This window comes from Virgibacillus halodenitrificans JCM 12304 (assembly GCF_001310895.1).
GTDB lineage: Bacteria > Bacillota > Bacilli > Bacillales > Amphibacillaceae > Virgibacillus_Q > Virgibacillus_Q halodenitrificans.
The window spans coordinates 1-81,956 of sequence record NZ_BAZS01000016.1; the positions used below are offsets into that span (position 1 = coordinate 1).

Consider the following 81,956-nt stretch of genomic DNA (forward strand, 5'->3'; position numbering starts at 1 on the left):
GACTCCTGCCGGCGGAAAGCGTCCGCATGCAACGGAAATCAATGGGGCGCGTCTACTCAAATATTTCACTGAGCTTTTTATAAGCCAAGTTAGGTCGCAGTTCCTTCCAACTACGAATTGAACAAAATATGTTTTTTCTAACAATTGCAATAGAACCAAAGAATAAAATTTTGTTCTTTATCATTTTCAAAGTATTAACTGGGGCATGGAGTTTCAGTAAACTGACTATCTGGTTGGGATAAAGTCTGATAGTTTTTCGTTGTGACAAGTAATCGCGAACTTCCTTTGACACTCTAGGAAGTTTCATTCAATGTAAAACGGGAATTGTTGTTTATAGGAGGGATAATTATGGCTGATAGAAAGCATTATTTTGTAACAGTTGATACGCAAGATATTAGAGAGGTATCACTTCCGGGAAGCGGTATTGAATATGAGATTATTGCAGACCATAATGAAATCGAGCAATTGAACGAATTATTTATGAAGAAGGACAAAAATGAAAAAAAGGCAATGTCATTTTTAGCAAAACCATTTGATGAATGGGGAGCTGATGATGAAAGAAATGCGTATGATGACCATATGATGAGAATTTTTCAAATGTTATATGAGCTGGGAACAGATGATACAAAAACAAAAATTTATGAATTAGGAATAATTAATCGTTAATTTGACCATACAAGTAATACCAGTCTGTTCATAAAATTTTCACCTTCTAAATTTTTCTAAATAAAATAAAAGGCTGATGTTTGACTAATTTTTTTGATGTAGCTATAATTACCAATTGGTAAGGATATTTACTTGACAATAAATTTGTCCTAACAAATCCAGCCATAATATGTAATAGGAAAGAAAAACCAGAGTGGAAATAATTTGTTTCAGAATTTTGTTGCAATTTAGTTAAATTTATTGCAATACATTTTATTGTATGGTATGATTTATTCGCTGTTCAAATGAGGTGGAACCTTGACTAATTTCAGTACTGCTTCTAAAGCATTTACGACATATTTGCAAATTGAAAAGAATGCCTCTCCCTACACTGTAAAATATTATCTTAGTGATCTGGAGGATTTTTTTTGCTTTTTAAAAGAAGAAGAAATTCCAGACATAGATGATGTTGATCAGGCGGTTATCAGGTTATTTCTCACCAGGTTGTATAATAAACAACTCGATAGAAGAAGTGTTTCACGGAAAGTCTCCTCGTTGCGCAGCTTTTATAAATTTATGGAGCGCGAGGGGCTTTTTACCAAAAATCCATTTATGAACATTAAGTTACCGAAAACCAAAAAAGCAATCCCGGGTTTTTTGTATAGTGAGGAACTTGAAAAGCTATTTGATGTCAGTGATCTGACTAACCCCATGGGACAGCGTAATCAAGCTCTTCTAGAAACTTTATATGCTACTGGCATGAGGGTGAGTGAGTGTGAAAAGCTCAAGATGAAGGATATTGATTTTTCAATTGGAACAATGTTGGTACAAGGGAAAGGTAGAAAAGAAAGATATATACCTTTTGGAAGATTTGCAGAAATAGCTCTTGAAACGTACATAAATGAAGGGCGGCAAAAGTTACTGGAAAACAGTAATACATCCAGCCAGATGGTATTTCTAAATTCACGTGGGAACCCTTTAACTTCTAGAGGTATTCGTCTGATTTTAAATAAAATGGTTGAGGAAGCTGCATTAACGGTACATCTTCATCCACATAAATTAAGACATACGTTTGCTACTCATCTACTTAATGAGGGCGCAGATTTGCGAAGTGTTCAGGAGCTGCTGGGGCATGAAAATTTATCATCAACACAGATATATACCCATGTTACAAAAGACCATTTACGCAAAGTTTACATGAATAGCCATCCACGGGCTAATCAAAACGGGTAAGAGGGGTGAGATTATTGGCTAATGAAATGCACGCTACTACTATATTTGCAATAAAGCATAATGGCCAATGTGCCATGAGTGGAGATGGGCAAGTTACATTGGGAAACGCGGTTGTAATGAAACATAAAGCCAAAAAAGTTCGTACCTTATTTAAAGGTCAAGTTCTGGCAGGATTTGCAGGATCTGTTGCTGATGCTTTTACCTTGTTTGAAAAATTTGAGACAAAACTGGAAGCATATAACGGAAATCTGGCTAGAGCTTCTGTAGAACTAGCTAAAGAATGGCGTAGTGATAAAGTTTTAAGAAAATTGGAAGCTATGCTAATTGTTATGGACAAAGAGAATATGTTTCTTGTATCTGGTACAGGAGAAGTAATTGAGCCAGATGACGGAATACTTGCAATCGGTTCTGGAGGTAATTATGCGCTTAGTGCAGGAAGAGCGTTAGCTAGATATTCTAATCACCTAACTGCAAAAGAAATTGCTGAAGCTGCAATGAAAATTGCAGGAGAAATATGTGTCTACACAAATGACCATATTACATTAGAGGTACTTGACTAAAAGGAGGCCTTTCTATAAATGGGTATAAACTACACTCCTAAGCAAATAGTTGACCAATTGGACAAATATATTATTGGTCAAAGAAATGCGAAAAGATCAGTTGCTGTTGCATTACGAAATCGTTACAGACGAATGCATGTGGAGGAAACAATTAAAGATGAGATTGTTCCGAAAAACATTTTAATGATTGGCCCGACTGGGGTAGGTAAGACAGAAATTGCAAGGCGTCTTGCTAAATTAGTAGGTGCTCCATTTGTGAAGGTGGAGGCCACTAAATTTACAGAAGTTGGCTATGTCGGTAGAGATGTGGAGTCCATGGTTCGTGACCTCGTGGAAATGGCTATAAGGATGGTAAAAGAGGAACAAATCAACGAAGTAAAAGGTAAGGCGGAAATAGAGGCAAATAAGAAGCTTGTTAAACTGTTGGTACCTCAAGTGAAAAAAGAAAACAATATTAAAAATCCATTTGAAATGCTTTTTTCAGGTCAAGCAAATAGTGATACTGAAAACAGTAACGAAAAGGATCTTGATGAAGAGATTATTAGTAAAAGAAAACGAGTTGAACATCAATTGCAGTTGGGTGAACTTGAAGATCACTTAGTCACAATTGAAATAGAAGAAACTCCACCTTCTATGTTTGATATGCTGCAAGGTTCGGGTATGGAACACATGGGCATGAATATGCAAGATGCCTTCAGTCAGTTTATGCCTAAGAAGACTAAGAAGAGAAAGCTCCCAGTTTCAGAAGCGAGAAAAGTTTTAACACAGCAAGAAGCTGCAAAACTTGTAGATATGGAAGAGGTATCCCAAACGGCTATAGAGCGGGCTGAACAAGCTGGAATAATTTTTATCGACGAAATCGATAAAGTTGCCGCAAAGCAAGATAACACAGCGAATGTTTCTAGGGAGGGAGTCCAACGAGACATTCTTCCTATAGTTGAAGGTTCAACTGTAACTACGAAACACGGAACGGTGAAAACGGACCATATGCTATTTATTGCTGCTGGAGCTTTCCATATGGCGAAACCTTCTGATTTAATTCCTGAACTTCAGGGTAGATTCCCCATTAGGGTGGAATTAGAAAAACTATCTGTTGAGGATTTTACCAGAATACTAAAAGAACCTTCTAACGCCTTGTTAAAACAATATAAAGCCCTGATGAAGACGGAAGGTATAAACCTTGTTTTTACGGACGAAGCTATAGATAGATTAGCGGAAGTCGCCTACCAGGTGAATCAGGATACCGATAATATCGGAGCAAGACGTCTTCACACTATATTGGAAAAACTTTTAGAAGATCTATCATTTGAAGCTCCGAATATTAATATGGAGAAGATAGAGGTTACACCTGCATATGTTGATGAAAAGCTAAGTTCTATTGTAAAAAACAAAGATCTAAGCCAATTTATACTATAACAATATTGAATTGAATGGAGGATTATCATGGAATTATTAACTAGAGCAAGAAAAATCAACGCAATGTTACAGAAAGCTACAGGAAAATCGGTGAATTTTAACGACATGTCTGCATCACTAAGAGAGGTAATCAAAGGGAATGTATACATTCTAAGCAGAAGAGGAAAATTATTAGGATTTGCCATTAATCAGGAAATTGAGAACGAACGTATGAAAAATATGCTCGAAGAAAGACAATTCCCTGAAGAGTATACGCAAGGATTATTTAATATACATGAAACAACTGCAAATCTTGATATTGATAGCCCGCATACTGTGTTTCCAGTGGAAAACAAGGATTTGTTTAAAAATGGTTATACAACAATTGTGCCAATCATTGGAGGCGGAGAGCGTCTAGGAACATTGGTGCTTGGAAGACTATCAGAAACTTTTAATGATGATGACTTACTTTTGGCTGAGTATGGAGCAACAGTTGTAGGTATGGAAATTCTGCATGAAAAAACTGAAGAAATCGAAATGGAAGCAAGAAGCAAAGCTGTTGTTCAAATGGCAATCAGCTCGTTATCTTACAGTGAATTGGAAGCAATTGATCACATTTTTGAAGAACTTAATGGCCATGAAGGGCTTTTAGTTGCAAGCAAGATAGCTGACAGAGTTGGTATCACAAGATCTGTAATTGTTAATGCATTACGTAAACTAGAAAGTGCTGGTGTAATTGAATCACGTTCTTTAGGGATGAAAGGAACGTATATCAAAGTGCTTAATAGCAAATTCCTTGTCGAATTAGAAAAACTGCGTTCAAGATAAATACAAAAAGCTGGGTTTTAGTACCCAGCTTTTTGTATGTGTAAAAAGAGTTAAATAATATATTTATAAAATGACTATATCTAAAAAGATCTAAAAGCACTATGTTCCGTGCTTTTTTTTATAGGCATTAAGTTTTTCGCTTGTTTAGTTCCATAATTAACTAAAAAACAAGGAAAAAATTACTAGTTATTATTAACCATATTATTTTCTTATTAAAGAAAATGTCGAAAAGTAATAGACTTTATAGGCTAATTAACATACAATATTCGTAGGAAAAAAATGTTTATGTCCGTCGAAGGAGGTAAAAAATTTGTCATTGTTTGGAAGCACTATTAATAATTTGGAAAATGCACTTGGATATTCTTCGGCAAAGAATAAGGCTATATCCAATAATATAGCAAATATCGACACACCGAATTATAAAGCGAAAGATGTTGCTTTTAATGATGTGTTAAAACAAACCCTCTCTACATTGGAAGCTAAAAGAACTAATGAGAAACATTTGACTTTCAATAATATCGATTCGTCTTTTCGAACGATAAATAAAAATAATACTGTCTATAACCATAATGGTAATAATGTAGACGTAGATAAGGAAATGGCTGATTTAGCAAAAAACCAAATATATTATCAATCTCTTGTTGACCGTATCAATGGAAAGTTCGGGAGCTTGCAGAAAGTGATTAGAGGGGGGAACTAATAAGTGTCAATTTTTAATTCAATAAACTCCAGTGCGAGTGCGTTAACAGCACAAAGATTAAGAATGGATGTAGTATCTTCTAACATAGCAAATGCGCAAACGACTAGAGCTACCATGGAAGATGGGGAATATGTACCTTACAGACGAAAAATAGTATCAATGGAGCCAAAGCAAGCTAGTTTCAGCTCTTTATTACATAAAGCTACAGGATCAAGCACAACGGCTGGGGTAAAGGTTTCACAGATCAAGGAAGACCAATCGCCATTTAAACTAGTTTATGATCCTACCCATTCAGATGCAAATGAGCAAGGTTATGTTCAGCTTCCGAATGTTGATCCATTAAAGGAAATGGTTGATTTAATGAGCTCGACCCGTTCCTATGAAGCGAATATTACTTCTTTGAATGCAAGTAAGGCTATGTTATTAAAAGCATTGGAAATTGGAAAATAATATAGGAGGTTAAGAAATGAAAACAATAATCAACCCTATGCCTAACTCACTTATACCCGTTTCTCAAGATATGAAACCTAAAATTTCACCGGGAAAAGCACAAGCTAATTTTGCTAACTCCCTAAAATCAGCGATGAATGAGGTAAACAAGGCACAAATAGCCTCCGATAAAAAAACGGATGATTTAATTAACGGAAAAGTGGATGACTTGCATGAGGTGATGATTACAGCACAAAAGGCAAGTATTACTTTGGATACTACAGTACAAATACAACGTAAGGCAATTGATGCTTATAATGAAATAATGCGAATGCAAGTATAATACAAAAATGCTATTAAATAGGCGTTTTATTTTTTTGGCACTTTGGTGGGGGAAACTATGAAAGAAAAATTATTGAAATGGAAAGAAACTTTAACCAGTTGGTGGACACAGCGAACGAAAAGTCAAAAATTTATATTTTTTGGATCTATCTTTTTTGTGATCATCCTGGTAGCAGGGCTAATCTTATTTACATCAGGAAAGACTTTCGTCCCTTTATACAATAATTTGTCAATACAGGAAGTTGGTCAAATAAAAACGGAGTTAGATGCTAGAGGTATTGAGTATGAGTTACAGGATGGAGGCACTACTATTCTTGTGCCGGAAGCCCAAGTCGACTCTCTGCTTGTAGATCTTGCTGGTCAAGGCATTCCAGATAGCGGAGATATTGATTATTCTTTTTTTAGTGAGAATGCTTCCTGGGGTGTGACTGAAAATGAATTCAATATGATGAAATTAGATGCAATGCAAACAGAGCTTTCCAATATGATTGGGAAAATAGATGGTATTGAAGATGCTAAGGTAATGATTAATATGCCGGAAGAACCAGTTTTTGTTGATGAAAATTCTCAAACAGCCAGCGCATCTATTGTCCTGCAAACAAAACCTGGCTATGATTTTAAAAATAATCAAATTGAATCTTTATATCATTTAGTATCCAAAGCTGTTCCTAATCTACCAGCTGAAAATATAGTGATCATGGACCAGTACTCTAATTATTTTGACAGGGATGCACAAGCAACACAGGATCTCAAGATACATATACATACCAGCAATCTGTTAAAAAGGATATAGAGAAGGACATTCAACGTAGAATGCAACAAATGCTTGGCGCAATGGTTGGTATGGAAAATGTCATTGTTTCTGTAACTTCTGATGTTGATTTTACACAGGAACAAAGGACTGAAAACATCGTAGAACCGGTAGATTTAGAAAACATGGAGGGTCTGCCTGTAAGTGTTGAGACGATTAAGGAGACTTATTCGGGCAACCCACCTGTTGGAGGTACAACAGGGACCGGTGAAGAGGACATTCCAAACTATCCTGCCGCTGATGAGGATGGAAACGGCGATTATGAAATGACGAAAGAGACAGTTAATAACGAGTTTAGCAGAATCCAAAAAGATATTGTCGAAAGCCCATATAAAATTAGAGATCTTGGTATCCAAGTTGCTGTTAATAACAAAAAAGATACAAATGGAAAGGAAATACAGTTTCTTACCCAGCAGGAGCAGACAGCAGTAGAGCAAGGGATATCTTCTATCCTTAATTCAATAGTTAGTACTTCCATAAGTAAAGAATATGGAGAGATTAATCCAGAAGAGAAGGTTTCTATCATCTTTCAAGAATTTAATGGAAAGCCTTCATTACCTGATTCTAAAGTGAGCGCGATCCCGAAATGGTTGTATATAACAGGTGCAGCACTATTAATAATAATAATTCTATTAGCAATTCTACTTTTCCGCAAAAGAAACAATGAGGAAGAAGAAGAAATTGAAGAAGAGCTAACAGAAGAAAAAGTTACTACGGTACCTGAAATGCCGGATAATGAACAATCGGAAGCTGTTATCCGCAGAAAACAATTAGAAAAGATAGCAAAAGAAAAGCCGGAAGATTTTGCGAAGTTGTTAAGAAGTTGGATAGGGGAAGATTAGGAGGTAATTGGTATGGCAAGACAAAAAGGAGTATTAACAGGTAAACAAAAGGCTGCAATTTTATTAATCTCCCTAGGTCCAGATGTATCAGCACAAGTTTATAAACATCTTTCCGAAGAAGAAATAGAAAAACTGAGTTTAGAGATTTCTTCAGTAAAAAAAGTAGATTCAAATGTGAAAGAAGAGGTGTTGGAACAATTTCACCAAATTGCTTTAGCGCAGGATTATATAACACAAGGTGGGATAGGATACGCAAAAACTGTACTTGAAAAAGCATTTGGTTCGCAAGAGGCTTCAAATATCATTAACAGATTGACTTCTTCTTTACAGGTAAGACCTTTTGACTTTGCCAGAAAGGCTGATCCACAGCAAGTATTAAATTTCATACAAGGAGAACATCCACAAACGATTGCTTTAGTTTTATCCTATCTTGACCCTGAGCAATCCGGACAAATTTTGTCAGCATTACCTCAAGAAATGCAAGCTGATATCGCTAAACGAATTGCAACGATGGATTCCACCTCACCGGAAATTATTAGTCAAGTGGAGCAAGTGCTTGAGAGAAATATTTCTTCTTCGTTAACGGAAGATTACACGCAAACTGGTGGGATTCAAGCAGTTGTTGAAGTATTAAACGGTGTTGATCGGAGTACTGAAAGAACAATTTTAGATGCACTTGAAATTCAGGATCCTGATCTGGCAGATGAAATTAAGAAGAGAATGTTTGTATTTGAAGATATTGTTATTCTCGACAATAGAGCGATCCAGCGGGTAATCAGGGAAGTAGATAATGATGATTTGCGACTATCCCTTAAAGTGGCTAGCGATGAAGTTAAAGATATTGTATTTAAAAACATGTCCCAGAGAATGGCAGAGACATTTAAAGAGGAAATGGAATATATGGGTCCTGTCAGACTGCGTGATGTAGAGGAAGCGCAAACTAGAATTGTTGGAAGTATTCGTCGATTGGAAGATGTAGGAGAAATAGTGATTGCTCGTGGTGGAGGAGATGACATTATTGTCTAATTCTAACCTTAGTGGAAAGCGGAAGATTGAAGTGAAGTCTGTTGTTCCTGTCCCTTCAACAGATCCCTCAGGAACAACTGCTTCAGCTTTAGATGTAGTTGAAAAAGAGATAAGTGAACAGATAGATAATTTAAAACTTGAGTTAAAAGATTTGAGAAACCATAAAGAACTGCTTTTAAACGAGACTAATGCAGAGATACAGCAGGCAAGGCAAAACTGGGAGACAGAAAAACATGCTTATATAGAAAGCGCAAAAAAAGAGGGCTATCAGGCTGGATATAAAGAAGGTGAAGAAGCTGCCCACCATGAATATCTCGTTTTAATCGATCAGGCTAATTCTATTGTTGAAAGTGCAGGGCATGATTATCATGCGACAATCGAGAAGCATGAAGAGTCTATCATTGAACTAGCAATGTACACAGCCGAAAAAATATTGAGACAACAGCTTGAGAAATCCTCTCAATCCTTTTTGCCAATCGTTAAATCAGCAATTCGTGAATTAAAAGATCAGTCGGTAATATCCATTTATCTGAACCCAGCTAATTATGAAACTGTTTTGGAGCAAAAAGAAGAGCTGCTGCAAGTACTGGAAGAGGATGTAAAGCTAGCAATTTATATAAATGTTGAAATACCGGAAAATGGATGTCTTATCAAACATCCATTCGGTCAAATGGATGCAGGTATTGATACCCAGTTAAATGAATTACGACAGGTATTGCATGAGGTTTCGAGGGAGAATGCGACATGAACATTCAGCCGCTATTAAAAGCTATAGACCAATCTAATCCTTATAAAAAGTATGGCAAGGTCATAAGGGTTGTCGGAATTATGATTGAGTCACAAGGACCAGAAGCCAATATAGGTGATGTTTGTTATATCCACGCATCTACCAGTGCCAGACCTCCTGTTCTTTCTGAAGTAGTAGGCTTTAATAATGAAAAAATTATTCTGATGCCATACTCAGAGCTTACAGAAATCGGACCTGGTTGTTTAGTAGAGTCAGAGGGGAGACCATTAAGCGTTAAAATAGGCCGAGGCTTATTGGAAAGGTAGTTGATTCACTTGGTAAGAACCTTGATAAAACGGATCTACCAAAAGGATTATCAAACTATTTGACAGAACAGACGCCCCCAAACCCTATGTTACGGCAGCCGATTAATGAGCCTATTCAAGTAGGAGTAAAAGCGATAGATTCCCTGTTAACAGTTGGCAAAGGTCAACGAATTGGGATTTTTGCCGGTAGTGGTGTTGGGAAAAGTACACTACTAGGGATGATTGCTCGTAACAGCAGTGCTGATGTTAATGTAATTGCTTTAATTGGCGAGCGTGGTAGAGAAGTCAGGGAATTTATTGAAAAAGACCTTGGGAAAGAAGGGCTTAAGAAGTCAATTGTAGTGGCAGCTACATCAGATCAGCCAGCGTTAATGCGAATTAAAGGTGCCTATACTGCTACAGCGATAAGTGAATATTTTCGAGACCAGGGACTTAACGTGAATTTAATGATGGACTCTGTGACTAGAGTGGCTATGGCTCAAAGGGAAGTTGGTCTTGCGACAGGCGAGCCACCTACACAAAAGGGTATACTCCTTCGGTATTCGCAACTTTACCAAAGTTACTTGAGCGGGCGGGTACAAATGAAGTAGGGACGATAACTGCATTCTACACTGTATTGGTGGATGGGGATGATATGAACGAACCAATCGCTGACACAGTCCGCGGAATTCTGGATGGACATTTTATTATGGACCGAAAGCTTGCTGAGCGTGGACAATTCCCGGCGATTAACACATTAAAATCGATCAGCCGTATTATGAATCAAATAACAGACAAAGAGCATAAGAATCTTGCTCAGCAAATGAGATCTTTGTTGGCTGTATATGAAGAAAATAGTGAACTGATTCAAATAGGTGCATATAAGCGAGGGACAGATCCCGAGATCGATAGGGCTATTAACTTTTATCCAAAAATACAGTCGTTTCTTAAGCAAGAAATTTTTGAAACGATTTCCCTTGAAGATTCTATTAATAAAATGAAAGCTTTGTTAAATGGAGGATAAATGAAATGTCTGGAACAGTATCATTATCTAAAGTATTGCAAGTCAGGGAATTGGAAAAAAATAATGCACAAAAAGCATATCACCAATCCATGGATGTATTTGAAGAAATGGCAACAAGGCTATACAACATACTCAAAAAGAAGGAAGCAGCCGAAGCAACATATGAAACGGATCTGCATAACGGTGCTTCCATAAATAAAATAAAACAACAAGCTATTCATATTGAATATATAAACAAGCAAATAAATGATTTGCAGTCAGAGGTTCAGCAAGCAAGAAATGCAATGGAACAAAAGCAGATAAAACTGACTGATGCTCATATGGAAATGAAAAAATTTGAAAAAGTTATTCAAAATAGAAAGTTAGAGGAGCATGAACGCGTCCAAAGATCAGAGAATATCTTTATGGACGAATTATCTATCCAGCAATATTTAGGTCAAAAAAACAGGTGACATAGATGAGTAAGCAAAACAAAACAGATAAGAAAAAGTTGAATCCGATTATTTGGTTTATCTTTGCAGTAATTGTACCACTGGTCGTAATAATAACCATAACCGTAGTGATTTTAAGTATGGCGGGTGTTAACGTAATAGATTGGACGAAAGACAAGTTAGCTCATATCCCTGGGGCTTCCACATTAGTTTCCAGTAACGAGGATGAAAAAAAACAAGTAGACACCGATAAAAGCCAATCACAAGTGACTCAAAGAGAAAAAGAGATTAAAGAACTTAATCAACAAGTAGATGATCTGAAAACAATTAATAATCGATTGGAACAGAAAATTGTTAAATTGGAGAAAAACACGTCTAACCCCAGCATGGAAGAAGATTCAAAGGAATCAACTATGGTAGAAACCATGTCTCAATCCTTTAAAGGTATGGATAGACAGCAAGCAGCACTTATACTAACAGATTTAGAAATAGATACAGCAGTGAGTTTATTAAAAGAACTATCCAATAAGGTAAGAGGAGAAATCCTTGGAGAAATGGAGCCTGCAAAAGCAGCTGAATTAACACAAAAGTTAATTAATGATAATTCTTAATTTCTAACTTTCGAAGGGAGGTGAAAAGGTGAACGCTATGGGGATGTTTTTACCAAATACACAAATATCTGGGACCGGGAAAGAGCATATGTCGAAAATGCCACATTCTCTGAAAGAGGAATCTCCATTATTTCAAATGCTATTAGCTAAGTTACAGCCTGCAAATGAAAATGCCTTAGACACAGCTGTCTTAGATAACCAAGAGAATGTAGAGAGTATTATACATGATGCACAGCTTCCAAATCATTTGCAGACAGTTCTAATGGACTTGATAAAGCAAAATAAAATCGGAACTGTGGAAAATAACTCGACAAATCAAGAAGAAATGTTGTCATTGGTTGAAAATTTGTTTTTATCACAACCATTTTCACAGGATGTACCTATGATTTTGTCCCAGATGCCCGCTTCCCTAGTTAATGAAAAAGTAATGAAGCAGATTGCTGAACTTTTTACAAAAGCCCATCATCTTCTAAACCAAGTGACGACGGCTGTTACTAACCAAAAACAGATGAAGGAAAACGCTCCTGAGTTATTGAACATTTTAAAAGAATGGACTGCTATAAGTAAAAAATCCGGAGCTAACCAGCAAAATGTAGCACAGGTTCAGTCCTTAATTGTAAAAGAATCACCTATATTGGAAGAGTTAGTTCAAAATTTCGCAAAGAGAAATCAACTTGTAACCAAACATCAATACAATAGTGCTGCAGAAGTAACTACTAACGATGTTGCGAAATGGATGAGTAAAGCATTAGAGAATCATGGGCTGACTGAAAAAATAAATGTACAAACGATAACTCCAACATCAATGCCAATGTCCAAAGTCGAGCAGTTTATTATTCATTTAAATCAGGCGCAAAGTACACAATCAAATGATCAACAGTTAATGGAACAATTTCAGCGGCTGATAAAATCAAGCAAATTTATGTCTACACCCAATGGAACCAACCAACTGAATATAACATTACGACCTGGAAATATGGGAGAAATGGTAGTGAAGCTGACGCAGATCAATGGAGAAATGACGGTGAAAATTCTAGTCTCCAGTCAAGCTGCAAAAGAAATGTTGGATTCCAATATGCATCAGCTGCGCCATATGTTCTCTCCTCAACAAGTAGTTGTAGAAAAACAGGAATTAAACTTGCAAAATGGCCAGTCATTACAAAAAGAAACATCAGATCAGCATTCAGATAATCAGGAGAACTCTCAACAATCACAACATGATCAAGAGAATAACCAAAATGATGATTTCGCTATGACATTTGAAGAAGCACTTTTGAATGAGAAAGTATAGGTGAAACGTATGACTAAAATAGACCCGTCTTTGTATTTACAGAATCAGCAAAAGACAAGAACACCAAGTCCTGAGCTTGGAAAAAATGAATTTTTAAAGATTTTAATGACACAATTATCCAATCAGGATCCTACAAATCCTATGGACGATAGAGAGTTTATATCTCAAATGGCCCAATTTTCCTCTCTTGAGCAAACAACGAATATGGCTAATTCGATTGAACAGCTAGTACAAAGTCAGTTAGTTTCGCCAGTTATAGAGTATAGCCATATGATTGGCAAAGAAGTTTCATACCAGGCTTTCGACAAGGATACAGGAGAGAAGCTAGATGTAGAGACAAGTAAAGTTGTCGCAGTAAGTCAAAAAGAAGGATGGGCAATTCTTGAGCTGAAAAATGGTGAAAAAATATATGCTGATGCTGTTTTACAGGTAAGTGAACCTACTATTAAAGAAGATTAGTTGACAGGAAGGGAGAATTATGGACCATCGAATACACCAGTTACCACAGCAAGTAGCTCTGAATCCAGTTAAAAAATCAGTGGGTCCATCTAGCACTGTTCCATTTAAAGATTTTTTAACGTTGGAACAAAAAGAGTTGAAAATCAGTAAACATGCCAATCAACGTTTAAATGAAAGAAATATTCAAATCAACGAGAAGCAATGGCAATTAATCGGAGAGAAAGTTAGTGAAGCAAAGAAAAAAGGCATTACTGATTCATTAGTAGTCATGGATCAAGCAGCATTGCTGGTTAGCGCTAAGAATCACACCGTAGTTACTGCAATGAATAGGGAAGAGGCTACAAATCGCATTTTCTCAAATATCAATGGGACAATTATTATAAATAGATAGGCTGGACCTTAATAGGAAGCCATACTGTTGTTGAATGATAGATACAACAGAATAAAAATTAAATCCAAAAGGGGATAAATAACATGTTACGGTCAATGTATGCAGGTATTTCAGGAATGAAAGGTTTCCAAACAAAGCTAGATGTGATAGGGAACAATATTGCAAACGTAAATACTTCAGGGTTCAAAAAAGGGAGAGTAACCTTTCAAGATATGATGAGTCAAATGACCTCAGGTGCACAGGGGCCTACAGCAACTCGAGGAGGAGTAAATCCGAATCAAGTGGGCTTAGGGTCTCAATTAGGTACCATTGATAATATTCACACCCAGGGTTTCAGACAAACCACGAATAGCCCCTTAGACTTTGCTCTAGAAGGAGATGGTATGTTTGTGGTGGCCGATGATTTACAACCTAATTTAGATGATTCCAATGTTTCGTATTCTAGAGCAGGAAATTTCTATTTAGATGATGATGGGTACGTAGTAAATCCCCAAGGGTTGTATTTAATTGCTGTAGAATTAGATGAAAATGGTGATACAGTAACAAACCCTGATGGTTCTTTAAAATATACACAAATACAGATTCCTGAAAATGCTAAAAGCTTTAGTGTTCAGTCCAATGGAATTGTTAACTATATTGATGATTCTGGCGACACGAAAATTTCTGGTCAGGTATTATTGGCAAACTTTTCAAACCCTGCAGGTCTCCAGAAAGATGGAAGTAATTTATTCTTAAATAGTGAAAATGCTGGTTTCTCAGGCTACGTGCTACCTGAATCCGAAGGTTCGGCTTCCATTATAAGTGGCTCACTTGAAATGTCCAACGTTGATTTATCAGAGGAATTTACGGAAATGATTACAGCCCAGCGCGGATTTCAGGCGAACACAAGAATTATCACAACATCAGATGAAATATTACAAGAGCTAGTAAACTTAAAACGATAGTAAGGAGGTAGGGAGTATTGTTCTAATATAAATACTCCCGCCCTATATGATTCAATTGACACGTCTCAATGGAGACCCATTTACCCTGAATGCAATGATGATTGAACAGATACAATCATTACCTGATACTACACTTACCTTAATTAATGGAAAAAAGCTTGTTGTAAAAAATCCAGAACAACAAGTAATTGAACTTATTACAAATTACTATCAAAGCATTGGTTTGCAAGGTTCGCTAAAGGAAGGTGAAGCAAGTGAGTAAACTGGTTAAAACAACAATTACTTCCATGGCGATATTACTAATCGTGGCTATTGCTGCTTTAATTGTTGTATTAAATATTTCAGGAGATAAAGATGAAGGAAAGGCCGAATCAATCGACAAGATCGTAGAATATGCATATGAAACACCCGAAATTACGACAGATCTGGAAGATGGAAGGTTTGTAAGGATCCAATTTCAGATATTAACAGACGGTAAGGATGCAAAAGAGGAAATCAGCAAAAGGGATTTTCAATTAAAGAACATTTTAATAAAAGAACTAGCAACAATGAATGAAGAGAAATTTAAAACAGGCTTGACTGATTTGGAAGCTGAAGTGAAAACAAAACTGAATGCTGTAATGACAGAAGGAAAAATAACTAATGTGTATACAGTAAGCAAAATTCTACAGTAAATGTTAGGACTCCAGAATGGAGGTGGGTTTAATTGGCTGATGAGATCCTTTCGCAAAATGAGATTGATGCTTTATTGTCCGCCATTACTTCGGGCGAAATGGACGCAGAGGAATTAAAAAAGGAAGAAAAAGAAAAAAAAGGTACGGGTATATGATTTTAAACGAGCATTACGATTTTCTAAAGATCAGATCAGAGGAATTTCAAGAATTCATGAGAATTACGCTAGGTTATTAACAACCTTTTTCTCTGCTCAGCTAAGAACGTATGTTAACATTTCAGTCGCTTCTGTGGATCAAATACCATATGAGGAATTTATTCGCTCCATTCCAAAGATGACTGTTTTGAATGTTTATAGTTTAAAGCCCCTTGATGGCAGATTAATAATGGAAATAAACCCCAATATTGCCTATGCCATGCTCGATAGAGTGCTTGGAGGAAAAGGCAGCAGTGTAAATAAGGTTGATAATTTAACAGAAATAGAAACGATTCTTATGTCTCAGCTCTTTGAAAAAGCAGCAGTTAATTTACAGGAAGCATGGGCTTCCATTAGAGAGGTAGACCCGATTTTAGAAGATTTTGAAGTGAATCCACAGTTCTTACAAATGGTTTCACCTAATGAGACCGTCGTGGTTGTTTCATTGAACACAACAATTGGCGAAACAAGTGGAATGATAAATATTTGTATTCCTCATATTGTTCTTGAACCAATTATTGACAAGTTATCTGTACATTATTGGATGGAAACAACTACTAAAGAAAGAGACATGGATGCATATGAAAAGCTTTCAAATAACATCCAGGGAGCTCAGCTAGAAGTGAAAGCAATTTTAGGACAAGCAAGTATAAATATAGAAGAATTTTTGAACTTAGGTAAAAAAGATGTGATAGCGTTGGATCAACAAATTGACCAACCCTTATTATTGTCAATAAATAATGAACCCAAGTTCCATGTACAACCAGGAAAACACAAAAACAAAATGTCTGTACAAGTTTTGGAAGAAATTAAAGGGGTGAAACTGTATGATGAATGATGGAATGCTCTCCCAGGAAGAAATTGATGCATTATTAAAGGTAAGTGAGGATGAAGATGATACCTCAGATCTTGCTGGAGCATCTTATAAAGAGCAATTAACCACAATAGAAGAAGATACACTTGGGGAAATTGGAAATATTTCCTTTGGTAGTTCTGCGACAACGCTTTCGACCTTGTTAAATCAAAAAGTAGAAATCACCACCCCAGAGGTTTCTGTAATTCAAAAAACGGATCTGGATGATGAATTTACATTTGAACCTGTTAGTGTAGAAGTAGAATACATAGAAGGTTTTAGTGGGAAAAATGTTTTCGTAATCAAATCAGAAGATGCTGCTATTATCTCGGATATTATGTTAGGTGGAGATGGTACCGCTCCTGCAGAGGAATTAAATGAAATTCATTTAAGCGCTGTTCAAGAGGCTATGAATCAAATGATGGGTGCTGCGGCTACAAGTATGTCAACTGTCTTTAATAAAAAAGTGGATATATCACCTCCAACTATCCGGATGGAGGACCCAGATAATGAAACTAAAAATATGTTTAACGAAGAAGCCTATGTAAAGGTGTTCTTCCATTTAAAGGTAGGTACGTTAATAGATTCTAATATGATGCAATTGATGCCGATTCATTTTGCTAAAGATTTAGTGAGTCAACTATTAAACGGACCCGCCAATGAAGAAGCAGCTACTATTATGGAAGAAACTAAAAAACCAACTGATATGAAACAGACTTCTGCACCACTCCCTTCAAGTGAAGAGACTAAGAATGAACCACATTATTTGGGTGAGACAAGCTATCAGCCAAATGATATTCAAGAAGCTGACTTTTCAAGCTTCGAATATGTAAATTTAAATAAAACAGAACAGCGAAACCTGGATATGCTAATGGACATTCCTTTAAAAGTAACAGTGGAATTAGGCAGAACGAAACGGTCCATTCGGGATATTCTTGATTTTACAGCTGGGTCAATTATTGAGCTTGATAAGCTCGCTGGAGAGCCAATTGACATCTTGGTAAATGAAAAGTTAATAGCTAAAGGTGAAGTAGTAGTTATTGACGAAAATTTTGGCGTTCGAGTAACCGATATTATTAGTCAATCTGATCGTTTAATGAAACTAAGATAACTCACAGGGGGATATAAAATGGCACAACGTATTTTAGTTGTTGATGATGCAGCTTTTATGAGAATGATGATAAAAGATATATTGGTAAAAAATGGTTTTGAAGTAGTAGGTGAAGCACAAGATGGAGCCCAGGCAGTAGAAAAGTATAGAGAGCTAACTCCTGATCTTGTAACAATGGATATAACGATGCCGGAAATGGATGGAATCACAGCCTTAAAGCAAATTAAAGAGATTAATAAGGATGCGGTAATTATCATGTGTTCTGCAATGGGACAGCAGGCAATGGTAATAGATGCTATACAGGCTGGAGCAAAAGACTTTATAGTAAAACCTTTTCAGGCAGATAGAGTAATAGAAGCTATTCAAAAGGCTTTAGGCTAGGAGTAATGAGTAAAATGTTTAAACACTTGGCGGGCTTGCTTATAGTAATTACTTTCATGATTTCCTTCTCTACCACTGTAAGTGCTGAAGACCCCAGTGTGAACGATTGTATGGAAGAAGGAATCAATTGCGAAAAACTAGAAACTCAGGATACTAATACTGAAAATGAGAGCACAGTACTAACTGATCCAGAAGATGAGGGCTCGCTCATCATTGAACTGATAAAAATGTTTTTTGCTCTTGTTCTCGTTCTCGGTTTGATTTATCTATTACTTAAATTTCTTAGCAAAAGGAATAAGTTATTTAATCAGGTAAAAGCATTGGAAAATTTAGGTGGCGTCTCTGTTGGTCAAAACAAATCGGTGCAAATTGTTCGTGTTGGTAATCGATTTTATTTAGTGGGCGTAGGGGAAAATGTTGAATTGTTAGAGGAGATTACTGACCAGGAAGTAATTGATGATCTTGTAAGTAAAAACACCTCGACATCTACAAAGCAAGGGTCTGGTTTATCAGGTTTTTTCAATACAATATCTAATCACGATGGAAAAGAGAAGCAAGATTTTAATAAATTGTTCTCTTCTGAATTGGAAAAACTAAAAGTTAAAAGAAGCCATCTGTTACAACAAAGAAAAGACAAGGAAGATAGCCATGAATGAATTCATTAATATGTTTTCAGACACCGACCCGTCCAATGTTGCCACATCTGTTAAATTAATATTATTATTTACTATTCTTTCCTTGGCACCTGGCATCCTAATATTGATGACCAGTTTTACTAGAATTATTATAGTATTATCGTTTGTCAGAACTTCGCTGGCAACACAACAAATGCCACCAAATCAAGTTTTAATTGGAATAGCATTATTTTTAACTTTTTTTATTATGGCTCCCGTATTTAATGAAGTATATGATGAAGCATTACAACCTTTATTTGATGAAGAGATATCTTTAGAACAAGCTTATGAAGAGGCAAGCCTTCCTTTAAAAGAATTTATGGCTAAACATACCCGGCAGAAAGACTTGTCTTTATTTATGAATTACTCCCAGTTGGAGAAACCTGAAAACATACAGGATATTCCGCTAACAACACTTGTCCCAGCATTTGCTATAAGTGAATTAAAAACTGCCTTCCAAATGGGATTTATGATTTTTGTACCTTTTTTAATCATTGATATGGCAGTTGCAAGTGTTCTGATGTCCATGGGAATGATGATGCTGCCGCCTGTAATGATCTCTTTGCCATTCAAAATTTTATTATTTGTATTGGTGGATGGGTGGTATTTAATTACACATGCATTGTTAGATAGTTTTTAGGACTGCATGGATTTTGGATAAAGTAGGTGAAGCATTTGAGTAGTGAATTTGTATTAACATTAGCGGAAAGAGGAATCTATACAATTCTATTAGTAACCGGCCCTTTATTGATCCTAGCCCTTGCAGTAGGTCTATTGGTCAGTATTTTTCAGGCCACCACCCAAATACAGGAACAAACACTGGCATTTATTCCAAAGATCGTTGCAGTATTAGTAGGCCTTGTTTTTTTTGGCCCCTGGATGCTGTCCAAGATGGTAGAGTTTACTGCAAATCTATTTTTAAATTTAAATCAGTTTGTAGGGTAATGTATGTTAAATATTATAAATGTTAACAGTATACCTGTTTTTTTATTAATTTTAGTCAGGGTATCAGCTTTTTTTGTTACTTTACCTTTATTTTCTTATCGTACTATACCAGGCCATTTTAAAATTGGTTTCAGTTTTTTTCTCTCTCTTATCATATTTTATACGGTAGACGTAACAGTAATAGAAATTGATGGTACATATATTCTATTGGTTCTAAAAGAAGCAATGGTTGGTTTACTTGTCGGATTAATAGCTTATATCCTGCTATCAGCTATTCAAATTGCAGGTGGATTTATTGATTTCCAAATGGGCTTTGCTATTGCGAATGTAGTAGACCCCCAAACAGGTGCCCAAAGTCCTTTAATGGGGCAATATTTCTATATTATTGCACTATTATTTTTATTATCGGTTAATGGACATCATTTATTAATAGATGGTATATACAATAGTTATCAATTTATATCGATTGATGCATTTATTCCTTTTCAAAATGGCTCAATAGCTGATTTTGTTATCGATACATTTAATAAAATGTTTCTAATCGCGTTTCAAATGGCCATCCCTATTGTAGGTTGTTTATTTCTGGTAGATGTTGCCTTAGGTATTATCGCCCGTACTGTTCCGCAATTAAATGTTTTTGTTGTTGGATTACCTCTTAAAATACTTGTTAGCTTTATGGCCATTTTTATATTTTTAAGTCTCTATGTTTCATTGGTTAACCGGCTATTTGAATCTATGTTTAAAGTCATGCGACAGCTAATGCAGTTATTTGGGGGTGCTTAACTTGCAATTGCGGATGGATCTACAATTTTTTGCAGGTGAAAAAACAGAAAAAGCTACCCCGAAAAAAAGGCAGGATGAACGAAAAAAAGGAAAAGTTGCTAAAAGCCAAGATATTAATACAGCTATTTTACTTTTATTTTCATTTATGATACTAGTTGTTTTTGGTAGCTCAATGAAAAACGGAATGACTTCCTTATATGAACACACATTTACAGAATTCATTCATTGGGATGTAACCGAAGAAACAGTTCATCGGGTTTTTAGCGGAGCAACAATCGAAGCGGCCAAATTTCTTGCACCAATTATGATAATCGCTATAGTAGCAGGTCTTACATCTAATTTTATGCAGATTGGTTTTCTGTTTACCACAGAACCGCTGAAGCTAGACCTAAAGAAAATTGACCCGATTCAAGGAGCGAAAAGAATTTTTTCAGTCAGAGCTTTGGTTGAGCTGGCAAAATCATTATTAAAAATCGTGTTTATCGGTGTTATAACATTTTTGATTATATGGATGTTTAAAGACGACATGCTCATGCTTGCATTTAAAAATGCAGAGAATGCTCTTGGTTTCTTTGGGCGGACTACGATTATTATGGGAATAACCGCAGCATTCGCACTTTTACTCTTATCGGTTTTTGATTATGCATATCAACGGTATGATTTTGAAAAAAACATGAAAATGTCAAAACAGGATATAAAAGATGAGTACAAGAATATGGAAGGTGACCCATTAATTAAATCTAAGATAAAAGAAAAACAAAAGCAAATGGCTACTCGCAGAATGATGAGTGAAGTTCCACAGGCTGACGTTGTGATAACAAACCCTACACATTTTGCCATTGCAATTAAGTATGATGAAAAAAAAGCTAACGCTCCATACATACTTGCGAAAGGCGTTGACCAAGTGGCATTGAAGATTAAAGAAGTTGCAAAGGCCAATGATGTAGTTACAGTAGAAAATCGTCCACTCGCTCGCGCATTATACGGTGCAACTGATATAGGTGACGTAATTCCGGAGGATTTCTTCCAAGCTGTTGCAGAGATATTGGCATATGTTTATAAATTAGAGAGAAAAGTTTAAGCAATAAGGAGAAATAATAATGAAAGCACGTGACTTATCTGTACTCTTAGGCGTTATATTAATCATAATCATGTTAATCATCCCATTGCCCGGATGGCTTTTAAGTGTACTCATTTTATGTAATATATCGATTGCATTGATTGTAATACTAGTGTCTATGAATACACAGGAAGCGTTACAGTTTTCTGTTTTTCCAACTCTCTTATTGCTGTTAACCCTATTCAGACTTGGTCTGAATGTATCTACTACGAGATCTATTCTTTCAGAAGCGCAGGCTGGTGGAGTGGTAGAAACATTTGGTTCTTTCGTAATTGGTGGTAATCCATTGGTGGGATTTGTTGTATTTATAATTTTAGTCATCATTCAATTTCTTGTAATTACCAAGGGAGCAGAGCGTGTATCTGAAGTATCTGCCCGTTTTACATTAGATGCTATGCCAGGTAAACAAATGAGTATTGATGCAGATTTGAATGCTGGCTTAATTTCAGAGCAACAGGCAAAAGAGCGAAGAGAAAAAGTTGAGAATGAAGCGGATTTCCATGGTTCAATGGATGGGGCCAGTAAATTTGTAAAAGGGGATGCAATTGCTGGAATAATTATTGTCCTAATTAATATTATCTTTGGACTTATTATCGGTATGGTTCAGATGGATATGACTTTCCAAGAAGCCATCAACACTTTTATGCGTTTGACTGTTGGAGATGGACTTGTTAGCCAAATACCCGCATTATTAATTTCTACTGCGACAGGCATAGTAGTTACTAGAACTGCAAGTACAGGGAATTTGGGAACAGAGGTTTCTGGCCAGTTACTTCAATACCCTAAACTTTTATACATCGCTGCAGGTACAATATTCTTACTTGGATTAACACCTATAAACTTCTTTTTGACTACATTACTTGGTGGATTACTTGCATTAAGTGGATATTTATTACAGCGTCAAACAGCTGAGCCTGATATCCCTGATCCGGAAGAAGAAGATTTAACTGAAAGCTCTTCAATGAAATCTTCGGAGAATGTAGTCAGCCTTTTAAATATGGACCCAATTGAATTTGAGTTTGGTTATGCGCTTATTCCTCTTGCAGACAGTAGCCAGGGTGGTGACTTGCTTGATCGGATAATAATGATTAGACGTCAGTTGGCCATAGAGCTTGGTATTGTCATCCCAGTTGTAAGAATAAGAGATAATATACAACTGAATCCCAATGAGTACCGTTTAAAAATCAAGGGAAATGAAGTAGCGAAGGGAGAATTGTTGTTAGATCATTATTTAGCAATGGCTCCAGATATTGAAGAGGATGATATGGAAGGAATTGCTACAGAAGAGCCTGCATTTGGTCTCCCGGCAAAATGGATTACAGAAGAATATAAAGATGAGGCTGAGTTATCAGGCTATACCGTTGTTGATCCTCCTTCAGTTGTATCTACACATATAACAGAAATAATTAAAAAGTATGCTTATATATTATTAGGTAGAGAAGAAACAAAACAACTGATCGAGCATTTGCGTGAAAGTTACCCGACATTAGCTGAAGAAGTAACACCAGAGCCGCTAAATGTAGGTGATGTACAGAAAGTGTTAAGCAAGTTACTTAAAGAAAATATTTCGATTCGTAATTTACCAGTGATTTTTGAATCATTGGCAGACTTTGCAAGGTTAACAAATGATACGGAATTATTGGCTGAATATGTAAGACAAGCATTATCTCCACAAATAACAAAACAATATGTTCATGAAGATATGTCTTTAAGAGTGATTACTGTTTCCGGAAAGATAGAAAAGATGGTAGCGGAAAATATTCAGCAAACAGAGCATGGAAATTATTTGTCTTTAGATCCAGAGACGCAACAAGAAATTATAAAGACAATACATCATGAAGTGGAGAAACTTGCTATACAGGAGGAGACCGCGATACTGTTATGCTCTCCTGCGATTAGAATGTATTTAAAACAATTGGTGGAAAGGTTTTTACCGCAGGTGGTGGTGCTTTCTTATAATGAATTGGAGCCGACTGTGGAAGTACAAAGCGTGGGAGTTGTTAATATCGCATGAAGGTAAAAAAATATATAGGCCCTACTATGCCTGAAGTGATGAAAAAAATCCGAAAAGAACTAGGTTCAGAAGCTGTTATATTAAATTCTAAGGAAGTACGCCATGGGGGATTTTTAGGTTTATTTCAAAAAACAAAAATTGAAGTAGTAGCAGCCCTTGATCCGGACCCTGTATTGTCTCCTCAAAAACCTGCTATTGATAAAGAGATACCTTTGCCTTCTAAGGAAACACCTGAGGAATCCTTATCATCTAATCAACAAGTATTGGATGAGATTAAGCAACTGAAAAGTTTGATCAAGCATTCCGCTGAAGAAAAATACGATTATCCAGCAGATTTCCTGCTTGTCTATCAGCATCTTTGTGATCAAGAAGTAGACTCGTATTTAGCTGATAAAATAATTCGTTCCGTAATGGATAAGTTTAATGATCTCACATTGGTTGATTATAAGATGATAGTTAAAGAGACTAAAAATGAAGTTAAAGAGAAATTAAATGAACTTAATTTCTCGGGACTCAGTTATGAAAACAAAGTTGTCTATTTTGTAGGACCAACTGGAGTCGGAAAAACCACAACACTTGCAAAAATTGCAGCTAACAGTATGCTGAAAGACCATAAAAAAGTTGCGTTTATTACTATGGATACGTATCGAATTGCTGCTGTGGAACAGTTGAGAACGTATGCCCGCATTCTAGAAGTACCCATGGAGGTCGCATATTCCCAGAAGGAGTATCTGATTGCATTAGAAAAATTTAAGGATTATGATCTTGTCCTTGTAGATACTGCAGGGAGGAATTATAGAGATAAGAAGTATGTTAATGAAATTGAAGAGTATACTTCAATCGGAATGCAGTCAGAGATGTACTTGGTCCTTGCGATGACGGCCAAGTCAAAGGATTTAACCGAAGTTTATGATAAATTTAATTCCCTTCCTATAAAAAATGTAATATTTACTAAAATGGATGAAACGACTCAGTTTGGAAGTATGCTTACTATATCATTAGAAAAGCAAGTTGGAGTTGGATATATAACAAATGGGCAGGATGTGCCGGAAGATTTACTTGTTGCCACTCCAGAGCTGGTAACTGACTTTGTTTTTGGAAGTATCACGAATGAATGATCAAGCATCGGAATTACGGCGACGTCTGAATAAAAGTAAAGATGAACATGAAGCAAAAACAATTTCCATAATTAGTGGAAAAGGCGGGGTGGGGAAATCAAATGTAGCTTTGAATTTCTCCCTTGAACTTCTTATACAGAAAAAGAGTGTCTTGATTATAGACTTAGACATAGGTATGGGAAATATAAATATTTTACTTGGAGTGGACCCAAGGAAAACCATCATTGATATGTTCAAAGAACAATTATCAATTTTTGATATCATTGAACAAGGTCCCTGTAATTTGTCCTATATTGCAGCCGGTTCTGGTTTAGCAGATTTCTTTACCATGAATGATAAAAACAGGAATTATTTCTATAAGCAGTTCACTCGAGTAGCTTCCGAGTATGACTACATTATTTTCGATATGGGAGCAGGAGTGACTAGTGATAGTATTTTTTTTATGTTGGCTTCAGATGAATGCATATTGGTAACTACACCGGAACCTACTTCTATTACCGATGGATATAGTATGATTAAACATATTGTAGCTTATAATTCTGATTTACCAATTTCTATCATTATGAATCGGGCACAGAATGAGCGTGATGGGCAGACTGCCTCAACAAAATTCTCTGATGTTATTAAACAATTTTTAAATAAACAAGTGAGGATACTGGGGATTCTCCCTGAAGATAAACACGTTTCCAATGCAGTTAGAAGGCAAACACCTTATCTACTTCTTAATGAAAGAGCCCCTGTTTCAAAGGCGATTAAAAAAATAACAAGAACTTATATACAATGTGTTACAGAAAAGGATAACAAACCAAGTAGTTCATTTGTCCGAAAACTAAAACAGCTGATACTAGAGAGGTAATTTACTATGAGTGTAATTCGAGTACTAGTAGTTGACGATTCTGCTTTTATGCGAAAGGTTATAACAGATATTCTAGAAAGTGACGACAGAATTAGCGTTATTGGTACTGCTCGAAATGGTGAAGATGGCATTAAAAAAATAAACCAACTACAACCCGATGTAGTAACTTTAGATATACAAATGCCAGTAATGGATGGGATGACAGCATTACAAGAAATCATGAAAAATAGCCCTTTACCTGTAATTATGCTATCAAGCCTTACTTCAGAGGGGACCAGTAAAACAATTGAAGCTATATCTAATGGGGCAGTCGATTTTATAACAAAGCCTTCGGGGTCAATTTCTATGGATATGGATAAAGTACAAGCAGAATTAATTAAAAAAGTAGTTACAGCAGCAGAAATAAAACTTCCTAAAGTAGGACAATTTATTAAGCAACCAAAAATAACTCTAGGGTCACAACATCAAAGAGATTTAAAAACGATAGTTGCTATCGGAACATCTACCGGAGGACCTCGGGCCTTACAGCATGTACTAACTAAATTACCGGGGGATTTGCCTGCTTCTATTCTAATTGTGCAGCATATGCCAGCGGGCTTTACTAAGTCATTGGCAGAGAGGTTAAACTCTCTTTGTGCTATTCATGTAAAAGAAGCTTCAGATGGAGAAAGTTTACGTGAAAGCACTGTTTATATAGCTCCGGGTAATTATCATATGAAAGTAAATGGGACAAGAATTCAGCTAACACAAGATGAACCAGTCCATGGTCATAGACCTGCCGTTGATACACTATTCAATTCGCTTGCAAAGAGTCGTCATTACAATAAATTTGCAGTAATTCTTACAGGGATGGGGAGTGATGGCTCAAATGGTATTCGAAGTTTAAAAAGAGAGGATCCGAATACAATCGTCCTTTCAGAGGCTGAAGATTCTGCTGTTGTGTATGGAATGCCGTTTGCTGCAGTGAAAACAAAATTGGTAGATCATGTGATACCTTTACAGGAAATGGGACCAACTATTTCTACATTTGTTTTAGGTAACAAATAAGTAACTGGTGTTTAACTAAAAATAAGGGAGTAAGTATAATGGAAAATAGCACGCGTAAAATGATTGTATTTCAATTAGACAATGAAGAGTATGCAGTGTCTGTGCAGCAAGTAGGATTAATTGAGCGTATCACACCAATAACGAGAGTACCTCAAACTGTTGATTTTGTAAAAGGCGTAATCAATCTTAGAGGAGTAGTGACCCCAATTATAGATCTGCGAATTCGTTTTGGTTTATCGGAGGCTGGATTTACTGATCATTCACGAATTATTATTGTCAATATGGACGATAAGGAAGTAGGTTTAATAGTGGATGCTGCAAACGATGTAGTAGATATACCTGAGGAGACGATTGAACCTGCTCCTGAAGTTATTGGTACAGTAGACATTGATTATATTGAAGGAGTAGCTAAATTGGAAGAAAGGTTAATTATTCTTTTGGATCTTGAAAAAGTTTTATCTGCTGAGGAAGTCAATAGCCTCAAGCCAGTAAAGGAATAGAAAAATGAATATATCTCAACTGACATCCGTACAAAAAGACGTACTTCGTGAAATAGGAAACATCGGAGCTGGTAATGCTGCTACCTCCATGTCTAAACTTCTGGATAAAAAAATTGATATGCAAGTACCCTCCGTTAACATTGTCAGCTATGATGAAATGATGGACTTAATTGGCGGGCCGGAAGAATTAATTGTGGCTGTATTTTTTAGAATTCAGGGTGAGGCTCCAGGTTCCGTCTATCTCATTTTATCAATAGAAGAGGCTGAGTTATTAATAAATCAAATAACAGGTGACCAAATGATAAGTTTGATTAGTGAAGAAGGACCTGATGAATTGGCGGTATCCGTTATTCAAGAAGCAGGAAATATATTAACAGGGTCCTACTTATCAGCTTTGTCCGATTTCACTTCTATAAATATGCAACCATCCGTTCCGTTGTTGAGTATGGATATGGCAGGGGCTATTTTAACGGCAGGTTTACTGGAAATATCACAGGTTACCGATTTTGCTATCGTTATTGACACAAAAATAAGCCACACGGATTCCAAAAGAGGAATACAGGGTAATTTCTTTTTACTTCCTGACCCAGAATCATTCCACAAAATATTTTTAGCATTGGGAGTAACGGATAATGAATGATGTTCAGACTATAGTAAAAGTTGGTATTGCAGATTTAAATGTAATTAAAGCACCTGAACTAATTCGAACAGCAGGCCTTGGATCTTGCGTAGGTGTCGTATTGTACGATCAGACAAATCAAATAGCTGGTTTATCTCACATCCTTTTGCCTGATTCCAGCTTAGCAAAACAAGAAAATATTAATAAATATAAATATGCAGATACAGCAATACCTCTATTGCTTGAACAGATGGTCGGGATAGGTGCAAGGAAATCCTTGATTAAAGCTAAGATTGCAGGAGGAGCGCAAATGTTTCAGTTCTCTTCTAACTCGGACATTATGCGTATAGGTCCCAGAAATAGTGATGCTGTATTAGAAATTTTAAAAAAACTGAAGGTTCCGGTAATCGCTGCTGATATTGGAGGAAGTTCAGGTAGGACGATTGAGTTTGATCCAAGAACGAGTATGTTAAAAATCCGCAAAGTAAATAAAGAGGAAATATACATTTAAACTCTTTTGAATAGACTGCAAGCAGAAAAGAGTATTGGAAAATAGATTTATTAAATGTAATTTAAAGATACTTAGCTTTCCTTATTTAAATATAAGCTGAAGGGGGAGCCAAAAATGACAGAACATAATTTAACTCATGAACAACAACTGTGGAACGATTGGTATAAACGTAAATCAAATGAGAGCGCAAATGAATTAATTCAACATTATACGTATCTTATCAGCTTTCATGTTGAACGAATCTCAAGTCATTTGCCAAGCAATGTAAGTAAGGATGATATTAAGAGCTTTGCAACATTTGGATTGTACGATGCTTTAAATAAGTTTGAACCAGACAGAGATTTAAAATTTGATACGTATGCCTCTTTTCGAATAAGAGGTTCTATTATGGATGGATTGAGAAAAGAAGATTGGTTACCAAGATCTTTAAGGGAAAAAACGAAGAAGATTGAACAGGTCGCCCAGGAACTGGAACAATCACTATATCGCAAACCGACCACAGAAGAAATTGCAAATAAAATCGGATTCACTGTTAAAGAGGTTGAAAATGTTTTAAGAGATTCTTTATTTTCTAATTTTCTATCGATGGACGAAAATCCAAAAGATATGGAAAATGATAAGGACAGAAATGGTTATTCGCTTCCGGATGATACAACAATTACTCCTGAAAACAGCTTGCTTTTTAAAGAATTGAAGGAAGAGCTTGCAAATGGGATGAAGACACTTAATGAAAATGAACAAATGGTTATAAGTTTGTTTTACAATGATGAGCTAACATTAACTGAAATTGGTCAAGTGCTAGGGTTAACAACTTCTAGGATTTCCCAAATACACAAAAGGTCAATCCTAAAGCTTAGAAGCACGTTAAAAAAATTGCATGAGATTAGTTAAGTAGGAGCAATAGATGGAAGACTTTTTGAAATACTAGTATCTTGCTGTTTCGAAAGATAAACTGTCAGTAAAGCAAGCAAAATATTTACAATGGCTATATAATTAAATGGATTGTTCTTGCATAGAGCTTAAGCAGAAAAACTCTCTATATAAAGTTAACAAGCATTCCTAGAAATAGGTTTTAAGGAAGACTGGAACAGAGAAGCATCTTTAGTTGTTAAGTATAATCTTCTTGCTAATGTTATTGTACCTTTGGAAAATAGTTTGGTAAGATCGATGTGAATCAACAGGATGTTGAAGTAACTGCAAAACCAAAAGAAAATGAGGTCAACAATCTTCCTTTATCTTAAAGAAATGGGTGGAGAGACGGTGAGCTGGAAATCGATAGAATTGCAGATTGCGTTACCAAGAACAATGGAAGCTGGCAAACTTCAGGACCAATTACACAGGCAGCCCCAGCATACTCAACATCTACTTACAGAAGCTCATTTAAAAAGAGAAGTAAAAAAGCGCAACCGTATTAATCATACTGAACAGCTTCGGAAAATAGTTGGCAATAATCATTCACAAAACCATCACCGAATCAAGATTGAAGAAAGAACCATCACCGAATCAAGATTGAAGAAAGAATAAGTAGAGATAAAGTTTTAAATACTTTGGACAAGCATCCGTACTTGGGAACCAAAGTCGATTTTAAGGGATAGAAGGGATTATATGTTTTCATTTTTATTTTTTATTAGTTTTCTATTACATATATTAACGCTTATAATAATTTTTCAACTTATCAAGAAGATAAACACACTCCAACAAGTACAATCCCCCTCTGAGATAATGGACTTATTTGATACATATCTGGAAGAAATTAAAGCAGAAAATGAGTATTTACAAAAAACATTGAACAATAATCCAGAAGATAATAAGCAAAATAACTCAGCTGAAAAGGTAATTAATCCTCCACATTCAGTCGAAACGGAACAACCATTCAACGTTTCGGATCAGGAAATACCGAAGGATGAAATGGAGGCTTCTTTACAAGCACGAATTCTTCATTTATATCAAAATGGCTATGCAGCAGAAGAAATAGCAAAACAATTGGACTGTGGTAAGACAGAAGCAGCATTAGTTATAAAATTACATACAAAAAGTTATAAGTAACTCTTGATTATCATACAACAATATGATATATTAACTTTTGGTGTAAATACTATGTTTATGTAGAATAAGCATGTACTAAAAACACACGTTTAGTAATTTGTATATATGGTGCCGGCTTTTAAAAGAAGGTATTTATACAAAAATGATCTAAACGGAGGAAAAAAACCATTAGGAGGAAATTATTATGTCAGCAATTTCAATGAAACAGCTATTAGAAGCTGGTGTACATTTTGGACATCAGACTCGTCGCTGGAACCCGAAGATGAAGAAATATATCTTCACAGAACGTAACGGTATTTATATTATTGATTTACAAAAAACCGTTAAAAAGGTAGACGAGGCTTACAACTATGTAAAGGATATCGCTGCAAATGGCGGTACTGTTCTGTTTGTTGGTACAAAGAAACAGGCTCAGGACTCTGTACGTGATGAAGCTACTCGTTCTGGTATGTATTATGTGAATCAACGTTGGTTAGGTGGTACACTTACTAACTTCCAAACAATCCGCAAGCGTATCCAACGTTTAAAAGATATTGAACGTATGGAAGAAGACGGTACTTTTGAAGTATTACCTAAAAAAGAAGTAGTTAACTTATTAAAAGAAAAAGATCGTTTGGTTAAGTTCTTGGGTGGTATTAAAGAAATGAACAAGCTTCCTGACGCATTGTTCGTAATCGACCCACGTAAAGAGCGTATCGCGATCGCTGAGGCACATAAATTAAATATTCCTATTATTGGAATCGTAGATACTAATTGTGATCCAGATGAAATTGATTATGTTATTCCAGCGAATGATGACGCTATTCGCGCAGTAAAACTTTTGACTTCAAAAATGGCAGATGCTATTTTAGAAGTGAAACAAGGTGAAGAGACAGAAGAAGTTCAGGCAGAAGAACCTGTTGCTGTTGCTGAATCTGATTCTGATTCAAATCAAGAGTAATTATTAAAAGGTGGAGGGTGATAAGAGGATAAGAGCCTTTTATCACCTTTTTTACGAAGATTTTCTCTTAAAATAAGAATTATACACAAGGAGGATATATTATGGCTATTACTGCTAAAATGGTAAAAGAATTACGTGAAAAAACTGGTGCTGGGATGATGGATTGTAAGAAAGCTTTACAGGAAACAGATGGTAATCTAGATAAAGCTGTTGATTACTTGCGGGAAAAAGGAATTGCGAAAGCGGCTAAAAAGGCTGACCGTATTGCGGCTGAAGGCTCTACTTATATTGCTGTAGAAGGTAATAGTGCGGTATTATTAGAAGTGAATTGTGAAACTGATTTTGTAACTAAAAATGATCAATTTAAACAATTACTTTCTGAATTAGGTAGTCACATTGTAAAGCATCAACCCGAAACAGTTGAAGAAGCTCTACAACAAAAACTTCATGGTGAAGGAGATACAGTGGAAACATACATCAATTCAGCTGTAGCTAAAATTGGTGAAAAAATTTCATTGCGTCGTTTCACTGTTGTAAATAAAACTGATAATGATGTATTTGGGGAATACCTACACATGGGAGGCCGTATTGGGGTTCTAACATTGTTAGAAGGCTCCAATGATGAGCAGGTAGCTAAAGATGTGGCAATGCATGTAGCTGCTGTAAACCCTCGTTATGTATCTCGTGATGCTGTTTCTGAAGAAGAAGTAAATCATGAAAGAGAAGTATTAAAGACTCAAGCATTAAATGAAGGAAAACCAGAGAAAATTGTTGAGAAGATGGTAGAAGGTCGTCTTGGTAAATACTTTGAGGAAATTTGCTTGCTTGAACAGAGCTTTGTTAAAGATCCAGATCAAAAGGTTAAGAAGTATGTAGCTGATAAAGGGGCTGCTGTTAAAACATTTATTCGTTATGAAGTCGGAGAAGGCATGGAAAAACGTGAAGAAAACTTCGCCGATGAAGTAATGAGTCAAATTAAAAAATAATAGTATGAGGTGAAATAGGGAGCACATGTTGTTCCCTATTTCTCCACATGTATGTATAAGGGTTACTATTGCTTTTTTCCTGTACAAAGATATACTTCAATAAAGAGCCCAAAAAATACCATTAAAAATTAATCTATTCCTATGGAGGTTATTATGACAACAGCTCATTACCGTAGAATTGTTCTGAAATTAAGCGGAGAAGCTTTAAGTGGCAAACAAGGTTACGGAATCGAACCAGAAATTATTAACTCAATTGCAAACCAAGTGAAAGAAGTCGCAGAATTAGGTGTAGAAATTGCAATTGTTGTCGGTGGAGGTAATATTTGGAGAGGTAAAGTAGGAAGCGAAATGGGGATGGATCGGGCAACAGCTGATTATATGGGAATGCTTGCTACAATCATGAACTCACTAGCATTACAGGACGGATTAGAAACAATAGGAATCCCTACTCGCGTTCAGACGTCCATCGAGATGCGCCAGGTAGCTGAGCCTTACATACGCAGAAAAGCAATTCGTCATCTGGAGAAAAAACGTGTGGTTATTTTTGCAGCGGGAACGGGAAACCCTTACTTCTCTACGGATACTACTGCAGCTTTGCGTGCGGCGGAAATTGAAGCAGAAGTGATTTTAATGGCTAAAAATAATGTTGATGGAGTTTATACAGACGATCCAAAAACAAATGAAAATGCCGAAAAATATGAAAATCTTTCTTATATGGAAATGTTGAATGAGGGATTAGGTGTAATGGATTCAACAGCTTCTACACTATGTATGGATAATAATATTCCGTTAATCGTTTTCTCTATTATGGAAGAGGGCAATATTAAGAAGGTTGTTCAAGGAGAAACGATCGGAACAACAATAAGGGGGAAATAATGGTGGATACAATTATGAACCAAACAAAAGATAAAATGAAACAAGCTGTACAGGCTTTTTCTAAAAACTTGGCAACAGTCCGTGCCGGAAGAGCAAACCCGAGTTTATTGGATAGTGTTTATGTAGATTACTATGGTGCGTCCACACCATTGAATCAACTTGCCTCGGTGTCAGCTCCTGAAGCAAGACTGCTAGTCATTACGCCATATGATAAATCTGCAATCTCAGATGTTGAAAAGGCAATTCAAAAAGCTGATTTAGGGCTCTCTCCTTCCAGTGATGGGAATGTTATCCGTATTAATATACCTGCCCTAACGGAAGAGAGAAGAAGAGATTTGGTTAAGGTTGTAGGTAAATTTGCTGAAGAGTCACGAGTTCAAATTAGGAACGTGCGTCGTGATTCAAACGATCAATTGAAAAAAGATAGTGATTTACCTGAGGACGATTTACGGAGTGCCCAGGACGATGTTCAAAAACTTACCGATCAATTCATCGCAGAGGTTGATCAATTAGCTAAAGAAAAAGAAAAAGAAATTCTGGAAGTTTAAACACAAACCATGTAAAATAACATGTAGTAGCCCTCTTGTTTAAGGGGGCTTTTGTTTTTAGAACAGAAATCGTTATAATAAATAATGGGTTTAATGATATAATGTTGATTCATCCAAATTACTATAGTTGTAATATAATTTTATTTGTTACATATTGATTATAATTATAAGAAAACATACGGGAAATCAACTGCATTCGGAGGACAAACTATGTCAATGAAACTTCCTTTTTTTAAAAATAAACAAGAAGAAACTTCTGCACATACTGATTTGGAAAATATTCCAAATCATGTTGCTATCATTATGGACGGAAATGGCAGATGGGCAAAAAAACGTGCATTACCTCGCATAGCAGGTCACAAAGAAGGCGTCAATTCTGTTATTAAAATAGTTCGTGAGGCTTGTAAATTTAATGTCAAGATCCTCACTTTGTATGCTTTTTCAACGGAGAACTGGAAAAGACCTAAACCGGAAGTGGAATTCCTTATGAAACTTCCAAAGGAATTCTTACATATTTACTTACCGGAATTAATGGAAAAAAACGTCCGAATTGAGACAATTGGCGATTTTGACGCATTACCTGAACATACGAAAGAAGCAGTTCAGTACGCAAAAAATAAAACTGCTGATAATAATGGATTAATATTAAATTTTGCTTTAAACTATGGTAGTAGATATGAAATAATGCAGGCAATTAAACAAATTTTGTCAGATGTTGATACGAATAAAATTAATGTCGATAAATTAGATGAAAGTAGTTTTTCCAATTATTTATATACAAAGGATTTTTGCGATCCGGACTTGTTAATCCGCACTAGTGGTGAACAACGTTTAAGTAATTTCTTGTTGTGGCAATTGGCTTATACGGAATTTTGGTTTACCGATGTCCTATGGCCTGATTTTAATGAGGAAATTTTTCAACAGGCGCTCCGGGATTATCAGCAACGCAAGAGACGTTATGGAGGTTTATAGGTGATGGATATATGAAACAACGAATTATTACCGCTGTTCTCGCATTATTTATCTTTTTGCCATTCGTATTAATTGGTGATCTACCTTTTACTATTTTGATCTATATCATGGCAACGATTGGTTTATTTGAATTAATGAGAATGCGGAAAATTGCAAAATATTCATTAGCCTCTATCTTAGGAATCGCATTATTATGGCTTGTTTTAATGCCAGTAGAAGCTGATATGCTTTTTGGAAGATTCTTGAAATCAGAGGTTATTATGCTTGCTGTAATGTTTTTATTAGCATATACAGTATTAGTTAAGAATAAGTTTAATTTTGACCATGCTGGCTTTATCCTACTTTCGACCATTTATGTTGGTATGGGTTTCTTTTTTCTGATTGAAACAAGGAATAGTGAAGTAAATGGTTTGACTATGATCCTTTATGTATTTCTAATTATCTGGGCAACAGATACAGGAGCCTATTTTTTTGGTAAAGCTTTTGGTAAAAGAAAGCTGTGGCCTGAGATCAGCCCTAATAAAACAGTTGAAGGAGCTGTAGGTGGTATACTATTAGCATGTTTGGTAGGTGTCATTTTTCAGTTGCTATCACCAATTGCAACCTCTGTACTAGCAATTATAGGTGTAACCGTATTGGCTTCTGTATTTGGACAAGTTGGAGATCTGGTTGAATCTGCTTTTAAGCGATATTATGGAGTAAAAGATTCTGGTAATCTTTTACCAGGGCATGGAGGAATATTGGATCGATTTGACAGTATGCTTTTTGTTTTACCAATATTACACTTTATCGGTTTTATTCACTAAAAAAGAAATCTCCAATCCAATTCAATTTATGAATAAAGGAAGGTGCTTTATTTGAATACAGTTATAGCTTTTATCTTCATGTTTGGACTTTTGGTTTTCATCCATGAATGGGGACATCTCATTTTCGCTAAAAGAGCTGGAATGCTGGCAAGGGAATTTGCGATAGGCTTTGGACCCAAAATATTTGCCTTCACAAGAAATGAAACAGTCTATACCATTCGATTATTACCGATTGGTGGGTACGTTAGAGTAGCGGGAGAAGACCCGGAAATTGTGGAATTAAAACCAGGGCACCATATTGGACTGGAATTCAATCAAGAAGGAAAAGTAAATAAAATAATCGTCAATAATAAGTCAAAACACCCTAATGCAAGAGTTATCGAAGTAGAGCATGCTGATTTGGATCACGCACTTCGCATTGATGGCTATGAAATTGATGAAGATGACCAAAAGCTAAGCTTTGAAGTGGATACAAAAGCAATGTTTATCATGGATGAAAAAGCAACTCAAATAGCGCCGTATGACCGACAGTTTGCATCTAAAAGTGTAGGTAAGAGAGCAATGCAGCTTTTTGCAGGACCGATGATGAATTTTATTCTTGCTCTTTTTATATTTTTTATCTTAGGAATTATCCAGGGTGCTCCAGTAGATGAAGCCAGAGTAAATAAAATTCAGCCGGATAGCCCAGCTGCAGAAGCAGGACTACAAGATAATGATGAAATTATAAAGATAGAAAATAATTCTATTTCTACTTGGGAAGAGTTCACCACTATTGTTCGAAAAAACCCAGGTCAAGAACTTGAGATGATTGTTAAACGAGACGGAGAACAAATTCCAGTAACGGTTGTACCTGATGAAGTTAAATTAGAAGGTCAAGAACAGTCTATTGGGCAAATTGGTGTATACCAAGCATTTGAAAAATCTTTTATTGGTACGATAAAATACGGTTTTGAACAGACATACGATACAACCAAATTAATTTTAACTAATTTATTTATGTTAATCAGTGGCCAACTGTCCATTGAAATGCTTTCTGGTCCTGTAGGAATTTATGACGTTACAGATCAAGTTGTTCAAACAGGTTTTACTAATTTCCTTATGTGGACTGCAATGCTGAGTATAAATCTTGGGATTGTAAATTTGGTTCCATTACCAGCTCTCGATGGGGGACGTTTGCTATTTGTTGGTATAGAAGCAATACGTGGCAAACCGATTTCACCGGAAAAAGAAGGCCTATTCCACTTTGTTGGGTTTGCCTTTCTTATGTTATTAATGATCATAGTAACATGGAATGATATCCAGAGATTATTTTTATAAATAATTAGAACGGCTAGCTTTATATAAGTACAATTAATAGGAGAATCTTTGTTGCATTAAATAACAGAGATTCTCCATAAAACGTTTATAGGGTATGAGGAGGACTACAAATGGATCTATCTAAGAGTGAAAAAATGAATTTATTGCTAAAGCAATTACAAATACCTTCAGAACATATCCAAAATCATTTCAAGGGGAGTTACCTGGAAAAGTTAGAAGTATATAAAAAGACAAAAATATGGCATTTCCACATTTATTTAGAAAATGTTTTGCCATTGGAGATACATGAGCTTTTCATAAATGCCTTAAGAGAATCATTTCAGCAGGTAGCGTCAGTGGAATTGACAATTCAAACTGGTGACAGTACCTGTGTTAACGAAACAGTTTGTGCGTACTGGCAACGGTTTATTCATTCCATTAATAATTTATCTCCAGCTTACAAGGATCTGATCTACAATCAAACCCCTATTATTCAAAATAATAAACTATTATTAACGGCCAGAAATGAAGCAGAAGCAAACGCTCTAAAGAAGCGTTTGGATGACAGTTTTAAAAAGTACTGCCAAAAAGTGGGTCTTTCCTTTTACTCTATTGAAACAACAATTAAGACAGAAGAAGCAGATATTCAGGCATTTAAAGAGCAAAAGGCCTTGGAAGATCAGCAATTAATCCAAAAGACTGTTCAGGAAAAAGAAAAACGAGAGCAAGCAAAACCAAATCATGAAAACAAACCATTAATGCTCGGGTATAAAATACAAGATGAAGCTATACAAATGGAAGATATTCAAGATGAAGAACGTCGTGTCACTGTCCAAGGTTATATATTCGCAGCTGAAATTCGTAAGTTACGTTCTGGGCGAAGTCTATTAATAATTAAAGCAACGGATTACACGGATTCACTGCAAATAAAGATGTTCTCCAAAGGTGATGAGGATGCAGAAAAATTTGAAACAGTTAAAAAAGGGATGTGGATCAAGGCCCGGGGTAGTATCCAAACAGATATGTATACAAATGAATTAGCTATGATGGCAAATGATATCCATGAAATAAGAGTGGAAGATAGAAAGGACACTTCCCCCGAAGATGAAAAGCGTGTTGAATTACATGCACATACGACGATGAGTCAAATGGATGCCGTGGTCTCACCGGAAACGCTGGTTTCTCAGGCAGCAAAATGGGGGCATAAAGCCATTGCAATAACAGATCATGCTGGCGTTCAAGGCTTTCCAGATGCACATGCGGCCGGAAAGAAAAATAATATTAAAGTATTATATGGTGTAGAAATCAATCTGGTTGACGATGGTGTGCCTATAGCTTATAACGTAAAGGATATTGAATTGAACAACGCAACATATGTCGTATTTGACGTTGAAACTACCGGTCTTTCAGCAGTTTATGATACTATCATTGAACTTGCTGGTGTGAAAATCCACCAAGGAGAAATTGTTGATCGGTTTGAGTCATTTGCAAATCCGCATCATCCGTTATCTCAAACGACAACAGATCTTACCGGCATTACAGATGAGATGGTGATGAATGCACCAGAAGTTGCTGAAGTGTTAAGTGATTTCCGCGAATGGATGGGAGACTGCATACTTGTAGCTCATAATGCCAGCTTTGATATGGGTTTTCTTAATCAAGGTTTTGAAAAAATTAACTTTCCTAAAGCGGATAATGCTGTAATTGATACATTGGAATTAGCCAGGTTTTTATTTCCTGAGTTAAAAAATCATCGACTGAATACGTTATGTAAGTATTTGGATATTGAGTTAACGCAACACCATAGAGCTATTTATGATGCAGAAGCAACAGGTTATTTGTTTTGGAAATTAGTGCAACGGTTGGTTGATAAGGAAATTTCAAATCATAAACAATTAAATAACCATATGGGAGAAGGAAATGCCTATCAGCGGTCAAGACCTTTTCACTGTACATTACTTGCTAAAACGCAGGATGGATTAAAGAATTTATATAAGCTAGTATCACATGCACACATAGACTACTTTTATCGTGTTCCTAGAATACCAAGATCCTTACTATTGAAATTAAGGGAAGGAATATTGGTTGGTTCTGGCTGTGATAAAGGGGAAGTCTTTGAAACAATGATGCAGAAATCTGCGGAGGAAGCGGAGAAGGTGGCTGAGTTTTATGATTACATTGAAGTACAACCACCTGCAAACTACAGCCATTTAATTGAAAAAGACTTAGTCCAAAATGAAGCACAAATTTTAGATATAATAAATAAATTGATTAAACTTGGCGATCGGATGAATAAAAAAGTGGTCGCGACTGGGAATGTGCACTATATTGATAACCATGATAAATTGTACCGTCAAATTTTAATTGCATCTCAAGCAGGTAATCCACTGAATAGACAGACATTGCCTGACACTCCTTTTCGTACAACTAATGAAATGCTGGAAGCTTTTCAATTTTTAGGTGTTGATAAAGCAAAAGAAATTATTATTCATAATCCAAATGAGTTAGCAGAAGAAATAGAGGAGATATCACCTGTCAAGGATGGATTGTACACTCCTACAATTGAGGGAGCAGATCAGGATATTCGAGATTTATGCTATAATCGCGCAAAAAAAATATACGGAGAACCAGTACCACAGCTTGTAGTTGATCGGTTGGAAAAAGAGTTGAAGAGTATTATAGGTCATGGCTTTGCTGTCATCTATCTAATCTCCCACAAGCTGGTAAAAAAATCGTTGGATGATGGTTATTTAGTCGGTTCAAGGGGTTCAGTTGGATCTTCCTTTGTTGCAACCATGACAGAAATCACTGAAGTGAATCCTTTGCCACCTCACTATGTTTGCCTGGAATGCCATCATCATGAGTTTATAACAGATGGGACAGTTGGTAGTGGATTTGATTTACCTGATAAGGACTGCCCCGCATGTAATAAACCTCTTACGAAAGACGGGCAGGATATTCCTTTTGAAACATTCTTAGGATTTAAAGGAGATAAGGTACCCGACATTGATTTGAACTTCTCGGGAACTTATCAACCAAGGGCTCATAATTATACAAAGGAATTATTCGGAGAAGATAATGTTTATCGTGCCGGTACGATAGGAACTATTGCTGAGAAAACTGCATATGGTTATGTGAAAGGCTATGCTTCAGATAAGCAACTCGTTTATAAGAATGCTGAGGTTGACAGACTGGTTCAAGGGTGTACTGGAGTGAAACGCACAACAGGACAGCATCCGGGTGGCATTATTGTTGTACCTGATGATAAAGAAATATTTGACTTTACACCAATTCAATTCCCTGCTGATGATAAGAAAAGTGAATGGAGAACAACCCATTTTGATTTCCATTCTATTCATGATAATTTGTTAAAATTGGATATACTAGGTCATGATGATCCAACTGTTATTCGCATGCTTCAGGATTTAAGTGGAATTGACCCGAAAACAATACCGACGGATGATGAAGAGGTTATGAAAATCTTTTCGGGAACGGAATCTCTTGGTGTCACTCCAGACCAAATAAATTGCAAAACTGGGACTTTAGGGGTGCCGGAATTTGGAACGAAATTTGTCCGTCAAATGCTTGAAGACACAAAACCAAATACATTTGCTGAGTTGGTAATTATTTCAGGACTTTCACATGGAACAGATGTATGGCTTGGCAATGCACAAGAATTAATAAATGATGGGATTTGTCAGCTTCCTGATGTTATTGGGTGTCGTGATGATATTATGGTATACCTTATGCACAAAGGATTGGAAGCATCACTTGCATTTAAAATAATGGAGTTTGTACGTAAGGGAAAAGGGCTACAGGATGAATGGATAACGGAAATGAAAAAACATGGTGTACCAGATTGGTATATCGAATCCTGTAAAAAAATTAAATATATGTTCCCTAAGGCCCATGCTGCAGCATATGTTCTAATGGCTGTAAGAATTGCTTATTTTAAAGTGCATCATCCAATCTATTTTTATGCAGCGTATTTCACAGTTCGTGCAGATGATTTTGAATTAGATACAATGATAAAAGGGTCATCAGCAATTAGAACGCGAATGGAAGAGATTTACGCAAAAGGGAACGATGCTTCTCCGAAAGAGAAAAACCTGTTAACGGTATTGGAAATCTCCTTGGAAATGTGTGAAAGAGGTTTTGGTTTGAATAAGGTTGATCTTTACAAGTCAAGCGCGACTGAATTCATAGTAGAAGGGGATCGTTTATTACCTCCTTTTAACGCTGTGGATGGTCTCGGAACAAATGCTGCACTAAGTATAGTGAAGGCTAGAGAAGAAGGAGAATTCCTATCCAAAGAAGACCTTCGGGAGCGAAGCAGAATTTCAAAAACTGTCTTGGAATATCTTGATAATCACGGTTGTTTGGAAGGAATGGCTGAGAAGAATCAATTGTCTCTCTTTTAAACCAATAAACATTAGATCGAAATAATTAGCTATTTGTAAAGATCCAGACGTTTATGCCTATCCCTATCTTTTCACAAGTGAAAATAGTAATGGAGTTGTGATATAATACTTGGGAACTTTATAAAATATTCTATTTTTATGTTGTGTAATAAACATAGGAAGGCGGGATCACAATGAGGCGAGATCTGATTTATACAGATGGACAGGATATTAAAGGATTTTTATCAGAGAATAAATCTATGTTTGAAGAAGTTTTGTTGCAACACGCAGCAAATGTTCGAGATAAAATTGAAGAAATTAAGCTTGTAGGTAATATAAACCTTTTGGGGAATGCTGTTAAACTTGTCTTAATGGTGGTAGAAGAAAAGCGTGACGATGTTATAGCTTTTGGAAATCAGGAAGGTATTGCCTGGGCTAAAACATCTTTAACACTTTCATTTAAATTGGAATGGGTACAGGCAATCCGGAAGACTTTATGGGAATTCCTCTATGAATACGATCATTTTACAGAAGATCAGGCTGATAGAGAACGTTTTTTTACTATGGAGAATAAGGTTAATGAGTTAATTGATGAGTTTTTTAAAGGTTTTTTTATTAGTTATTCCGAATATAAAGATAAACTTATTGAACAGCAGACAAAGCTGGTAGAAAATTTGTCTGTTCCGATCATTCCTGTGTCTCCCAATATTAGTATATTGCCTCTCATTGGCACAATAGATTCTTATCGTGCTTCAATTATAGAAGAAAAGGTCCTTTTTGAGATTGGCAAAAAGAGAGTTGAGATATTAATTTTAGATTTGTCTGGAATAGCTGAAATGGACCATGAAGCTATCCAAAACTTTCTAAAACTGCTTGATGGTGTAAACATGATGGGCTGTCGCACTGTAATTACTGGGTTAAGTCCAAAAATTGTACGAGAAATAGTAAATATGGACATTAGCTTTGGACAGAAAGCTGAAACAAAAGGAACATTGGAACAGGCCATGCAGGATTATATGAAACTATTCGACGCTTCCAGGTCAGATATTCAGTCCAATGTTTAGTCTTTCTCTTAACCGGAAACACTATTTATACCCACTTTCTTGCAAGAGGTTCTTCCTTATGATATAATTTTTTTGGTAAGAAATGATACGAACGGTTAAAAGAGTGGGTGATCACCCACTCTTTCTTCATACTTCTAGCTGACTCTTGAGTTAAAACTTCCCTCCCTTGCCACATACTGCCGGCAGGGGTTTTATATTGATTCACGGAATGCTCAAATGAAAAATAGTATGATGGTTCATAATAAGGGTTAATGATAATTCAGTAAAGGAGGATGAGACGTGAGTTCACAAGTAATTAAAACAACAGAAGAGTTACTTCACCCCATTCTAGAACATAAAGGGCTTGAATTAGTTGACATTGAATATGTGAAAGAAGGGAAAAACTGGTTTCTTCGAATATACATTGATAAGCCTGGAGGAATCGATATTACAGAATGTGGGGATGTATCTGAGGAACTAAGCGAGAAGCTTGACCAGCAAGACCCTATTAAAGAGGCATATTTCTTAGAAGTCTCTTCACCTGGAGTGGAACGTCCTTTAAAAACGAAAGATGACTTTAGTAATAATTTAAATAAGAACATCTATGTAAAGTTATATGAGCCAGTTGAAGGTGAAAAGGAATATGAAGGTATTTTAAAAGATTTCACGAATAATATCTTAACATTGGAAATTAAAGTAAAGACAAGAAGTAAACAAATTGAAATACCATATGACAAGATAGCAAAAGCAAGAATAGCTGTTACGTTTTAAAGGGGGAAAATAAAAGTGGCCAATCAGTTGTTTGACGCGATTGATTATTTAGCAAAAGAAAAAGGGATTGACAAAGATATTCTAATGGAAGCATTAGAAGCTGCTTTGATCTCTGCCTATAAGAAAAATTTTAAGTCAGCTACAAACGTAAGAGTAGAACTTAATGAACAAACAGGTAAAATGGGTGTCTTTTCAAGAAAAACTGTTGTAGAGGATATCGAGGATCCGCAAGAAGAAATTTCCTTAGAAGAAGCCAAGGGGATAAATCCTAATTATGAACTGGAAGACATTGTAGAAGTTGAAGTTACACCTAAAGATTTTGGTAGGATAGCTGCCCAAGCTGCAAAACAAGTAGTGACTCAGCGTGTAAGAGAGGCTGAAAGGGGAGTTATATTCTCTGAGTATTCTGATCGTGAAGAAGATGTGATGACTGGGATTATTCAAAGAAAAGATCCTCGTTTTGTCTATGTCAACCTGGGTAAGATTGAGGCCAAGCTTGCGGAAGCTGAACAAATGCCTACAGAAGAATACCACGTGCATGATCGTCTGAAAGTTTTTGTTACAAAGGTGGAAAACACGAGTAAAGGACCCCAAATATATATATCAAGATCTCATCCAGGGCTTCTCAAACGTTTGTTTGAAATGGAAGTACCAGAAATTTATGATGGTATTGTAGAGATTAAATCACTAGCAAGAGAGGCTGGTGACCGTTCTAAAATTTCCGTATACGCACCAGATCCGGAAATAGATCCGGTAGGTTCATGTGTTGGACAAAAAGGGCAACGGGTCCAAGCGATTGTAAACGAGTTAAAAGGTGAAAAAATTGATGTAGTAGAATGGTCTGAGGACCCAGTAGTTTATGTGTCAAATGCACTTAGCCCTTCTAAGGTAGTAAGTGTGCTCGTCAATGAGGAAGAGAAAGCTACAACAGTAATCGTTCCAGATTATCAGCTTTCCTTGGCCATTGGTAAACGAGGTCAAAATGCCAGACTTGCTGCAAAGCTCACGGGTTGGAAAATCGATATTAAGAGCGAATCTGAAGCAAGAGAAGATGGCCTCTTAGATGAAACCGAAGAGTTACACGATGAGGAAGATTTGTTTAATTTTAGTGATGATGAATAAAACAACAATTTTATTTAGGAACTGACCAGGTTTTCCTGATTAGAGGGAGGCTTTCAAATGAACAAGAAAAGAAAAGTACCAGAAAGAAAATGTGTTGTTACGAACGAAACAAAACCAAAAAAAGAATTGATAAGAATAGTACGCAATAAAGAAGGCGAAGTTTTTGTAGACCCATCCGGTAAGAAAAACGGGCGCGGAGCTTATTTGACACTTGATATAGATGTCATAGATAAAGCTGAGAAATCGAATATTCTTAATCGCCAACTGAATGCGGAAGTTTCATCAACTATATACGAAGAATTAAAACAGCTTGCAGTAGGTAGTTCCCATGCGAAATAGCTATTTAAATATGATTGGATTGGCTTATCGGGCCAGAAAGTGCTCTTTAGGCGAAGAAACAATTGTGAAAGATATTCAGCAAAAGAAAGCAAAGTTGGTACTAGTGGCAAGCGATATTGGGCCACAAACGAAGAAAAAGATCACTGATAAGTGTAAGACTTACAAAGTACCATTTGAAATAGTAGATGATAGAGAAACTTTATCACATGCTATTGGAAAATCCCAGAGAGTGGCCGTTGCAATTTTAGATGCAGGGTTTGCTGAGAAGATAAAGTCTTTACTCGGGTAACTAAATTCGGGGGTGAACGTATGAGTAAAATGCGTGTATATGAATATGCTAAACAAAATAACACTTCAAGTAAAAATGTAATTAACTATCTAAAAGAAATGGATGTGGAGGTATCAAATCATATGTCGACTATATCCACAGATACCATTAACAAATTAGATAAAAAATTTAAAACTACTTCACAAAATAATGATAACAAAGCAGTATCAAAACCAAATGAAACTAAAAAAAATGATGCTAAACCAAACCCAGGTGGGAAACAGGTGAATAAACCAAATAATTTTAAGAAACAAGATAATAAAAGAAACAATAAACAAAATAATAAAAATCATAAGAGCAACAAAGGAAATAAGCAAGATTTCAAGCAACAACCGGCCAAAAAAGAAACACCAGAAAAAATCACATATAGTGGAGTACTCACTGTAAGTGAACTAGCAGAGAAGTTAAATAAAGAAGCTTCTGAAATAATTAAAAAGTTAATGTTTCTTGGTGTAATGGCTACAAAAAATCAGGATTTAGATGATGATGCAATTGAATTAATCTGTGAAGAATTCAACGTAGAAGTGGAAAAAGAAATCGTACTAGAGGACACTGATTTCGACAAGTATATTTCTGAAGAAAATGAAGCAGACCTTGTTGAAAGACCAGCTGTTGTTACAATCATGGGTCATGTTGATCACGGAAAAACAACGTTATTGGATGCTATCCGTCATACAAAGGTAACTGCGGGGGAAGCTGGTGGTATTACCCAACATATTGGAGCATATCAAGTAGAAAACGATGGTAAAAAGATTACTTTCCTTGACACACCTGGTCACGCTGCTTTTACAAGTATGCGTTCTCGTGGTGCACAAGTGACAGATGTTGCTATCCTAGTAGTCGCAGCAGATGATGGAGTTATGCCGCAAACCATTGAAGCAATCAACCATGCTAAAGCTGCTGAGGTACCTATCATTGTAGCTGTTAACAAAATGGATAAAGAGGGGGCTAATCCCGATCGCGTGATGCAGGAATTAACTGAATATCAATTGATTCCCGAGGATTGGGGCGGCGATACTATTTTCGTCAACCTTACTGCAATCAAAGGGGAAGGAATTGACGACCTGCTCGAAATGATCGTGCTTGTTTCCGAAGTTGAGGAATTGAAAGCTAATCCAAAGAGTGAAGCATTCGGTACAGTGATTGATGCTCAGTTGGATAAAGGTCGGGGATCCGTAGCTACATTGCTTGTCCAGAATGGAACTCTTCATGTGGGTGACTCTATCGTTGTAGGTCATACGCACGGACGTGTCCGAGCAATGGTAAATGATTTGGGTAAACGCGTGCAGGAAGCTGGACCTTCTACACCTGTTGAAATAACAGGGCTAAATGAGGTTCCACAAGCAGGCGATCAATTCCTTGTGTTTAGGGATGAGAAAAAGGCTCGCCAAATTGGGGAAGCTCGTCAACAAAAACAAATTCAAGAAAATCGAAGTGAACAAACGAAAGTTAGTTTAGATGATTTATTTGAACAAATTAAACAGGGCGATATGAAAGAAATAAATATTATAATAAAAGCAGATGTTCAAGGTTCTGCTGAAGCACTTGCTTCATCCCTGCAAAAAATTGATGTGGAAGGTGTCAACATTAAAATCATCCACACTGGTGTAGGGGCAATTACGGAATCTGATATTATTCTTGCATCCGCATCTAATGCAATTGTTATAGGGTTTAATGTTCGTCCAGACGTAAATGCGAAAAAAGCAGCAGAATCAGAAAAAGTAGATGTACGCTTACATCGTGTTATTTACAAAGCAATAGAGGAAATTGAAGCAGCGATGAAAGGTATGCTTGATCCGGAATTTGAAGAAAAAATTATTGGGCAAGCAGAAGTTCGTGAGACCTTCAAAGTCTCCAAGATCGGTACTATTGCTGGAAGCTATGTAACCGATGGGAAATTGACCAGATCCTCAGGAGTTAGAGTAATTCGTGATGGAGTAGTTCAATTTGAAGGTGAAATTGATACCTTAAAACGTTTTAAAGATGATGTGAAAGAAGTTGCGCAAAATTATGAGTGTGGAATAACTATTAAAAACTTTAATGACATTAAAGAAGGCGATGTAATAGAAGCATTCATTATGGAGGAAATTGAGCGTAAATGATTTTGTTTGCAGAGATCGAATGTATAATGTATGAAGGACATTCATTGAAGCAAAAAAGATCCGTACTCAAACGTCTTATGGCAAGACTCCAAAAAGATCTCAATGTAGCAGTAACGGAGTTGGATTACCATGATCTTTGGCAACGTACCAAATTAGGTATCGTGACAATATCGAATGACTTAACTCATTCGGAAAAGGTGATTCAGGAAGCATTACGCATAATTGATGATTATCCTGAACTGGAGCGGACCATAACAAATACGGAACGTATTTAACCAGGTTGATTGTTAGAATCGTAATCTTTTGTTATTAATCGAGGTGAAGACATAATGGCTGACATGCGAGCAAATAGAGTTGCCGAGCAAATGAAAAAAGAATTGGGCGAAATACTGACCCGTAAGATAAAAGATCCAAGGATTGGATTTGTTACAGTAACTGATGTGGAGGTCACCGGGGATTTACAACAAGCAAAGGTTTTTATTTCTGTTTTAGGTGACGAAAAGCAAAAGCAAGATACATTATTGGGACTTGCAAAAGCGAAAGGTTTTATGCGCTCTGAAATTGGGCAGCGAATTCGCTTAAGAAAAACACCTGAGCTATATTTGAATTTGATGAAGCATTTGAATATGGAAATCGGATTGAGACAATACTTCGAGATTTAAACAAATAGTCTGACCGGAAAATCTGACTTTTATTGAGTCAGATTTTTTTCCATCCAAACTTTTAAATAGTGGAGGATGAGCATGCATGAACGGTATTTTGCCATTATGGAAACCAAAAGGTCTAACTTCTCATGATTGTGTTGTTAAAATAAGGAAGTTATTTAAGACAAAAAAGGTTGGACATACAGGTACACTTGATCCAGAAGTAGAAGGAGTATTACCTATTTGTATAGGTGAAGCCACAAAAATTGTTCCATTTTTGACCGACACGAAAAAAACGTATGTTGCAGATATTAGTCTTGGTATGTCTACAGATACAGAGGACTCACATGGGTATCCACTAGAGAAAATGGTGGTCAATCAAATACCTTCAGATGAAGAGATAAATCTTGTACTACAAGGTTTTGAAGGGTGCATAACCCAAGTGCCACCAATGTATTCTGCAGTGAAAGTAAATGGAAAAAAATTATATGAATATGCTCGAGAGGGCATTGAAGTTGAACGTCCCAGTAGAAAAGTATATATATATGGAATACAATACTTAGGTTCAAATCCAGAAAGCAAAACATTTAAAATAGAAGTTGAATGTTCAAAGGGCACATATATACGTACACTAAGTGTGGATATAGGAAGGAAATTAGGATTCCCTGCGCACATGGCTGACTTAACCAGACTGAGAACTGGAGCTTTTTCAAAGAAAAATAGTGTAACTTTTGCTATGATAGAAAAGGCGATAGACGATCAAACACAACATACGTTACTAAAACCGATTATATGTGGTATACAGCATCTCGATGTGATGAAAGTGGACGAGGAAACAAAAAACAAGGTAAAAAATGGACAAAAGCTTCCATTTGAGCAAAGCATGAAGACAGATCCTTTCGCTGTTCTTTTTGAAGAGGAATTATTAGCTATTTATCAAAAACATCCAGAGAAACCTGGTCAACTTAAACCAGTACGGGTTTTTCAAGGATAAAGAAGTGCAGGTGAGAAAACGATGAAAGTAATTGAATTAACGTATCCTCATACATTAATAGGGAACCAACAACCAGCATCAGTTAGTGCAATTGGCTTTTTTGATGGGATTCATAAAGGACATCAAAAAGTAATTAATACTGCTGTTTCTATAGCTGAAAATGAAAAAATAGACAGTGCAGTTATCACTTTTCATCCTCATCCATCCGTTGTTTTAAACAAGAAGGTACAGCATGTTAAATACATTACACCTTTACAACAAAAAAAGAAAATTTTGAAGGATTTAGGCGTTGATATTCTGTATATTATTAAGTTTAATAAAGATTTGGCCGCATTAGCTCCTCAGACCTTTATAGACCATTTTATAAAAGGACTGAATGTAAAACATTTGGTAGCTGGGTTTGACTTTTCCTATGGACATAAAGGTGAAGGAAATATGGATACCATTCGTGCCCACGCGGAAAATGAATTTGCTGTTACCAAAATTACTAAAGTGGAAATGGATGAAGAAAAGGTAAGTTCAACAAGAATTAGGAAACTATTGCAAACTGGGGATGTTGAAGAAGCGAGCAACTTGCTTGGTAGGCCTTTAGCTGCTGAAGGCCCTGTTATAAAAGGAGATCAAAGAGGGAGAACGATTGGATATCCTACTGCAAATATGAAGGTGGATTCTGATACAATTTTACCGAAAAATGGAGTATATGCAGTTAAAGTCACAATTGGTGAATCGCAATACTATGGTATGGCTAATCTTGGAGTAAAACCAACTTTTACTCCAGAAGAGGTTAAACCTTCTGTTGAAGTGAATATTTTTGATTTCCATAAAGACATCTATGACGAATCTATACTTATTAAATGGTATCGTTTTGTGAGGGATGAAATTAAATTTAGTAATGTAGAAGCTTTAGTTAAGCAAATTGCTAAGGATGAAAAAGAAATTCGGAACTATTTTGAGATATAATTGAAAGTTATTTATTTTTTTCTTGCATTTAATCGAAAAAACATGTACGATAGACAACGTAAAACCTTCGCTTGGCAGATCGTAACTCCGACGTTTGCTAGGGGAATGGGGCTAACTTATAATATAGGAGGTGGGCCGAATGGCTATCACACAGGAACGTAAGAATGAAATTATTAATGAATACAAGGTTCATGAGAATGACACAGGTTCTCCGGAAGTACAAATTGCTGTACTTACAGAAGAAATTACTACATTAAACGAACATTTACGTATTCATAAAAAAGACCATCATTCACGTCGTGGATTGTTAAAAATGGTTGGTAAACGTCGTAACTTACTTAATTACCTACGTAATAAAGACGTTACTCGTTATCGTGAACTTATTAAGAGACTTGCTTACGCCGATAATCGCAAAAGCAGGAGGAATCCTGCTTTTTTTATACGTTTATAATTGATTTTACTACATAAAATTTACATTCTGGTTTAAAAACTATAAAATAAAAATAGAATGTTTATTGAAAGGAGCACTATTTTAAATGGCAGACGAGAAAAAACAATTTTCAACTGAAATTGCCGGTAATAAATTTACTGTCGAAGTAGGAGAGTTAGCAAAGCAAGCTAATGGAGCATGTATGATCCACTATGGTGAGACAGCTGTTCTATCAGTAGCCACAGCATCTAAGGAACCAAAAGATTTGCCTTTCTTTCCTTTAACCGTTAATTATGAGGAACGTCTTTATGCAGTAGGAAAGATTCCAGGGGGGTTTATTAAACGTGAAGGACGCCCAAGTGAAAAAGCAATTCTTTCTTCCAGGTTAATTGATAGACCGATCCGTCCCTTATTTCCGGATGGATTCAGAAATGAAGTACAAGTTATCAGCACGGTTATGAGTGTAGATCAAGATTGCTCATCAGAAATTGCTGCAATGATAGGCTCATCCATCGCACTTAGTATTTCAGACATTCCTTTCGAAGAACCAATTGCCGGTGTGCATGTGGGAAGGGTTGATGGAGAATTTGTTATTAATCCAACCATAGAACAAGAGGAAAAAAGTGATATTGATTTAACAGTCGCTGGCACCAAAGATGCAATCAATATGGTAGAAGCAGGAGCTAACGAAGTCCCAGAAGAAGTGATGCTGGAAGCAATTATGTTTGGTCATAAGGAAATTATCCGTTTGGTTGAATTCCAGGAGGAGATTGTTCGTGCGGTAGGATTGGCAAAATCTGAAGTGACCCTTTTTGAGTTAGATGAAGAACTGACAGCTAAAATTGAAGCAGAAGCTAAGGACAAGCTTGTTTCAGCTATACAAGTAAAAGAAAAACACGCAAGAGAAGAAGCTATCAGCAATGTAAAAAAAGAAGTTGTTGAGAATTATGAAGAAGAAGAGGAAGGCGTAATTAAACAAGTTAAGTCAATCCTTGATAAGATGGTTAAGGAAGAAGTACGTCGTCTGATTACAAAAGAAAAGATTCGTCCAGATGGTCGTAAGATTGATGAAATACGTCCACTTTCCTCTAGAATTAATATTCTGCCACGCACACATGGATCCGGTTTGTTCACCCGGGGACAAACTCAAGCATTGAGTGTTTGTACACTTGGAGCTTTAGGAGATGTTCAAATTCTAGATGGTTTAGATTTGGAAGAATCAAAGCGATTTATGCACCACTATAATTTCCCACAATACAGTGTTGGTGAAACAGGACCTATTAGAGGGCCTGGACGAAGAGAAATTGGCCACGGAGCATTAGGTGAACGTGCGTTGGAGAAAGTTGTGCCATCAGATAAAGATTTTCCTTATACCATCCGACTTGTGTCAGAGGTTTTGGAGTCCAATGGTTCTACTTCACAGGCAAGTATTTGCGCAAGCACTTTGGCTATGATGGCAGCAGGGGTTCCAATTAAAGCGCCAGTTGCTGGTATTGCAATGGGGCTAGTTAAATCAGGTGAAGATTATTCAATTTTGACAGATATTCAAGGAATGGAAGATGCTCTTGGCGATATGGACTTTAAGGTTGCGGGTACGGCTAAAGGGGTTACTGCCTTACAGATGGATATAAAAATTGATGGACTATCTAAGGAAATTCTTAAGGAAGCTCTGAGCCAAGCTAAAAAAGGTCGTATGCAGATTTTAGATTCTATGCTTGAAACCATCAAAGAGCCAAACAAAGAACTATCAGCATATGCTCCTAAAATTTTAACAATGAATATTAACCCAGATAAGATTAGAGATGTTATAGGACCAAGTGGTAAGCAGATTAATAAGATTATTGAAGAAACTGGAGTTAAGATCGATATCGAACAAGACGGCAAAGTGTTTATTTCTTCAACAGATTCCTCTATGAATGATCAAGCAAAGAAAATCATTGAAGATATAGTAAGAGAAGTAGAAGCTGGCCAAATGTATCTTGGGAAAGTAAAACGAATTGAGAAATTTGGAGCATTCGTAGAGTTGTTTAAAGGAAAAGATGGTCTAGTTCATATTTCTGAATTAGCAGAAGAAAGAACGAATAAAGTAGAGGATGTAGTCTCTATTGGAGATGAGATTCTTGTTAAAGTTAAAGAAGTTGATAATCAGGGTAGAGTTAATTTATCCCGTAAAGCTGTATTAAAAGAAGAAAGAGAAAGAAAAGAAAAAGAAAATTCATAACATCTTTTTAAAAGGAAGCTGGTTAACCAGTTTCTTTTTTGCTTTTTAATTAAAGAAAATTGGTTCTAATATATCAATTTATAATACATACCTTGTCCATTGCTCACATATATAATATGGGAGGGGATTGGGGTGTACCGTTTAAGACAATTTATTACATTTTGTTTATTTCTATTAGTAGTTGGAATTTCTTTTAATTTAGATTATAATCCTTTTTCTGAACGAGAAGGGGAACAATTGATACAAACTACTGCTAAGAGAGATCCTTTGTATCAGGAGATTTTACAGAAGAGCAGTGATTATGCTGAGGAAGCTCAGGATGCGTATATTGATAAAGTATGGAAAAAAACTCCAGGGAGAAATGGATTACAAGTGAACCTCGAAAAATCTTATAGGAATATGAAAGAATCAGGTGAATTTGACGAAAACTTATTAAGCCTTGAACAAACCTCACCTAAAATATCCCTTGAGGATTTACCTTCAGCTCCAATTTATCGGGGCCACCCGGAAAAGGAAATGGTTGCTTTTCTCATCAATGTTTCCTGGGGTGCTGAATATATACCTGACATATTGAAAGAACTAAAAAAAGAGAAGGTGAAAGCTACCTTTTTCATTGAGGGAAAATGGGCAAAAGAAAATGCTGAATTAGTTAAGATGATTAGTGAACAAGGACATGTAATAGGAAATCATGCGTATAATCATCCAGATATGGTTCGTCTTTCCAATCAAAAGAATATAGAGCAAATTTCCAGCACCAACGAAATTATTAAAGCAATAATAGATGAAGAACCTAAGTGGTTTGCTCCTCCAAGTGGCAGTTATAATCAACATGTGGTAGATGCTGCTCATAATTTGAATATGCATACGATTTTGTGGACAGTTGATACGATTGATTGGAAGAATCCGACAGTATCTGTTATGATAAACCGAGTAAACGATAAATTGCACCCAGGTGCGACGATTCTTATGCATCCAACAGAATCAATTGCAGAGGGGATAGGCCCTCTTATAAGACAAGTTAAACAAAAAGGTTTTAAACTGGGTACGATTGAAAAGCTTCTTAATGAGGAAAGATAATTAGTATACTTACAAAATTGGGAGGAAACTCACTTTGATAGAAAAACACACAGCTAAAAATGGATTAAGAATTGTTTCTGAATCTATGCCTTCCGTGCGTTCCGTCACTATTGGTATTTGGGTATTAACAGGATCCAGAAATGAAGTGGAAGCCAATAATGGGATCTCACATTTCTTGGAGCATATGTTTTTCAAAGGAACAGCGACTAGAACTGCTCAAGATATTGCAGAGGCTTTTGATTCTATAGGAGGTCAAGTAAACGCATTTACTTCAAAAGAATATACTTGCTTCTATGCAAAAGTATTAGATACTCACAAAGAATATGCATTGGAAATACTTTCTGATATGTTCTTCAACTCGCAATTTGATGAAGAAGAGATGGAACGAGAAAAGAAAGTAGTCTATGAAGAAATAAAAATGTATGAAGACACTCCAGATGATATCATCCATGATCTGTTGGCACGAGCTTCATATGGTGAACATCCACTTGGTTATCCTATATTAGGGACAGAAAAGCAGCTTAAAACATTTGCTCCTGATACATTAAGAGATTATATTCGAAAACATTATATACCTGAGAATGTTGTTGTATCTGTAGCTGGTAATGTGGATGATTCTTTCATTAAACAAATTGAAAGTCACTTTGGTAATTATACGTATGACAAACAAACATATTCAATATCCAAGCCGTCTTTTGTAAATGGGCAAATTAAAAGACATAAGGATACAGAACAAGCCCATCTATGTATTGGCTATGATGGTCTGGATGTTGGCCATAATGATATTTATAGTTTAATTATTATGAATAATGTACTGGGTGGTAGCATGAGTTCCCGCTTATTTCAAGAAGTGCGGGAAAAGAAGGGGCTTGCATATTCTGTATTCTCTTATCACTCCTCATTTTTGGATAATGGATTATTGACTATTTATGCAGGAACGGGGAAGGAACAGCTGCCATTACTGGAAGAAACCATAGATAATGCAATTAAACAGTTTGCGGATCAAGGTTTGACAGATAAGGAGTTAATCAATAGCAAAGAGCAACTCAAAGGAAATTTGGTGCTTAGCTTAGAGAGTACAAATAGCCGTATGAGCAGAAACGGTAAAAATGAGTTAATTTTACAACGTCATCGAACACTTGATGAGATGATCAAGGAAATTGATGCTGTAGATCATTTTTCCGTTAAAAAGGTCATTGACATGATTTTTAGCCAATCACCATCTTCAGCACTTATTGCTCCCGAAGCTCCACAATAATGTTGGGGCATAACTAAATAAACTTTTAAGAAAGAATCCGAACTGATTCATAAATTAATATGATCAGTTCGGATTTTTTAGTTTCTAAAACATACGTGAGGAATATTCAAAGGTTCGCAAAATAGATAAACGCCGTATTAACCTAACTTAGTAATACTCTAAACTACCGGTTTGGAAAACATGTATGGTAAGCAAGCTCTCTTTTGTTAATTGACAGGTACAGTGAATCATTTGAAATAGTATTATTGTTATTGCATATATATAAATAAATAAGGGCAAGAAGGAGGTGGATCTTTCATGCGGTATAAAGAAATAAGTGGGAAAGAAATAGTTGATGTTAATCAAGGAGCGAGGTTGGGTATTTTAGGACAAACTGATATGGAAATCAACGAAAAAACTGGACAAATTGAATCTTTTATTATTCCTAATTACAAGTGGTTCGGTCTAAAAAAAGAGGGCGAGGAAACAAGGATACGCTGGGATTCAATAAGGAAAATAGGGGATGACATGATCATTATTGATCCAGACAAGATTAGATAAGTATTTTTATCACAGGTTAATTTCTTAAGGTTATTAGTCAAACAAAACTATTCTGAAATTCTCGGGAAATACACGATCTTTTTTAAAACAAGTAAGTAAAACAAACTAAATTAAACTGTCAAATAGGCTGATTATTCTACAGGGTATCAGCCTTTTTTGTTGGAATTTTACTATGTGAATCACTAACATTACGAACCCACATAAGCTATAAAGAAGTTAATTCAGAAGCACAAAGTTTGGAGGGTGTTTATATAAATGGAGCGAAGACAGATTGCAGTAATAGGTGGAGATGCACGATATTTAGAATTAATTCGTCAGCTGCAGACTCTAAATGAAACAACCATCTTCCTTGTAGGTTTTGATAAATTAGCGCAAGGATTCACAGGTTCACAGCAAATTGAATTTAATGATATAGTACCTTCCAAATTGGATACTGTTATTTTACCAATTACAGGAACCGATATGGAGGGAAATGTTGATACAGTTTTTTCAGATGAAAAAATAAATTTGAATAAGCAATGGTTTAAAAAATTAAAAAGCTCATGCCTGGTTTTTACAGGGATAGCTAATGACTATCTGAAGGAAGCAACAAAAAGTGCAAACATCCATTTAGAAGCTTTATTGAACCGGGATGATGTAGCAATATATAATTCAATTCCAACTGCAGAAGGAACAATTATGATGGCAATTGAACATACTGATTATACGATTCATTCCTCACGTGTTATTGTAGTTGGTTTTGGAAGAGTTGGTCATACAGTGGCTAATAAATTCTCAGCACTGGGAGCAAAAGTTTCTGTAAGTGCAAGTAGTATAAAGGATCTAGCAAGGATTGATGAGATGGGATTAAACCCCATTCCATTAGAAGAATTACCTAATAGTACAGCTTCATGTGATTTAATTATTAATACTATACCAGCACCTGTAGTGGGGAAGCAATGCATTCAACAGCTGCCTTCCAATGCCTTGATAATTGATTTAGCTTCCAAACCAGGGGGCACAGATTTCAATTATGCAGAGCAGCGGGGTATTAAGGCTATCCTTTCACCGAGCTTACCAGGTATGGTAGCCCCAAAAACAGCCGGTAAAATCCTGGCAGATGTTATTAAACAGTTCATATTAAGTATTGAGTAATCAGTAAGTTTAGAAATGAGAAGAGAGGGGATATAGTATGAGTCTGGAAGGAAAACGTATTGGTTTCGGTTTCACTGGGTCTCATTGTACCTATGATCAAGTTTTTCCTCAATTAGAGAGGTTAATGGAGCAAAAAGCAGAGGTTGTACCAATTGTTACGTATACGGTAAGATCGACAGATACTAAATTCGGTAATGCTGAAGATCATATTGACAAGATAGAAAAGATTACAGGAAAGTCTGTAATTTCAACAATGCAGGAAGCTGAACCACTTGGTCCGAAGTATCCGCTTGATTGTATGGTTATAGCGCCATTAACAGGAAATTCACTCAGTAAGATGGCAAATGCCCTGACAGATTCTCCTGTGCTCATGGCTGCAAAAGCCACGATGCGAAATCAAAGCCCTGTCGTTTTGGGTATCTCTACCAATGATGCCTTAGGGTTAAATGGGGTTAATTTAATGCGATTAATGGCAAGTAAATTTATTTATTTTATACCTTACGGGCAAGATGATCCACATAAAAAGCCTAACTCCCTTGTAGCTAAAATGGATTTATTAAGTGAAACAGTAGAGTCTGCCCTTCAATTTAAACAACTTCAACCAGTTATTGTTCCTCATCATGATTAAACTATGATAAAATTAAAAATTAGAAGCAATTTTATATAAAGGAGAATAGAAGGGAGAACCGAGGATGTCACAAAAAGAATTATACAATGTAGCAATATTGGGAGCAACGGGTGCAGTAGGTCAAAAAATTATGCGCTTATTAGAAGAAAAGGAATTTCCGGTAAAACAACTAAAACTATTATCCTCAAAGCGTTCAGCTGGAAAGCAAATGATATTTAATGGGGAAAATGTAACCGTAGAGGAAGCTACTCCTGACAGTTTTAAAGATATTGATATCGCATTATTTTCAGCAGGTGGATCTATATCCAAAAAACTTGCTCCCGAAGCTGTGAAACATGGTGCGGTAGTAATAGATAATACAAGTGCTTTTCGAATGGATGAAAATGTGCCTCTAGTAGTTCCAGAAGTAAACAAGGAAGACTTGAAAGAGCATCAGGGAATTATAGCAAATCCAAATTGTTCAACCATTCAAATGGTAGCAGCATTAAAGCCAATCCAAAAAGCTTATGGAATAGAACGAATTATCGTATCAACTTATCAGGCTGTATCAGGTGCAGGGGCACAAGCAAATAAAGAATTAGAAAAACAATCAAAAGACTTTTTTGAAAAGGGTACAATGGAAGCGGAGATTCTGCCTGTTAAAGGTGATAAGAAGCATTATCCAATTGCTTTCAACGCACTTCCGCAAATTGATGTATTTCAAGAAAATGGCTATACTTTTGAAGAAATGAAAATGATCAATGAAACTAAAAAGATTTTACACCAGACTGATCTATCGGTTGCTGCAACGTGTGTTCGACTTCCGTTCTTTACTTCCCATGCAGAAAGTGTATATATAGAGTTGGCTAAAGACGGTGTGCATGTGGCGGACTTATGGAATGAATTAAGAAATGCAGAAGGTGTATTATTAGAGGATGATCCTGCTACCCAAACATATCCTACCCCGTTAAGTGCAGCAGAAAGGGAGGAAGTATTTGTCGGGCGTGTTAGAAAAGATCTGGATAATGACCGAGGCTTCCATCTCTGGGTCGTATCTGATAATTTGATGAAAGGTGCTGCATTAAATACAGTACAAATCGCAGAAACATTGATTAAGAATAACTGGTTAAAATAATAGAGGTGTTTTATTATGCAGGTAGTAGTTCAAAAATTTGGTGGAACTTCTGTTCAGTCTGAGGAGAACAGGGAACATGTAATTAGGCATATTAAGGATGCATTAGTCGAAGGATATAAAGTAGTAGTGGTTGTCTCTGCATTGGGCAGAAAACCAGATCCATATGCTACAGACACATTACTGAGTCTAGTTGATTTTCCTGCGAATTATAATTCCAACAGGGAAATTGATTTATTACTTTCCTGCGGAGAGGTGATTTCTTCTGTGGTTTTATCTAATGAACTTCAGAAAAATCATGTCGCAGCTACAGCATTAACAGGGGCTCAAGCCGGTTTCATTACAACAGAAGATTATAATCAAGCTAAAATAATTGAAGTTGACCCGTCACGGGTTGCAACTGAATTGGAAACCAAAGACGTTGTAGTGGTTGCTGGTTTTCAAGGTCAAACTAGATCAGGAGAAATTACTACTATAGGCAGAGGGGGTAGTGATACTACTGCAGCTGCCTTAGGTGCTACATTGGCTGCAGAACGTATAGAAATTTTTACTGACGTTAACGGAATTATGACAGCTGACCCAAGGGTTGTTGAGTCAGCAAGACCTATTGATGTAGTCACCTATACCGAAATATGCAATTTAGCATATCAAGGTGCAAAGGTAGTTCACCCAAGAGCAGTGGAGATCGCTATGCAAGCAAAGATACCGATGAGGGTAAGATCAACTTATTCCGAAGAGAACGGGACCTTGGTAACTTCTTCCAGAGTGCTTGATAAGGGAACGGACGTTTCTGAACGGCTGATTACAGGAATTGCTCATATTTCATCGCTCACTCAAATTCGTGTACATTCAAAAGAAAATGGATTTCGTCTTCAGTCGGATGTGTTTAAAGCAATGGCGGAGGCAGGAATTTCTGTTGATTTTATAAATATATCACCCACAGGGGTAATTTATACCGTTGCAGATATGTATGCAGAAAAAGCTGTTCGAATCTTAGAGACATTAGGCTTCCAGCCGGAAACTACTGCAAATTGTGCTAAAGTTTCTGCTGTGGGAGCGGGTATGACTGGGGTGCCAGGGGTTGCTTCAAAAATAGTTCAATCTTTAACAGATTCGAATGTTCAAATACTTCAATCTGCTGATAGTCATACAACAATTTGGGTGCTTGTGCACAACAAAGATCTAAAGGTGGCTGTAAATGCTTTACATGAAGTGTTTGAATTGGGAAATATGCATTAATGTGTATCAAGCTTCTTAATTAAAGAAAGGTGATAGCGAATGAATTTTGGTCGTGTTTTAACAGCCATGGTAACACCATTTAACCCTCGTGGTGAAGTAGACTATGACCAAACCACGAAACTAATTGAGTATTTAATTGAACACGGAACAGATGGTTTGGTAATTGCTGGAACGACGGGAGAATCACCAACACTAACATCAGCCGAAAAAATTGATTTATTTAAACATGTAGTAAAAGTTGTAAACAAGCGTATCCCTGTTATTGCTGGAACAGGAAGTAATAGTACTGCAACATCAATTGCATTAACAAAAGAAGCTGAAGCATGTGGAGTAGATGGGATTATGCTTGTAGCACCTTACTATAACAAACCGAGTCAGCAAGGGATGGTTGAACACTTTTCTGCAATTGCTAAAATAACAGATTTGCCAATCATGCTATATAATATTCCTGGCAGATCCGTTGTTAAAATGACTGCCGATACAATTGTTCAATTAAGCAAAGTCCCAGGGATAGTCTCCATTAAAGATGCAACAGGGGATATGGAACTAGCTGCAACCGTTATTGAAAAAACAGAAGATGATTTCAGTTTTTATAGTGGAGAAGATAGTATGACACTTCCATTACTATCTCTGGGAGCCATCGGAGTGGTCTCTGTTGTATCTCATGTGGCAGGAGAGAAAATGCAAGAAATGGCATCTCAGTTTCATCAAGGAAATATAAAAGAAGCAGCATCCATTCATCGGAAACTCCTTCCAACCATGAAAGCAATGTTTATGGCTCCTTCTCCCGCTCCGGTTAAATCTGCTTTACGTTTGAAAGGAATAGAGACTGGAAGGGTTAGATTGCCTTTAACTGAACTTTCAAAGGAAGAAGAGGAGAAGTTGCAAAGCTATTTTAGTTAATACAAAAAGTGATAACAAAAAAACCGGCTATTTTAGTCGGTTTTTTAACGCTTCTAATATATGCTGGAGCTGCCAATGATTCAACAAATAGATAAACTTCCAATAACCTTGATTGTAATGTAAATATCCAATTTAGATAAGTTTAGAAACTCACTCTCAAAGTTCATAATTTATTGCACAAGATTATACGTGGGAAATCAAGACTGTAATGGAAAAGTAATCCCATATAAATAGTAGTTCTGCATGATTGCATTACTTATCCTGAGTTTCTCTCTTCTGTTTTAGCTGCTTCCGCTATTCTTATGCATGTACCTCCCTAAATATGCTCATACTATGGCTAGAGACTCAATAAAGGATGTGCATACTAATGAATAAAGAAGATGAAAAAAAGGAAGACCAAAACCAAGATCAGCAAGCAAACTCTTCCTCTATTGTGCAAAAAATTCAGCAGCTGGGACAATCTAACATTCCTGCTGCCCCGGATTCCAATATCCATGTACTATCGATTATTGGACAGGTAGAAGGACATATACAACTACCACCACAAAATAAAACAACGAAGTATGAGCATTTGCTACCTCAATTGATTGCGATTGAGCAAAACCCAAAAATTGAAGGAATGATTATACTACTAAATACAGTAGGGGGCGATGTCGAGGCGGGTTTAGCCCTGGCTGAGATGATTGCTTCCATCTCTAAACCGACCGTATCTATTGTACTTGGAGGAGGCCATTCGATTGGAGTACCTATAGCTGTGGCAACAGATCATTCTTTTATAGCTCCTACAGCAACGATGACCATTCACCCAGTTAGGCTTACAGGATTAGTAATTGGCGTACCGCAAACATTTGAGTATTTGGATAAAATGCAAGACAGAGTAATTAATTTTGTTATTAATCATTCAAATATTAAGGAAGAAAAGTTTAAAGATTTGATGTTCGCAAAAGGTAATTTAACGAGAGATATTGGTACAAATGTTGTTGGTGCAGATGCAGTAGATTATGGATTAATTGACGGTGTTGGCGGTGTGAAAGAAGCGATGGCCAAGCTAAATGAATTAATAGGACAGACGAACGAAACTGGAAAACAGGTGATTCAATAATGATCTTATATACACCTTTAACACAAGAAGAAATTTTTCCAGAGGAAGAAAATACAAATAGAGAATATATTACCTATGAAGGCAGATCAATCTGTGTGGATAAAACTGCAGAAGGACGATATCAACTGGTACAGTTATTATCTACAGACCCACAGGATTTTCTAGATGATAAATTCACACCTGGGAGAATTTTACCTTAAATACCTATATAATCTAGTTGTACACTTTATTTATGATATAATTAAAATGGATTTAATAACCCTTGCCTTACACGGCAAGGGTTTCCGGCTTTAGCAAAGTTTGTTAACAGAGGTGAGAAAGAATGGCGAAAAAAAGACGCAAGAAAAAGAGCAATAAAATAAAAAAACAGCTAAAGCTAGAATTACTTGGGCTGCTTTTTATTTTTTTGGCAATATTCGGTAGTGGAGCAAGCGCAATTAGTGACGGAGCAATACCAGGTGGACTGGAATATTTTTTTAGATTCTTTCTTGGTATATGGTATTTTGTAGCATCGATATTTCTGATGATTACGGGTTTGCTTTTAGTAATTAAAAGAAAATATCCTGACTTTTTTAACAAAAAACTTATCGGTTTCTATATTTTATTTATTGGTATTTTATTAATGACTCATATTCAAACATTTGATAGATTGTTAGTTAATGAAAATGTATCAATTTTAGCAATGACTTGGGAGCACTTTATAGCATTTATTAATGGAGAAGGTAATGCCGCAGCCTTAGGTGGTGGAATGATTGGCGCTATTCTGTTTATGTTTAGTTATTATCTCTTCTCCCTTGTAGGAGCGAAGATTGTTGCTTCATTTTCTATTATTATCGGTATAATATATATGACGGAATTTTCTTTAGGTGATTTTTCTTCAAAATTACTTAAAAAGTTCTCATCTAAACTCTCTGCTATTCGTAATGGCTGGAAAGAAAGAAAGATAGCAAATAGAGAGACAAAGAAAACGAAAACTGAAAATGAGAAAATGGGTATGGAAAGCACATATGATGAAAAAGAAGAGCCTGTTATTCAGGATTTTACAGATACAGCATATTCTTATCAAGAGATTGAAAAAGAAATGCCAGCAAAACAAGAAAAGGAACAAGTTTCAGTTAACAAGACAGAGGACTTAGCGAAGGAAGATCCAATCGAACATTTGCCTATGACTGAAGTGGAAAACTACGAATATGAGTTGCCTTCTCCTAAATTGTTAGCTGAGCCATCACATAATTCACAGCAAAATGAGAAGTCTCAAATTCAGGCCACTGTAAAGAAGCTGGAGAAAACATTTCAAAGTTTTGGTGTGAAGGCTCGTGTAACTAAAGTAAATGTAGGTCCTGCAGTTACCAAATATGAAATATATCCGGAAGCAGGTGTGAAAGTAAGTAAAATTGTCAGCTTGCATGACGATCTCGCTTTAGCTTTAGCAGCTAAGGATATACGTATTGAGGCGCCTATACCGGGGAAATCAGCTGTAGGAATTGAAGTCCCAAATCAAGAAATTGCTATGGTATCTTTACGAGAAGTACTTGATAATTCAATGAACAATCTTAAATCAAAACTATTATTTGCATTAGGAAGAGATATTTCTGGAGAAGCAATTGTGGCCGAACTTAATAAAATGCCACATCTATTAATAGCTGGAGCAACAGGTAGTGGTAAAAGTGTTTGTGTAAATGGAATAATAACCACCATACTTATGCGCACTAAACCGCATGAGGTAAAAATGATGATGATTGATCCGAAAAAAGTGGAACTAAATGTTTACAACGGAATTCCACATCTTTTGGCTCCTGTAGTAACTGATCCGAAAAAAGCTTCAAGAGCTTTAAAAAAGGTTGTTTCCGAGATGGAAAGGAGATATGAATTATTCTCTGACACTGGCACACGTAATATTGAAGGATATAATGAGTATATCCGTAAATATAATCAGACTACAGACGAAGAACAACCAAATCTTCCTTATATTGTCGTACTAGTAGATGAATTAGCAGACTTGATGATGGTTGCATCCAATGACGTTGAAGATGCCATTACCAGATTGGCACAAATGGCCCGTGCGGCGGGGATTCATCTTATTATAGCGACACAACGTCCTTCAGTAGACGTTATTACTGGCGTTATTAAGGCAAATATTCCTTCCAGAATAGCGTTTAGTGTCTCTTCACAAACGGATTCACGCACAATACTGGATTCAGGTGGGGCGGAAAAACTTTTAGGAAGAGGAGACATGCTGTTTATGCCTGTTGGTGCCTCAAAGCCAGTACGAGTTCAAGGTGCATTCTTATCTGATGAGGAAGTAGAACGAATAGTTGATCATTGTATCGATCAACAGAAAGCTTCATATCAGGAGGAAATGATTCCAGAAGAAACTAGTGAAGTAAAAGAAGAAGTGGATGATGAATTATATGAGGAAGCAGTTCAGCTCGTAACTGAAATGCAAAGCGCTAGTGTATCTATGTTGCAAAGACGCTTTCGTGTAGGCTATACGAGGGCTGCAAGATTAATAGATGCAATGGAGGATAGAGGGATTGTCGGTCCATATGAAGGCAGTAAACCTAGAACAGTTCTGGTTACTCAGGCAACAGAAGAACAAACATCCTAATAGAATAAGAACAAGTTTATACCCTCAGCTTTGTTCCTGGCATTTAAATAATAAAGATTTTATGAATATTGAATATGAATAACTGAACAATTTTATCTACAAAAAATCGAACCGATTCATGTTTTTAAAGCATGCTGGTTCGGTTTTTTCTTATGAATGAAGGAAGAAAATCATGCTTTTTGCCTGTTTTTCATAAAAAATTCGGAATTTGTCCAAATATTTTTGAGGAAAATGTCCTATAGCTATTTATTTATTTTTATAATAATGATATATTTATGACAGACAAACAGTCGAACGTCAGAAGTCAGATGTCTGGTAAATTAACTAGAGAAAAAAGGGGGGATTTTATGTCAATTAAGATGGATTCACGGCACTTATACTTACAAGTGATCGATCAAGTAAAACGAGATATTGAAAATGGTAAATATAAGGAAAAAGAAAAGCTTCCTTCTGAATTCCAGCTGTCTAAGCTACTAGGGGTGTCTCGTGCAACTTTACGTGAGGCATTGCGAATTATGGAGGAAGACAATATTGTAACTAGAAGACATGGTGTTGGTACCTTTGTTAATCCTAAGCCAATATTCTCCTCAGGAATTGAACAATTGAATAGCGTTACATATATGATTGAACAATCAGGAAAACATGCTGGGTCTCAATACCTAACAACTGAGTTTGTGAGTCCTACAGAAGAAGAACGCGAAAAATTCCATCCGAAAAAAGTAGAAACGCTTGCGAAAATAGAAAGGGTGCGTACAGCTGATAATACACCGGTTGTATTCTGTATTGATAAAGTCCCTGAACACTTGATTCCATTAGATAGAGTACATAAAGAGGATTCACTATTTCAATTAATGGAAGAATACGCAGGGAAGCGAATTGCCTATGCCGTTACTTATATAGAACCAATTGGGTATCATGATCGAATTTATGATATTTTAAATTGTGATCCGGAGCAATCTTTACTGCTGCTAAAACAAATGCATTACACAAACGAAGATGAACCTGTATTGTATTCAGCCAATTATTTCAGACCTGACTATTTTAGTTTTCATGTATTGAGAAAAAGAACTTAGTTCTTTTCAGGGCGATAATGAAAAGGTTTTCATATATTTTGGGAGGTGATGACCAACGCATAAAGCGATTTACAAGGAATTAATTTTATTACAAAACATTTATAATGGGGGTTAGAAAATGAAAAATCGTAAATTTATTTTATTATTTGCATTATTGCTTGGACTATCTATGGTTCTTGCTGCTTGTGGAAGCGGTTCCGATAAGGAAGAAAAAGAAAGTGGTGGAGACAGCGGATCTTCGAAAGAAGCTGCAAATGAAGACTTTAGTGCAGCTATGGTAACAGATATTGGTGGGTGGATGATAAATCATTTAACCAATCTGCTTGGGAAGGTTTGCAAGAGTGGGGAAAAGAAAACGGTCTTGAGAAAGGTAATGGTTTTGACTATGCTCAATCAAATGAAAAAGCTGACTATATTCCAAACCTTAACCGTTTAATCCGTGATGAATATGATTTAATTTTTGGTATCGGTTTTGAATTGAAAGAAGACTTACAAAAAGTTGCTAAACAATATCCAGATACACATTTTGCACTAGTGGATGACACAATAGAAGCAGATAATGCAGTAAGTATCACTTTTAAAGAACATATTGGCTCATTTCTAGTCGGTGTTGCAGCTGCCCAAAAAACAGAAACAAATAAATTAGGATTTGTAGGTGGAGTAGATTCTCCATTAATTAACAAATTCGAATCAGGGTTTATTGCAGGAGCAAAATCTGTAAATCCAGACATTGAAGTGGAAGTAGAGTATGCTGAGTCATTTGGTGATCCTGCAAAAGGTAAGATAATTGCTTCAAATATGTATAACAATGGAATTGATATTATCTATCATGCTTCTGGTGGAACTGGAAACGGGGTATTTAATGAAGCTAAAGACATTAAGCAAAATGATCCTGAACGCAAAATTTGGGTAATCGGTGTAGACCGTGACCAGCATGAAGAAGGACAAATCGGTGACCATAATGTAACTCTTACATCAATGGTTAAACGTGTGGACGTTGCAGTTAAAAATGTTACTGAACAGGCAATGAACGGAGAATTCCCAGGTGGAGAAAAGCTTGAATTCGGTCTGGAAGAAGACGCAATTAATGTTGCAACAACAAATGAGGATGCCATGACTAAGGAAATAGTTGATTCCGTAAATGAGTGGAAAGAGAAAATTCTAAACGGTGATGTGGAAGTTCCTCAAACACATGAAGAATTAAAAGGCTTTATTGATTCACTGTAATAGTTAGGTAGTAAAAATAGTAATCTTTTACATCTATTATGTAAAAATGTGGAAGGCTGGGAATACCAGCCTTTCCATCCTTTTCTAACTAAATTTTCAACTGAAGAGAATAATTGCTTGTTGTTCTTTTCATTTGGTGATTTTAGTAAATACTTAAATAGTGCAAAAAAGACAAATAAAATGAATGTGTTAAGAGGGGGGAGTAATTATGGATTATGTAATAGAAATGCTAAATATACGTAAAGAGTTTCCGGGTATAGTAGCAAATGACAATATAACTGTTCAAGTGAAGCAAGGTGAAATTCATGCCTTATTAGGTGAAAATGGTGCTGGGAAATCTACTTTAATGAATGTGTTATTCGGTTTATATCAACCTGAGCAAGGTGAGATTCGTGTTAAAGGTCAAAAAGTGAATATCACGAACCCAAATATTGCCAATGATTTTGGAATCGGAATGGTGCATCAACACTTTATGTTAGTTGAACCATTTACTGTTACTCAAAATATTATATTGGGCAGCGAACCGACTACCAAATCAGGGAAAATAAATATTAAAAAAGCGGAACGCGAAATTCAGGAATTATCAGATCGCTATGGATTAAAAGTTGATCCAACCGCTAAAATTAGTGATATTTCCGTGGGGATGCAACAACGGGTTGAAATTCTTAAAACACTGTATAGAGGAGCAGAGGTGCTTATTTTTGACGAACCTACAGCAGTTCTTACTCCACAGGAAATAAATGAATTGATCGAAATTATGCGTTCTTTAATCAAGGAAGGGAAGTCAATCATTTTAATTACCCATAAATTAAAAGAAATTATGGAGGTTTGCGATCGTTGTACAGTTATCCGTAAAGGAAAAGGTATTGGTACAGTAAATATTAAAGACACCACTACAAATGAGCTGGCATCTCTTATGGTTGGTCGGGAAGTAAGCTTCCATACAGAGAAAAAGAAAGCAGTACCAGGTCAAACCATTCTGGAAATAGAGAATTTATTTGTTAAGGATGCTAGAAAAGTAGATTTGGTTAAAGGTTTAAATCTCGAGGTAAAAGCAGGTGAGATTGTAGGTATTGCTGGGGTAGACGGGAATGGTCAATCTGAGTTGATTGAGGCAATTACCGGACTAAGAAAGGCGAATTCTGGATCAATTAAGTTAAATAATAAATCCATTACCAACCTTAATCCACGAAAAGTTACTGAAAGTGGGCTTGGTCACATACCCCAGGATCGACATAAATATGGGTTAGTCTTAGATTATCCCGTTGCAGAAAATATGGTACTACAAACCTATTATAAGAAGCCTTACTCCAAAGCTACTGTTCTTAATTTTAAAGAAGTATATGATAAGGCTGAAAGTTTAATTAAAGAATATGATGTGAGAACTCCGAGTGCATCCACTCTTGCTCGCGCGCTTTCTGGTGGTAATCAGCAAAAAGCTATTATTGGAAGAGAAGTAGATCGATCACCTGATTTATTAATAGCTGCACAGCCTACCAGAGGCTTGGATGTAGGTGCAATTGAATTTATCCACAAAAAGCTGATTGAAGAACGGGATAAAGGAAAAGCAATTTTACTCGTATCTTTTGAATTGGATGAAATTATGGATGTTAGTGATCGTATTGCTGTTATGTTCGATGGAAAAATTGTTGCGAATGTTACTCCGGAAAACACAAATGAGCAGCAATTGGGTCTCTTAATGGCAGGTAGTCAACTAAGTGAGGCGGGTGTGCATAATGACTCAGAATAATAGACTATTTGGAATCTTGGTTCCAGTAATTTCCGTATTACTTGGATTACTTGCGGGTGCAATTATTATGCTAGTCTCAGGCTATAGCCCCATTGAAGGGTATGCAGCTTTATGGAATGGCGCTTTTGGTGATGCATTTACGATCGGGGAAACGATCAGAAGAATTACTCCATTAATTTTAACTGGGTTGGCTGTTGCGTTTGCCTTCCGGTCCGGGTTATTTAACATAGGTGCCGAAGGACAGGTAATTGTTGGCTGGCTTGCCGCTGTATGGGTAGGATTAGCAGTAGATGCGCCTATGATTTTACATTTACCTCTTGTTTTAATTGTTGCAATGCTTGCTGGAGCTCTTTGGGGTTTCGTTCCAGGGCTACTAAAAGCTAAATTAGGAGTTCATGAAGTTATTGTAACAATTATGATGAACTATATTGCTTTATTTATAACGAACGAAATTATTCGTAATGTTCTAACTGAGCAAGAAACAACAACAGAAGCCATACCAGCAACAGCTTCTTTAGCTTCAGAATGGTTGCAGACATTGACGTTTTTCTCAAGGATGCACTATGGAATTCTTGTAGCTTTGTTTGCTGCAATAATTATGTGGTTTATTGTTCAACGTACAACGATTGGTTATGAACTGAAAGCGGTTGGTTTTAATCAACATGCTTCTAGATATGCAGGTATGAATGTTAGTAAGAATATTATTCTATCAATGGTAATTTCAGGCGCTTTTGCTGGGCTTGCGGGAGCGATGGAAGGTGTAGGTACGTATGGCACGATATCTGTTATGTCTGGTTTTACAAATCTTGGGTTTGACGGGATTGCTGTTGCGTTACTTGGATCAAATAATGCTTTAGGTGTTGTTTTGGCGGCAATTCTCTTTGGGGTTCTTAAGGAAGGGGCCGGTCAAATGCCAACTAGTGCTGGTGTTCCTACTGAATTAGTTGACATTATAATCGCACTAATTATTTTCTTTGTCGCATCTAGCTATATAATTCGCTGGTTCTTACTTCGCTTTAAAAAGGAGGGGAAATAAATGATTGATATTTTACAATCACTGATCCCGACAGTTTTATTCTTTTCAGCTCCATTAATTTTTACAGCATTAGGCGGAGTATTTAGTGAACGATCCGGTGTTGTTAATATAGGCTTGGAAGGGTTAATGGTTATGGGAGCTTTTGTAGGAATTGTTTTTAACCTAACCTTTGCGGATGTTTTTGGATCATGGACCCATGGGTATCCATTATTGTTGCTACATTCATCGGCGCCATATTTTCTATTATTCATGCGGTAGCTTCCGTATCGTTTAGAGCTAATCAGGTTGTAAGTGGTGTAGCAATCAACATGTTAGCTTTGGGTATTGGAGTTTACTTAACAAAACAATGGTATGGTAAAGGGCAGACAGATATGGTATCTGAACCGTTCTTTAGAACGGACATTCCTATTCTCGCAGACATTCCAATTATCGGGCCTATCTTCTTCCAGGGAATATATGTAACATCATACATCGCTATTATTTTTGCTTTTATAGCATGGTATGTATTATATCGTACTCCATTTGGTTTAAGACTTCGAGCGGTTGGTGAACATCCGATGGCTGCGGATACAAATGGTATTAATGTATATCGTATGAGGTATATTGCTGTTATTCTTTCTGGAGCATTAGGTGGCTTAGGTGGATCTGTATTTGCGTTAACCATTGTGTCTAACTTTTCTCATTCGACTATAGTGGGGCAAGGATTCATGGCACTTGCGGCTGTAATATTCGGAAAATGGCATCCACTCGGTGCTATGGGTGCTGCTCTTTTCTTTGGTTTAGCACAAAGCCTGAGTGTAGTAAGTGGAGGGATTCCTGTATTGCAGGATGTTCCTCAGGTGTTCTTGTTAATAGCACCTTATGTACTTACAATACTTGCTTTAGCAGGTTTTATAGGGCGAGCAGAAGCACCCCGAGCGAATGGAGAACCATATATTAAAGGAAGCAGATAATGATTTCTTACTGACTTGCTATGTAATTATAGCAAGTCAGTTTTTTTTGTTTTATAATGGATTATAAATGGAAGATATGTGCAGAATAAGATAAGTAAGCCTATGGGTATACGACATTTACTGGAGGTTATAGAATGCTCGGATTTACTGAAAGAATTAAAAATGAAAAAGGATTTAACCTACATTTTATTAAAACAAAGAAATATAAGACATTATCAATTGTTGTTAAAATAAAAGGCAACTTAGAAAGAGAAACAATTACGAAAAGAGCACTCCTTCCTTATATTTTGCAGCAAGGGACTGAAAACTATGCAACCAAGCAGGATTTACAAAAGAAACTTGCTGATCTATATGGTGCAACATTATCCATTGATGGAGGAAAAAAGGGAGAGAGTCATATTTTAAGTCTCAGGTTAGAACTTGCAAATGAAAAATTTGTGCCTGATGCTTCCAGTATTACAGAGGAAGGGATTGCTTTATTGATTGAACTGCTGTTTAATCCGAGAAAAGTGAACGGCTCCTTTGACAATGCAGTTATACTACGAGAAAAAGATACCTTGCTAAGAAAAATTCAGTCTGTACAAGATGATAAAATGGCTTATGCAAATATAAGGTTGATTGAGGAAATGTGTGAAAATGAAAACTATCGTTTACACGTCCATGGGTACGAAGAAGATCTAGCCGAAATAGATAGCACTAATTTATACAACTATTATAAGAAAATGTTAATGGAAGATCAGATTGATATATATATTCAGGGAGATTATGATGAAGAACACATTAATGACATTCTTTCTCCGATGCTTCATAAGCAATTGGAAGATAAAAAAAGTAATGTGCTAACAGAAAAGTCTTCTAAACAAAAACAAACTAAAAAAGAAGTAAAACAACCGAAAGAAATAATTGAAAAGCAACAACTTCAACAGGCTAAGCTTCATATTGGATATCGAACGAATGTTACTTTCCGGGATGACGACTATTCTGCTTTACATGTATTTAATGGGTTATTTGGTGGTTTTCCAAGCTCTAAATTGTTCATCAATGTAAGAGAAAAAAACAGTCTTGCGTATTATGCTGCCTCCCGTATGGAAAGTCAAAAAGGTTTGTTACTTGTATTTAGCGGGATTGCCCCAGAGGATTACGAAAAAGCGCGTGATATTATTAGACTTCAAGTTGAAGCAATGAAAAATGGGGATTTCTCTCTTGAGGATATGCAACAGATAAAAGAATTGATAACAAATCAACTACTGGAAACAATGGATCATCCCCAAGGTTTGATCGAATTATTATATCAACAAGTATTATCTGATTGGATTTTACCTCCAAAACAACTTATTGATAATATAAATAAAGTCACAAAAGAAGATGTAGTCCAAGTAGCAAAGAAACTGGAGGAAGATACATTATATTTATTAACAACAAAGGGGGATGCTTCTGATGAATAGCAAAAATTATTCACATATAGAAGAGACTATCTATTCAGAGAAACTGGCCAATGGATTAACTGTCCTCTTATTACCAAAAAAAGAAATGGCAAAAACATATGGTCTTTTTACAACAAATTATGGATCGATTGATCAGACGTTTGTACCTATTGGAGAGAAGAATAAGGTCACTGTTCCTGAAGGGGTTGCGCATTTCCTCGAACATAAGCTATTTGAAAAAGAGGATAGGGACGTATTTGCCGACTTCGGAAAACAAGGGGCATCTCCGAATGCTTTTACTTCTTTTACGAAGACTGCTTATTTATTTTCCGCTACAGATCATATTGAAAAGAACGTACTAACATTGATTGACTTTGTACAAGATCCATACTTTTCTGAGCAATCGGTAGAAAAGGAAAAAGGCATAATCGCTCAAGAAATTAAAATGTATGATGATCAACCTGATTGGCAAGCTTTTATGGGGACTATAAAAAGCATGTTTAAAAAGCATCCCGTGAACATTGATATAGCTGGTACGGTTGAGTCAATACATTCTATCACGAAAGATGATTTATATATGTGTTATAACACGTTTTATCATCCAGAAAACATGACTCTATTCTTGGCGGGGAATTTTGAAGCCGGAAAAATGATGTCTCTCATTAAAGAAAATCAGGAATCTAAGCAATTTGCAAAAATGGATGATATTTTAAGGGAGTTCCCAGACGAGCCAGAACACGTAGCCAAAAAAGAAACTTACTTAAATATGCCTGTATCTATACCAAAGTGTACGGTTGGTATTAAGGAATCTGTTCGTGAACTTTTTGGTAAGGACTACTTACACAAGGATCTATTGCAAAATATGCTACTCAGCCATTACTTTTCAAAAAGCGGAACATTTTATCAGGAATTATATGAACAAAATTTAATTGATGATAGTTTTTATTTTGAAACGAATTTAGAAAAGAACTTTGGTTATACTTTGATAGGCAGTAATTCTGCAGAGCCGGAAAAGTTTGCTGCTAAAGTAAAAGAACAACTATTATCAACCAATCGTATCCAACTTACAGAAGAAGAATTTGAGCGTATGAAAAAGAAAAAAATTGGTCAATTGTTGAGACAAATGAACTCCTTAGAATTCATTGCCAACCAATATACTCAATACCACATGCTGGACATTGACTTTTTTGAGGTCATTCCTGCTATACAGAAACTTAGCCTTGAAGATGCAACTCAATTCCTCCGACAGTGGATTACTGAAGAAAGAATAGCTGTTTGTACGATTTCAGCTAAATAGGTTGAAGATATGGGGAATAATGTATTAATAGTTGGAGCAAGTGGTGATATTGGTATGGCGATCTCAAAAAGATTGGCTCAAGATGGATATAAGCTAATTCTCCATTACAATAAAAACAAAGAAATTTTGGATTATCACATTAAAGATTTGGGTAGTGAATCCGTATTACAAATGATTCAGGCTGATTTAACTTCTTCCAACGAGCTGAAAAATTTTCTGAAACAATTGGTTTTTCCTGTAGATCATCTCATATTTGCGAGTGGTAAGACATCTTTTGGTGTTTTCCAGGATGCTACAGAATCACTAATGGATGAAATGCTTGCATTACATGTTAAATCGCCATGGATGATTATAAAGCATTTATTGCCTTACATGGTCCAACGCCAAAACGGCAATATTATTTTTATTACGTCTATTTGGGCGGAGCAAGGCGCAAGTAATGAAGTTCTTTATTCTTCAGTTAAGGGCTCGCAAAACAGTTTTGTTAAAGCTCTTGCAAAAGAAGTTGCTCGTTCAGGTGTTTCAGTGAATGCAATAAGTCCAGGATATATTGATACTAAAATGAATGGCCATTTTCTAGAAGAGGAAAAAAAAGTAATAATAGAAGACATACCAATAAACCGGGCAGGACATCCTGATGAAGTTGCTCATGTAGTAAGTTTTCTAATGGATAGCCGCTCAGCTTATATTCAAGGTGAAGTAATTAATATTACTGGTGGATGGTAATTAAATTTCTTCAGTAAGCATGTATAAACAAATAAGATACTCAAATACTATACATGTAAAAAAACTGAAGGAGGCATATATATGTCAGTTCTTGATAACTTTGAATCATGGAAAGGTTTTTTGGCCAATAAATTAGATCAAGCGAAGCAGCAAGGTATGAGTGAGGATACGATTCAAAACGTTGCACATGAGGTTGGAGATTATCTTGCACAAAGCGTTGATGCTAAAAATAATGAAGAGGCTGTACTTCGTGAACTGTGGAATGCGGCATCAGAACAAGAACAACAAGCAATTGCCAACACAATGGTAAAATTAGTACAAAATAAAGGCAAATAAGTAACGTTATAAAAAGCTGCAGAATAATTACCTGCAGCTTTTTATTGTTTTTATATTTTGTAAAGATAATTACTTTTCACCCAGCCAAAAATCATTTATGATAGACTTATATTAATCTTGTATTATTATGGAAACAGAAGGAGACTACTCATGGAAAAAACGGAATGGTATTTTGAATATGAGATTCAAGTAAACCGTCCTGGTTTACTTGGTGATATTTCCTCTTTGTTAGGAATGCTTTCCATAAATATTATTACAATAAATGGCGTGGAAAATCAGCGAAGAGGAATGCTGCTCCTATCTCAGTATGATGAAAATATAAAGAGGCTAAAACTAATCTTGGAAACAATGGATACAATAATTGTTACAAAACTTAGAAAACCTAAGCTACGTGATAAATTAGCTGTCCGCCATGGGAAATATATCCATAGAGATGTGGACGATCGTAAAACTATTCGATTTGTTCGTGATGAACTTGGAATATTAGTTGATTTTATGGCAGAATTATATAAAGAAGAAGGTCATAAATTAATTGGTTTACGAGGAATGCCACGAGTTGGTAAAACAGAATCAGTGGTCGCTGCAAGTGTTTGTGCAAATAAAAGGTGGTTATTTGTTTCCAGCACCTTATTAAAGCAAACAGTACGAAGTAAATTGATAGAAGGAGAGTACAACACAGATAATATCTATATTATAGACGGAGTTGTTTCTAAACGACGAGCAAATGAACAACATTGGCAATTAATTAGAGAGGTTATGCAGCTGCCTGCTATAAAAGTAGTCGAACACCCTGATATCTTTGTTCAATCTACAGAATATAATATAGATGATTTTGATTATATTATTGAATTACGCAGTCATGAAGATGAAAAAATTACATACGAGCCGCTTGAAGACCAGCAATTTAATCAGGAAAGCGGATTTTCTATGTTCGATTTTTAAAATGGATGGTGTTAGTTATGGAAGTAGGTTCAAGGCTTAAGGAAGCTAGAGAAGCAAAAGGGCTGTCATTGGATAGCTTGCAGGAAACTACAAAAATTCAAAAGAGATATTTGAAAGCTATTGAGGACGGCAACCTGCATATTTTACCTGGTAAGTTTTATGCCAGAGCTTTTATTAAAGAATACGCTAATGCTGTTGGAATAGACCCAGCTGAGTTATTACAAGAGTATAAAGAAGAAATACCTAAAACAGAAAATGATGAAGAGGTCCAATACAGCAGAATACAACGGACTAGAAAAGATAACAACCAGGATAAAAACTCGAAGGTGTTTTCTGTTATCCCTACAATAATTGTTGTGTTATTAATTATCGGTATCTTTTTCGTTGCATGGTTTTTAATTAAACAATCCATGGAAGATTCTAATTCGACTTCTCCACAAAAACAGGACGAAAATGAAATAATAATTAATAACCCAGAAGATAATAAACAAGACAACACAGATAATGATGAGCAAAAAAATGAGGACGAATCAAAAGAAGGAGAAGGCGATCAGTCAAAAGATCAGCAAGAACAAGAAAAGGCTAAACAACCGGAGCTTCGTTTGGATGAAGAAGCGTCCAGTGGTACAAAGTCAACTTTTAATTTACTGAATGCTACAGATGAAGTAACAGTGACTTTGGAAGCGTCTGGAGAAACATGGTTAGATGTGAATGATGAAAAGAATGAATCACTTTATAGTGGGATGTTAACAAGTGAGGACACACCTATGGAGTTGGAAGCCTCCAAGGCAGAACAACTTTATTTTAACATTGGAAACGCTTCTGCCTTAACAATCAACATAAATGGGGTGGAGTTAAATTATCCTGTTGACCCAAATGAAAATGTAGTGCAGAAGATATGGGTAAATCTGCAAGAGCAATCTGAATAATTATTATACCCGTGTACACCCTTCCATTTAACAGGAAGGGTTTTATACCTTATTTTTGTTAGCCTAGGAGGAAATCGTACTAATGAATATACCAAATAGAATTACCATATCACGTATTTTATTAATCCCCATCTTTATTCTCTTGTTAAGCCTTCCTTTAAATTGGGGAAACTGGCAGATTGGTGAAAGTACATTACCAATAGCCGATTTTGCGGCAGCAATATTATTTATTTTCGCATCCGTTACTGATTGGGTAGATGGTTTTTATGCCCGTAAATATAATTTAGTGACGAATTTAGGGAAGTTTTTAGATCCGCTTGCAGATAAATTACTTGTTTCAGCAGCCTTAATTCTATTAGTTGAAATGGGATTTGCTCCTGCATGGGTTGTCATAATTATCATAAGCAGAGAGTTTGCTGTCACTGGTCTTCGCCTTGTTGCGGCAGGTGAAGGTTTTGTCCTTGCAGCAGGGAGTATGGGCAAATTAAAAACAGCAACCCAGATGATTGCTATTGCAGCTCTCTTACTTCACAACTTTCCTTTTTCTTATATCGGGTTTCCTTTTGGAACATTAATGCTTTATGTAGCTTTGTTCTTTACAATTGTTTCAGGTGTGGATTACTTTATTAAAAATTGGCATGTTATGAGGGATTCTAAGTGACAAAACAGATTAAAACAGAAATTATTGCAGTAGGCACTGAATTATTGCTTGGTCAAATTGCAAATACAAACGCCCAATGGTTGTCCCAACAGCTGGCGAAGTATGGATTAAACGTCTATTATCATGGTGTGGTTGGGGATAACCTTACGAGAGTAGAGGAAACCTTTAGATCAGCACACGAACGCTCTGATATTATTATTGTGACAGGCGGTCTTGGCCCAACAGACGATGATTTAACGAGGGAAGGTTTCCAGCGTATAAGTAATCTTCGGATTGTTGAGGATCATCCAGCTATGGAAAAGATCATCTCCTATTTTAAAAAGCAAAATACTGAAATGACACCTAATAATCGTAAACAAGCGCGGATTTTTGAAGGCGCACATGTATTGGATAACAAAATGGGAATGGCACCCGGAATGATTGTAAGCTTCGAAAAAAAGACGTGGATTTTCCTTCCAGGAGTACCACGCGAAATGAAATACCTTGCGGAGAATGAGGTCTTCCCGTATTTGCAGGAAATGACCGGCCAGTCCGATATTATTAAATCTACCGTACTAAAATTTATCGGGATTGGTGAGTCACGCTTGGAATATGAACTTTATGATTTAATAAAAAATCAAAGTAACCCAACTATAGCACCTTTAGCTCAAAATGATGGTGTAGTTATTCGGTTAACTGTCAAGGCGAAAGCAGATGAAGAAGCTGATAAACTACTTGATTTAACGAAACAAAAAATATTGGGCAAGATAGGAAGATACCATTATGGTACTGATGAACAAACTGTTGAGGAAGAATTGATTAGGTTACTAAAACAAGCTGGTAAGAAAATAGCTGCTGCCGAGAGCTTAACGGGAGGTAAATTTACTGAAAGACTAGTGTCTGTTGAAGGTGCTTCACAGGTTTGCCGCGGTGGTATAATATGTTATGATGCTAAAATGAAATCTGATCTGTTAGGGGTCTCTGATGAAGTTATTCGATCATTTGGTACAGTGAGTAAAGAATGCGCTTTGGAAATGGCTGAAAATGCGTGGAAGCGAACAGATTCAGATTTTGGGATTGGATTTACAGGAGTAGCGGGTCCAGGCCAGATGGAGAATAAGCCTGTTGGTACCGTGTTTATTGCGGTTAGTGATCTTGAAGGGAAGCATGTAGTTCAAGAATATTCTTTTCAAGGAGACCGAACAGCTATTCGAAGTAAAGCAGTCCTAAAAGGATTTGAAATTCTTTTTAATTATATAAAATCATAATTCTTTCCCATGTAATACAAGAATTTAGCTTATTTAATAAAAAATATTGTCAGAAAATCAATATCTACTGCTCTTTTACTTAAGAAAAAAGCAGAACATTTATTCGTGTTTTTCTTGGCAAATATCAAAAAACATAGTATGATGTAAATAGTAGATTAAAGGAGGAAATACTTTGAGCGATAGAAAACAAGCGTTAGATATGGCGTTAAGACAAATAGAGAAGCAATTTGGTAAAGGGTCCATTATGAAATTAGGTGAACAGGAACTACAAAAAATAGCCACCATACCTAGTGGATCTTTAGCTTTGGATGTAGCATTAGGAATAGGCGGCTACCCAAGAGGTAGAGTAGTAGAAATATATGGACCGGAATCTTCTGGTAAAACTACTGTTGCACTTCATGCTATTGCAGAAGCACAGAAACAAGGTGGACAAGCGGCATTTATAGATGCAGAGCATGCACTGGATCCTAACTATGCACGTGCCTTAGGAGTTAATATTGAAGAGTTATTACTATCCCAGCCAGATACTGGAGAACAGGCATTGGAGATCGCTGAAGCTCTTGTGCGAAGTGGTGCAGTAGATATTATTGTAGTGGATTCTGTAGCTGCTCTTGTACCAAAAGCAGAAATTGAGGGTGAAATGGGTGACTCTCATGTTGGTTTACAAGCACGATTAATGTCGCAGGCTCTGCGAAAACTTTCAGGTGCTATTAATAAATCACATACGACAGCAATTTTTATTAACCAAATTCGTGAAAAAGTTGGAGTTATGTTTGGTAATCCAGAGACCACACCTGGGGGACGTGCGCTTAAGTTTTACTCTTCAGTACGATTAGAAGTACGTCGTGCTGAGACATTGAAACAAGGTAACGATATAATGGGGAATAAAGCGCGTATAAAAGTAGTAAAAAATAAGGTTGCCCCTCCATTTAAACAGGCAGAAGTTGATATCATGTATGGTGAAGGTATTTCTAAAGAAGGAGAAATTCTTGATATTGGTTCAGATCTTGATATTGTTCTGAAAAGCGGTGCATGGTATTCCTACAATGAAGAACGCCTAGGCCAAGGTAGAGAAAATGCAAAGCAGTTTTTAAAAGAAAATACAGATATGATGGCGGAAATTCACCGCGCTATACGCGATCACTATCAATTAGATGAAACAAAAGAAGAAACAGAAGAAGAAATAGGTCAAGGAAGTTTAGATGTTTAATAGATGAGAAGTTCCCTTCCTCTACACAATAGAAGAAGGGGCTTTTTTTATTAAAAAGAGATTATTAAATAGCATTTCCAGCTTGATTTGAACATTATCTCTGGATTCGGGGGTATAGAGACGTTTTTAACCAAAGATTATTTGTTAGTAAATAACTTTATTCAATAAAAATATTTTCCCATATTCACCCAACAACTTATGACGTTTCCTTGACATTCATGTGACAGACAATTAAAATTAATAATGTATAAATTTATAATTTATATTCTATGATTTATTATTAATTTTGCATTGAAAAATGGTACATGCCGACAATAATGAATTGTAAAATTTTATAGCAACAGGAGGTGAAATTATGGACAATCCTTTAATCATCTCCATTTTGCTTGCTCTATTCCTAATCGTCGGTATTGTTGTTGGTTATCTGATTCGTAAATCTATTGCGGAAGCTAAAATTTCTAGTGCAGAGACGTTAGCTAAACAAATAGTAGATGAGGCACACCGAAATGCAGATGCCGCTAAAAAAGAGGCACTTCTTGAGGCGAAGGATGAAAATCACAGACTTCGTCAGCAGACAGAAGAGGAATTGCGTGACCGCCGAAACGAAGTTCAAAAGCAAGAAAATCGTCTGATGCAAAAAGAAGAAAATCTGGACAGAAAAAGTGAAACACTGGACAAGCGTGAGCTCTTGTTAGAGAAGAAAGAACAATCACTAACAGAAAAACAACAACAAATTGAAGAAATGGAAAGCAAAGTGGAAACTACATTACAAGAGCAGCAAACGGAGCTTGAGCGCATTTCAGGATATACAACTGACCAGGCTAGACAAGTTATTTTAGAGCGGATTGAAAAAGAAGTAGCTCATGAATCGGCTTTAATGATTAAAGAAGCAGAAAACCGTGCAAAAGAAGAAGCTGATAAAAAGGCTAAAAATATTCTTTCGTTGGCACTCCAACGTTGTGCTGCAGATCATGTTGCAGAAACAACTGTTTCAGTTGTTAACTTGCCAAATGATGAAATGAAAGGACGTATTATTGGCCGTGAAGGAAGAAATATACGAACCTTGGAAACACTGACAGGTATTGATTTAATCATCGATGATACACCAGAGGCAGTGATTTTATCCGGTTTTGATCCTATTCGAAGAGAAACAGCTCGTATGGCTTTAGAGAAACTTGTTCAAGACGGCAGAATCCATCCTGCTCGTATTGAGGAGATGGTAGATAAAGCACGTCGTGAAGTGGATGAGTATATACGTGAAATAGGGGAAGAGACAACTTTTGAAGTAGGAGTACACGGTCTGCATCCGGATCTAATAAAAATTCTCGGTCGTCTAAAATATCGGACTAGCTATGGACAAAATGTATTGAAGCACTCTACAGAGGTTGCATATCTTGCTGGGCTGCTTGCTGCTGAATTAGGTGAAGATGTTACCTTAGCAAGAAGAGCTGGATTACTACATGATATTGGTAAAGCAATTGATCATGAAGTGGAAGGTAGTCATGTGGAGATCGGTAAAGAGCTTGCAATGAAATATAAGGAGCACGAAGTAGTCATTAATTCAATTGCTTCTCACCATGGGGACGAGGAACCTACTTCCATTATCTCTGTACTAGTTGCTGCTGCTGATGCATTATCTGCAGCAAGACCAGGTGCACGAAGTGAAACATTAGAAAACTATATCAAACGTTTAGAGAAACTGGAAGAAATTTCTGAATCATTTGCCGGGGTTGAGAAATCATTCGCAATTCAAGCAGGTAGAGAAATCCGAATTATGGTTAAACCTGATGAAATTGATGACATTGAATCTGTTCGAATTGCCCGAGATATACGAAAGCGAATCGAGGGAGAGCTTGATTATCCCGGTCATATAAAAGTTACTGTTATTCGAGAAACGAGATCAGTAGAGTATGCAAAATAAAAGCGGTCATATGGCCGCTTTTATTTTTGCTTAAGAAACAATTAGATATATGTTATAGCTTATAATCGTTATATGAGTTACATACGGAAGAACTTTTGGGAAACTAGTATAAGGAGATGGATATAAACATGAAAATATTGTTTATTGGTGATGTTGTAGGTTCACCAGGGAGAGACATGGTACATGAATACCTACCGAAGTTAAAGGAAAAGTATCGCCCACACCTTACTATTGTTAATGGAGAAAATGCAGCTTCTGGTAAGGGAATAACAGAGAAAATATATAAAAAGTTCCTTGAAGATGGAGCAAATGTAGTTACGATGGGAAATCATACATGGGATAAAAAGGAAATATTTGATTTTATAGATGATGCGAAGAACCTTATAAGACCGGCTAACTTCCCGGAAAACAATCCTGGTAAGGGAATTGTCTACATTAACCTCAATGGTCAGGAAGTTGCCGTTATTAACTTACAGGGTAGGGCATTTCTTCCACCAAGCGATGATCCCTTTGTAAAGATTGATGAATTAGTTACAGAAGCAAAACAGCGGACGAATATAATTTTTCTGGATTTCCATGGGGAAGCAACTAGTGAAAAGCAAGCTATGGGTTGGTATCTTGATGGAAGAGTAAGTGCAGTTGTGGGGACTCACACACATACACAAACTGCAGATGAGCGCATTTTACCAAATGGAACGGCATATATATCAGATGTTGGAATGACTGGTCCTTATGATGGAATATTAGGGGTTGAAAGAGATGCCGTAATTAAGAGATTCCTTACTTCTATGCCGGTACGTTTTGAAATTACAAAAGAGGGAAGAACACAATTAAACGGAATTCTGGTTACAATAGATAAGTCTAACGGAAAAGCTACGCATGTAGAAAGAATTCTAATAAACGAAGACCATCCGTTTTTTGGATGATTCATTGAATGTTTTAAATTTTTGGTTCATAATAATGTAATAAGCTAACATCTCCAGGAATATAGTAGAAATAGAACTATAATAGGAAATCAAGGAGGTACTAGTAATGGACGTATTAAAGGTTTCAGCAAAATCAAATCCAAATTCAGTAGCAGGTGCACTTGCAAATGTCTTGCGTGAACGTGGATCAGCAGAAATTCAGGCTATTGGTGCGGGTGCTTTAAATCAAGCAGTTAAGGCAGTAGCTATCTCCCGGGGATTTGTTGCACCAAGTGGAGTAGATCTTATTTGTATACCAGCTTTTACTGACATCATGATTGATAATGAAGAAAGAACGGCTATTAAGCTTATTATTGAACCAAGGTAGCTTATTTTTCAGAAGCAAGCAGCAGTATTACGCATAAAACGTAATACTGCTTTTTGATTGGTTAAAGAAATATAAAAATGTCTCAAAGAGTTAACCAATGATTCGGTAAATAG

General features: G+C 36.3%; 80 protein-coding genes and 6 pseudogenes. All 86 read left to right on the top strand.

What is annotated here, in order from left to right:
* Positions 1–348 precede the first annotated feature (348 nt).
* The 86 genes and pseudogenes from JCM12304_RS09745 to JCM12304_RS10170 all read left to right on the top strand — a co-directional run bounded on the left by JCM12304_RS09745 (position 349) and on the right by JCM12304_RS10170 (position 81,843).
* Entirely contained in the window at positions 349–666 is a 318-nt protein-coding gene (locus JCM12304_RS09745) for a hypothetical protein (protein WP_019375688.1), read from the top strand.
* Between the two features lie 297 nt (positions 667–963).
* Positions 964–1,878 (top strand): tyrosine recombinase XerC, encoded by a 915-nt coding sequence (gene xerC, locus JCM12304_RS09750; RefSeq protein WP_019375689.1) that lies wholly within the window; start codon positions 964–966, stop codon positions 1,876–1,878.
* 14 nt (positions 1,879–1,892) lie between these two features.
* Complete coding sequence (hslV, locus tag JCM12304_RS09755) at positions 1,893–2,438, top strand: ATP-dependent protease subunit HslV (RefSeq protein WP_121614939.1); 546 nt, start codon at positions 1,893–1,895, stop codon at positions 2,436–2,438.
* Between the two features lie 18 nt (positions 2,439–2,456).
* A complete protein-coding gene (gene hslU, locus JCM12304_RS09760; protein ID WP_060680112.1) occupies positions 2,457–3,854 on the top strand; it encodes an ATP-dependent protease ATPase subunit HslU in 1,398 nt (465 codons plus the stop codon).
* Positions 3,855–3,881: 27 nt separating this feature from the next.
* Positions 3,882–4,661: a GTP-sensing pleiotropic transcriptional regulator CodY gene (gene codY, locus JCM12304_RS09765; RefSeq protein ID WP_019375692.1), complete on the top strand. Its 780-nt coding sequence runs from the start codon at positions 3,882–3,884 to the stop codon at positions 4,659–4,661.
* A 310-nt stretch (positions 4,662–4,971) separates the two neighbouring features.
* Positions 4,972–5,361 (top strand): flagellar basal body rod protein FlgB, encoded by a 390-nt coding sequence (flgB, locus tag JCM12304_RS09770; RefSeq protein ID WP_060680114.1) that lies wholly within the window; start codon positions 4,972–4,974, stop codon positions 5,359–5,361.
* A 3-nt stretch (positions 5,362–5,364) separates the two neighbouring features.
* Positions 5,365–5,811 carry a flagellar basal body rod protein FlgC gene (flgC, locus tag JCM12304_RS09775; protein ID WP_060680116.1) on the top strand — a complete coding sequence of 149 codons (447 nt, stop codon included), beginning with the start codon at positions 5,365–5,367 and terminating at the stop codon, positions 5,809–5,811.
* Positions 5,812–5,827: 16 nt separating this feature from the next.
* A complete protein-coding gene (fliE, locus tag JCM12304_RS09780; protein ID WP_060680118.1) occupies positions 5,828–6,133 on the top strand; it encodes a flagellar hook-basal body complex protein FliE in 306 nt (101 codons plus the stop codon).
* A 57-nt stretch (positions 6,134–6,190) separates the two neighbouring features.
* Positions 6,191–7,785 (top strand): annotated as a pseudogene (gene fliF, locus JCM12304_RS09785) (flagellar basal-body MS-ring/collar protein FliF).
* A 12-nt stretch (positions 7,786–7,797) separates the two neighbouring features.
* The gene (fliG, locus tag JCM12304_RS09790; RefSeq protein ID WP_019375697.1) at positions 7,798–8,811 is read left to right on the top strand and encodes a flagellar motor switch protein FliG; all 1,014 of its coding nucleotides are present in this window, start codon (positions 7,798–7,800) and stop codon (positions 8,809–8,811) included.
* A complete protein-coding gene (fliH, locus tag JCM12304_RS09795) occupies positions 8,804–9,559 on the top strand; it encodes a flagellar assembly protein FliH (RefSeq protein ID WP_060680120.1) in 756 nt (251 codons plus the stop codon). Before fliG ends, fliH begins: the two co-directional genes overlap by 8 nt.
* A pseudogene (fliI, locus tag JCM12304_RS09800) lies at positions 9,556–10,867 on the top strand (flagellar protein export ATPase FliI). The gene fliH and the pseudogene fliI overlap by 4 nt, the downstream one beginning before the upstream one ends.
* Before the next feature lie 5 nt (positions 10,868–10,872).
* Complete coding sequence (gene fliJ, locus JCM12304_RS09805) at positions 10,873–11,319, top strand: flagellar export protein FliJ (RefSeq protein ID WP_019375700.1); 447 nt, start codon at positions 10,873–10,875, stop codon at positions 11,317–11,319.
* Between the two features lie 5 nt (positions 11,320–11,324).
* Positions 11,325–11,909 carry a MotE family protein gene (locus JCM12304_RS09810; RefSeq protein WP_060680122.1) on the top strand — a complete coding sequence of 195 codons (585 nt, stop codon included), beginning with the start codon at positions 11,325–11,327 and terminating at the stop codon, positions 11,907–11,909.
* A gap of 37 nt (positions 11,910–11,946) precedes the next feature.
* Positions 11,947–13,200: a flagellar hook-length control protein FliK gene (locus JCM12304_RS09815; RefSeq protein WP_240456716.1), complete on the top strand. Its 1,254-nt coding sequence runs from the start codon at positions 11,947–11,949 to the stop codon at positions 13,198–13,200.
* Between the two features lie 9 nt (positions 13,201–13,209).
* Entirely contained in the window at positions 13,210–13,659 is a 450-nt protein-coding gene (flgD, locus tag JCM12304_RS09820) for a flagellar hook assembly protein FlgD (RefSeq protein ID WP_019375703.1), read from the top strand.
* Between the two features lie 19 nt (positions 13,660–13,678).
* On the top strand, positions 13,679–14,050 hold the full coding sequence (locus JCM12304_RS09825) for a TIGR02530 family flagellar biosynthesis protein (RefSeq protein WP_019375704.1): 372 nt from the start codon (positions 13,679–13,681) through the stop codon (positions 14,048–14,050).
* A gap of 83 nt (positions 14,051–14,133) precedes the next feature.
* Positions 14,134–14,994, top strand: coding sequence for a flagellar basal body rod protein FlgG (flgG, locus tag JCM12304_RS09830; RefSeq protein WP_019375705.1), 861 nt, complete (start codon positions 14,134–14,136; stop codon positions 14,992–14,994).
* A gap of 46 nt (positions 14,995–15,040) precedes the next feature.
* Positions 15,041–15,256 carry a flagellar FlbD family protein gene (locus JCM12304_RS09835; protein ID WP_019375706.1) on the top strand — a complete coding sequence of 72 codons (216 nt, stop codon included), beginning with the start codon at positions 15,041–15,043 and terminating at the stop codon, positions 15,254–15,256.
* Complete coding sequence (gene fliL, locus JCM12304_RS09840; protein ID WP_019375707.1) at positions 15,249–15,668, top strand: flagellar basal body-associated protein FliL; 420 nt, start codon at positions 15,249–15,251, stop codon at positions 15,666–15,668. Before JCM12304_RS09835 ends, fliL begins: the two co-directional genes overlap by 8 nt.
* A gap of 32 nt (positions 15,669–15,700) precedes the next feature.
* A pseudogene (gene fliM, locus JCM12304_RS09845) lies at positions 15,701–16,700 on the top strand (flagellar motor switch protein FliM).
* Positions 16,690–17,826 (top strand): flagellar motor switch phosphatase FliY, encoded by a 1,137-nt coding sequence (gene fliY, locus JCM12304_RS09850; protein WP_019375709.1) that lies wholly within the window; start codon positions 16,690–16,692, stop codon positions 17,824–17,826. Before fliM ends, fliY begins: the two are co-directional and overlap by 11 nt.
* Positions 17,827–17,844: 18 nt before the next feature.
* Complete coding sequence (locus JCM12304_RS09855; protein ID WP_019375710.1) at positions 17,845–18,207, top strand: response regulator; 363 nt, start codon at positions 17,845–17,847, stop codon at positions 18,205–18,207.
* Positions 18,208–18,221: 14 nt separating this feature from the next.
* Positions 18,222–18,863, top strand: coding sequence for a flagellar biosynthetic protein FliO (gene fliO / locus JCM12304_RS09860; protein WP_019375711.1), 642 nt, complete (start codon positions 18,222–18,224; stop codon positions 18,861–18,863).
* Positions 18,856–19,521, top strand: a complete 666-nt coding sequence (fliP, locus tag JCM12304_RS09865) for a flagellar type III secretion system pore protein FliP (protein WP_019375712.1) — start codon at positions 18,856–18,858, stop codon at positions 19,519–19,521. The genes fliO and fliP overlap by 8 nt, the downstream gene beginning before the upstream one ends.
* A 35-nt stretch (positions 19,522–19,556) precedes the next feature.
* Positions 19,557–19,826, top strand: coding sequence for a flagellar biosynthesis protein FliQ (fliQ, locus tag JCM12304_RS09870; protein WP_019375713.1), 270 nt, complete (start codon positions 19,557–19,559; stop codon positions 19,824–19,826).
* Between the two features lie 3 nt (positions 19,827–19,829).
* A complete protein-coding gene (gene fliR, locus JCM12304_RS09875) occupies positions 19,830–20,609 on the top strand; it encodes a flagellar biosynthetic protein FliR (protein WP_019375714.1) in 780 nt (259 codons plus the stop codon).
* A 13-nt stretch (positions 20,610–20,622) separates the two neighbouring features.
* Positions 20,623–21,690 (top strand): flagellar biosynthesis protein FlhB, encoded by a 1,068-nt coding sequence (gene flhB / locus JCM12304_RS09880; protein ID WP_369813155.1) that lies wholly within the window; start codon positions 20,623–20,625, stop codon positions 21,688–21,690.
* 19 nt (positions 21,691–21,709) lie between these two features.
* Complete coding sequence (gene flhA / locus JCM12304_RS09885; protein WP_060680126.1) at positions 21,710–23,743, top strand: flagellar biosynthesis protein FlhA; 2,034 nt, start codon at positions 21,710–21,712, stop codon at positions 23,741–23,743.
* Positions 23,740–24,861: a flagellar biosynthesis GTPase FlhF gene (gene flhF / locus JCM12304_RS09890; RefSeq protein WP_019375717.1), complete on the top strand. Its 1,122-nt coding sequence runs from the start codon at positions 23,740–23,742 to the stop codon at positions 24,859–24,861. Before flhA ends, flhF begins: the two co-directional genes overlap by 4 nt.
* Positions 24,854–25,717, top strand: coding sequence for a MinD/ParA family protein (locus JCM12304_RS09895; protein WP_019375718.1), 864 nt, complete (start codon positions 24,854–24,856; stop codon positions 25,715–25,717). Before flhF ends, JCM12304_RS09895 begins: the two co-directional genes overlap by 8 nt.
* A 6-nt stretch (positions 25,718–25,723) precedes the next feature.
* Entirely contained in the window at positions 25,724–26,764 is a 1,041-nt protein-coding gene (locus tag JCM12304_RS09900) for a protein-glutamate methylesterase/protein-glutamine glutaminase (protein WP_060680128.1), read from the top strand.
* Positions 26,765–26,802: 38 nt separating this feature from the next.
* A complete protein-coding gene (locus JCM12304_RS09905) occupies positions 26,803–27,264 on the top strand; it encodes a chemotaxis protein CheW (protein ID WP_019375720.1) in 462 nt (153 codons plus the stop codon).
* Positions 27,265–27,268: 4 nt separating this feature from the next.
* On the top strand, positions 27,269–27,904 hold the full coding sequence (locus JCM12304_RS09910; RefSeq protein ID WP_019375721.1) for a chemotaxis protein CheC: 636 nt from the start codon (positions 27,269–27,271) through the stop codon (positions 27,902–27,904).
* On the top strand, positions 27,897–28,394 hold the full coding sequence (locus JCM12304_RS09915; protein ID WP_060680130.1) for a chemotaxis protein CheD: 498 nt from the start codon (positions 27,897–27,899) through the stop codon (positions 28,392–28,394). Before JCM12304_RS09910 ends, JCM12304_RS09915 begins: the two co-directional genes overlap by 8 nt.
* A gap of 114 nt (positions 28,395–28,508) precedes the next feature.
* Positions 28,509–29,285 carry a FliA/WhiG family RNA polymerase sigma factor gene (locus JCM12304_RS09920; protein ID WP_019375723.1) on the top strand — a complete coding sequence of 259 codons (777 nt, stop codon included), beginning with the start codon at positions 28,509–28,511 and terminating at the stop codon, positions 29,283–29,285.
* Between the two features lie 321 nt (positions 29,286–29,606).
* A complete protein-coding gene (locus tag JCM12304_RS09925) occupies positions 29,607–29,918 on the top strand; it encodes a hypothetical protein (RefSeq protein WP_172675280.1) in 312 nt (103 codons plus the stop codon).
* A gap of 198 nt (positions 29,919–30,116) precedes the next feature.
* Positions 30,117–30,440 (top strand): DUF6115 domain-containing protein, encoded by a 324-nt coding sequence (locus JCM12304_RS09930; protein WP_157782492.1) that lies wholly within the window; start codon positions 30,117–30,119, stop codon positions 30,438–30,440.
* A 184-nt stretch (positions 30,441–30,624) separates the two neighbouring features.
* The gene (gene rpsB / locus JCM12304_RS09935) at positions 30,625–31,380 is read left to right on the top strand and encodes a 30S ribosomal protein S2 (protein WP_019375726.1); all 756 of its coding nucleotides are present in this window, start codon (positions 30,625–30,627) and stop codon (positions 31,378–31,380) included.
* Between the two features lie 101 nt (positions 31,381–31,481).
* A complete protein-coding gene (tsf, locus tag JCM12304_RS09940; RefSeq protein WP_019375727.1) occupies positions 31,482–32,366 on the top strand; it encodes a translation elongation factor Ts in 885 nt (294 codons plus the stop codon).
* A 153-nt stretch (positions 32,367–32,519) separates the two neighbouring features.
* The gene (gene pyrH / locus JCM12304_RS09945) at positions 32,520–33,242 is read left to right on the top strand and encodes a UMP kinase (RefSeq protein WP_019375728.1); all 723 of its coding nucleotides are present in this window, start codon (positions 32,520–32,522) and stop codon (positions 33,240–33,242) included.
* Positions 33,242–33,790 carry a ribosome recycling factor gene (frr, locus tag JCM12304_RS09950; RefSeq protein ID WP_060680134.1) on the top strand — a complete coding sequence of 183 codons (549 nt, stop codon included), beginning with the start codon at positions 33,242–33,244 and terminating at the stop codon, positions 33,788–33,790. The genes pyrH and frr overlap by 1 nt, the downstream gene beginning before the upstream one ends.
* A 210-nt stretch (positions 33,791–34,000) precedes the next feature.
* On the top strand, positions 34,001–34,762 hold the full coding sequence (gene uppS / locus JCM12304_RS09955) for an undecaprenyl pyrophosphate synthase (protein WP_019375730.1): 762 nt from the start codon (positions 34,001–34,003) through the stop codon (positions 34,760–34,762).
* 11 nt (positions 34,763–34,773) lie between these two features.
* Positions 34,774–35,568, top strand: coding sequence for a phosphatidate cytidylyltransferase (locus JCM12304_RS09960; RefSeq protein WP_060680136.1), 795 nt, complete (start codon positions 34,774–34,776; stop codon positions 35,566–35,568).
* A 51-nt stretch (positions 35,569–35,619) separates the two neighbouring features.
* Positions 35,620–36,885, top strand: coding sequence for an RIP metalloprotease RseP (gene rseP, locus JCM12304_RS09965; protein ID WP_019375732.1), 1,266 nt, complete (start codon positions 35,620–35,622; stop codon positions 36,883–36,885).
* 110 nt (positions 36,886–36,995) lie between these two features.
* Positions 36,996–41,285: a PolC-type DNA polymerase III gene (locus JCM12304_RS09970; RefSeq protein ID WP_060680138.1), complete on the top strand. Its 4,290-nt coding sequence runs from the start codon at positions 36,996–36,998 to the stop codon at positions 41,283–41,285.
* Positions 41,286–41,458: 173 nt separating this feature from the next.
* A complete protein-coding gene (locus JCM12304_RS09975; RefSeq protein ID WP_060680140.1) occupies positions 41,459–42,328 on the top strand; it encodes an STAS domain-containing protein in 870 nt (289 codons plus the stop codon).
* Between the two features lie 279 nt (positions 42,329–42,607).
* Complete coding sequence (gene rimP, locus JCM12304_RS09980; protein ID WP_060680142.1) at positions 42,608–43,078, top strand: ribosome maturation factor RimP; 471 nt, start codon at positions 42,608–42,610, stop codon at positions 43,076–43,078.
* A 15-nt stretch (positions 43,079–43,093) separates the two neighbouring features.
* Positions 43,094–44,200 (top strand): transcription termination factor NusA, encoded by a 1,107-nt coding sequence (gene nusA, locus JCM12304_RS09985; RefSeq protein ID WP_060680144.1) that lies wholly within the window; start codon positions 43,094–43,096, stop codon positions 44,198–44,200.
* A 57-nt stretch (positions 44,201–44,257) separates the two neighbouring features.
* Positions 44,258–44,539: an RNase P modulator RnpM gene (rnpM, locus tag JCM12304_RS09990; RefSeq protein WP_060680145.1), complete on the top strand. Its 282-nt coding sequence runs from the start codon at positions 44,258–44,260 to the stop codon at positions 44,537–44,539.
* The gene (locus JCM12304_RS09995) at positions 44,529–44,828 is read left to right on the top strand and encodes a YlxQ family RNA-binding protein (protein ID WP_019375738.1); all 300 of its coding nucleotides are present in this window, start codon (positions 44,529–44,531) and stop codon (positions 44,826–44,828) included. The genes rnpM and JCM12304_RS09995 overlap by 11 nt, the downstream gene beginning before the upstream one ends.
* Before the next feature lie 20 nt (positions 44,829–44,848).
* Complete coding sequence (gene infB / locus JCM12304_RS10000) at positions 44,849–46,969, top strand: translation initiation factor IF-2 (protein WP_060680147.1); 2,121 nt, start codon at positions 44,849–44,851, stop codon at positions 46,967–46,969.
* Positions 46,966–47,244 (top strand): DUF503 domain-containing protein, encoded by a 279-nt coding sequence (locus JCM12304_RS10005; protein ID WP_019375740.1) that lies wholly within the window; start codon positions 46,966–46,968, stop codon positions 47,242–47,244. The genes infB and JCM12304_RS10005 overlap by 4 nt, the downstream gene beginning before the upstream one ends.
* 54 nt (positions 47,245–47,298) lie before the next feature.
* A pseudogene (gene rbfA / locus JCM12304_RS10010) lies at positions 47,299–47,639 on the top strand (30S ribosome-binding factor RbfA).
* Between the two features lie 77 nt (positions 47,640–47,716).
* Entirely contained in the window at positions 47,717–48,607 is an 891-nt protein-coding gene (gene truB / locus JCM12304_RS10015) for a tRNA pseudouridine(55) synthase TruB (RefSeq protein ID WP_019375742.1), read from the top strand.
* A gap of 21 nt (positions 48,608–48,628) precedes the next feature.
* Complete coding sequence (locus JCM12304_RS10020; RefSeq protein WP_019375743.1) at positions 48,629–49,567, top strand: bifunctional riboflavin kinase/FAD synthetase; 939 nt, start codon at positions 48,629–48,631, stop codon at positions 49,565–49,567.
* A gap of 139 nt (positions 49,568–49,706) precedes the next feature.
* Positions 49,707–50,018, top strand: coding sequence for a 30S ribosomal protein S15 (gene rpsO, locus JCM12304_RS10025; RefSeq protein WP_060680149.1), 312 nt, complete (start codon positions 49,707–49,709; stop codon positions 50,016–50,018).
* Between the two features lie 85 nt (positions 50,019–50,103).
* Positions 50,104–52,218: a polyribonucleotide nucleotidyltransferase gene (locus JCM12304_RS10030; protein ID WP_019375745.1), complete on the top strand. Its 2,115-nt coding sequence runs from the start codon at positions 50,104–50,106 to the stop codon at positions 52,216–52,218.
* Positions 52,219–52,350: 132 nt separating this feature from the next.
* Complete coding sequence (locus JCM12304_RS10035; RefSeq protein WP_019375473.1) at positions 52,351–53,295, top strand: polysaccharide deacetylase family protein; 945 nt, start codon at positions 52,351–52,353, stop codon at positions 53,293–53,295.
* Positions 53,296–53,329: 34 nt separating this feature from the next.
* The gene (locus JCM12304_RS10040; protein ID WP_060680151.1) at positions 53,330–54,553 is read left to right on the top strand and encodes a M16 family metallopeptidase; all 1,224 of its coding nucleotides are present in this window, start codon (positions 53,330–53,332) and stop codon (positions 54,551–54,553) included.
* A 297-nt stretch (positions 54,554–54,850) separates the two neighbouring features.
* Positions 54,851–55,093 (top strand): YlmC/YmxH family sporulation protein, encoded by a 243-nt coding sequence (locus tag JCM12304_RS10045; RefSeq protein WP_019375475.1) that lies wholly within the window; start codon positions 54,851–54,853, stop codon positions 55,091–55,093.
* 255 nt (positions 55,094–55,348) lie between these two features.
* Positions 55,349–56,227, top strand: coding sequence for a dipicolinic acid synthetase subunit A (dpaA, locus tag JCM12304_RS10050; RefSeq protein WP_060680153.1), 879 nt, complete (start codon positions 55,349–55,351; stop codon positions 56,225–56,227).
* Between the two features lie 37 nt (positions 56,228–56,264).
* Positions 56,265–56,855, top strand: a complete 591-nt coding sequence (dpaB, locus tag JCM12304_RS10055) for a dipicolinate synthase subunit B (protein WP_019375477.1) — start codon at positions 56,265–56,267, stop codon at positions 56,853–56,855.
* A gap of 64 nt (positions 56,856–56,919) precedes the next feature.
* A complete protein-coding gene (locus tag JCM12304_RS10060; RefSeq protein WP_060680155.1) occupies positions 56,920–57,969 on the top strand; it encodes an aspartate-semialdehyde dehydrogenase in 1,050 nt (349 codons plus the stop codon).
* 15 nt (positions 57,970–57,984) lie between these two features.
* The gene (dapG, locus tag JCM12304_RS10065; protein ID WP_060680158.1) at positions 57,985–59,205 is read left to right on the top strand and encodes an aspartate kinase; all 1,221 of its coding nucleotides are present in this window, start codon (positions 57,985–57,987) and stop codon (positions 59,203–59,205) included.
* A 39-nt stretch (positions 59,206–59,244) separates the two neighbouring features.
* Positions 59,245–60,108: a 4-hydroxy-tetrahydrodipicolinate synthase gene (gene dapA / locus JCM12304_RS10070; RefSeq protein WP_060680160.1), complete on the top strand. Its 864-nt coding sequence runs from the start codon at positions 59,245–59,247 to the stop codon at positions 60,106–60,108.
* Positions 60,109–60,475: 367 nt separating this feature from the next.
* Complete coding sequence (locus JCM12304_RS10075) at positions 60,476–61,210, top strand: ClpP family protease (protein ID WP_019375481.1); 735 nt, start codon at positions 60,476–60,478, stop codon at positions 61,208–61,210.
* Positions 61,210–61,410: a YlzJ-like family protein gene (locus tag JCM12304_RS10080; protein WP_019375482.1), complete on the top strand. Its 201-nt coding sequence runs from the start codon at positions 61,210–61,212 to the stop codon at positions 61,408–61,410. The genes JCM12304_RS10075 and JCM12304_RS10080 overlap by 1 nt, the downstream gene beginning before the upstream one ends.
* A 122-nt stretch (positions 61,411–61,532) precedes the next feature.
* Positions 61,533–63,818: an FtsK/SpoIIIE family DNA translocase gene (locus JCM12304_RS10085; protein ID WP_060680162.1), complete on the top strand. Its 2,286-nt coding sequence runs from the start codon at positions 61,533–61,535 to the stop codon at positions 63,816–63,818.
* A 347-nt stretch (positions 63,819–64,165) separates the two neighbouring features.
* Positions 64,166–64,891 carry a GntR family transcriptional regulator gene (locus JCM12304_RS10090; protein ID WP_019375484.1) on the top strand — a complete coding sequence of 242 codons (726 nt, stop codon included), beginning with the start codon at positions 64,166–64,168 and terminating at the stop codon, positions 64,889–64,891.
* Between the two features lie 118 nt (positions 64,892–65,009).
* Positions 65,010–66,118: pseudogene (locus JCM12304_RS10095) on the top strand (BMP family lipoprotein).
* A gap of 208 nt (positions 66,119–66,326) precedes the next feature.
* Complete coding sequence (locus JCM12304_RS10100) at positions 66,327–67,868, top strand: ABC transporter ATP-binding protein (RefSeq protein WP_060680164.1); 1,542 nt, start codon at positions 66,327–66,329, stop codon at positions 67,866–67,868.
* A complete protein-coding gene (locus tag JCM12304_RS10105) occupies positions 67,855–68,904 on the top strand; it encodes an ABC transporter permease (protein WP_019375487.1) in 1,050 nt (349 codons plus the stop codon). The genes JCM12304_RS10100 and JCM12304_RS10105 overlap by 14 nt, the downstream gene beginning before the upstream one ends.
* A pseudogene (locus JCM12304_RS10110) lies at positions 68,905–69,857 on the top strand (ABC transporter permease). It abuts the gene before it with no gap.
* A 134-nt stretch (positions 69,858–69,991) separates the two neighbouring features.
* A complete protein-coding gene (gene yfmF, locus JCM12304_RS10115) occupies positions 69,992–71,302 on the top strand; it encodes an EF-P 5-aminopentanol modification-associated protein YfmF (RefSeq protein ID WP_060680166.1) in 1,311 nt (436 codons plus the stop codon).
* Complete coding sequence (gene yfmH, locus JCM12304_RS10120) at positions 71,295–72,578, top strand: EF-P 5-aminopentanol modification-associated protein YfmH (RefSeq protein ID WP_060680168.1); 1,284 nt, start codon at positions 71,295–71,297, stop codon at positions 72,576–72,578. Before yfmF ends, yfmH begins: the two co-directional genes overlap by 8 nt.
* A 9-nt stretch (positions 72,579–72,587) precedes the next feature.
* Positions 72,588–73,304, top strand: coding sequence for an elongation factor P 5-aminopentanone reductase (ymfI, locus tag JCM12304_RS10125; RefSeq protein ID WP_060680169.1), 717 nt, complete (start codon positions 72,588–72,590; stop codon positions 73,302–73,304).
* A gap of 81 nt (positions 73,305–73,385) precedes the next feature.
* Positions 73,386–73,640 carry a DUF3243 domain-containing protein gene (locus JCM12304_RS10130; RefSeq protein ID WP_019375492.1) on the top strand — a complete coding sequence of 85 codons (255 nt, stop codon included), beginning with the start codon at positions 73,386–73,388 and terminating at the stop codon, positions 73,638–73,640.
* A gap of 150 nt (positions 73,641–73,790) precedes the next feature.
* Positions 73,791–74,582 carry a YmfK family protein gene (locus tag JCM12304_RS10135; protein WP_060680171.1) on the top strand — a complete coding sequence of 264 codons (792 nt, stop codon included), beginning with the start codon at positions 73,791–73,793 and terminating at the stop codon, positions 74,580–74,582.
* A gap of 17 nt (positions 74,583–74,599) precedes the next feature.
* The gene (locus JCM12304_RS10140; protein ID WP_060680173.1) at positions 74,600–75,511 is read left to right on the top strand and encodes a helix-turn-helix domain-containing protein; all 912 of its coding nucleotides are present in this window, start codon (positions 74,600–74,602) and stop codon (positions 75,509–75,511) included.
* Between the two features lie 82 nt (positions 75,512–75,593).
* A complete protein-coding gene (gene pgsA, locus JCM12304_RS10145) occupies positions 75,594–76,172 on the top strand; it encodes a CDP-diacylglycerol--glycerol-3-phosphate 3-phosphatidyltransferase (protein WP_060680175.1) in 579 nt (192 codons plus the stop codon).
* Positions 76,169–77,419, top strand: a complete 1,251-nt coding sequence (locus JCM12304_RS10150) for a competence/damage-inducible protein A (protein ID WP_060680177.1) — start codon at positions 76,169–76,171, stop codon at positions 77,417–77,419. Before pgsA ends, JCM12304_RS10150 begins: the two co-directional genes overlap by 4 nt.
* 172 nt (positions 77,420–77,591) lie before the next feature.
* Entirely contained in the window at positions 77,592–78,629 is a 1,038-nt protein-coding gene (gene recA / locus JCM12304_RS10155) for a recombinase RecA (RefSeq protein ID WP_019375497.1), read from the top strand.
* 355 nt (positions 78,630–78,984) lie between these two features.
* Positions 78,985–80,550, top strand: coding sequence for a ribonuclease Y (rny, locus tag JCM12304_RS10160; RefSeq protein ID WP_060680179.1), 1,566 nt, complete (start codon positions 78,985–78,987; stop codon positions 80,548–80,550).
* A gap of 128 nt (positions 80,551–80,678) precedes the next feature.
* Positions 80,679–81,476, top strand: a complete 798-nt coding sequence (gene ymdB / locus JCM12304_RS10165; RefSeq protein WP_019379344.1) for a 2',3'-cyclic-nucleotide 2'-phosphodiesterase — start codon at positions 80,679–80,681, stop codon at positions 81,474–81,476.
* Positions 81,477–81,582: 106 nt separating this feature from the next.
* Positions 81,583–81,843 (top strand): stage V sporulation protein S, encoded by a 261-nt coding sequence (locus JCM12304_RS10170; protein WP_019379345.1) that lies wholly within the window; start codon positions 81,583–81,585, stop codon positions 81,841–81,843.
* Positions 81,844–81,956 lie beyond the last annotated feature (113 nt).

Excerpts from the sequence above, each read along its gene's own strand:
- JCM12304_RS09745 (WP_019375688.1), top strand. The coding sequence starts at position 349 with ATGGCTGATAGAAAGCATTATTTTGTAACAGTTGATACGCAAGATATT.
- hslU (WP_060680112.1), top strand. The coding sequence starts at position 2,457 with ATGGGTATAAACTACACTCCTAAGCAAATAGTTGACCAATTGGACAAA.
- codY (WP_019375692.1), top strand. The coding sequence starts at position 3,882 with ATGGAATTATTAACTAGAGCAAGAAAAATCAACGCAATGTTACAGAAA.
- fliE (WP_060680118.1), top strand. The coding sequence starts at position 5,828 with ATGAAAACAATAATCAACCCTATGCCTAACTCACTTATACCCGTTTCT.
- fliG (WP_019375697.1), top strand. The coding sequence starts at position 7,798 with ATGGCAAGACAAAAAGGAGTATTAACAGGTAAACAAAAGGCTGCAATT.
- fliJ (WP_019375700.1), top strand. The coding sequence starts at position 10,873 with ATGTCTGGAACAGTATCATTATCTAAAGTATTGCAAGTCAGGGAATTG.
- JCM12304_RS09810 (WP_060680122.1), top strand. The coding sequence starts at position 11,325 with ATGAGTAAGCAAAACAAAACAGATAAGAAAAAGTTGAATCCGATTATT.
- JCM12304_RS09815 (WP_240456716.1), top strand. The coding sequence starts at position 11,947 with ATGGGGATGTTTTTACCAAATACACAAATATCTGGGACCGGGAAAGAG.
- flgD (WP_019375703.1), top strand. The coding sequence starts at position 13,210 with ATGACTAAAATAGACCCGTCTTTGTATTTACAGAATCAGCAAAAGACA.
- JCM12304_RS09825 (WP_019375704.1), top strand. The coding sequence starts at position 13,679 with ATGGACCATCGAATACACCAGTTACCACAGCAAGTAGCTCTGAATCCA.
- flgG (WP_019375705.1), top strand. The coding sequence starts at position 14,134 with ATGTTACGGTCAATGTATGCAGGTATTTCAGGAATGAAAGGTTTCCAA.
- JCM12304_RS09835 (WP_019375706.1), top strand. The coding sequence starts at position 15,041 with ATGATTCAATTGACACGTCTCAATGGAGACCCATTTACCCTGAATGCA.
- fliY (WP_019375709.1), top strand. The coding sequence starts at position 16,690 with ATGATGAATGATGGAATGCTCTCCCAGGAAGAAATTGATGCATTATTA.
- JCM12304_RS09855 (WP_019375710.1), top strand. The coding sequence starts at position 17,845 with ATGGCACAACGTATTTTAGTTGTTGATGATGCAGCTTTTATGAGAATG.
- fliO (WP_019375711.1), top strand. The coding sequence starts at position 18,222 with ATGTTTAAACACTTGGCGGGCTTGCTTATAGTAATTACTTTCATGATT.
- fliP (WP_019375712.1), top strand. The coding sequence starts at position 18,856 with ATGAATGAATTCATTAATATGTTTTCAGACACCGACCCGTCCAATGTT.
- fliR (WP_019375714.1), top strand. The coding sequence starts at position 19,830 with ATGTTAAATATTATAAATGTTAACAGTATACCTGTTTTTTTATTAATT.
- flhB (WP_369813155.1), top strand. The coding sequence starts at position 20,623 with ATGGATCTACAATTTTTTGCAGGTGAAAAAACAGAAAAAGCTACCCCG.
- flhA (WP_060680126.1), top strand. The coding sequence starts at position 21,710 with ATGAAAGCACGTGACTTATCTGTACTCTTAGGCGTTATATTAATCATA.
- flhF (WP_019375717.1), top strand. The coding sequence starts at position 23,740 with ATGAAGGTAAAAAAATATATAGGCCCTACTATGCCTGAAGTGATGAAA.
- JCM12304_RS09895 (WP_019375718.1), top strand. The coding sequence starts at position 24,854 with ATGAATGATCAAGCATCGGAATTACGGCGACGTCTGAATAAAAGTAAA.
- JCM12304_RS09900 (WP_060680128.1), top strand. The coding sequence starts at position 25,724 with ATGAGTGTAATTCGAGTACTAGTAGTTGACGATTCTGCTTTTATGCGA.
- JCM12304_RS09905 (WP_019375720.1), top strand. The coding sequence starts at position 26,803 with ATGGAAAATAGCACGCGTAAAATGATTGTATTTCAATTAGACAATGAA.
- JCM12304_RS09910 (WP_019375721.1), top strand. The coding sequence starts at position 27,269 with ATGAATATATCTCAACTGACATCCGTACAAAAAGACGTACTTCGTGAA.
- JCM12304_RS09915 (WP_060680130.1), top strand. The coding sequence starts at position 27,897 with ATGAATGATGTTCAGACTATAGTAAAAGTTGGTATTGCAGATTTAAAT.
- JCM12304_RS09920 (WP_019375723.1), top strand. The coding sequence starts at position 28,509 with ATGACAGAACATAATTTAACTCATGAACAACAACTGTGGAACGATTGG.
- JCM12304_RS09925 (WP_172675280.1), top strand. The coding sequence starts at position 29,607 with ATGAGGTCAACAATCTTCCTTTATCTTAAAGAAATGGGTGGAGAGACG.
- JCM12304_RS09930 (WP_157782492.1), top strand. The coding sequence starts at position 30,117 with ATGGACTTATTTGATACATATCTGGAAGAAATTAAAGCAGAAAATGAG.
- rpsB (WP_019375726.1), top strand. The coding sequence starts at position 30,625 with ATGTCAGCAATTTCAATGAAACAGCTATTAGAAGCTGGTGTACATTTT.
- tsf (WP_019375727.1), top strand. The coding sequence starts at position 31,482 with ATGGCTATTACTGCTAAAATGGTAAAAGAATTACGTGAAAAAACTGGT.
- pyrH (WP_019375728.1), top strand. The coding sequence starts at position 32,520 with ATGACAACAGCTCATTACCGTAGAATTGTTCTGAAATTAAGCGGAGAA.
- frr (WP_060680134.1), top strand. The coding sequence starts at position 33,242 with ATGGTGGATACAATTATGAACCAAACAAAAGATAAAATGAAACAAGCT.
- uppS (WP_019375730.1), top strand. The coding sequence starts at position 34,001 with ATGTCAATGAAACTTCCTTTTTTTAAAAATAAACAAGAAGAAACTTCT.
- JCM12304_RS09960 (WP_060680136.1), top strand. The coding sequence starts at position 34,774 with ATGAAACAACGAATTATTACCGCTGTTCTCGCATTATTTATCTTTTTG.
- JCM12304_RS09970 (WP_060680138.1), top strand. The coding sequence starts at position 36,996 with ATGGATCTATCTAAGAGTGAAAAAATGAATTTATTGCTAAAGCAATTA.
- JCM12304_RS09975 (WP_060680140.1), top strand. The coding sequence starts at position 41,459 with ATGAGGCGAGATCTGATTTATACAGATGGACAGGATATTAAAGGATTT.
- rnpM (WP_060680145.1), top strand. The coding sequence starts at position 44,258 with ATGAACAAGAAAAGAAAAGTACCAGAAAGAAAATGTGTTGTTACGAAC.
- JCM12304_RS09995 (WP_019375738.1), top strand. The coding sequence starts at position 44,529 with ATGCGAAATAGCTATTTAAATATGATTGGATTGGCTTATCGGGCCAGA.
- infB (WP_060680147.1), top strand. The coding sequence starts at position 44,849 with ATGAGTAAAATGCGTGTATATGAATATGCTAAACAAAATAACACTTCA.
- JCM12304_RS10005 (WP_019375740.1), top strand. The coding sequence starts at position 46,966 with ATGATTTTGTTTGCAGAGATCGAATGTATAATGTATGAAGGACATTCA.
- truB (WP_019375742.1), top strand. The coding sequence starts at position 47,717 with ATGAACGGTATTTTGCCATTATGGAAACCAAAAGGTCTAACTTCTCAT.
- JCM12304_RS10020 (WP_019375743.1), top strand. The coding sequence starts at position 48,629 with ATGAAAGTAATTGAATTAACGTATCCTCATACATTAATAGGGAACCAA.
- rpsO (WP_060680149.1), top strand. The coding sequence starts at position 49,707 with ATGGCTATCACACAGGAACGTAAGAATGAAATTATTAATGAATACAAG.
- JCM12304_RS10030 (WP_019375745.1), top strand. The coding sequence starts at position 50,104 with ATGGCAGACGAGAAAAAACAATTTTCAACTGAAATTGCCGGTAATAAA.
- JCM12304_RS10045 (WP_019375475.1), top strand. The coding sequence starts at position 54,851 with ATGCGGTATAAAGAAATAAGTGGGAAAGAAATAGTTGATGTTAATCAA.
- dpaA (WP_060680153.1), top strand. The coding sequence starts at position 55,349 with ATGGAGCGAAGACAGATTGCAGTAATAGGTGGAGATGCACGATATTTA.
- dpaB (WP_019375477.1), top strand. The coding sequence starts at position 56,265 with ATGAGTCTGGAAGGAAAACGTATTGGTTTCGGTTTCACTGGGTCTCAT.
- JCM12304_RS10060 (WP_060680155.1), top strand. The coding sequence starts at position 56,920 with ATGTCACAAAAAGAATTATACAATGTAGCAATATTGGGAGCAACGGGT.
- dapG (WP_060680158.1), top strand. The coding sequence starts at position 57,985 with ATGCAGGTAGTAGTTCAAAAATTTGGTGGAACTTCTGTTCAGTCTGAG.
- dapA (WP_060680160.1), top strand. The coding sequence starts at position 59,245 with ATGAATTTTGGTCGTGTTTTAACAGCCATGGTAACACCATTTAACCCT.
- JCM12304_RS10075 (WP_019375481.1), top strand. The coding sequence starts at position 60,476 with ATGAATAAAGAAGATGAAAAAAAGGAAGACCAAAACCAAGATCAGCAA.
- JCM12304_RS10080 (WP_019375482.1), top strand. The coding sequence starts at position 61,210 with ATGATCTTATATACACCTTTAACACAAGAAGAAATTTTTCCAGAGGAA.
- JCM12304_RS10085 (WP_060680162.1), top strand. The coding sequence starts at position 61,533 with ATGGCGAAAAAAAGACGCAAGAAAAAGAGCAATAAAATAAAAAAACAG.
- JCM12304_RS10090 (WP_019375484.1), top strand. The coding sequence starts at position 64,166 with ATGTCAATTAAGATGGATTCACGGCACTTATACTTACAAGTGATCGAT.
- JCM12304_RS10100 (WP_060680164.1), top strand. The coding sequence starts at position 66,327 with ATGGATTATGTAATAGAAATGCTAAATATACGTAAAGAGTTTCCGGGT.
- JCM12304_RS10105 (WP_019375487.1), top strand. The coding sequence starts at position 67,855 with ATGACTCAGAATAATAGACTATTTGGAATCTTGGTTCCAGTAATTTCC.
- yfmF (WP_060680166.1), top strand. The coding sequence starts at position 69,992 with ATGCTCGGATTTACTGAAAGAATTAAAAATGAAAAAGGATTTAACCTA.
- yfmH (WP_060680168.1), top strand. The coding sequence starts at position 71,295 with ATGAATAGCAAAAATTATTCACATATAGAAGAGACTATCTATTCAGAG.
- ymfI (WP_060680169.1), top strand. The coding sequence starts at position 72,588 with ATGGGGAATAATGTATTAATAGTTGGAGCAAGTGGTGATATTGGTATG.
- JCM12304_RS10130 (WP_019375492.1), top strand. The coding sequence starts at position 73,386 with ATGTCAGTTCTTGATAACTTTGAATCATGGAAAGGTTTTTTGGCCAAT.
- JCM12304_RS10135 (WP_060680171.1), top strand. The coding sequence starts at position 73,791 with ATGGAAAAAACGGAATGGTATTTTGAATATGAGATTCAAGTAAACCGT.
- JCM12304_RS10140 (WP_060680173.1), top strand. The coding sequence starts at position 74,600 with ATGGAAGTAGGTTCAAGGCTTAAGGAAGCTAGAGAAGCAAAAGGGCTG.
- pgsA (WP_060680175.1), top strand. The coding sequence starts at position 75,594 with ATGAATATACCAAATAGAATTACCATATCACGTATTTTATTAATCCCC.
- rny (WP_060680179.1), top strand. The coding sequence starts at position 78,985 with ATGGACAATCCTTTAATCATCTCCATTTTGCTTGCTCTATTCCTAATC.
- ymdB (WP_019379344.1), top strand. The coding sequence starts at position 80,679 with ATGAAAATATTGTTTATTGGTGATGTTGTAGGTTCACCAGGGAGAGAC.
- JCM12304_RS10170 (WP_019379345.1), top strand. The coding sequence starts at position 81,583 with ATGGACGTATTAAAGGTTTCAGCAAAATCAAATCCAAATTCAGTAGCA.